Raw genomic sequence first — 108932 nt, 5'->3', positions numbered from 1 at the left:
CCCCCGGCACCCACCACGAACAGCGGGCGCACCCCCCACGCACCCGCACACGGAACAACACACCCGCACCCGCCACAACGCACCCGCACCCGCACCCGCACCCAGCGGAACCCGCATCCAGCGGAACCCGCAGGACCGGCGAGGTCACCCCTCCGCGATCACCACCGCCGACGCCACCCCCGCGTCATGGCTCAGCGAGACGTGCAGCCCCCGCACCCCCAGCCGCTCCGCGCACACGGCGATCGTGCCGCGGACGGAGAGGCGGGGGCGGCCGCTGGGTTCGGTGAGGATCTCGGCGTCCGTCCAGCGCAGACCGCCGGGGGCGCCCAGGGACTTGGCCAACGCCTCCTTGGCCGCGAAACGGGCTGCCAGGGAGGCCATGCCACGGCGTTCCCCGCTCGGCAACCACAGCTCGCGCTCGACGAACAGCCGGTCCGCCATCCCGGGCGTGCGCTCCAGCGCCTCCGCGAAACGGTCGATACCGGCCACGTCGATGCCTACGCCGACGATCACGCCGTCATCCGTCGGGTCACTCCACGGTCACCGACTTGGCGAGGTTCCTCGGCTGGTCGACCTCGTTGCCGCGCGCCGTGGCCAGCTCGCACGCGAAGACCTGCAGCGGGACGGTCGCGACCAGGGGCTGCAGCAAGGTGGGGGTGGCGGGGATCTCGATCAGGTGGTCGGCGTACGGGGCCACCGTCTCGTCCCCGCGCTCGGCGATGACGATCGTGCGGGCGCCGCGCGCCCGGATCTCCTGGATGTTGGAGACGATCTTGTCGTGGAGGACCGAGCGTCCGCGCGGGGACGGCACGACCACGACCACCGGCACGTCACGCTCGATCAGCGCGATCGGCCCGTGCTTGAGCTCGCCGGCCGCGAAGCCCTCGGCGTGCATGTACGCGAGCTCCTTGAGCTTGAGCGCGCCTTCCAGGGCGACGGGGTAGCTCACGTGACGGCCCAGGAACAGGACGGTGTTCTTGTCCGCCAGGGTGCGGGCCAGCTCGCGTACCGGCTCCATGGTCTCCAGGACCTGGTCCACCTGGGTCGCGATCTCCGACAGCTCGCGGATCACGGACAGGATCTCGTCGCCCCACTTGGTGCCGCGCACCTGGCCCAGGTAGAGCGCCACCAGGTAGCAGGCCACCAGCTGGGTGAGGAACGCCTTGGTGGAGGCGACGGCGACCTCGGGCCCGGCGTGGGTGTAGAGCACGGCGTCCGACTCGCGCGGGATGGTGGAGCCGTTCGTATTGCAGATGGCCAGCACCTTCGCGCCCTGCTCCCGCGCGTGCCGCAGCGCCATCAGGGTGTCCATGGTCTCGCCGGACTGGGAGATGGCGATCACCAGCGTCCGCTGGTCCAGGATCGGATCGCGGTAGCGGAACTCGCTGGCCAGCTCCGTCTCGCAGGGGATCCGGGTCCAGTGCTCGATGGCGTATTTGGCGATCATGCCGGCGTGGTAGGCGGTGCCGCACGCCACGATCACGACCTTGCTGACCTCGCGCAGCACCGAGGCGGGGATGCGCACCTCGTCCAGGCAGAGGTTCCCGGCCAGGTCGATCCGGCCGAGCAGGGTGTCCGCGACGGCCTTCGGCTGCTCGGCGATCTCCTTGAGCATGAAGTAGTCGTAGCCGCCCTTCTCAGCGGCGGAGGCGTCCCAGTCCACGTGGTACGGGCGGACCTCGGCCGGCGCCCCCTCGAAGTCGGTGACGACCACACCCTCCCGGCGGGCCTCCACGACCTGGTCCTGGCCCAGCTCGATGGCCTCGCGGGTGTGGGCGATGAAGGCGGCCACATCGGAGGCGAGGAACGCCTCGTCCTCGCCGACGCCGACGACCAGCGGCGAGTTGCGGCGCGCCCCGACCACCACATCGGGCGCGTCCGCGTGCACCGCGACCAGGGTGAAGGCACCCTCCAGTCGACGGCAGACCTGGCGCATCGCCTCGGCGAGGTCGCCGCAGGACGAGAACGACTCGGCGAGCAGATGCGCCACGACCTCGGTGTCGGTCTCGGAGGCCAGGTCGTGGCCGCGCTCGGCCAGCTCGGCGCGGAGCGCGGCGAAGTTCTCGATGATGCCGTTGTGGACGACCGAGACCCGGCCCGCGTTGTCCAGGTGCGGATGGGCGTTGGCGTCGGTCGGGCCGCCGTGGGTGGCCCATCGGGTGTGGCCGACGCCGGTACTGCCGGTGGGCAGCGGACGGTCGGCCAGCTCCTTCTCCAGGTTGGCCAGCTTGCCCGCCTTCTTGGCGGCCGCCAGCCCGCCATCGGCCAGCACGGCGACGCCCGCCGAGTCATAGCCGCGGTACTCCAGCCGCTTGAGTCCGGCGAGGACGACATCGAGGGCCGACTGCCCTCCCACATAACCAACGATTCCGCACATGGACGCAGCGTACGGCCCTCGGGGCGGCAGGCCGACCACCGGCCACGCCCAGGCCCCTCGCATGCCGTGCATAATGCGCACAAGCGGCTGGGGGGCCGCCCTTTCACTTTCACGTCCCTGGGGGGGATCGTGCGCCGTATCACCATGCCGTCGGTCGCCGTGCTGCTCTTAGCGCTCGGCACCGGCTGTTCATCGGCTTCGAGCGAGAAGGCCCGCGTCGCCGAGGAACCGGGCGGAAAGGCCGGAGCGAAAGCGTCCGCCACGAACAGTACGGACGGCAGACCCGTCGACATCATCCGCACCGCCGTGGCGAAGGCCCGCGCCACCAGCGCGCGTATCGACGAGACCGTGGTAATCCGTGGCGGGGGCAAGGAATTGACCCTCTCCATCGCGGGCCCGTTCCACCTGGCCGCCGACCGGGGCAAGCTGTCGGTCGACTTCCCGGGCGGCGCGGTCGACCACATGGACGAGGTCTTCAACGGTGACAAGGTCTATCTCACCCGCACCGTGCCCAAGGGCCACTGGGCGGTCATCGACCGTGCCAAGGCCAGGGCCCACTCCCTGCTGCGGGCCCCGCTGAACGACCCCGAACTCGTCCTGCGCCAGGCGTCGGCCATCCGCGACGTGTCGGACCGGGGCACGACCACGATCGACGGCCGTCCGGTGCACCTCTACCGCGGCACGCTCGACTACCGGACGCTCACCCTCGGCCTGGTGGGCGAGCACCGCGAGCGGCTCGACGCGGTCCGGAAGGCGATGGGCGGCGGGCTGCCCTCGTCCGCGCGGGTCTGGGTGGACGAGGAGGGACGGCCGGCCCGGATCGAGCTGTCCGCCGCGCTGAACACGCAAACCGTCACGACCACCATGGACCTCACCGACTTCGGAAAGCCCGTGAAGGTGACGGTCCCGGACCCGTCCAGGACCATCCCGACCGACGCCGTCTCGGGCGTGCTCCCCGGGTGACATTTCCTCCGGACCCGGGCCGGGGTGACCGACCCCACGCCGGCGCACCGCTCACTCGGCCGGTCCCTGCCATGACAATGAGAGGGTGATCACGTCAACCGCGCGCGCGGCGCGCACCGTGCGCGGCCCGCAGCGGCGCAGCGGCGAGGCGACCCCGTATGTGGATCTGTCCCGCGCCGAGTGGAGCGCGCTGCGGGACAAGACCCCGCTGCCGCTGACCGCCGAGGAGGTGGAGAAGCTGCGAGGGCTGGGCGACGTCATCGACCTCGAAGAGGTGCGGGACGTCTATCTGCCGCTGTCCCGGCTGCTCAACCTCTATGTGGCCGCCACCGGCAATCTGCGCGGCGCGCTCAACACCTTCCTCGGCGACACCAAGCGGGGCAACGGCGCCCAGCCCGGCACGCCCTTCGTCATCGGCGTGGCGGGCAGCGTCGCGGTCGGCAAGTCGACCACCGCCCGGCTGCTCCAGGCGCTGCTGGCCCGCTGGCCCGAGCATCCGCGGGTGGAGCTGATCACCACGGACGGCTTTCTGTACCCCAACGCCGAGCTGCGGCGCCGCGGGCTGATGTCCCGTAAGGGGTTCCCCGAGAGTTACGACCGCAGGGCGCTGACCCGCTTCGTCGCCGATGTGAAGGCGGGCCGGGCGGAGGTGTCGGCGCCGGTCTACTCACACCTGATCTACGACATCGTGCCGGACGAGCGGCAGACCGTGCACCGCCCCGACATCCTGATCGTCGAGGGGCTCAATGTGCTGCAGCCCGCGCTGCCGGGGAACGACGGGCTGACCCGGGTGGGGCTCGCGGACTTCTTCGACTTCAGCGTGTACGTGGACGCCCGGACCGAGGACATCGAGCGCTGGTACCTGGGCCGCTTCAGGAAGCTGCGGGAGACGGCCTTCCAGGACCCCTCCTCGTACTTCCGCAAGTACACCCAGGTCTCCGAGGAGGAGGCGCTGGACTACGGCAGGATGATCTGGCGGACCATCAACAAGCCCAATCTGAAGCAGAACGTCCAGCCCACGCGGGGCCGGGCGACGCTGGTGCTGCGCAAGGGGCCGGACCACAAGGTCCAGCGGCTGTCCCTGCGCAAGCTGTGAGGAGCGTACGTACGCCATGCTGCACTTGCGGTTGATCGTCCCCGCTGACCGCACCGAGGCGGTGGTGCGCAGCATCGAGAAGACGGTCGGCACCACCCATCTGGTGGTGCTGCCGGGCGCCGCCCGCGACCCCGCGGGGGACGTCGTCATGTGCGACGTCGCGCGCGAGGCCGGGGACGGTCTGCTGGGCGAGCTGCGCGAGCTGGGGCTGGACGAGACCGGGTCGATCGCGGTGGAGAACATCGACCTCTCGCTGTCCAAGCGCGCCGACAAGGCGGAGGAGGAGGCGCCCGGCGAGGGGGCGGACGCGGTCCTGTGGGAGCACCTGTCGGACGCCACCCATGAGGAGTCCACGCTCTCGGTCACCTATCTCGCCTTCCTCGTCATCGCGACGATGATCGCGGCGTGCGGTGTGGTGCTGGACAACGCGATCCTGATCGTGGGCGCGATGGCGGTGGGCCCGGAGTTCGGGCCGCTGGCGGGGCTGTGCACCGCGCTGGTGCGGCGCGCGCCGCGGCTGGCCGCGCGCTCGGCGATCGCGCTGCTGGTCGGGTTCGCCGCGGCGATGGCGCTGACCACCGGTTTCAGCATCGTGATGGACGCTGTGGGGCTCTTCGGCAGGGACATGCTGGAGCGCGCCCGGCCCAACACGGACTTCATCTGGAAGCCGGACATGTTCTCGTTCGTGGTCGCCGTGCTCGCGGGGATCGCCGGAACGCTCTCGCTGACCTCGGCGAAGTCCGGTGCGCTGGTGGGTGTGGCGATCTCGGTGACGACGGTGCCGGCGGCGGCCAATGCGGCGGTGGCGCTGGGGTACGGGGACATCGAGCAGATGTGGGGCTCTACGGAGCAGTTGCTGCTGAATCTGGTGGGGATCGTGGTCGCGGGGACGCTGACGTTGGGGGTGCAGAAGGTCTTGTGGGGGCGGCGGGAGTAGCCCCCGGCCCCGCCCCTTCCCGCAGCATCGATATGCGCCTCCGCCGCGTGGGGGGCCGCCTCGGCCACCGGGGCTCCGCCCCAGACCCGCTCCGCAAACGCCGGAGGGGCTGGGATGGTCGACGGCGGTCCGCCCCAGGGCCCACATGACAGGCCCAGATGACGGCGGTCCGCGCGGCGGCCGCTACGAGGTGTCCGGCGGTTCCTTCCCCTCCCGCTACCAGGGGTTCCGCCCCTGGACCCCGGGGTCTGCGGGCGGAGCCCCGCACGCGGCGGAGTCGCATATCGCCAGGTGTCGGGAAGGGGCGGGGCGGAGAGCAGCGCGGCAGGCGTCAAGGTCCGTCGGACACCCCCTGGCCCGGGGCCGACTTCACGGCGTACCGAGGGGTCGGCCCGGCCGACGTGACAGTCCGCGTGAGGCCGCCGACCTCAGCGCGCACGTGACGACGGCCCGCGGGCCGAGAGCCGCTAGCCCAGCGCCGACTTCACCGCGTCCGCCAAGCGCCCGGCGACCGAGCGGGCCTGTTCGATGTCGGCGGCCTCGACCATGACCCGCACCAGCGGCTCCGTGCCCGACGGGCGGAGGAGTACCCGGCCGGTCTCGCCCAGTTCGCGCTCCGCCTCGGCGACGGCCGCGGCCAGGTCGGCGCTGGAGGCGACGCGGGACTTGTCCACGTCGGGGACGTTGACCAGGACCTGGGGCAGCCGCTCCATGACGGCCGCGAGATCGGCCAGGGTGCGGCCGGTCGCGGCGACGCGGGCCGCCAGCAGCAGACCGGTGAGCGTGCCGTCACCGGTGGTGGCGTGGTCGAGGACGATCACATGGCCGGACTGCTCGCCGCCCAGCGCGTAGCCGCGGGTTTTCATCTCCTCCAGCACATAGCGGTCCCCGACCGCCGTCTGGACCAGCTCGACGCCCTCGCGCTTCATGGCCAGCTTGAAGCCGAGGTTGGACATCACGGTGCCGACCACCGCGTCCCCCCGCAGCTCGCCCGCCTCGCGCATGGCCAGGGCCAGGACGGCGAGGATCTGGTCGCCGTCGACCTCGCGACCGGTCCCGTCCACCGCGAGACAGCGGTCGGCGTCCCCGTCGTGGGCGATGCCGAGGTCGGCGCGGTGCTCCACGACGGCGGCCTGGAGCCGGGCGAGGTGGGTGGAGCCGTAGCCGTCGTTGATGTTGAGGCCGTCCGGGTCGGTGCCGATCGTGACGACCTCGGCCCCGGCGCGTGCGAACGCCTCCGGGGAGACCCGGGCGGCGGCGCCGTGCGCGCCGTCGATGACGACCTTGAGTCCGTCGAGCCGGCCCGGGAGGGCGCCGACCAGGTGGGCCACGTAGGCGTCGAAGCCCTCCTCGTAGGGCCGGACCCGGCCCACCCCGGCGCCCGTCGGCCGGTCCCACGGCTCACCGGAGGCATGCGAGCGGTAGGTGGTCTCGATACGGTCTTCCAGCTCGTCGGCCAGCTTGTGGCCGCCGCGGGCGAAGAACTTGATCCCGTTGTCGGGCATCGGGTTGTGACTCGCGGAGAGCATCACCCCGAGGTCCGCGTCCAGCGCTCCGGTCAGATGCGCGACGGCCGGCGTGGGCAGCACGCCGACCCGCAGGACGTCCACTCCGGCGCTGGCCAGCCCCGCCACCACGGCCGCCTCCAGGAACTCCCCGGACGCTCGCGGATCCCGCCCGACCACCGCCACCGGCCGGTGGCCCTCGAAGGTTCCCGCCTCGGCGAGCACATGCGCCGCCGCTACCGACAGGCCGAGCGCCATCTCAGCCGTCAGATCGGCGTTCGCGACGCCGCGCACACCATCCGTACCGAAGAGTCGTCCCACTGGTGTCCTCCGAAGTTACGAGCTGGGGGGCAGAAGCTTGCTTGTAGGTATACGCCCCCTGGTGGCGATAGCCGAACGCCCCGGGGGCACAGGTGGTGCCGCCGGGGCGTTCGGGTGAAGCAGCGGTGCCGCGATGGGCGTCAGCGCTTGCTGTACTGAGGCGCCTTGCGGGCCTTCTTCAGACCGGCCTTCTTACGCTCGGTGGCGCGGTCGTCACGGGTCAGGAAGCCGGCCTTCTTGAGGGGGGCGCGGTTGTTGTCCACGTCCGCCTCGTTCAGCGCGCGGGCGATGCCCAGACGGAGCGCACCGGCCTGGCCGGACACGCCGCCGCCCGCGATGCGGGCGATCACGTCGTAGCGGTCGTCCAGCTCGAGCACCTTGAAGGGCTCGTTGACTTCCTGCTGGTGAACCTTGTTGGGGAAGTACTCCTCGAGAGTACGACCGTTGATCTTCCACTGCCCGCTGCCCGGCACGATGCGGACGCGCGCCACGGCGTTCTTGCGACGCCCGGTGCCGGCGGCCGGCTGCGGGTCACCGAAGCGGGAAGCGAGCGACTCGGAGGTGTACTCCGACTCGACCGTCTCAACGCTCTCGGTGGTGTACTCCTCGACATCGAGGGGGGTCTCGGCGGTGGTCTCGGCCACGATGCTCCTCAGATTCTCTTCGTCGTAAGGGGTGGCCGGGACTACTGCGCGACCTGGGTGATCTCGAACGGGACCGGCTGCTGAGCGGTGTGCGGGTGCTGGTCACCCGAGTACACCTTCAGCTTCGAGAGCATCTGACGGCCCAGGGTGTTCTTGGGGAGCATGCCCTTGATGGCCTTCTCGACGGCCTTCTCCGGGTTCTTCTCCAGCAGCTCGTCGTAGCGGATGGAGCGCAGACCACCCGGGTAGCCGGAGTGGCGGTACGCCATCTTCTGGGTCCGCTTGTTGCCGGAGAGGTGCACCTTGTCGGCGTTGATGATGATGACGAAGTCACCAGTGTCGACATGCGGCGCGTACACCGGCTTGTGCTTGCCCCGCAAGAGGGTGGCGGCCTGAGTGGCCAGACGGCCGAGAACAACGTCGGTGGCGTCGATGACGTGCCACTGACGCTGGACGTCGCCGGGCTTGGGGCTGAACGTACGCACGGTCGTAGCCTTCGCTTCTTCAGTGAGTGGGGTCTCCCCGGATCCGCTAGGACCGAGGGGACGGGTCCGGACAAGGCCACCCGGACGATCACGACAGCCTTGGCCGCACCTCGGTGACGCAACCGAGTGCCTGCCGCTGGTCATCGGCCCGGTGGACCGGCGTAACGGCCTCTCACGTGAGAACGAGCAAGCCAATACGCATAACGAACTGGCAGAATACCGGCCCGCCCCACCGCGGGTCAAAACGCCCCCACCCCACCGCGCACCCGCCCGCGGCCCGCGCGGGGCCGGACCACCGGCCGGGCCCGCGCCCCGCCGACGGCTCCCCGGCGTCACCCGGCCGGTCTAAGATGCGCGCCATGAGCTTTGGGCAAGGGGGGCCTTACGGGCCCGGGGGATCTCAGCCGCCTCAGCCGTCGACACCGGACTGGGCGGCGCTCGCCGACCAGTCCGCCGCGCGCAACCGGCGTCGCAGGCTGCTCTTCATCGGCGGCGGGGTGCTGGCCACCGCCGCCGTCGCCGCGATCGTCGCCACCGCCGTGGTCAGCAGCGGCCACAAGGACAAGAGCGGCGGCGACTCGGCCGGCCGGCTGCCCACCCCCCAGGACCTCCCCAGCGAGTCGGCGACGCCCGAGCCCACCTTCTCCGATGTCGCCCCGCCCGCGCCGCCGAAGCCGCTGGACATCATCTCCAGCGCCGGTCGGGACAAGGCGCCGCTGTCCGCGGCCACCCTCTTCCCGGAGAAGCGCGCCGCGAAGGACGACCGCTCGTACACCAAGGCGGCGTCCGCCTCCACGACCCGCTGCGCCGCCGGCACCCAGGGGGCGCTCGGCTCGGTACTGGCGAACAACGGCTGCCGCAAGCTGCTGCGGGCCACCTTCTCCCGGGACGGCGTCGCGGTGACGGTCGGCGTCGCGGTCTTCGACGGCAAGGCGGCGGCCGAGAAGGCCAAGGACCAGTACAAGCCCAATATCGCCTCGCTGACGGGCGGGGGCGTGCCGGCCTTCTGCCGCCGGACCGCCTGCCAGAGCTCGGCAAACGCGATCGGGCGGTACGCCTACTTCACGATCTCCGGCTATACGTCGGGCAAGGCGGTCACGGCGTCGGACACCGCCGCCCTCCAGGCCGGGCGCGATGTGGCCGACTACACCTTCCGCCGCATCCTGGCCCGCGGCAGTGCCCAGGCATCGGCGGAGGCGGCCGCCACCACCGCCGACTGAGTCGCCGGTCCCGCTGGCCCCCCGCCCGGCGGCGCCCGCCGGGGGATCGGGGATCCGCTACGACGCCGCGCCCCGCGCGGCCTTCTCCACCTTTGCCACCTGGGCGTCCACCAGCGCGGCCGGGACCTCGGACTTCGTGGGGTCCGAGATGTTCGTCCCGAAGAACACCATCAGCTGCGGCCCGGACCGCACCACCGTGAACTTGATGACGGCCTTGTTCTCGCTCGCGTCATACAGGCTGAAGGCCAGGGCCTCGTCCCCCGCCTTCGGCGCTTCGAGCTGCGCCACCTTCTTGACGTCCGACTTCTCCCCGGAGCCGTCCTTCGCCGCGAACCCGCCCTGGCAGGCGGTCGCCGCCTCGCGCAGGTCCTTGATCGTCCGCTCGGCGTCGCCCGGTCCGTAGGAGGAGACCCGGATCAGGCCGATGCCGCCGATCTTCGCCTTGGTGAGGTCGGTGGCGTAGGAGCGGTGGACGCTGGCCTTGGGCGCCGGGTCGTACTGGGACCCCATCAGCGCGGCCAGCGGCTGGCACTCGGCCTTCCCGGACTTGGCCGACCCGCCCTCGCTGATCTCCTTGTCGGTCATCTTCTGGATTTCGAACCCCTTGAGCTCACCGCTCGCCAGGGTGGCCCGCTCCAGGGCGGACGCGGACAGCGGCTTCGCGGCCGGGGCGGTGCTCGCGGGCTTGTCGTCCTGCTTGGCGCCGTCGGCCTTGCCGTCGCCGGAGTCGCTGCCGCATCCGGTCATCAGCCCCAGCGCCGCCACCGCCGCGATGGCCGCGCCCATGGTCCGCTTCGCACCGGACTCGTTCATTTCCCTGTCCACCCCTGGTCGATATCGGGCCCGTACGGCCACCGCACGGACACCCCGCAGACTCCCAGAACACCAGGAGGGTTGTACTCCCTTTCCCGAATGTGGTGGATCCCATATCACCATGCGCATAAGCAACCTTCGCGACCCAGACCAGTCTTACGGACCGATCGGTCCTTTCTGGCTCCATACCGGCATCACGCCGACCCCAAATCGGCCTAATGCGGCCCGGTTCGGAACCAGCACCCAGCACGGCCTCGGAGGGGAGGGCACGCCGCGGCGGATCAGCTGCGCCGGGCGTACATCACCGTGAAGATTTCTTTCCTGCTCCACAACGCCTATGGCATCGGTGGCACCATCCGGTCGACCTTCAATGTGGCCGGGGCGCTCGCCGCTCACCACACCGTGGAGATCGTCTCCCTGATCCGCACCATCGACACCCCGAACCTCCCCCTCCACCCCGCCGTGCGGCTCAGACCCCTGATCGACCAGCGACCCCACGAGGACGGAGCCCGGGCCAACGACCTCGGCCATCCGCTGCTGTCGCGGCCCAGCGCCCATATCCCGGACGCCGAGGCCAGGGGCACCACCAACTTCAACGCCCTCACCGATGAACGCGTCGCCTCCTACCTCGACCGCACCGACGCCGACGTCGTCATCGCCACCCGCCCCGGCCTGGTCATCTACCTCGCCACGCTCGGCCGCACCGGCCGCTTTCTGCGAATCGGCCAGGAGCACCGCCTCTACGGCACCCACCGCGCCGAGATCCGCGCCGCCTGCGACGCCGCCATACCCCACCTCGACGCGTACACCTCGGTCTCCGAGGCCGACGCGGCCACCCACCGGGCCCACCTCCCCGGTATCACCACCCGGCTGACCGCCCTGCCCAACGGGGTGCCCGCCACCGGGATCGAGCCCTCCGACGGCCGTGCCAAACTCGTCGTGGCCGCGGGCCGGCTGATCCCGGTCAAGCGGTACGACCTGCTGGTGGCCGCCTGGGAGACGGTCGCCGCCAAACACCCCGACTGGCGGTTGCGCATCTACGGCCGCGGCCCCCAGCTCCCCGCGCTGCGCCGCCAGATCGACGGGCTCGGACTGGCCGACCACATCACCCTGATGGGCGCCCACTCCCCCATCGAGACCGAGTGGGCCAAGGGCGCGATCGCCGCCGTCACCTCCCGCGAGGAGTCCTTCGGCATGACGATCGTCGAGGCGATGCACTGCGGGGTGCCCGTGGTCGCCACCGACTGCCCGCACGGGCCGGGCGAGATCATCACCGACGGCCGGGACGGGCTGCTGGTGCCGCCCGGCGACGCCGAAGGGATCGCCAAGGGGCTGCTGACCCTGATCGAGGACGGCGAACTGCGCCGCTCGATGGGCGAGGCGGCCCGTATCGCGGCGCGGCGGTACGCCCCCGAGCGCGTGGCGGCCGCCTACGAGCGGCTCATCGCGGAGCTCCACACCGCCCGCGGCACCGAGGCCCCGGCCGGGCGGCGCCGTAGCGTCACGCCCCTGCGCGGCCGGGCGGCCGGGACGCCGCTGACCGTCACCCTCAAGGGCGCGGTCAAGCAGCTGGTCCGCAGGCCGCTGCGGCCCGTCGCGTCCTGCCGGGTCACCGCCGAGGGCAATCTGTCGGTGCTGCTGGAGCCCGCCGAGGTGCGCGGCGGCGAGCTCGAACTGACCGTCACCCGCCGGAAGAGCGAGGAGCCTCCCCTCCGCGTTCCGCTTCTGCCCCCGGCGGGCATCGCGCCGTCCGCGCCCTGGACGGCCACGCTCGACCGCGCGACGCTCGATCTCGCCGAGGGCCGCTGGGATCTGCATGTGGTCCGCCGCTCCGACGGCGTCCGCCGCCGGGTCGGCTGCCGCTTCGCCGAGGGGCGCGGGCTGTTGGACCTGGAGCCGCTGCCCGGCTCGCCCGTCGCCTGGTGGATCCCCTACGCCACCGTCGACGGCTATCTCGCGCTGCGTGCCTGGCGCCGCCCGGTCCATGCCGAGGCCCGGGTGATCCGCATGGACGCCGACGGACTCGCCGTCGAAGGCGCCCTGTACGGGGCGCGCTTCGGGCCCGGCGCCACCCCGACCGCGGTGGCCACCCCGTCCCGCGGCCCGGCCCGCCCGTTCCTCACCGGCGCCACGGCGCTGGACGGCGGCCGGTTCCGCTTCACCGTCCCGTACGAGCGGATCCAGCAGGCCCGTACGGACGACGAGGGCGCCGCAGCCTGGACCCTGACGCTCCATAAGTCCGCCGGGTCCGAGACCGCGATCCCGATCGGCCGCATCGTCGGCGACATTGTGGACCGCGATAAAACGGACCTCTTCCCGGTCACCCACGGTGTCCGACCCCACCTCACCCGCACCGGCGACCTCACCATCATCTCCTCCATCACAGACAATTGAGCGACGTGAGCCATCGGTGCGGTGTTTGCCGCGGAGATCACCGGTAACACTCGGTGATACCAGCCTCGAGCGAGGAAATCTCTGCGGAAGGCACAGCGATGTCAACAGTCACGCTCATCATCCTGGTGGCGGCCCTGGCCGCCATGGCCGGCCTTGTGATCGCCCCCTCGGTCCGGCAGGGCCGCAAGGGCGAACTGCCGGTCCGAAGCCTGCCCTCGGAAGCCAGGGAGCAGTACGCGGCGCGGTGGGCGGGCCTGCAGGAGCGATTCGTGGACTCCCCCGGGTGGGCGCTGCGCGAAGCCGACCGGCTGCTGGGCGCCTTGGCCGTCGACCGCGGCTATCCGGCCGAGTCCGACGACAAGCGGATGGACGCGCTGTCCATCCGTCACCCCGGGGAGATCGATGGCTACCGCCGGCTGCACGCCATGGCGGCACAGGTAAACGATAGCGAGGCCGCCCAGACCGCCGACGCCGCCACCGAGCGGATGCGGGAGGCGCTGGTCGCGGCGCGGCCCCTGTTCGAGCAACTCGTGCGTGCACAGCCGCACGACGAGCGCCCGCTCCCGCCCCCGGTCCCCCGTCAGCGGGATCTTCAGCAGGGCCGTATCCCGCGGCAGCGCCTCGGCCCGGCCGCCGATCACTGACCGGTGAGCCGCACCGCCAGCGCGAGGGTGTCATCCGGATGCAGGATCACCGTGTGCATATCCTCCGCGATGGCGCCGGGGACCTCCTCGATCGGGCTCTGCAGATGCTTGTGCGCGGCCTCGATCAGGCGCCTCTCGCCCTCGATCGGGTCCCGGCGGCTCTCGGTGAGCCCGTCGGTGTAGAGCAGGAGGAGGTCCCCGGGGGCCAGCCGCTCGGTCAGCGGTGTCTCGCTCCCGGGCAGCGGAAAGCCGATCCCGCGCCCCCGGGCCTCCAGATAGCGGGCCGTTCCGTCGCGGCGCAGCAGCAGCGCGGGCGGATGGCTCCCGTTGGCCAGCCACAGCTCACCGGTGACCGGATCGATCCGGGCGAGCAGCACGGTGGCCATCACGGCCCGGTCGAAGGGGTGCAGGATCTCGTCGGTGCGGGCCACGATCGACTGGAGGCGGTGGCCCTCCAGGGCCAGAGTGCGCACCGCGTGGGTGACGTTGAGCGCGCTGCGCGTACTGGTCACCCCATGGCCCAGCGCGTCCACGATGGTGATGTGGACGGTGCCGTCGGGCAGCACGAACCAGTCGTACAGATCCCCGCCGGTCGGCGCGTCGGTGCCGGCCGGCTCGTAGTGCACGGCGAGTTCGAGACCGTCGGCCTTGATGAGCGGCGGGCGCAGCGCGTCCTCCAGCTCCCGCAGGGTCTGGCCGTGCGCGGTGCGCAACTGCTTGTCCCGCTCGTCGAGCTGGACGTAGAGCGCGAGCACCCCGCTGTTGGTCTCCTCGAGTTCGTCCTTGAGGCGGCGGTGCTCGGCGGTGAGCGCGTCGGCGGCGGCCAGAACGGCGCGCAACTCCTCCGCGGCGAGGGCCTCGTCGCCGGGCGCCTCCTCGGCGGCGTCCACCGGCGGGCCCGCCGGGAGGCGCCAGACGACCTCGTCCTCGGTCACCGCGTCGGGGGCCATCGGCAGATCCGCCGCCGCCGGGCCCGTATCGCCCGGCGTCCGCAGCACCACCGTGAGCAGCCCGGCGTCCGGGTCGTACGCCCACTCAAGGCCCGCCTCCCGCCCGGCGCCCAGCGCCGCCCCGGCGGCCTCGGCGGCGGACAGCACAAGGCGCCCCCGGACCTCCGGGTCCAGGGCATGCTCCCGGGCCAGCGCCCGAACGGCCCGGCTGAGCCCGGCCGTCGTGGCGCAGGTGAGGTTCCTCGTCGTCATGGAAGCCTTAAGGGTGACCTGGCCGCGAGCACCGTGGCGTCGTCGCGGACGCGGCGATGGCCATGGGCGAGTGCGGCGGACAGCAGGGACGGCGGAAGACGGAGCACGGAAGGGGGCGGGTCCAGCGCCCAGCGGGCGTCTATACCGTCGCTGTGCAGCACCGCCGTGGCGCCCTGGGACAGCGGGAAGCCGTGGACGCGCGGGGTGGGCATGCCCCAGCCGACGATCCCGGGCTGTCCGGTCAGCCGGTGCTCAACCCCGCCCGGGGTCAGGGCGAGGGCGCGGATGTTGCCGATGCCGCAGTAGTCGGCGCGGTCGTGGTGCAGCCGCAGCAGCCCCACGGCGGCCCCGCGGGTGTGCCGCAGGGCCCGGTTCATCCGGGTGAGCACCTCCGGCAGCGGCCGGTCGGGGTCGGTGTGGAAGGTCCGCAGCGCCGCCTGGGCCGCCTCCTCGGCCGCCCGGCCGTGGCCGAGGCCGTCGAGGACGACCGCGGTGCGGGCGGCGTCCGTGTCGACGATCCCGCGGGCGTCGCCACACGCCTCCTCCCCTTCGGCGGGCAGACAGATCGCACCCACCCCCTGCCACTCCGGCCGCTGCTCGCCCGTCGCGGTGAGGCGGGCGCAGGCCCAGGTGCCCGCGTCAATGCCGTCGGCGCTGCGCATGGTGAAGTGGGTCGCCATCCTCTTGACGGCGCCGAGCCCGACCCCCAGCGTTCCGGAGGTGGTGTAGCCGTCGGCCAGACAGCGCTCGGGGTCGTGCATACCGGGGCCGCGGTCGGCGGCGAGGATCTCCACCCCGTGGCCCAGCGGCAGCGGCTGGACGTAGAGCGTGCCGTCGCTGGCGTGCTTGTCCAGGTTGGTCGCCAGCTCCGAGGCGATCACCGCCGCCTGATCGGGCAGCGCCCCCGGCAGCTCGCACTCCCGGGCCACCGCACGCGCCGTCTCGGCGGCCAGATGCACGGCGCTGTGGTGGTCGACGCGCACCTGGGCGGTGGGCACCGTGAACGTGCGGGTCACCGTACCGCCCAGCGGGTGACGACCACGACGGTGCCCTCGCCCGGGCCGGTGCGCACGGTGAACTCGTCCATCAGCCGCCGGGCGCCGCCCAGCCCGTGGCCCAGGCCCGAGCCGGTGGTGAAGCCGTCGGTGAGCGCCGCCTCGAGGTCCGCGATGCCCGGCCCCTCGTCCTTGACGGTCAGCCGCAGCCCCCGCCGTCCGGAGGGCTCGCGCGGATAGTCGAGGGTGACGGTGCCGCCGCTCCCGTGGACAAAGGCGTTACGGGCGAGCTCGCTGGCGGCCGTGACCACACGGGTCTGGTCCACCAGGCCGAAGCCCACCGCGATGGTGGCCGCGCGCACCGCATGGCGGACCGTCAGCAGGTCCTCCTCCGTGCGCACCGGATAGGTGGCCGGCGCGGGCGGGCGCCGGCCCTCCGCCCGCGCGGGCCGCTTGGCCCCGTGGGAGGCGAGGGTGGATTCACCGGGCAGTGCCACGTCGGGCCCCTTCCAGGGGCTGCGTGGCCTGACGCCACCCCAGCGCGGCCATCCCCTGCTCCGGATTGAGTGCGGTCTCCACACCGACCAGTTCGATCCCCAGCTCCACCAGGGTGATCGCCACCGGCGGTCGCATCCCGGCCACGATCACCCGGGCCCCCAGCAGCCGGGCCACCGTGGTCAGCTCCATCAGCGTCCGGGCCACGAAGGAGTCGATGACCTCCAGCCGGGAGATGTCGATGAGCACCCCACGGGCGCCCTCGGCCGAGATCCGCTCGGTGAGCTCCTCGGTGAAGGCGATGGCGGTCCGATCGTCGAGCTCATTGAGCAGCCCCGTGACCAGGACATTTCCCAGTCGCAGAATCGGAACGCCGGGCGAGCGATGACCGTTCACCGACCATCTCCTTCGTCACCGTCGGGACCGGGCCCGTCGATCATCTTGATCGCGGCGGCCAGCGCGTCGGCCAGCGTCGCCCGCGTGAGGATGGTGGACAGATCGATGCCGAGCTGGGCGATGGTCTGGGCGATCGAGGGGCGGACCCCGCTGATCACGCAGTCCGCGCCCATGAGCCGCACCGCGTTCACGGTCTGCATCAGATGCTGGGCCACGGCGGTGTCCACCGTCGGCACACCCGTGATGTCGATGATCGCGACCAGCGCCTCATGGTCCTGGATGGCCTGGAGCAGATTCTCCATCACCACCTGGGTCCGGGCGGTGTCCAGCGTGCCGATCAGCGGCACCGCCAGCACCTGCCGCCACAGCCGCACCACCGGTGTCGACTGCTCCATCAACTGCTGGCTCTGCCGGCGGATGATCTCCTCCCGGCCCTCCACATACGTCTCGAAGGACAGCGCCCCGGCCACATCCAGCAGCCGGTTCATGAACACGGCCGAGGCGAACAGCTCCTCGGCGTCACGGGTGTCCCGCTGCACCGCCTTGAGCAGCGCCTCCTTGAGCGCGAGCACCGCGAGCGAGGTCGCCGTCGGCGTGGCCCCCGCACGCGCCCGGCGCATCGACAGCCCCACCACGGCCTCGTGCAGCCCCGGGGTGGAGGTCACCACCCGGTCCACCGGCACACCGCTCTGCAGGCCCGGAACCAGCGCCTCGATCAAGGCATCGGCCTCCTCGCGCAGCTCGGCCTCGCCGATGTCGGTGTCCAGCAGGGCCTGCTCCATCTGCAGCTCGACCCAGCGATCGGCGATTTCCTCGTCGCGCTCCTGGAGAGCCCTGGTCAGGCGCTCTCGTACAGCGGCCTCGCTGGTACTCACGCGGATCCCTTCGCGGTCGGCGACCGTTGTCGGTTGGCAAATTTTATCGATCTTCCGGAGGCCCCGGAAGTCGCATCATGCCGATTGCCCCGCCGCCTTGACTCTCTCGCCCAGTCGTCGGCACACGAGGCGCGTGGCGAGTACCCAATGATCGACCACCCACACCCGCCGATGTCAGCAGCAGCCGGAACCGATCGCCGTCGCGCCCGGCAGGGAGCGCTTGTTGCGGGACTCCCGGTTACGGGCGGCGAGTTGGTCATCGGCCGGATAGCCGACCTCCTCCAGGGTCAGTCCATGAGGACGGACGACATGGACGGCGGAGTCGCGCACCCCCGCGGAGAGCACCTCGGCCGGCCAGTCCGCGGGACGGTGGCCGTCGCCGACGAAGAGCAGGGCACCCACCAGCGAGCGCACCATGTTGTGGCAGAAGGCGTCCGCCCGCACCGTCGCCGTGATGACCCCGTCCGCCCCGCGCGCCCAGTCCAGCCGCTGGAGGGTGCGGATGGTGGTGGCGCCGTCACGCTTCTTGCAGTACGCGGCGAAGTCGTGCTCGCCCAGGAGCCGTTCACAGGCCGCGTTCATGGCGTCCACGTCCAGCGGCCAGTCATGCCACAGCACATGGCCGCGCAGCAGCGGATCGACCCCGCCGGGGTGATCGGTGACCCGGTAGGCGTAGCGCCGCCAGATCGCGGAGAAGCGGGCGTTGAAGCCGGGCGGGGCCTGCGCGACCTTCCAGACCCGTACGTCGTGGGGCAGCCGGCCGGCGAGCCGCCGCAGCAGCCTGTCCCGGTGCTCGGCCCACAGCGCCTCGGGCAGATCCACATGCGCCACCTGGCCGCGGGCATGGACCCCCGCGTCGGTGCGGCCCGCGACGGTCAGCTCAAAGGTCTCCGAGGAGCGCGTCACCGTCCGCAGCGCGCTCTCCAGCTCGCCCTGCACGGTGCGCCGCTCGCGCTGCTTGGCCCAGCCCGAGAAGTCCTTGCCGTCGTAGCTCAGATCCAGCCGGACCCGTACGAAACCGGGCGCCGCCTCGTCACTCACCCAACCGTTCCTCTCCATGCGGAACGGGCCCGCTCCCAGATTCTGGGGGCGGGCCCGTCCGTGACAACGAAAGCCGGAGCGACGCCTCAGGCGTCCTTCGACTCCTCGGCGGCCGGAGCCTCAGTCGCCTCGGCCTCGGCGGCCGGGGCCTCGGCGGCCTCGTCCTTCTTGAGGTTCGCGGCGGCCGTGTCACCGGCAGCGTCCTTGGCGGTGCGCTTGGTGGCGGCCTCGGCCTCGCCGACGGCCTCCTGCTGCACGGTCAGCGCCTCGACCAGCTCGATGACCGCCATCGGGGCGTTGTCGCCACGACGGTTACCGATCTTGGTGATGCGAGTGTAGCCACCCGGCCGGTTCTCGTAGCGCGGGCCGATCTCCGTGAAGAGGGTGTGCACGACGCTCTTGTCGCGGATGGTCTGCAGCACCAGACGGCGGTTGTGAAGGTCGCCCTTCTTCGCCTTGGTGACCAGCTTCTCCGCGACCGGGCGCAGGCGGCGGGCCTTCGCCTCGGTGGTGGTGATCCGGCCGTGCTCGAACAGCGCGGTGGCGAGGTTCGCCAGCAGGAGCCGCTCGTGCGCAGCGCTGCCGCCCAGACGGGCGCCCTTGGTGGGCTTCGGCATTGGTGTATCTCCTAGGTGTCTGCACCGGCCGTATGAGGTACCGGTGTCAGTTACCGGCGGGCGGCCGCCCGCCGGACATTTCGTCGCCCGCCGCACGGACTCGATCAAGCTCAGCAAGATCAAGCCCGTCCGGCGATTGAGGACAGCGCCTCAGCCCCAGCGGCGGGGCAGTGATCAGTACTGCTCGGTCTCGACGAAACCCGCATCCGCGTCGTCATCGGCGCCGAAGGCGTCAGCGGCGGCGGTCGGGTCGAATCCGGGCGGGCTGTCCTTGAGCGCCAGGCCCATACCGGCCAGCTTCGCCTTGACCTCGTCGATCGACTTGGCGCCGAAGTTCCGGATGTCGAGCAGGTCCGCCTCGGACCGCGCCACGAGCTCACCCACGGAGTGGATGCCCTCGCGCTTGAGGCAGTTGTACGAGCGGACGGTGAGCTCGAGCTCCTCGATCGGCAGCGCCAGATCGGCGGCGAGGGCGGCGTCCGTCGGGGACGGGCCCATGTCGATGCCCTCGGCGTCCACGTTCAGCTCGCGGGCCAGGCCGAACAGCTCGACCAGGGTCTTACCGGCCGACGCCATGGCGTCACGCGGCCGCATGGCCTGCTTGGTCTCGACGTCGACGATCAGCTTGTCGAAGTCGGTGCGCTGCTCGACACGGGTCGCCTCGACCTTGTAGGTGACCTTGAGCACCGGCGAGTAGATGGAGTCGACCGGGATCCGGCCGATCTCCTGGCCGACCTGCTTGTTCTGCACGGCGGAGACGTAACCGCGGCCACGCTCGACCGTGAGCTCCATCTCCAGCTTGCCCTTGCCGTTCAGCGTGGCCAGGACCAGGTCGGGGTTGTGCACCTCGACACCGGCCGGCGGGGCGATGTCGGCGGCGGTGACCAGACCCGGGCCCTGCTTGCGCAGGTACATCACGACCGGCTCGTCGTGCTCCGAGGAGACGACCAGCTGCTTGATGTTGAGGATCAGGTCGGTGACGTCCTCCTTGACGCCCGGCACGGTGGTGAACTCGTGCAGGACCCCGTCGATCCGGATGCTGGTGACGGCCGCACCGGGGATCGAGGAGAGGAGCGTACGACGCAGGGAGTTTCCGAGGGTGTAGCCGAAGCCCGGCTCCAGCGGCTCGATCACGAACCGGGAGCGGAACTCGTCGACGACCTCTTCGGTCAACGAGGGACGCTGAGCGATCAGCATGGGGTTTGCCTCCAGTCTTCGGCGCCCGCTATTTGACGCCGAACCCTTCAATGGTACGGGCGGTACGCGCCAAACGGCTGCGTACCGCCCGTATCGTCTTCGTCTACTACTTGGAGTAGAGCTCGACGATCAGCTGCTCCTGCACCTGGGTGTCGATCACCTGGCGCTCGGGCATGGAGTGCACGAGGATCCGCAGCTGCGACGGAATGGCCTCCAGCCACGCCGGCACCGTGCGCTCGCCCGCCTCGGCCTGAGCCACCTGGAAGGGGGTCAGGGTCCGGGACTTCGTGCGGACCTCGATGATGTCGTTCACGGTGACGCGAGCCGACGGGATGTCGGTCTTGCGGCCGTTCACGTTGATGTGGCCGTGGCGGACCAGCTGACGGGCGTGGTCGCGGGACTTGGCGAAGCCGGCCCGGTAGACCACGTTGTCGAGGCGGGTCTCGAGGATGCGAAGCAAGTTCTCGCCGGTCTTGCCGGACTTCTTGTTCGCCTCCGCGTAGTAGCCACGGAACTGCTTCTCAAGGACGCCGTAGATGCGGGTCGCCTTCTGCTTCTCACGGAGCTGCAGCAGGTACTCGCTGTCCTTGGTGCGCCCGCGACCGTGCTCACCCGGGGGGTAAGGACGGATCTCGATCGGGCACTTCGCGCTCTCGCACTTGCTCCCCTTGAGGAAGAGCTTCTGCTTCTCCCGACGGCAACGCTTGCAGTCGGCCCCGGTGTAACGCGCCATGTTTCTGTTGTCTCCTACTTCAGCCGGTCAGACGCGCCGACGCTTGGGCGGGCGGCATCCGTTGTGCGGAGTCGGAGTGACGTCCTGGATCGAACCCACCTCCAGGCCGGTGGCCTGGAGCGAGCGGATCGCGGTCTCACGGCCGGAGCCCGGACCCTTGACGAACACGTCGACCTTGCGCATGCCGTGCTCCTGCGCGCGGCGGGCGGCCGACTCGGCGGCCATCTGCGCGGCGAACGGAGTGGACTTGCGCGAGCCCTTGAAGCCGACGTGGCCGGCAGAGGCCCAAGAGATCACATTCCCGGTCGGGTCCGTGATCGAGACGATGGTGTTGTTGAACGTGCTCTTGATGTGAGCGTGCCCGTGGGCGACGTTCTTCTTCTCCTTGCGGCGCACCTTCTTGGCGCCGGCCGTCCTGCTCTTCGGAGGCATTCCTGAATTCTCCCGTGGAGGTGGTCGGTCCTACAGCTCGGACCGCTTGACAGCGTCCGGTGCGGACTACTTCTTGCCCGGCTTCTTCTTACCGGCGATGGCGCGACGCGGGCCCTTGCGGGTGCGGGCGTTGGTGCTGGTGCGCTGGCCGTGGACCGGAAGGCCGCGGCGGTGGCGCAGACCCTGGTAGCAGCCGATCTCGACCTTGCGGCGGATGTCGGCCTGGATCTCGCGACGGAGGTCACCCTCGGTCTTGATGTTGTTGTCCACGTACTCGCGGATCTTGACCAGGTCTTCTTCGCCCAGGTCACGAACGCGGGTGTCCGGGTTCACACCGGTGTTGGCGAGCGTCTGCTGGGCAAGGGTGCGACCGATGCCGAAGACGTAGGTGAGGGCAACCTCGACGCGCTTTTCGCGCGGGAGATCAACGCCTGCGAGGCGTGCCATGAATCTGGCTCCAGATGGTTGTCGGAGGTCTTCCGCAGCACCACTCCCGGCCACCGTTCGCACGGCTACCGGGTCCCCGGCCTCCGACCGGGGGTGTCGTCCCCGCGAGGCGGGAACGGGTGACTGCGTATGTACGCAAAGTTATGACGTCGCGCGAAGATGCTGCGAGTGGTGCAGGATATCCGGCCGGTGTGCGTCAGCCCTGGCGCTGCTTGTGGCGCAGGTTGTCGCAGATGACCATGACCCGGCCGTGGCGGCGGATCACCTTGCACTTGTCGCAGATCTTCTTGACGCTCGGCTTGACCTTCATGGTGTGAGGTTCTCCGGGTCGTGAGATCTACTTGTAGCGGTAGACGATCCGTCCGCGCGTGAGGTCGTACGGAGACAGCTCCACCACGACCCGGTCATCGGGCAGGATGCGGATGTAGTGCATACGCATCTTGCCGCTGATGTGCGCGAGGACCTTGTGACCGTTCTGAAGCTCCACCTTGAACATCGCGTTCGGCAGAGACTCGATCACGGTGCCCTCGATTTCGATGGCGCCTTGCTTCTTGGCCATGTCCTGCTTTCGGGATCGGCTACCTTGATCGGCCCGACACATGCGGGAGGGCATGCGTGAGCCGACGTGTCAGTCTACGTCAGGGCATCCCGAAACACGAATCCGGGGCATGATGCCCCGGAATCGAGATCTTTATGCCCACGGAGATCGTCAGGCCAGGGGATCGGGCGCGGCCTCCACGCCCAGCTCGGCCAGCTTCGCCTTGCCGCCGTCCACGGCGGTCAGCACCAGCGGGCCCTCCTCGGTCAGCGCGACCGAGTGCTCCCAGTGGCTGGACCAGGTGCCGTCGTCGGTCTTGACGGTCCAGTCGTCGGACAGCACGTGCGTCTTCGCGGTGCCCAGGCTCACCATGGGCTCGATCGCGATACAGAAGCCGGGGCCCAGCCGCGGGCCCTTGCCGCGCTTCTTGGAGACGTAGTTCAGCAGATGCGGGTCCATGTGCATCTGGGTGCCGATGCCATGGCCGCCGTAGTCCTCGATGATCCCGTACTTGCCGGAGGCCGGGCGGGGCTGGCGGCGGATGTAGCCCTCGATCGCCTTGGAGATGTCGACGAGCCGGTGGCCCTTGCGGACCGCCGCGATCCCGGCCCACATCGACTCCTCGGTCACCCGGCTGAGCTCGTACAGCTCCGGGGCGTGACCGGTGCCCACGAAGGCGGTGAAGGCGGCGTCGCCGTGCCAGCCGTCCACGATCGCGCCCGCGTCGATGGAGATGATGTCGCCGTCCTTGAGGACGGTCTCCTGGTCCGGGATGCCATGCACCACGATGTCGTTCACGGAGGTGCAGATCGTGGCGGGGAAGCCGCCGTAGCCCAGGAAGTTCGACTTGGCGCCGTGATCGGCGATGACCTTACGGGCGACGTCGTCCAGATCCTTGGTGGTGGCGCCGGGGACGGCAGCCGCCCGCGTCGCCTCATGGATGGCGGCGACGACCAGTCCCGCCTCACGCATCTTCGCGATCTGCTCGGGAGTCTTGATCTCCACCATCACTCAGCCTTCCGCGGTCCATCGGTTCAGCTCAACAGTACGGCCGCGACGCCCCGGCGGGGCATCGCGGCCGATCAGCTTCGTTCTCTAGGCCGCCTTGGCCGCCAAGGCGTCCATCGCCCGCTGGGTGACCTCGGACACCTTGCCGAGCGCCGAGATCGTCACGACCAGGCCCTTGGCCTTGTAGTAGTCGATGATCGGCTCGGTCTCGCGGTGGTAGACCTCGAGTCGTTTGCGGACCGTCTCCTCGCTGTCGTCCTCACGCTGGTACAGCTCGCCGCCACAGGCGTCGCACACGCCCGCGGCCTTCGACGGCTTGTACTCCACGTGGAACGTGTGCGAGCTGTCCTGACGGCAGGTGCGACGGCCCGCGATGCGCTTGATCACCTCGGACTCGGGGACCTCCAGGTCCAGCACCGCGTCCAGCGAGACACCGCGCTCGCCCAGGTAGGCGTCCAGAGCCTCGGCCTGGATCTGGTTCCTCGGGAACCCGTCCAGCAGGAAGCCCGCCTGTGCGTCCGGCTGGTCCAGCCGGTCCTCCGCCATGCCGATGGTGACCTCGTCCGGTACCAGTTGCCCGGCCCGCATGTACTCCTGCGCCTGCTTGCCGAGGGGGGTGCCCTGGCTGATGTTCGCGCGGAACAGGTCGCCTGTGGAGATATGCGGGATCGACAGCTTCTCGGCAAGGTACGCGGCCTGCGTACCCTTGCCGGCTCCCGGAGGCCCGACGAGGACGATTCGCATCAGCGGAGGAACCCTTCGTAGTGTCGCTGCTGAAGCTGGCTCTCGATCTGCTTCACAGTCTCCAGGCCGACACCCACGATGATCAGGATGCTCGTGCCGCCGAACGGGAAGTTCTGATTGGCGTTGAGCGTCACCAGTGCCACCGTGGGCACCAGGGCGATCAAGCCCAGATAGAGCGCACCGGGCCACGTGATGCGGTTCAGCACGTAGCTCAGATACTCCGCGGTGGGACGACCAGCCCGGATACCCGGGATGAACCCACCATACTTCTTCATGTTGTCGGCAACTTCTTCGGGGTTGAAGCTGATGGCGACATAGAAGAATGCGAAGAAGACGATCAGCAGGAAGTACGTGGCGATGTAGATCGGGTGGTCGCCCTTGACGAAGTTCTGCGAGATCCAGGTCGCCCAGCCGGCCTTCGAATTGGAGAACTGGACGATCAGCGCCGGAATGTACAGCAGCGATGAGGCGAAGATCACGGGGATCACACCCGCCTGGTTCACCTTCATCGGGATGTAGGTGGACGTACCGCCATACGAGCGACGGCCGATCATGCGCTTGGCGTATTGCACCGGGATCCGGCGCTGGGCCTGCTCGACGAAGACCACCAGGCCGACCATGGCCAGACCACAGAGGATCACCAGGCCGAACTCCAGCCAGCCCCCCATGATCTTGCCCTGCTGCTTGATGCTCCACATCGCGCTCGGGAAACCGGCGGCGATCGAGACGAACATCAGGATCGACATGCCGTTGCCGATGCCGCGGTCGGTGACCAGCTCACCGAGCCACATGATCAGCGCGGTGCCGGCGGTCATCGTGATGACCATCACGGCGGTAGTGAAGATCGAGTCGTCCCGGACGATCTGGCCGCCGACGGGGCAGCTCTGGAAGAGCGAGCCGCTGCGGGCGGTGGCCACCAGGCCGGTGCCCTGCAGAATCGCCAGCGCGATCGTCAGATAGCGGGTGTACTGCGTGATCTTCGACTGCCCGGCCTGACCCTCCTTCTTGAGGGCCTCGAGACGCGGGATCACCACGGTCAGCAGCTGCAGGATGATGCTCGCCGTGATGTACGGCATGATCCCGAGCGCGAAGATGGTGATCTGGAGCAGTGCGCCACCACTGAACATGTTGACCAGGCCGAACAGCCCCTGCTGGCCCTTGGCGAGGTCCATGCACGTCTGGACGTTCTTGTAGTCGATGCCCGGGATCGGGATATGTTGCCCGAGCCTGAAGAGCACGATGATGCCCAGCGTGAACAGCAGCTTCTTGCGCAGGTCGGGCGTCTTGAACGCCCGGGCGAACGCGGTGAGCACGGTGCCTCCTGCGCCCCCCGCGTGCGTGCGCGAGAGGTGACGGTCTTGAGGATCGACGAATACTTATCAGCCAGGACCCGCGCGGAGGCGTACCGCGCGGAAGGTAACAACGCACGCCACCTTACCGGCGACCTGGCCCCGCTTGGAACGACCAACCGGGGATGCCCCGTATCTGGAGCATCCCCGGTCGGGTGTACACCGTGCTCAGACGAGCTCGGTGACGGTGCCACCGGCAGCGGTGATCTTCTCCTTGGCGGAGCCGGAGACGGCGTCGACCGTCACCTGGAGCGCCACGGAGACCTCACCGGAGCCCAGCACCTTGACGAGCTGGTTCTTGCGCACCGCACCCTTGGCGACCAGATCGGCCACCGTGACCTCGCCACCCTGCGGGTAGAGCGCGGCCAGCTTGTCCAGGTTCACGACCTGGTACTCGGTGCGGAACGGGTTCTTGAAGCCCTTGAGCTTCGGGAGCCGCATGTGGAGGGGCATCTGCCCACCCTCGAAGCGCTCCGGAACCTGGTAGCGGGCCTTGGTGCCCTTGGTGCCACGACCAGCGGTCTTACCCTTGGACGCCTCACCACGACCGACACGGGTCTTGGCGGTCTTGGCGCCCGGGGCGGGCCGGAGGTTGTGGACCTTCAGCGGGTTGTTCTCCGCCATCTCAGTCGACCTCCTCGACCGTCACGAGGTGCCGCACGGTGGTCGCCATGCCGCGGAACTCGGGGCGGTCCTCCTTGACAACCACGTCGCCGAGCTTCTTCAGCCCGAGCGAACGCAGGGTGTCGCGGTGGTTCTGCTTGCTGCCGATGTAGGACTTCGTCTGCGTGATCTTCAGGCGGGCCATGCTCACACACCCACCCCGGCACGCGCCCGCAGCAGAGCGGCGGGGGCGACGTCCTCCAGCGGCAGACCACGGCGGGCGGCGATCTCCTCGGGGCGCTGAAGGCCCTGCAGAGCGGCCACCGTGGCGTGCACGATGTTGATCGGGTTCGACGAACCGAGCGACTTGCTGAGCACGTCGTGGATGCCCGCGCACTCCAGCACGGCGCGCACCGGGCCACCGGCGATCACACCGGTACCGGGGGACGCCGGCTTCAGCAGCACGACACCCGCGGCCTCCTCACCCTGGATCGGGTGCGGGATGGTGCCGGCGATCCGGGGGACCTTGAAGAAGTGCTTCTTGGCCTCCTCCACGCCCTTGGCGATCGCGGCCGGCACCTCCTTGGCCTTGCCGTAACCGACACCCACGGTGCCGTCACCGTCGCCCACCACGACCAGCGCGGTGAAGCTGAAGCGACGACCACCCTTCACAACCTTGGCGACGCGGTTGATCGCGACAACACGCTCGACGTAAGCGGTCTTCTCGGCGGCAGCGCCACCGTCCCGCCGGTCCTTCCGGTCCCGCCGCTCGCCGCCACCGGCGCCGCCACCGCGGCGCTGGGGTCCAGCCATTGGATTTACCTCTCTCGTTTCCGCTTTGCGTTGGAACCGGGGCTCAGAACTTCAGCCCGGCCTCGCGGGCGGCGTCCGCCAGAGCGGCAATCCGCCCGGCGTACTTGTTGCCACCACGGTCGAACACGACGGCCTCGATGCCCGCGGCCTTCGCCCGCTCGGCCACCAGCGCGCCGACCTGCTGCGCCTGGGCGCTCTTGTCGCCCTCGGCCGCCCGGATGGCGCTGTCCAGCGTCGACGCCGAGGCCAGCGTGTGGCCCGCGATGTCGTCGATGACCTGCGCCACCATGTGACGGTTGGACCGCGTCACCACGAGGCGAGGACGGACCGGCGTGCCGGAGACCCGCTTGCGGACGCGGATGTGACGCCGCTTGACGGCAGCCGCCTTACGGGCGTTGCCCTTGGCGATCTTCACACCGTATGCCATGGCTTACTTACCAGCCTTTCCGACCTTGCGGCGGATGACCTCGCCCGCGTACTTCACGCCCTTGGCCTTGTACGGGTCGGGCTTGCGCAGCTTGCGGATGTTCGCGGCGACCTCGCCGACCTTCTGCTTGTCGATGCCCTCGACGCTCAGCTTGGTCGGGGACTCCACCTTGAAGGTGATGCCCTCGGGGGCCTCGACCAGGATCGGGTGGCTGTAGCCCAGGGCGAACTCCAGGTTGGAGCCCTTGGCCTGGACGCGGTAACCCACACCGCTGATCTCGAGCGCCTTGCTGTAGCCCTGGGTCACGCCGGTGATCATGTTCGCCACCAGCGTGCGGGACAGGCCGTGCAGGGCCTTGTTCTGACGCTCGTCGTTGGGGCGGGTGACAACGAGAGTGTTGTCCTCACCCTTGGCGACATCGATCGGCGCGGCGACGGTGTGCGAGAGAGAACCCTTGGGGCCCTTCACGGCGACCGTGCGGCCATCGATGGTGACGTCCACACCAGCGGGAACCTGGATGGGCAGCTTGCCAATGCGCGACATGTGCTTCCTCCGTTCCCTGGTTACCAGACGTAGGCGAGGACTTCCCCACCCACGCCCTTCTTGCCGGCCTGCTTGTCGGTGAGGAGCCCGTGCGACGTGGAGATGATCGCCACGCCCAGGCCGCCGAGCACCTTCGGCAGGTTGGTGGACTTTGCGTAGACCCGCAGGCCCGGCTTCGAAATCCGCTTGATGCCGGCGATCGAGCGCTCGCGGTTCGGGCCGAACTTCAGCTCGAGGGTGAGGTTCTTGCCGACCTCGGCGTCCTCGACCTTCCAGCCGGTGATGTAGCCCTCCTGCTGGAGGATCTCCGCGATATGCGACTTGATCTTGCTGTGGGGCATCACGACGGAGTCGTGGTACGCCGAGTTCGCGTTTCGCAGACGCGTCAGCATGTCTGCGATCGGATCGGTCATGGTCATGATGGCCTTCGGCCTCTCTCGCCGGGGTTTCCTGTATGCGCCATCCCTCTCACCCACTCACGGTGGGCACGGGTGCGGCGCGGGGACCTACGGCGTAGTAAGGATTCTGGGCGGCGAGCGCCCAACCGTTCCACTCTACGGGAGTGGACGGGCGGGGCTCGCCATCCATTTGCTTACCGAGAGTCCGGTACCAGCCCAAAATTCCATCTTTCGCCCGCCAGGACGCCCGTTGAGGGCGGTGGCGGGAGACGACGGGTGGGCTGTTACCAGGAGCTCTTGGTCACGCCCGGCAGCTCGCCACGGTGAGCCATCTCACGAAGGCACACGCGGCACAGGCCGAACTTGCGGTAGACGGAGTGCGGACGTCCGCAACGCTGGCAGCGCGTGTACCCACGCACGCCGAACTTGGGCTTGCGGGCGGCCTTGGCAATGAGAGCCTTCTTCGCCACGGCTCACGCCTCCTTGAACGGGAAGCCGAGGTGACGCAGCAGGGCGCGGCCCTCGTCGTCGTTGGTCGCCGTGGTCACCACGGTGATGTCCATACCCCGGACGCGGTCGATCTTGTCCTGGTCGATCTCGTGGAACATGACCTGCTCCGTGAGACCGAAGGTGTAGTTGCCCCGGCCGTCGAACTGCTTCGGCGACAGACCGCGGAAGTCGCGGATGCGCGGCAGCGCGAGCGACACCAGACGGTCCAGGAACTCCCACATGCGGTCACCGCGGAGGGTGACGTGGGCGCCGATCGGCTGGCCCTCACGCAGCTTGAACTGCGCGATGGACTTACGGGCCTTGGTGACGGCCGGCTTCTGGCCGGTGATCGTGGAGAGGTCGCGGATGGCGCCCTCGATCAGCTTGGAGTCGCGGGCGGCGTCGCCCACACCCATGTTGACCACGACCTTGGTCAGACCCGGGATCTGCATGACGTTCTCGTAGGAGAACTGCTCCTGCAGCTTGCCCTGGATCTCTTCGCGGTAGCGCGCCTTGAGGCGCGGTGCAGTGGTGGTGGCAGTCATCAGATGTCCTCACCGGTCCGCTTGGCAACGCGGATCTTGTTGCCCTCGTCGTCGAAGCGGTATCCGACGCGGGTGACGACCTTGTTGCCGTCCTTCTCCACCACGAGCTGCACGTTGCTCACGTGGATCGGGGCTTCGGTCGTCACGATGCCGCCGGTCTTCGAACCACGAGCGGTCTGTCCGGCCTTGGTGTGCTTCTTGACCCGGTTGACACCCTCGACCAGGACACGGTCCTCGCGCGGGAAGGCCGCGATGACCTTGCCCTGCTTGCCCTTGTCCTTACCGGTGATGACCTGGACCAGGTCGCCCTTCTTGATCTTCATCGGTTACAGCACCTCCGGCGCGAGCGAGATGATCTTCATGAACTTCTTCTCGCGCAGCTCACGGCCCACCGGGCCGAAGATACGGGTGCCACGGGGGTCGCCATCGTTCTTGAGGATGACGGCCGCGTTCTCGTCGAAGCGGATGTACGAACCGTCCGGGCGGCGGCGCTCCTTGACGGTGCGCACGATGACCGCCTTGACGACGTCACCCTTCTTCACGTTGCCACCGGGGATCGCGTCCTTGACGGTGGCGACGATGACGTCACCGATGCCCGCGTAGCGGCGACCGGAGCCACCGAGAACACGGATGCAAAGGATTTCCTTCGCGCCCGTGTTGTCGGCGACGCGCAGTCGCGACTCCTGCTGGATCACGTCTATCTCCTGATCGTCTGCCGGTTCCCGGCAGGGGCTGGATATGTCCAGCCCCTGCCGAGCCTGGCGGAACTGTCCTGCGGACTATTGCCCGCAGGAATTACTTGGCCTTCTCGAGGATCTCGACGACGCGCCAGCGCTTGGTCGCGGACAGCGGCCGGGTCTCCATCAGGAGGACGCGGTCGCCGACACCCGCGGCGTTCTGCTCGTCGTGCGCCTTGAGCTTGTTCGTACGGCGGATGACCTTGCCGTACAGCGCGTGCTTGACGCGGTCCTCGACGGCGACGACGACGGTCTTGTCCATCTTGTCGCTGACGACCAGACCCTCACGGGTCTTGCGGAAGCCGCGGTTCTGCGTTGCGTTCTCAGTCACATTCGTCTCGCTCATCAGGCGCTCTCCACCGTCTCGATGCCGAGCTCGCGCTCCCGCATCAGGGTGTAGATCCGGGCGATGTCCTTGCGGACGGCCTTCAGCCGGCCGTGGTTCTCAAGCTGTCCGGTCGCCGCCTGGAAGCGGAGGTTGAACAGCTCTTCCTTGGCCTCACGGAGCTTGCCAACGAGGTCCTCGTTGTTCAGCTCACGCAGCTCGGACGCCTTGGTACCGGCCGCCATCACGACTCACCTGCCTCGCGCCGCACGATCCGGCACTTCATCGGGAGCTTGTGAGCAGCGCGGGTGAGCGCCTCACGCGCAGTCTTCTCGTTCGGGAAGGACAGCTCGAACATCACCCGGCCGGGCTTGACGTTCGCGACCCACCACTCCGGCGAACCCTTACCGGAACCCATGCGGGTCTCGGCAGGCTTCTTCGTCAGCGGACGGTCCGGGTAGATGTTGATCCAGACCTTGCCGCCACGCTTGATGTGGCGGGTCATCGCGATACGAGCGGCCTCGATCTGACGGTTGGTGACGTACGCCGGAGTGACGGCCTGGATGCCGTACTCGCCGAACGCCAGCTCCGTGCCGCCCTTGGCCATGCCGGACCGCTTGGGGTGGTGCTGCTTGCGGTGCTTGACCCTGCGAGGGATCAGCATGTCGGTCAGGCCTCCGTTCCAGTGCTCTCAGCAGCCGGAGCGGCGGTGGCCTCGGCCTTGGGGGCCTCGGCGGGGGCGCTCTGCTGCTGCTGCGGCTTACGGCCACGGCCACCGCGCTCGCCACCACGGCGCTGCGGGCGGTCGCTGCCACCGCGCGACGGGCGGTTGCCGGCGCGGGCGGCGGCGTTCTCGGCGCGGACCTCGGCGATGTTCTTGACGTCGCCCTTGTAGATCCACACCTTGACGCCGATGCGGCCGAAGGTGGTCTTGGCCTCGAAGAAGCCGTAGTCGACGTTCGCGCGGAGCGTGTGCAGGGGCACACGGCCCTCGCGGTAGAACTCCGAGCGGGACATCTCGGCACCGCCGAGACGGCCACCACACTGGATCTTGATGCCCTTGGCACCGGCCTTCATCGAGCTCTGCATCGACTTGCGCATCGCACGACGGAAGGAGACGCGGGAGGAGAGCTGCTCGGCGACGGCCTGGGCCACCAGCTGAGCGTCGACCTCGGGGTTCTTCACCTCGAGGATGTTCAGCTGCACCTGCTTGCCGGTCAGCTTCTCCAGCTCGCCGCGGATACGGTCGGCCTCCGCGCCGCGGCGGCCGATGACGATGCCCGGCCGGGCGGTGTGGATGTCGACGCGGACGCGGTCACGGGTGCGCTCGATCTCCACCTTGGAGATGCCCGCGCGCTCCATGCCCTTCGTCATCATCCGGCGGATGGCGACGTCTTCCTTGACGTAGTCCTTGTACAGCTTGTCGGCGTACCAGCGCGACTTGAAGTCGGTGGTGATGCCGAGCCGGAACCCGTGCGGGTTAACCTTCTGGCCCATTACCGGGTTCCTTCCTTGCTGCTGACGACCACGGTGATGTGGCTGGTCCGCTTGCGGATCCGGTAGGCGCGGCCCTGGGCACGCGGACGGAACCGCTTCAGGGTCGGGCCCTCGTCGACGTACGCCTCAGAGATGAAGAGGCTGTCGGCGTCGGTGTGGTCGTAGTTGTGCGCGGCGTTGGCGATGGCGCTGTCCAGCACCTTGCCGACCGGCACGCTCGCGGCCTGCGGGGCGAAACGCAGGACCGCCTGAGCCTCCGTGGCACTCATGCCACGGATGAGGTCCACCACGCGGCGGGCCTTCATGGGCGTGACGCGGATGTACCGCGCCTGGGCCCTGGCTTCCATGGTTGTCCCTTCGGTGTCTGTCATGAGTCTCTTCCGCCGATCAGCGACGACGCGACTTACGGTCGTCCTTCTCGTGGCCGCGGAAGGTGCGGGTCGGCGCGAACTCGCCGAGCTTGTGGCCGACCATCGACTCGGTGACGAACACCGGGACGTGCTTGCGGCCGTCGTGCACCGCGATCGTGTGGCCGAGCATGGCCGGGACGATCATCGAGCGGCGGGACCAGGTCTTGATGACGTTCTTGGTGCCGGCTTCGTTCTGGACATCCACCTTCTTGATCAGGTGGTCGTCGACGAAGGGCCCCTTCTTGAGACTGCGCGGCATCTAAACCCGCTCCTAGCGCTTCTTGTTCGTCTTGCGGCGGCGGACGATGTACTTGTTGCTGGCCTTCTTCGGCGAGCGCGTACGGCCCTCCTTCTGACCCCACGGCGAGACCGGGTGGCGACCACCGGAGGTCTTGCCCTCACCACCACCGTGCGGGTGGTCGACGGGGTTCATGACCACACCACGAACGGTCGGGCGGACGCCCTTCCAGCGCATGCGGCCGGCCTTGCCCCAGTTGATGTTCGACTGCTCGGCGTTGCCGACCTCGCCAACGGTGGCGCGGCAGCGGACGTCGACCAGGCGGATCTCACCGGACGGCATGCGGAGGTGGGCCATGGAGCCCTCCTTCGCCAGCAGCTGCACGGAGGCACCCGCGGAGCGGGCGAACTTCGCGCCGCCGCCGGGCCGCAGCTCGATGGCGTGGAGCGTGGTACCAACCGGGATGTTGCGCAGCGAAAGGTTGTTACCGGGCTTGATGTCGGCGCCGGGGCCGTTCTCGATCCGGTCGCCCTGCGTCAGGCCGCGCGGCGCGAGGATGTAGCGCTTCTCGCCGTCGGCGTAGTGCAGCAGCGCGATGCGCGCGGTGCGGTTGGGGTCGTATTCGATGTGTGCGACCTTCGCCGGGACGCCGTCCTTGTCGTGACGGCGGAAGTCGATCACGCGGTACGCACGCTTGTGACCGCCACCCTGGTGGCGGACCGTGATGCGGCCGGCGTTGTTACGACCACCCTTGCTGTGCAGCGGGCGGACCAGCGACTTCTCCGGCGTGGACCGCGTGATCTCGACGAAGTCGGCGACGCTGGAGCCACGACGGCCCGGGGTCGTCGGCTTGTACTTGCGGATACCCATTTCTCAGTCCTCGGAAGATTCCGGACTTCTGGACGTTCCGATCTCCGTTAGGAGACCGGGCCGCCGAAGATGTCGATGCGGTCGCCCTCGGCGAGGGTCACGATGGCGCGCTTGGTGTCCTTGCGCTTGCCGTAGCCGGTGCGGGTGCGCTTGCGCTTGCCCTGCCGGTTGATCGTGTTGACCCCGGTGACCTTGACCGAGAAGACCGCCTCGACGGCCTGCTTGATCTGGGTCTTGTTCGCGCGCGGGTCGACGATGAACGTGTACTTGTTCTCGTCCAGCAGCGCGTAGCTCTTCTCCGAGACCACCGGCTTGACGAGCACGTCGCGGGGGTCGGTGAAGGTCTTGCTGGTGACAGCGGTCGCCTCACTCATCAGGCGGCGCTCCCTTCGGTCTTCTCAGCGGCCTTGGGACCAGCCACGAAGGACTCGAAGGCGGCCTTGGTGAAGACCACGTCGTCGGAGACGAGCACGTCGTACGTGTTCAGCTGGCCCGGCTCCAGGATGTGCACCTGGGGCAGGTTGCGGGCGGACAGCCACGCGGCCTCGTCGCTCCGCTCGGCGACCAGGAGCAGGTTCTTGCGCTCGCTGATCTTGCCCAGCAGGGTCTTCGCGGCCTTGGTGGAGATGTCGCCGTCGACCACGCCGGTCACGACGTGGATCCGCTCGTGGCGCGCCCGGTCGGAGAGGGCACCGCGCAGCGCGGCGGCCTTCATCTTCTTCGGGGTGCGCTGGCTGTAGTCGCGCGGCACGGGACCGTGCACGACGCCACCGCCGGCGAACTGCGGCGCGCGGGTCGAGCCCTGGCGCGCGCGGCCGGTGCCCTTCTGGCGGTAGGGCTTCTTGCCACCGCCCCGGACCTCGCCGCGGGTCTTGGTCTTGTGCGTGCCCTGGCGGGCAGCGGCCAGCTGGGCGACGACGACCTGGTGGATCAGCGGAACGCTGACCTGCGCGTCGAAGATCTCCGCGGGGAGCTCGACGGTCCCGGCCTTGTCGCCAGCCGGCGAAAGGATGTCAATGGTGCTCATCGGTTACCTCAGGCCCCCTTGGCCGCGGTACGGACCAGGACGAGGCCGCCGTTCGGACCAGGAACCGCTCCCTTGATCAGGAGCAGACCCTTCTCCGCGTCAACGGCGTGGACGGTCAGGTTCTGGGTGGTGACCCGCTCATTGCCCATGCGGCCGGCCATGCGCAGGCCCTTGAACACGCGGCCCGGGGTGGCGCAGCCACCGATGGAGCCCGGCGAGCGGTGCTTGCGCTGGGTGCCGTGGCCGGCGCCGAGGCCGCCGAAGCCGTGGCGCTTCATGACACCGGCGGTGCCCTTGCCCTTGCTGGTGCCGGTCACGTCGACCTTGACACCGGACTCGAACACCTCGGCCGTGACTTCCTGGCCGAGCGTGTACTCACCGGCGTCGGTGGTACGCAGCTCCACCAGGTGGCGGCGCGGGGTCACATCGGCCTTGGCGAAGTGGCCCTTGAGGGGCTTGTTCACCTTGCGCGGGTCGATCTCGCCGAAGGCGATCTGGACGGCGCTGTAGCCGTCCGCGTCATCGGTACGGACCTGGGTCACGACGCAGGGACCGGCCTTGACGACGGTGACCGGGACGACACGGTTGTTCTCGTCCCACACCTGCGTCATGCCGAGCTTCTCGCCCAGGACGCCCTTGATCTGCTTAGCCATCTCGCGCGTCACCTCAGAGCTTGATCTCGATGTCGACGCCCGCCGGCAGGTCGAGACGCATCAGCGAGTCGACGGTCTTCGGCGTGGGGTCGAGGATGTCGATGAGGCGCTTGTGCGTACGCATCTCGAAGTGCTCGCGCGAGTCCTTGTACTTGTGCGGCGACTTGATGACGCAGTACACGTTCTTCTCTGTGGGCAGCGGCACCGGGCCCGCGACCGACGCACCAGTGCGGGTCACCGTCTCGACGATCTTCTTCGCCGAGGAGTCGATGACCTCGTGGTCGTAGGCCTTGAGCCGGATGCGGATCTTCTGTCCCGCCATGGCTACTTCGTAGTCCTGTCTCTCGTAACGCTCTGGGACCCGGTGGCGTTCGCGTCCTCCTCCACCCCACTTCCGACCCACGCGGTCGGGCGTGTCGCAGTCCTTCTCATAAATCTCCACATGGAGATCCCTGGTGAAGGGGGTTGCTGGGGGAGAAAATCACCCACCGGGCGCCTGGCTGGGGCCCCGCTGACGCTTCCCGGAAGATTCCCGTACTTCCGCCCCTGATCAGGGGCGACGAGTACCGTGGGACTCGCTTCCAGTCCTCCCGGCGAGAGGCGCGCAGCATCGGCACTCAACCGAGCAACCTGGTTAGTGTGCCATAGCGGCTGCTCCGGACGCCAATCAGGGGCCGGGAAGCGTACCCCCTGCGGGGGACCGTTCAAACTCGGCGGGTGTCCGCTCTACATGTGATCGATCGCGGTGAGGTCGATGTCGATCGTAAAGGGAACGGTCAGCTTCAGCCGCTCATGGTAGATGCCGGTATTCGTGTAGGACTTGGTCACGGGGTCCAGCTCGTAGGTGTGCACGGCCGGGCGATCGTTCTCCCCCGCCATCTCGGCCAGCCAGAAGTGGGGAATGCCCGCGGCGGCGTACTTGCCGGGCTTGGTCTCGCGGGAGCTCGAGGAGTACATGGCCTGGCACGGCGGCGAGCGGATAGTGCATCGCCGCACCGACGACCCCGGCTCCGCCTACCTGAAGGTCTCCCCGACCGGCACGATCATGATGCTGCTGCCCGTGCTGGTGGCGGCCTGCTGGCTCGCGGTACTGATCTCCGACTGAGGACCCGGCCATCGTCATGGGCGCCCGCGTGCCCCCGCGCCCCCGTGCCCTGGTAGCGAAGGACGATGTGTCCGGTCTGTGACCGATACCTCCCGGACATCGGACAACCTGTCAAGATCACCGCCCGTCCTATCACTCGGAGCAGCCGGAGACTACGCGCTGCCGAAGTGACAGGGTCACCAAATTGAACAGTCGATGGACAGTGCGGGGAACGGGCACCACCCGCAGGCAGACGCTGGCCGCGCTGGCGGCACTCACCGCGGCCGGGGTCGCCGGTTGCAGCGCCGGAGGTTCGCGCCGCATGGCATCCGTGCCCGCCGGACCCGCACGGGCCTCCGCCCCCGGGGCGGCGGAGCCCTTCGCCTCGACGGCGGGCGACAAGCAGGCGCTGCTGCTGCAGATCATGGCGCACCCCGACGACGATCTGTACTTCATGAACCCGGACGCCGAGCAAGTGCTGCGCTCCGGCGTCCCGGTGGTGTGCGTGTACGTGACGGCCGGTGAGGCCCGGGGGATCAACCACCAGGCGGGGACGCCGATCCCGCCCGCCGACAAGGCCGCCTATTCCGCCTCCCGCCATCAGGGGCTGCGGCAGGCGTACGCGCGGATGATCGGGCTGAACCAGTTCGCGCCCTGGCAGCGGTCGGTGCTACGGCTGCCCGGCGGGGTCACCGCGGAGACCAACACCCTCGCGAGCGGCGCCCGCAGGGTCCGGCTGATCTTCCTCAACATCGCGATGCTGTCGGAGGGCGGGATACGGATCCCCGCGCTGTGGAGCACCCCGGGCACCGTGATGAGCACGCTCCTGGCCACCGGCTCCCCCGTGCCGCACCCGAGTTCGTACGGCCATCAGACGTTGGTCGACGTGCTCGCCGAGATCATGGACCGCCATCGGCCCACGCTGATCCACACGCTGGACCCGGACCCCGACTTCCAGCTGCACGACGCGCTGCACCCCCAGGACAACGATCAGCCGGGGTGCTCGGACCACCGCGACCACACCCCGGTCGCGCTGTTCACCTGGAAGGCGATCGCCCAGTGGGTGGCCGCGTCCGCCCAGCGGGACAAGCACGCCCCGCGCTTCACCACCACCGCGTTCCGCGGCTACTACAACCAGCGCTGGCCGCACAATCTGCCGCCCGCGGTGCTCGCCCGGAAGGCGCGGGTCATCAAGTCCTACGGCGGCGCCCCGGACTGGGACTGCGGCAACACGGCCGGTTGCGGCGACTACAGCCAGGGCGGAGTGCGTCCGCTGCGGAACCGTAAGGGCTGGATCCGCTCCACCCACTACCGCTACCCCACCGCCCTGCCCACCCCCACCGCCGACGCCCAGGGCCGGCTCGTGGTGTACGGCGTGCTCGGCGCGCAGGCCGTGCGGTGGCGGGAGACGGCACCCGGCAGCGGGCGGTTCGGGGCGCCGCTGGGGCTCGGCGGCGGACCGCTCGCCCCGGCGCTCGCCGCGGTGCGGGACAGTGCGGGGCGTCAGGTGCTGTTCGCCCTGCGGTTCGCGGCGCTGGGGGGCCAAGGCGCGGCCGACCTGCGCGAGATCGTGGTGCTGGAACAGCGCCGCCCGGACGGCCCGTTCCGTGCCTGGACCGGACTCGGCACCCCCGAGACCAGCACCGAGCACGGCCGCCGGGTCGGCTGCCCGGCGGCGGTCGCCACCCCCGACGGCCGGGTCCATCTGTTCGTACGGACCGCGGACAAGGGCCTGGCCACCCGCGTACGGGACGGGGGCGGCCGCTGGAGTCCCTGGCAGCGGCTCGGCGGCGCCGAGGTCCAGGACGGGCTGACCGCGCTGCTGGACGCGGAGGGGCGGGTCCATGTCCTCGCCCCCGGCCGCGACACCGTCCACCACTGGGCCCAGGAGCGGGCCGGTGGCCCGGTCGCCCTGCGCCCGCCGACCGGTCTGCCGCGCCCCGGCGGCGATCCGCTGGGCGCCGCGGTGGCCCCCGACGGCTCGCTCGCGCTGGTCTACCGCACCCCCGCGGCCACCGTGCCCGCCGTCCACGGCGACACCTCCCTCACCGTGCGGCACTTCGAGGGCTACGGGGCGATCGCCGCGCACACCGTGGCCGAACCCTCCGGCCGCCGCGAGGCGAGGACGCTGCTGCTGGTCGGCCGCGACCTGGGCGGGAAGGTCCAGGTCCAGTACGGCACCGGCCCGGACGCCAGGCCCCTGCGCTCCCCCGGCCGCCTGATCCCGGTCGGCGCCCCGGCGCTGCTGGCGGACGACGGGCACCAGGGTGTCTGCGTGGTGGGCATGGCCCCGGACGCCACCCCCTGGATCTGGCGCCCACGCTCCACGAAACGGGCCTGACGGCCCGGCTTACCACCGGGTGCGGCGGGGCCGGGGACACCGTCCCCGGCCCACGCGCGACGCACGCCCCCGTGGCGCGCTCGTGGCGGTGCGCCTGGCGCCGTGCGCCTCCTGGCGGCGTGCCTGGTGCCGCGCGCCTGGCGGCGTGCCTGGTGCCGCGCTCCTGGCCATCTCCCCGTAAGGCACCTCCCAGGCCGCCCACCTGGCACCGCACACCCATAGCCATCCCCATGCTGCGGCGCTCCCCTGGGCAGCATGCCCGGTGCACGTCCCCCGTCCGCATCCCTGGCGGCTCATTCCCCGGGCGGCGTCCCCCGGTCCGCGCCCCGGTGCGGCGCCCTTCTGGGGGGGGCGCCCCCGGTCCGCGCCCCGGTGCGGTGCTCCTGGGGGGCGCCCCCGGTGCGCCTTAGGCGGCCGCCCCGGTCCGCGTCCCCAGTGCGGCCGATCCGCGTGCGGCAGACATTGCCGCCGTGCGGCATGACGGGGCCCCACCCGCCGTCTCCGGTCCGGGTGGGGCCCCGTCATGTCCGGCCCTGGGCCGGGGGCGCGTTGGTGCGCGCGCTCAGCGCCGGGCCGCGGCGGCACGCCGTCGGGGGCGGGCGGCCTCGGGTTCCTCGGCCTCCTCGGCCTCCTCGGCCTCCTCGGGCTCTTCAGGCTCTTCGTACGCCTCGGCGTCCTCCGGCTCCTCCTCGTCCTCCTCGAAACCGGATTCCGGCTCGGACTCGGCGTCTTCGGGCTCCTCCTCGTACTCCTCCTCCGGCGCCTCATCCGCATCCGCGGCCGCGCCGTCCTCGTCCTCGTACGCGTCCTCCGCCTCGTCCGCGCGCTCTTCCGCGTCGCCTTCGACTTCGCCCTCGTCGCCGGACCCGGACCGCGGCTCATCGGCTTCTCCCCCGGCCTCGTCCTCGGCCTCGGCCTTGTCGCGCTCTTCCTCCTCCACGGCCGTCTCGTGGTCCCGCACGACCTCGCCGTCCCGGATCTCGCCGCGCCAGCCGTCCGTGGCCTCGCCGCGCATCATGATGAACTTGCGGTAGAGCTTCAGGTCGAGGCGCGCCCGTCGGCCCTGGGCTCGCCAGATGTTGCCGGTCTTCTCGAAGAGGCCCTTGGGGAAGTACTCCAGGACCAGCAGCACCCGGGTGAGGTTGTCGCCGAGCGGGTGGAAGGTGACGACGCCCTTGACGGTGCCCTTCGCACCCTCCGTGGTCCAGGTGATCCGCTCATCGGGCACCTGCTCGGTGACGTTCGCCCGCCAGCTGCGGGTGGACTTGGCGACCTTCACCTTCCAGTTGCTGCTGGTGTCGTCGGCCTTCTCGACGCTGACGACCCCCTTGGCGAAGGTGCTGAACTCCTGGAACTGGGTCCACTGGTCGTACGCCTCGCGGACCGGCACCCCGACGTCGATGTCCTCGACGACCGTCACACTCTTCGACTTGCCGCCTCCGCTCTTGCCCCGGCCCTTGCCGAAGGCGCCCTTGACCTTCTCCTTCAGCGACTCCTTGAGTGAATCCTTCAGCTGGGACGAGCCGGCCTTCATCAGCGCCTGCCCCGGCGACTTGCCCTCGGCGAGGGACTGCGCGCCCTTGGCGAGGCCGGTGCCGAGGCCGGAGATCGCATGCGTCGCCCGCGCCTGGACGTAGTGGCGCAGCTCGTCCTTGAGACGGTCGGTGGCCGGGTTCCTGACGATGTCGTCCTTGAGCTTGCCCAGCGTGTCAGCCATTGCGGCCCCCCGCGGTCCTGGCGGTCTTCTTGGCCCGGTCTGCACCCGAGGCGGCGGTCTTCTTCGCCTTGCCGGAGCCGGCGGCGGCGGTCTTCTTCGCCGGACGGGCCGGGGCCTTGGCCGCCGCCTTGCGGGGAGGCTTCGGCGGCTTCGGTTTCCGCTTCGGCTCGGAGTCCGCGTCGGCCTCCTCCCGCTCGACGGGCTCCTCGTCCTCCGCGCGGTCCTCGTCCCGGGCGTCCTCGTCCTCGTCCCGGGCGTCCTCGCTCTCACCGCGCAGCGACGCGGTGCGCTCATGCAGCGAATCGGCGAGGCCGCCCACCCGGTCGGACACGGCCTTGGCCGCGGCCTGCCGGGTGGCGTCGACGAGTTCCTGGCGCACCTGTCCGTTGAGGCCGCTCAGCAGCGGCATCTCGGCGAGGGACTTCTTCAGCTGCTGCGGATCCAGGGTGATCTTCTTACCGGCCAGCAACATGCCCAGCCCGAAGGCGAGTTTCGCCTTCTTGGTGCGCCCGAGGAGGTAGCCTCCCACGACCGCGACCGTGATCTTGCCATTTGTCATCATCTGTTCGCTCCCGAAGTCGAACGCGGCTTCGATGTGGGCGGCCGGGTACCCACATACGAAAGAGCCCCACCCGCCAGTGGCGAATGGGGCTCTTTGCTCCGGGGAGCGTCAGGTCACTTGTTGATCTTGGTGACCTGGCCGGCGCCGACGGTCCGGCCACCCTCACGGATGGCGAACTTCAGGCCCTCCTCCATGGCGACCGGCTGGATCAGCTGGACGGACATCTCGGTGTTGTCGCCCGGCATGACCATCTCGGTGCCCTCGGGGAGGGTCACAACGCCCGTCACGTCCGTGGTACGGAAGTAGAACTGCGGACGGTAGTTGTTGAAGAACGGCGTGTGGCGGCCACCCTCGTCCTTGGACAGGATGTACGCCTGGGCCTCGAACTCGGTGTGCGGAGTGACCGAACCCGGCTTGATGATGACCTGGCCGCGCTCGACGTCCTCGCGCTTGATGCCGCGGAGCAGCAGACCGACGTTCTCACCGGCCTGGCCCTCGTCGAGCAGCTTGCGGAACATCTCGATACCGGTGACGGTGGTCGAGGTCTTCTCCTGCTTGATGCCGATGATGTCGACGTTCTCGTTGACCTTCAGCACACCGCGCTCGATACGGCCGGTGACGACCGTACCGCGACCGGTGATGGTGAAGACGTCCTCGATCGGCATCAGGAACGGCTTGTCGACGTCGCGCTCGGGCTGCGGGATCGACTCGTCGACGGCCTTCATCAGGTCGAGGACGGACTTGCCCCACTCGGCGTCACCCTCGAGCGCCTTGAGCGCCGAGACCTTGACGACCGGAACGTCGTCGCCCGGGAACTCGTACTCGGAGAGCAGCTCGCGGACCTCGAGCTCGACGAGCTCCAGGATCTCCTCGTCGTCCACCATGTCGGCCTTGTTCAGGGCGACAACGATGTACGGCACGCCGACCTGGCGGGCCAGGAGCACGTGCTCCTTGGTCTGCGGCATCGGGCCGTCGGTGGCGGCGACCACGAGGATGGCGCCGTCCATCTGCGCGGCACCGGTGATCATGTTCTTGATGTAGTCCGCGTGACCGGGGCAGTCAACGTGCGCGTAGTGACGCGACTCGGTCTGGTACTCGACGTGCGCGATGGAGATGGTGATACCGCGCTGGCGCTCCTCAGGAGCCTTGTCGATCTGGTCGAAGGCCGAGGCCTCGTTCAGGTCCGGGTACGCGTCGTGCAGCACCTTGGTGATCGCAGCGGTAAGCGTGGTCTTACCGTGGTCGATGTGACCGATGGTGCCGATGTTGACGTGCGGCTTAGTCCGCTCGAACTTCGCCTTCGCCACTGGGGTCCTCCTGTGGAGTGGTTCTGTAACGCATCCACGCTTTGCGGATGGGTTCAGGTTTTCTTACCGAACCGGCCAGGACCCCGAGGGGGATGCCCTTCGCCGTATTCGTCTGGGGGGCCGGCGCCAGGGGCCCCGTCGTGGAACGCGGTGGACGCGCTCCACGACGAATGCCCCGATGCCTTGTGCTTCCAGCCTAAAGGGTGAGGAATGCGGATGAACCCGCCTTACTCGCCCTTGGCCTTCGCGATGATCTCCTCGGCGACGTTCCGCGGAACCTCGGCGTAGGAGTCGAACTGCATGGAGTAGCTGGCGCGGCCGGACGTCTTGCTGCGCAGGTCGCCCACGTAGCCGAACATCTCCGACAGCGGAACCAGGCCGGTGACCAGCTTGGCGCCGCTCCGGTCCTCCATGGACTGGATCTGCCCGCGACGGGAGTTGATGTCGCCGATCACGTCACCCATGTAGTCCTCGGGCGTGGTGACCTCGACCTTCATCATCGGCTCGAGCAGGGCCGGGCTGGCCTTGCGGGCAGCCTCCTTGAAGGCCATCGAACCGGCGATCTTGAACGCCATCTCGGACGAGTCGACCTCGTGGTAGCCACCGTCGAGCAGGGTGACCTTCACACCGGTCAGCGGGTAGCCCGCGAGCACGCCGAACTCCATGGCCTCCTGGCAGCCCGCGTCCACGGACGGGATGTACTCCCGCGGGATACGGCCACCGGTGACCTTGTTCTCGAACTCGTAGCCGTCGCCCTCGAGCGGCTCCAGCGCGATCTGCACCTTCGCGAACTGGCCGGAACCACCAGTCTGCTTCTTGTGCGTGTAGTCGTACCGCTCGACCGCCTTGCGCAGCGTCTCGCGGTAGGCCACCTGCGGCTTACCGACGTTGGCCTCGACCTTGAACTCGCGGCGCATGCGGTCGACCAGCACGTCCAGGTGCAGCTCGCCCATGCCGGAGATGATCGTCTGGCCGGTCTCCTCGTCGGTCTTGACGCGGAAGGACGGGTCCTCCTCGGCAAGCCGCTGGATCGCGACGGCGAGCTTCTCCTGGTCGCCCTTGGACTTCGGCTCGATGGCCACCTCGATGACCGGGGCCGGGAAGTCCATGGACTCCAGGATCACCGGGTTCGACGAGTCGGAGAGGGTCTCACCGGTGGTGGTCTGCTTCAGACCCATGACGGCGACGATGTCGCCGGCACCCACCGAGTCGATCTCCTCACGCTTGTTCGCGTGCATCCGGTAGATCTTGCCGATGCGCTCCTTCTTGCCCTTCACGGAGTTCAGCACCTGGGTGCCGGCGTCCATGCGGCCGGAGTACACACGGATGAAGGTGAGCTTGCCGAGGTGCGGGTCGCTCGCGATCTTGAACGCCAGAGCCGAGAGAGGCTCCTCCTCGGACGGACGACGCTTGATGACCTCGTCCGGGTCCTTGACCGAGTGCCCCTCGATCGCCTCGATGTCGATCGGCGACGGGAGGTACCGGACCACGGCGTCGAGCAGGGGCTGCACACCCTTGTTCTTGAACGCGGTGCCACAGAACACGGGGGTGACGGTGGTGCCGCCGCCCTTGCCGGAGGCGATGGTGATACGGCGGATCGCCGCGTACAGCTGCTCCACGGTGGGCTCCTCGCCCTCCAGGTACAGCTCCATCATCTCTTCGTCGTTCTCGGCGACGCCCTCGAGCAGCTTGCCGCGCCACTCGTCGGCGGCCTCGGTGTGGGTGTCCGGGATGTCGACGGTGTCGTACATCTCGCCCTTGGTCGCCTCGGCGGACCAGACCAGCGCCTTCATGGTGACGAGGTCGACGACACCCTTGAAGTCGGCCTCGGTTCCGATCGGCAGCTGCATGACCAGCGGCACCGCGCCCAGGCGGTCCGTGATCATGTCGACGCAGCGGTGGAACTCAGCACCGGTGCGGTCGAGCTTGTTGACGAAGCAGATACGCGGAACGCCGTAGCGGTCCGCCTGACGCCACACCGTCTCGGACTGCGGCTCCACACCGGCGACGCCATCGAACACGGTCACGGCACCGTCGAGCACGCGCAGCGAACGCTCCACCTCGACGGTGAAGTCGACGTGGCCCGGGGTGTCGATGATGTTGATGGTGTGATCGACGTTCTCAAGCGGCCAGTGACAGGTCGTCGCGGCCGACGTGATCGTGATGCCGCGCTCCTGCTCCTGCTCCATCCAGTCCATGGTGGCAGCGCCATCGTGGACTTCACCGATCTTGTAGCTCACGCCGGTGTAGAACAGAATCCGCTCGGTGGTGGTCGTCTTGCCCGCGTCGATGTGTGCCATGATCCCGATGTTGCGGACCTTGGCCAGGTCAAGTGAAGTGGTGGCCATCTGGCTCAGTCTTCTCTCGGTTCTCGATGGGGTAGCGACTACCAGCGGTAGTGCGCGAAGGCCTTGTTGGACTCGGCCATCTTGTGGGTGTCCTCACGCCGCTTGACGGAGGCGCCCAGACCGTTGCTGGCGTCCAGCAACTCGTTCATGAGCCGCTCGGTCATGGTCTTCTCACGACGCGCGCGGGAGTAGCCCACGAGCCAGCGCAGGGCGAGGGTGGAGGAGCGGCCGGGACGGACCTCGACCGGCACCTGGTAGGTGGCGCCACCAACACGACGGGAGCGGACCTCGAGGGTCGGCTTCACGTTCTCCAGCGCACGCTTGAGCGTGATGACCGGGTCGTTGCCGGACTTCTCGCGCAGGCCCTCCATGGCGCCGTACACGATGCGCTCGGCGGTGGAGCGCTTGCCGTTCAGCAGCACCTTGTTGATGAGGGACGTCACCAGAGGAGAGTTGTAAACCGGGTCGATGATGACCGGGCGCTTCGGGGCGGGACCCTTACGAGGCATTCTTACTTCTCCTTCTTGGCGCCGTAGCGGCTGCGAGCCTGCTTGCGGTTCTTGACGCCCTGCGTGTCGAGGGAGCCGCGGATGATCTTGTAACGAACACCCGGCAGGTCCTTCACACGACCGCCACGCACGAGCACGATGGAGTGCTCCTGCAGGTTGTGCCCCTCACCCGGGACGTAGGCGGTGACCTCGATCCCACTGCTCAGCCGGACACGCGCGACCTTGCGGAGCGCCGAGTTCGGCTTCTTCGGCGTCGTGGTGAACACGCGAGTGCATGTCCCACGGCGCTGCGGCGACCCCGCGAGGGCGGGGGTCTTGTTCTTCTCGACCTTGTCCTGGCGGCCCTTGCGGACCAGCTGCTGGATCGTAGGCACCGTTTCTCCGGTTTCTGTGTGCCAGTCTCGGTAAAGCTAACCTGGAGTTCCTCCGACCCACGCGGTCGGGTGTGTCGCGCACCGCAGCCCTCTGCGAAAGTTCGGAGAGTGCGGATTGTTGGTGTCGACACCTCGGCCCCTCGCATGCTGAGGCACCTCCCCGCCGAAGGCTGGGGGCGCACACGCAAGGACCCGGGCACACCCCAGGCACAAGGTCTGAGCGTACCTACCTCATCGACTTCGGTCAAAACAAATGCAGAGGGCCCCGACACGCCGGAAATGGGGTACTCGACTTTCACCCCGGCCGGGCCGTCGGAAAACGCCGCGGGGCGGCCACCCCACCATGGGGGCGACCGCCCTGCGAACGGATCGGGACCTACTGGTTGTACGGACCGTAGTCGTAGTCCTCCAGCGGAACCGCCTGGCCGGAGCCCGTGCCGAAGGGCGAGTAGTCGATGTCGTCGTAACCGACGGCCGAGTACATCGCGGCCTTCGCCTCCTCGGTCGGCTCGACCCGGATGTTGCGGTAGCGGGACAGGCCCGTACCGGCCGGGATGAGCTTACCGATGATCACGTTCTCCTTGAGGCCGATCAGGGAGTCCGACTTGGCGTTGATCGCCGCGTCGGTGAGCACCCGGGTCGTCTCCTGGAAGGACGCCGCCGACAGCCAGGACTCGGTCGCCAGCGAGGCCTTGGTGATACCCATCAGCTGCGGACGGCCGGAGGCCGGGTGGCCGCCTTCCTGGACCACACGACGGTTCTCCGACTCGAAGCGCGAGCGCTCCACGAGCTCGCCCGGCAGCAGCTCCGCGTCGCCGGACTCGATGATCGTCACACGGCGCAGCATCTGCCGGATGATGATCTCGATGTGCTTGTCGTGGATCGACACACCCTGCGAGTTGTAGACCTTCTGGACCTCGCCCACCAGGTGCACCTGGACGGCGCGCTGGCCGAGGATGCGCAGCACGTCGTGCGGGTTGACGGCACCCACGGTCAGCGGCTGGCCGACATCGACGCGGTCGCCCTCGCCCACCAGGAGACGGGCTCGCTTGGAGACGCCGAAGGCGGTCTCGTCGGAGCCGTCGTCCGGGGTGACGACGAGCTTCTTGGTCTTCTCGGTCTCCTCGATCCGGACGCGGCCTGCCGCCTCCGAGATCGGGGCGACACCCTTGGGCGTACGGGCCTCGAAGAGCTCGACGACACGCGGCAGACCCTGGGTGATGTCGTCACCGGCCACACCACCGGTGTGGAAGGTACGCATCGTCAGCTGGGTGCCGGGCTCACCGATGGACTGGGCGGCGATGATGCCGACCGCCTCGCCGATGTCCACCAGCTTGCCGGTCGCCAGCGAGCGGCCGTAGCACATGGCGCAGGTGCCGACGGCGGACTCGCAGGTGAGCACCGAACGAGTCTTGACCGTCTCCACGCCGTGGCGGACCAGCTCGTCGATGAGCACATCGCCCAGGTCGGTGCCGGCCGGGGCCAGGACCTTCCCCTCGACGACGATGTCCTCGGCGAGGCAGCGCGCGTACACGCTGGTCTCGACGTCCTCCGCCTTGCGCAGCACGCCGTCCGCACCCTTGGACGCGATCTCGAGCTTGAGGCCGCGGTCGGTGCCGCAGTCCTCCTCGCGGATGATCACGTCCTGGGAGACGTCCACCAGACGTCGGGTCAGGTAACCCGAGTCGGCGGTACGCAGGGCGGTGTCGGCGAGACCCTTACGGGCACCGTGGGTGGAGATGAAGTACTCCAGCACGGAGAGACCCTCACGGAACGACGCCTTAATGGGCCGCGGGATGGTCTCGTTCTTCGCGTTGGACACCAGACCACGCATACCGGCGATCTGACGCATCTGCATCATGTTTCCGCGCGCGCCCGAGTCGACCATCATGAAGATCGGGTTGGTCTTCGGGAAGTTCGCGTTCATCGCCTCGGCGACCTCGTTGGTCGCCTTGGTCCAGATCGCGATCAGTTCCTGGGTGCGCTCGTCCTTGGTGATCAGACCACGCTCGTACTGCTTCTGGACCTTCTCGTCCTGCGCCTCGTAGCCCTCGATGATGCCCTTCTTGGCCTCGGGCACGACCACGTCGGAGATGGCGACGGTGACACCGGAGCGGGTGGCCCAGTGGAAACCGGCCGCCTTCAGGTTGTCCAGCGTCGCCGCGACGATGACCTTGGGGTAACGCTCGGCGAGGTCGTTGACGATCTCGGAGAGCTGCTTCTTGCCCACCGAGTAGTCGACGAACGGGTAGTCCTCGGGCAGCAGCTCGTTGAAGAGCGCGCGGCCCAGCGTGGTGCGCAGCCGGAAGCTGTCGCCAGGCTGCCAGGCAGGCTCGCCGTCCTCCGGAATCGGCGGGGTCCAGCCGCGCGGCGGGACGGTGCCGATCGGAAAGCGGATGTCGATCTTCGCCTGGAGCGAGAGCTCCCGGGCGTCGAACGCCATGGTCGCCTCGGCAGCCGAACCGAAGGCCCGGCCCTCGCCCTTGACCTCGCGCTCCTCCTCGTCGGTGGTGAGGAAGAACAGGCCCAGCACCATGTCCTGGGTCGGCATGGTCACCGGACGGCCGTCGGCCGGCTTGAGGATGTTGTTCGAGGACAGCATCAGGATGCGGGCCTCGGCCTGCGCCTCCGCGGACAGCGGCAGGTGCACGGCCATCTGGTCACCGTCGAAGTCCGCGTTGAACGCGGTGCAGACGAGCGGGTGGATCTGAATGGCCTTGCCCTCGACCAGCTGCGGCTCGAAGGCCTGGATGCCGAGGCGGTGCAGGGTGGGCGCACGGTTCAGCAGCACCGGGTGCTCGGCGATGACCTCTTCGAGCACGTCGTACACGACCGTGCGGCCGCGCTCGACCATGCGCTTGGCCGACTTGATGTTCTGCGCGTGGTTCAGGTCCACCAGGCGCTTCATCACGAACGGCTTGAAGAGCTCCAGCGCCATGGCCTTGGGCAGACCGCACTGGTGCAGCTTGAGCTGCGGGCCGACGACGATGACCGAACGGGCCGAGTAGTCGACACGCTTACCGAGCAGGTTCTGACGGAACCGGCCCTGCTTGCCCTTCAGCATGTCGCTGAGGGACTTCAGCGGACGGTTACCGGGGCCGGTCACCGGGCGACCGCGGCGGCCGTTGTCGAACAGCGCGTCGACGGCCTCCTGCAGCATCCGCTTCTCGTTGTTCACGATGATCTCGGGCGCACCGAGGTCAAGGAGACGCTTGAGGCGGTTGTTCCGGTTGATCACACGGCGGTACAGGTCGTTCAGGTCGGAGGTCGCGAAGCGGCCACCGTCCAGCTGCACCATCGGACGCAGGTCCGGCGGGATCACCGGGATGCAGTCCAGCACCATGCCGTTGGGGCTGTTGCGGGTCTGCAGGAAGGCGGAGACGACCTTGAGGCGCTTGAGCGCGCGGGTCTTCTTCTGGCCCTTGCCGGTCCGGATGATCTCGCGGAGCTTCTCGGCCTCTTCGTCGAGGTCGAAGGACTCCAGGCGCTTTTGCAGCGCCGCGGCGCCCATGCCGCCCATGAAGTACGTGCCGAAGCGGTCACGCAGCTCGCGGTAGAGCAGCTCGTCGCCCTCCAGGTCCTGGACCTTGAGGTTCTTGAAGCGGTTCCACACCTCGTCGAGACGGTCGATCTCGCGCTGGGCGCGGTCGCGCAGCTGCTTCATCTCACGCTCGGCGCCCTCGCGCACCTTACGGCGCACATCGGCCTTGGCACCCTCGGCCTCGAGCTCGGCGAGGTCCGCCTCGAGCTTCTTGGCGCGGGCCTCCAGGTCGGCGTCGCGGCGCTGCTCGATCTGCTGACGCTCGACGGAGACATGGGCCTCCAGCGAGGGCAGGTCGCGCGTGCGGCGCTCCTCGTCCACCCACGTGATCATGTAGGCGGCGAAGTAGATGACCTTCTCGAGGTCCTTCGGGGCGAGGTCGAGCAGGTAGCCCAGACGGCTGGGCACGCCCTTGAAGTACCAGATGTGGGTGACGGGAGCGGCCAGCTCAATGTGGCCCATCCGCTCACGGCGCACCTTGGCGCGGGTGACCTCGACGCCACAGCGCTCACAGATGATGCCCTTGAAGCGGACGCGCTTGTACTTGCCGCAGTAGCACTCCCAGTCCCGGGTCGGACCGAAGATCTTCTCGCAGAAGAGTCCGTCCTTTTCGGGCTTGAGGGTGCGGTAGTTGATGGTCTCCGGCTTCTTGACCTCACCGTGGGACCACTGACGGATGTCGTCAGCAGTGGCGAGGCCGATCCGCAGCTCGTCGAAGAAGTTGACGTCGAGCACTTGTCGTCAATCCCTCTTTCAGGGTCGTGTCTTCGGGTCTGACTGGGGGTCCGGGGAGAGGCCGGGGCTGAGCGTACGTACCGCCCCGGCCAGACCCGTCAGACCTCTTCGACGCTGCTCGGCTCGCGCCGGGACAGGTCGATACCGAGCTCCTCCGCAGCGCGGAAGACGTCCTCGTCGGTGTCGCGCATCTCGATGGACATGCCGTCGGACGACAGCACCTCCACGTTGAGGCACAGGGACTGCATCTCCTTGATGAGCACCTTGAAGGACTCGGGGATGCCGGGCTCGGGAATGTTCTCGCCCTTGACGATGGCCTCGTAGACCTTCACGCGACCGGTCACGTCGTCGGACTTGATCGTCAGCAGCTCCTGGAGGGCGTACGCGGCGCCGTAAGCCTCCAGCGCCCACACCTCCATCTCGCCGAAGCGCTGGCCACCGAACTGAGCCTTACCACCCAGCGGCTGCTGGGTGATCATCGAGTACGGACCGGTGGACCGGGCGTGCAGCTTGTCGTCCACCAGGTGGTGCAGCTTGAGGATGTACATGTAGCCGACCGAGATCGGCTCCGGGAACGGCTCGCCGGAGCGGCCGTCGAAGAGCCGGGCCTTGCCGGACGACTGGACCAGGCGGTCGCCGTCGCGGTTCGGGATCGTCGAGTCGAAGAGACCGGCGATCTCGTCCTCGCGGGCGCCGTCGAAGACCGGGGTCGCGACGTTGGTGCCGGGCGCGACCTCGTCGGCGCCGATGGCCTGGAGCCGCTGCATCCAGTCCTCGGAGCCCTCGACCTTCCAGCCGCGGGAGGCCAGCCAGCCGAGGTGGATCTCCAGGACCTGTCCCGGGTTCATTCGGGACGGGACACCCAGCGGGTTGAGGATGATGTCGACCGGGGTGCCGTCCTCCAGGAACGGCATGTCCTCGACCGGCAGGATCTTGGAGATGACGCCCTTGTTGCCGTGACGGCCGGCGAGCTTGTCACCATCGGTGATCTTGCGCTTCTGCGCCACGTAGACGCGGACCAGCTGGTTCACGCCCGGCGGCAGCTCGTCGCCCTCTTCGCGGTCGAAGACGCGGACGCCGATGACCTTGCCGATCTCACCGTGCGGCACCTTCAGCGAGGTGTCACGGACCTCACGGGCCTTCTCGCCGAAGATCGCGCGCAGCAGCCGCTCCTCCGGGGTCAGCTCGGTCTCGCCCTTCGGGGTGACCTTGCCGACCAGGATGTCGCCGGCGACGACCTCGGCACCGATGCGGATGATGCCGCGCTCGTCGAGGTCGGCGAGGACCTCCTCGGAGACGTTCGGGATGTCCCGGGTGATCTCCTCGGGGCCGAGCTTGGTGTCACGGGCGTCGACCTCGTGCTCCTCGATGTGGATCGAGGAGAGGACGTCGTCCTGCACCAGACGCTGGCTGAGGATGATCGCGTCCTCGTAGTTGTGGCCCTCCCACGGCATGAACGCCACCAGGAGGTTCTTGCCGAGCGCCATCTCGCCGTCCTCGGTGGACGGGCCGTCGGCCAGCACCTGGCCGGCGATCACCCGCGCACCCTCGTCCACGACGACCTTCTGGTTGAAGGAGGTGCCCTGGTTGGAGCGGGAGAACTTGGCCACCCGGTAGGTGGTGTAGGTGCCGTCGTCGTTGGCCACCGTCACGTAGTCGGCGGAGACCTCCTGGACGACACCGTCCTTCTCGGCCTTGATGACGTCGCCGGCGTCGACCGCACAGCGGTACTCCATGCCGGTGCCGACCAGCGGGGACTCCGCCTTGATCAGCGGCACGGCCTGGCGCATCATGTTCGAGCCCATGAGCGCGCGGTTGGCGTCGTCGTGCTCGAGGAAGGGGATCATCGCGGTCGCGACCGACACCATCTGGCGCGGCGAGACGTCCATGTAGTCGACGTCGTCGCCGGGGATGTAGTCGACCTCGCCGCCACGGCGGCGGACCAGGACGCGGTTCTCGGCGAAGCGCAGGTCGTCCGCCAGCGGGGCGTTGGCCTGCGCGATGACGAAGCGGTCCTCTTCGTCGGCCGTCAGGTAGTCGACGTCGTCGGTGACGACACCGTCGACGACCTTGCGGTACGGGGTCTCGATGAAACCGAACGCGTTGACCCGGCCGTACGAGGCGAGCGAGCCGATCAGACCGATGTTCGGGCCTTCGGGCGTCTCGATCGGGCACATGCGGCCGTAGTGCGACGGGTGCACGTCACGGACCTCGAAGCCCGCCCGCTCACGGGAGAGACCACCGGGGCCGAGCGCGTTCAGACGGCGCTTGTGGGTCAGACCCGACAGCGGGTTCGTCTGGTCCATGAACTGCGACAGCTGGCTGGTGCCGAAGAACTCCTTGATGGAGGCGACGACCGGCCGGATGTTGATCAGGGTCTGCGGCGTGATCGCCTCGACGTCCTGAGTCGTCATGCGCTCGCGCACGACGCGCTCCATACGGGCCAGACCCGTGCGGACCTGGTTCTGGATCAGCTCGCCGACGTTACGGATGCGGCGGTTGCCGAAGTGGTCGATGTCGTCGGTCTCGACGACCACGGACTGGCCGTTGTCCCCGACGGTCTCGGTCTCACCGGCGTGCAGCTTCACCAGGTACTTGATCGAGGCGATGACGTCCTCGACCGTCAGGACGCCCGCGTCCAGCGGAGCGGCCGAACCCAGCTTCTTGTTGACCTTGTAGCGGCCGACCTTCGCGAGGTCGTAGCGCTTCGGGTTGAAGTAGAGGTTCTCGAGCAGCGTCTGCGCGGCCTCACGCGTGGGGGGCTCGCCCGGACGCAGCTTGCGGTAGATGTCGAGCAGCGCGTCGTCCTGGCCCTGGGTGTGGTCCTTCTCCAGGGTGGCGCGCATCGACTCGTACTCGCCGAACTCCTCGAGGATCTGCTCGGTCGTCCAGCCGAGAGCCTTCAGGAGAACGGTGACGGACTGCTTGCGCTTGCGGTCGATGCGCACACCGACCATGTCGCGCTTGTCGATCTCCATCTCCAGCCAGGCACCCCGGGACGGGATGACCTTGACGGAGAAGATGTCCTTGTCGGACGTCTTGTCGATGGAGGAGTCGAAGTAGACACCCGGCGAGCGGACCAGCTGCGAGACGACGACACGCTCGGTGCCGTTGATGCAGAAGGTGCCCTTGTCGGTCATGAGCGGGAAGTCGCCCATGAAGACCGTCTGGGACTTGATCTCGCCGGTCTCGTTGTTGGTGAACTCGGCCGTGACGAAGAGCGGAGCTGCGTAGGTGAAGTCACGCTCCTTGCACTCGTCGATCGAGTTCTTCGGCGGCTCGAAACGGTGATCACGGAAAGTCAGGGACATCGACCCGGAGAAGTCCTCGATCGGGGAGATCTCCTCGAAGATCTCTTCCAGACCGGACTTGGTGGGGACGTCCTGACCGCTGTCCAGCGCAGCCTCGACGCGAGCCTTCCAGGCGGCATTGCCGAGCAGCCAATCGAAGCTCTCGGTCTGCAGCGCGAGGAGGTTCGGAACCTCGAGAGGCTCCCTGATCTTCGCAAAGGAGATGCGCAGCGGGGCGGTGCTGGCGCCATTGTTCGTATTGGCAGTCGAGGCGTTGCGCGAGGCGGCCAAGAGGGGGTCCTTCCGAGGGCTCGGACTCACTACGCGCGTACCGGTCCTACCGAGAGCCCATGGATGAAATCCCTGGTCAGGGTGTTTCCATCAGTAGTGCTCGAAGGTAGGTATGCCCCTGGTGACGGGCAGGGAGCAGCTAACAGGCAGCGCAAAGGGTCAGTGTAGCCACTTGGCACACTGATGTCCAGCGCCGAGTTTCTGAGACCGGCAGTGCCAATCTCTCCCTCCGGTGAGGGGGCGCGCCCCTCGTTGTCTTCATCCGCCCTGTCGGCAGCCCGCGCGCTCGATGCGCATATCGATACTGCCCGCTTCGCCGACGATCCATGCCTCGGACTTTTGGATCGATGTGGCGTCGCGTCCTGAGAATTGCGCGCTGCGTGCCGTTCGTCAAGGCCCCCCACTCCGGCGAGATCGTCACAGGGCGTGGCGACAGGCAACGAAGATCACCCTACCTCCACAACCCCATAAGACAATGTAGCCGTGACGGGAACGCCGAAGGGCGACCACCCGAACGGGTGATCGCCCTTGGCTGGAACCGGGCCGCGCCGCCGGACGCCCTACCGGCGTGTGGCGGCGGGCCGAGAGGTCACTTGACCTCGACGGAGGCGCCGGCGCCCTTGAGGGACTCGGCGGCCTTGTCGGCCTGCTCCTTGTTGACCTTCTCGAGGACCGGCTTCGGGGTGCCGTCGACGAGGTCCTTGGCCTCCTTCAGACCCAGGGAGGTCAGCTCACGCACGACCTTAATGACCTGGATCTTCTTGTCGCCGGCGCCGGTGAGGATGACGTCGAACTCGTCCTTCTCCTCCTCGGCCGGGGCAGCGGCACCCGGGGCGCCCGGCGCGGCGGCCACGACGGCGGCCGGGGCGGCGGCGGTGACGTCGAACTTCTCCTCGAAGGCCTTCACGAACTCGGAGAGCTCGATGAGGGTCATCTCCTCGAACTGCGCGAGCAGGTCGTCCTGGCTGAGCTTCGCCATGATGGCGGTCCTTCCACTAATTCGGCAGGTGGTGCCGGATGAACATGTCGGCGGGCTTCCCGGCCCGCTGCGACCGGAGCCTGATTACTCGGACTCGGCCTCGGCGGGAGCCGGGGATTCGGCACCGCCCTGCTCGGCCTGCTTCTGCCGGAGCGCCTCGGCGGTCCGGATGAACTTGGACAGCGGGGCCTGGAAGAGCGCGGCAGCCTGGGACTGCTTGGCCTTCATCGCACCCGCCAGCTTGGCGAGCAGCACCTCACGGGACTCGAGGTCCGCGAGCTTCTTGATCTCGTCGGCGGACAGCGCCTTGCCATCAAGGACACCGCCCTTGATGACGAGAGCGGGGTTCTCCTTGGCGAAGTCACGGAGACCCTTCGCCGCCTCGACCGGGTCACCGGTCACGAAGGCGACGGCCGACGAACCCGCGAACAGGTCGTCGAGCTGGTTGATCCCGGCCTCGTTGGCCGCGATCTTGGTCAGCGTGTTCTTCACCACACGGTACTGAACGTTCTCACCGAGCGAACGGCGCAGCTCCTTGAGCTGCGCAACGGTGAGACCGGTGTACGCGGTGACGACAGCCGCGTTGGAGGTGCGGAACTTCTCCCGCATCTCGTCGACGGCTGCGACCTTGTCAGGACTCGCCATGAGCCTCGGCCTCCTTCCGGGTGATGAGGACCGCTTCGGCCTGAAGGAAGGAGACTGGACAATGCGAAAACGCCCCGGCGCAGGCGCTCGGGGCGTAACTCGACCGGCACGGACTCACGGCCCGTTCGGGAGTTCAACCACATACACCTACGCAGGTCGCCCGCAGCTAGCGGATCCTTCAGCCACCGGACCCCTTACGGGGCACAGCGACAACCAGCGGTCTTTGGCTTCGGTAGGAGATTACGCGAACGGGCCGCGGCCAGGCAAATCGGCTCTACTGCTGGAGCATGTCCTGGAAGTCCACGGTGTCCGAGGACGTCGGCTCCTCGACCGTCACGGCGGTGCCGTAGTCCGAGTAGTAGACGGTGGAGTCGTAGGAGCCGTTGTTGCTCTGGGCCTGCTCACGCTTCTTGACCAGCAGGTTCTGGTCGTCGACCCACAGGTCGATGGTCTCGGTGTCCATGCCGGAGGTCTCCAGCTGCTTCTGCAGGGCGTCCAGATCCGACTGGCTGAGCTCCTTGGACTGCATCTTGGCGATCTCGGAGACCTTGACCGTGCCCGTGTAGTGCGTGGCCTTGACGCCCTTCACGCTCTCCGAGCCCACGCTCTTGACCTTGCCGGTGGCGAGCAGCAGCTCCACCGAGCGCGACGGGTTGTTGTTCTGCATCTGGTCCTTCAGAAAGGCGCCCGAGGGGCCCGCCTTCTGGGCCAGCACGTCGTAGTCGTACTTCACCCAGTGCTTGCCGCCGCCGGCCTGCGCGGCGAACTCGTCGCCCATGTTCAGGAACATCGCGTCCGGGGTGTAGCGCGCGTCCATCGCCTTGCCCTCGATCGGGGAGGAGGCTATGGCACCCCCGCTCTGGGTGATGGACATGTTGGCCCGGATGCCGTTGGCCCAGTCCATGGAGCCGGACATCTGCGAGTTCTGCTCGCCCATCTTGGTGGTGCCCTCGACCTTGGCCGAGTTCTTCTGGTCCGTCCGCTGCGAGGCCAGCTTGAGTGCCGCCAGCGGGCTCATCGCGGACTGGCCGGACTTGTCGCCCGACTTCTCGCCGGCCTTGTCGTCGTCGGACTTCTCGCTCCCGCACGCGGTGAGGCCGACCATGAGAACGACGCTTCCAGCGGCTATAGCCCAACGCGCACCGACATGAGTACCGCGCACGGCTCCCCCTTATTTTTATGTCTCTTTTACGTCTGCAGAGTGACTTTAGCGGAGGGGACCGACAACGGAAGACGCCGGGCCCCCGCACCTTCGACGCGGTGCGGGGGCCCGGCGGTTGCACACCGTGGTGCGCTGGTTCAGGGGCGGCCTCAGACGGCCTCTTCCTCGACCAGCAGGTTGCGGGTGCGGTTGGCGTCCAGCGGGATGCCGGGACCCATCGTGGTGGTCAGGGTCGCCTTCTTGATGTAGCGGCCCTTCGCGGCGGACGGCTTGAGACGGTTGATCTCCTCGAGCGCCGCGGCGTAGTTCTCCACCAGCTTGGTCTCGTCGAACGAGAGCTTGCCGATGATGAAGTGCAGGTTGGAGTGCTTGTCGACGCGGAACTCGATCTTGCCGCCCTTGATGTCCGTGACGGCCTTGGCCACGTCCGGGGTGACGGTTCCGGTCTTCGGGTTCGGCATCAGACCACGCGGACCGAGCACCCGGCCGAGGCGGCCGACCTTGCCCATGAGGTCCGGGGTGGCGACGACGGCGTCGAAGTCCAGACGCCCCTTGGACACCTCGTCGATGAGCTCGTCGGAGCCGACGATGTCGGCGCCGGCGGCCTCCGCGGCCGCAGCACGGTCACCGGTCGCGAAGACCAGGACCCGGGCGGTCTTACCGGTGCCGTGCGGCAGGTTCACGGTGCCGCGGACCATCTGGTCGGCCTTGCGCGGGTCGACGCCCAGGCGCATGGCAACCTCGACGGTCGCGTCGAACTTGGTCGCGGAGGTGTCCTTCGCGAGACGGACGGCCTCGAGCGGGGCGTAGTTGCGCTCCCGGTCGATCTTGGCGTCCGCAGCGCGGAGAGTCTTGCTGCGCTTGCTCACTGTTGCTCCTGATGTTGTGGAGTTCGTGGTCCGGGCCAGCGCTTGGCCCTGCCACACGTGGCTGCGGGGGCTGTGGGCCCTCGCCGTGGAGGTGTCAGCCCTCGACCGTGATGCCCATGGAACGGGCGGTGCCGGCGATGATCTTCTCGGCGGCGTCCAGGTCGTTGGCGTTCAGGTCGGGCATCTTGGTGGTGGCGATCTCACGCACCTGGTCGCGGCTGATCTTGGCGACCTTGGTCTTGTGCGGCTCGCCGGAGCCCTTCTCCACGCCCGCGGCCTTGAGGATCAGCTTGGCGGCCGGCGGGGTCTTGGTCACGAAGGTGAAGGAGCGGTCCTCGTAGACCGTGATCTCCACCGGCACGACCATGCCACGCTGCGACTCGGTCGCGGCGTTGTAGGCCTTGCAGAACTCCATGATGTTGACGCCGTGCTGGCCCAGCGCGGGGCCGACCGGCGGGGCCGGGTTCGCGGCGCCGGCCTGGATCTGGAGCTTGATCAGCCCCGTGACCTTCTTCTTCTTGGGAGGCATGCTCTCTCCGGGTCCTAGTGAGAGGTGGTTCGCCTCCGAACCGGATCATCCGGGTGGAGGCATACCGCACAACGATAACGGGTATAGGTGTGCGCCTTAAAACCGAGCAGGTCAGACCGGCCGCGAAAGCCCGTCTGACCTGTTCGGAAGGTTCCGTCGAGGAGACTTAGTTCTTCTGGATCTGGTCGAAGCTCAACTCGACCGGGGTCTCCCGGCCGAAGATCTCCACCAGGCCCTTGACCTTCTTCGAGTCGGCGTTGATCTCGTTGATCGTCGCCTGCAGGGTCGCGAACGGGCCGTCGGTGACCGTGACCGAGTCGCCGACCTCGAAGTCCAGCACCTGGACCTCGACCTTGCGGCTCGGCGCCGGCATGCCGCTCTCCTCGGCGGCAGCCTTCGCGGCCTTCTCCTCGGCCTCGGGGGCGAGCATCTTGACGATCTCGTCCAGGGTCAGCGGGTACGGGTCGTAGGCATTGCCCACGAAGCCGGTGACGCCCGGAGTGTTGCGGACGACACCCCACGACTCGTTCGTCAGGTCCATGCGGACGAGCACATAGCCGGGCAGCTTGTTCTGCCGGACGTTCTTGCGCTCGCCGTTCTTGATCTGGACGATCTCTTCCTCGGGGACCTCGGCCTGATAGATGAAGTCCTCGACGTTCAGCGAGACGGCACGCTGCTCCAGGTTGGCCTTCACGCGCTTCTCGTAGCCCGCGTAGGTGTGGATCACGTACCACTCACCGGGCAGTCCGCGCAGCTCCTCGCGGAGCGCCTCGACCGGGTCGACGACCTCGATCTCGGCCTCTGCCTCGGCCGCGTCCTCTGCCTCGTCCAGCCCGTCCGGCTCGGCCGCCGGGGCCGCATCGGCCTCGAGGGCGTCCTCGCCCTCGACATGCAGCGCGTCCTCCTCGGCGGGCACGCCCGCCGCGGCGTCGGCTGCTTCAGCCTGGTCGGAGTCCGCCGCCTCAACGATGTCGAGCTCGTCCTCACGGGACTCGACGGGCTCGGCGGCGTCGTTCAGGTTCGGGTCAGACACTGTGGCTGCTTCTTCCTGGCTTCAAGGGGGTGGAACGTGCGAAAGAGGCGACGCCGGGACGGCGGCCGCCTTTCGCGTGGGTCTCAGCCAAAGACGTACTTGATGGCGTTGTTGAACCCATAGTCAATCACGGTCACGATGCCGATCATGATGACGACGAAAACGATCACCACACTGGTGTACGTCGACAGCTGACTGCGGGTGGGCCAGACGACCTTCCGCAGCTCAGCGATGATCTGGCGGTAGAAGAGCGCGAGGCGGCCGAAGGGCCCCTTCTTCGCGCGTTTGCCACCACGACGACCCCGCTTGGTCGCCACCTCGTCCTCGGGACGACCGCTCTCAGGCGTCGCGGTGGAGCCAAGGGCTTCCGTCACTCGTCCTCACCTGAATCCGGGTCGTGGCCGTGCCGCGTCCGGCCCGGCCGCACAGCGGTGCTTGTCCTTGCGTACGCATGCACGCACCCTGATCACAAGTGCGTGTAGCAGGGCCGGAGGGACTTGAACCCCCAACCGCTGGTTTTGGAGACCAGTGCTCTACCAATTGAGCTACGACCCTTTGCGGCACCACCAACCTACCGCATACATCCGGCTGCACGGAGTGTGCGGTCGGATGCGGCTGTTGATCGGCCAACGACGGTTGAGTGTACGTGCTTGACGGCCGGGCGTCGAACGAGAAGCGCGCGAAGTCTCCGCAAACCCATGTGCCACCCATTTCGCCCGTCTGCGACGATGCATCCATGACCGCTGCTACTCCCCCCGTACAGTCCCCGACCGACCGGCGGGTATCGGCCCGGATCGGCTCGATCTCCGAGTCCGCGACCCTCGCCGTCGACGCCAAGGCCAAGGCCCTCAAGGCCGCCGGCCGTCCGGTGATCGGCTTCGGCGCCGGTGAGCCCGACTTCCCCACGCCCGACTACGTCGTCGACGCCGCGGCGGCGGCCTGCCGCGACCCGAAGTACCACCGCTACACGCCGGCCGGCGGGCTCCCCGAGCTCAAGGCCGCGATCGCCGCGAAGACGCTGCGCGACAGCGGGTACGAGGTCGAGGCGGCCCAGGTCCTGGTGACCAACGGCGGCAAGCAGGCGATCTACGAGGCGTTCGCCGCGATCCTGGACCCGGGCGACGAGGTCATCGTCCCCGCGCCCTACTGGACCACCTACCCGGAGTCGATCCGGCTGGCCGGCGGTGTCCCGGTGGATGTCGTCGCCGACGAGACGACGGGCTACCGCGTCTCCGTCGAGCAGCTGGAGGCGGCCCGCACCGAGCACACCAAGGTGCTGCTCTTCGTCTCCCCCTCGAACCCCACCGGCGCGGTCTACAGCCGTGAGCAGATCGAGGAGATCGGCCGCTGGGCCGCCGGGCACGGGCTGTGGGTGCTGACCGACGAGATCTACGAGCACCTGGTCTACGGCGACGCGGAGTTCCACTCGCTGCCGGTCGTGGTGCCCGAGTTGCGCGACAAGTGCATCGTGGTCAACGGTGTCGCGAAGACGTACGCGATGACCGGCTGGCGGGTGGGCTGGGTCATCGGCCCCAAGGACGTCATCAAGGCCGCGACCAACCTGCAGTCGCACGCCACCTCGAATGTGAGCAATGTCGCTCAGGTCGCCGCGCTGACCGCCGTCTCGGGCGACCTGGACGCCGTGGCCACGATGCGCGAGGCGTTCGACCGCCGCCGTCGCACCATCGTGCGGATGCTGAACGAGATCGACGGCGTCGAGTGCCCCGAGCCGGAGGGCGCCTTCTACGCCTACCCGTCGGTCAAGGGGCTGCTCGGCAAGGAGATCCGCGGCAAGCGGCCGCGGACCAGCGTCGAGCTGGCGGAGCTGATCCTGGAGGAGGCCGAGGTCGCGGTGGTGCCGGGTGAGGCCTTCGGCACGCCGGGCTATCTGCGGCTGTCGTACGCGCTGGGCGACGAGGACCTCGTCGAGGGCGTCTCCCGGCTGCAGAAGCTGCTGGGCGAGGCGAGCGCGTAAGGCGCGAGGCGCAGCACATAGAGGCACAGCACATAAGCGGGTTCCCGGCCACGGCCGGGAACCCGCTTATGTGTTCAGACCAGTCCTCGTTCGGAGAACGGGCTGCCTGTCCGCAGACCTGTGCGGCAGTATCTGCAGGTGACTCCTCCCCCGAAGGGGCTTCTCACTCGACCGCTGTGTGGTCTCATGACGGACAAGCCCTGCCCGGCGCCCAACGGCACGGAGTGAAGCCTAGCAGTAACGGAGAGTTGATTGGAACGCGTTCGTGATGTCCGCCGCTTGCCCAAAGCGCATCTGCATCTTCACTTCACCGGCTCCATGCGCCCCGCGACCCTTCTGGAACTCGCCGACAAGTACGGCGTCCACCTGCCCGAGGCACTGAGCGGCGGTGAGCCGCCGAAGTTGCGCGCCACCGATGAGCGCGGCTGGTTCCGCTTCCAGCGGCTGTACGACATCGCACGATCCTGCCTGCGGGACGCCGACGACATTCGGCGGCTGGTGCGCGAGGCGGCCCAGGAGGACGTGCGGGACGGGGCCCAGTGGCTGGAGATCCAGGTCGACCCCACCTCGTACGCCCCGCGCCTGGGCGGGCTGATCCCGGCGATGGAGATCATCCTGGACGCGGTCGAGAGCGCCTCCGCGGACACCGGTCTTGGGATCAGGGTGCTGGTCGCCGCCAACCGCATGAAGCATCCGCTGGAGGCGCGCACCCTGGCCCGGCTCGCGGTGCGCTACGCGGACCGCGGCGTGGTCGGCTTCGGCCTCTCCAACGACGAGCGGCGCGGATTCGCCCGTGACTTCGACCGGGCCTTCGCCATCGCCCGGGAGGGCGGGCTGCTGGCGGCGCCACACGGCGGCGAGCTGTCGGGCGCCGGCAGTGTGCGGGACTGCCTGGACGACCTCGGCGCGGCCCGGGTCGGCCACGGGGTGCGCGCCGCGGAGGACCCACGGCTGCTCGCCAAGCTCGCCGAGCGCCAGGTGACCTGCGAGGTGTGTCCCTCGTCGAACGTGGCGCTCGGGGTCTACGAGAAGCCGGAGGACGTCCCGTTGCGGACGCTGTACGACGCGGGGGTGCCGATGGCGCTCGGGGCGGACGACCCACTGCTCTTCGGCTCACGGCTGGCGGCGCAGTACGAGCTGGTGCGCGAGCACCACGGCTTCACGGACGCCGAACTGGCCGAGCTGGCACGTCAGTCGGTGCGCGGGTCGGCCGCGCCGGAGGAGTTCCGGCAGCGGATGCTGACGGGGATCGACGACTGGCTGGCGGGCTCCGACCACTCACGTGAGTAGTCGGGCTTAGAGACTCACGCCCACCGTCACCGGCTCGTTGACCAGCCGGATCCCGAACGCCCCCTCGACCCCCGCCACCACCTCGCGGGCCAGCGCCAGCAGATCCTCGGTCGTGGCCTCGCCCCGGTTGGTGAGGGCGAGCGTGTGCTTGGTGGAGATCCGGGCCGGGCCGGTGCCGTAGCCCTTGGTGAAGCCCGCCTTGTCGATCAGCCAGGCCGCGGAGGTCTTGATCAGACCGTCGCCCGCCGGGAAGGCGGGCGCCGCGGTGTCCGGGCCCAGGCGGTCGGCGACGCGGGCCAGGAAGGCGGCGTAGGCGTCCTCGGTGAGCACCGGGTTGGTGAAGAACGACCCGGCGGACCAGGTGTCGTGGTCCTCGGGGTCGAGCACCATGCCCTTGCCCGCGCGCAGTCCCAGGACGGTCTCGCGGGCGACGGCGGCCGGCACCCGGTCCCCCACCTCGACGCCGAGCACCCGCGCGGTCTCGGCGTACCGGACGGGCGCGGAGAGGCCGCCAGCGTCCTCCAGTTCGAAGCGGACCCGGAGCACCACATGGCGGTCGGGGTCGGCCTTGAAGCGGCTGTGGCGGTAGGAGAAGGCGCAGTCGGCATTCGGGATGGTGACGACCTCGTCGGCGCGGCGGTCGTAGGCGATCACCTCGGTGATCGTGGCGGAGACCTCCTGGCCGTAGGCGCCGACGTTCTGTATCGGCGTCGCCCCCGCGGAGCCGGGGATTCCGGCGAGGCATTCCATGCCGGCGAGCCCCGCCCGGACCGTACGGGCCACGGCGTCCGACCAGTTCTCGCCCGCGGCGAGCTCCAGGCGGGTGCCGTCGAGTGTGAAGCCGCTGGTCGCGATCTGCAGGGCGGTGCCGTCGAAGCCCTTGTCGGCGATGACCAGATTGCTGCCGCCGCCGATCACCAGCAGCGGGGTCCCGGCCGCGTCGGCTGCCCGGACCGCGGCGATGACCTCGTCGTCGGTCGTGGCCGTGATCAGCCGGTTGGCCGGTCCGCCGAGGCGGAAGGTGGTGAGGGGCGCGAGGGGGGCGTCGTGGAGTTCCTGCACGCGCTCAAGAGTACGGGGGCGCCCCCTGGGGCCCTGGGGTGGCCGCCCCCGGTGTGGGGAGTCCGGGGGCCGACGGGCGTGCGGCCCGTAAGGGGCTCAGCCGGGCTTCACACGCTGTGGCGTGCTCTCGTCCGTCTGGGGGCCGCTCGGGCGCGGTCGAGGGCTCAGACGAGCCGTACCACGGCGCGGGCCCGGCCCAGCACCTTCTGGCCGGCGCTGGTCGCCATGATGTCGAGGCGGACCGTACGGGCCTCGTCGTCCAGCTTGGCGGTGACCTTGGCACCGATCTCGATGAGCGCGCCCTTGTCGTCGTTGGGGACCACGACCGGCCTGGTGAAGCGGACGCCGTACTCGACGAGGGCGCCGGGGTCGCCGGCCCACTCGGTCACCACCCGGGCCGCCTGGGCCATGGTGTAGGCGCCGTGCGCGATGACGTCGGGGAGGCCGACCTCCTTGGCGAACTTCTCGTTCCAGTGGATCGGATTGAAGTCGCCCGACGCGCCCGCGTACCGCACGAGGTCGGCGCGGTTCACCCGGAACTCGCGCATCGGCACCTCGGTGCCGACCTCCACGGCGTCGTACGAGATCTTGGCCGTCGTCATCTGCTCTCCTCCACCTCTGCGTCGGCAGCGCGGGCCACCAGCGTCGTGAACGACGTCGCTACATGATCACCCGCCTTGTCGTGGACCTCGCCACGGACGGACAGGATGTCGTTGCCGGCCAGCGACTTGATCGAGTCGATGATCGAGGTGACCGAGAGGTGGTCCCCCGCGCGGACCGGGCGGGTGTACTCGAACCGCTGGTCGCCGTGGACCACCCGGCTGTAGTCCAGCCCCAGTTGCGGGTCCTCGACAACCTGCTTCCCGGCCGCCTTGAAGGTGATCGTGAAAATGAACGTCGGCGGGGCGATCACGTCGGGGTAGCCGAGGGCCCTGGCCGCCTCGGGGTCGGTGTAGACCGGATTGGTGTCACCCAGGGACTCGGCGAATTCCCGGATCTTCTCCCGGCCGACCTCGTACGCCGCGGTGGGCGGGTAGGTCCGCCCCACGAAGGACTGGTCGAGCGCCATCGGCGCACACCTCCTGCGATTGAATTACCAACGAAACGAGGCCGCCCCCCGCGAGTGGGGGCGGCCTCGAATGAGAGCTTATTGCTATCGCGTCTCACGGTGCGCGGTGTGCGCGTTGCAACGCGGGCAGTGCTTCTTGATCTCAAGACGATCCGGGTCGTTGCGCCGGTTCTTCTTGGTGATGTAGTTCCGCTCCTTGCACTCCACGCAGGCCAGCGTGATCTTCGGGCGGACGTCGGTGGCAGCCACGTGAGTGCTCCTTGACGAACGGATAAAGGATTAACGCAGAAAGAGTAGCCGATCGAAGGACCGACCCCACAATCGGCTACTGTCAGTAGCGGTGACCGGACTTGAACCGGTGACACAGCGATTATGAGCCGCTTGCTCTACCGACTGAGCTACACCGCTGTGATGCGAGTGACTCCCCGCTCGACTCAGCGTAGCCGAACGGGAAACCTCACACATCAGAGCCCCAATACGGAATCGAACCGTAGACCTTCTCCTTACCATGGAGACGCTCTGCCGACTGAGCTATTGGGGCGAGCGATGAAGACATTACACGGTCGGCCGCCGAAGGTGAAATCCGTATCGGCCCCTCGTCACCCTGGGCTCAGGCACCACACCGGTACGACTATTCGGCTCCTCCGCGAAGCCGCCCCCACCGCGTCCTAGGCTTCGGATCGCACCCGCGTGATCTTGGCTGCGCACGCATCCGACGCGTGCCCGGCGCGTTGCTCGTCGCCTAACCCATCGCGTGCTCGGCGCGTACCCGTGGCGCCCTGGCGTCACCGCCACCGCCCTCGTCACGCAACCGTCGCGCGCCCCTGTGCGCCCCGCGTACGCCCTGCGAATCCCAGGAGTGCGATGCCCGAGAGCCAGCAGCAGCCGCAGCAGCCTCAGCAGCCGCCCAGGAACGGCGGCGCGGGCCCCGAGCCCACCGCTCTGGTGCTCGGCGGCGTCCGGCTCGCCGACGGGCGCACCGTGGACGTCCGGCTCAGCGGCGGGCGGATCGAGGCCGTGGGCACGGCGGGCAGCCTCGTCCCCGGCACCCGGCTGGACCTCGGCGGCTATCTGCTGCTGCCCGCCCCCGCGGAACCCCACGCCCACTGCGACACCGCCCTTACGGCCGACACGGCGGGCCCGGTCCCGTACGCCCCCGGGGACATCCAGCGCCGCACCGTCGAGGCCGCGCTGCTCCAGCTGGGCCACGGGGCGACCGCGCTGCGCACCCATGTCCGCATCGGCGGGGTGCACGGGCTGCGCTCCCTGGAGGCGGTCCTGGAGGCCGGCCGGACCCTGCGCGGGCTCACGGAGCTGAGCGCGGTGGCGGTGCCCCGGGTGCTGACCGGCGCCGCCGGAGCGGACGGTCTGGCGATGCTGCGGGACGCGGTGGGGATGGGCGCGTCGGTCATCGGCGGCTGCCCCGACCTCGACCCGGATCCGACCGGCCACGCCGAGGCCGTCCTCGACCTCGCCGCCCGCCATGGCTGCGCCGTCGATCTGCACACGGACGGTGACGACCCGGCCCGCCTCGCCCGGCTCGGGGCGATGGCCGGGGGCCTGCGGCCGGGCGTCACCATCGGCCCCTGCGGCGGGCTGTCCCGGCTGCCCCTGGAGAGCGCGGGGAGGATCGCCGAGCGGCTGGCGGCGGCCGGGGTGACCGTCGTCTGCCTCCCCCAGGGCGACTGCGCCGGGCTGGACCACCAGGGCAGGCGGGGAGCGGGCACCTGCGCCTGCGCGCCGGTGCGGCTGCTGCGCGCCGCGGGCGTCCGGGTGGCCGCGGGCAGCGGGGCGCTGCGGGACGCGGTCAATCCGGTGGGCCGGGGCGATCCCCTGGAGGCCGCCTTTCTGCTGGCGTCCCGGGGCGAGCTGCGGCCGGACGAGGCGTACGAGGCGGTGTGCGGGCGGGCGCGGGCCGCGATGGGGCTCGCCGAGGTGCGGGTGGAGGCCGGTTTCCCGGCGGAGCTGCTCGCGGTGCGCGGGGACGGGCTCGCGGGGGTGCTCTCGCTCGCGTACAGCAGGGTCGTGGTGCACCGGGGCCGGGTGGTGGCCCGTACCAGCGCGGTGCGGGAGTACTGCGACTCGGCGGCCGCGGTGGCGCTGGATCTGCCCCGGCAGGCGCGGTAGCAGAGCGGCGGCGAGCAACAGTAGGCCGCACAGCGTACGGTCGGGATCATGCGCATTGTCATCGCTGGTGGACATGGACAGATCGCGCTGCGGCTGGAGCACTTGCTCACCGCGCGCGGAGACGAAGTGGCGGGCATCATCCGCAAGCCGGAACAGGCGGGCGACCTGCTGGCGTCGGGCACCGAACCGGTCGTCTGCGACCTCGAGACGGCCTCGCTGGAGGACGTGGTCAAACACCTGGAGGGCGCGGACGCGGCCGTCTTCGCGGCCGGCGCGGGCCCCGGCAGCGGTGCCGCCCGTAAGGAGACCGTCGACCACCGGTCCGCGGTGCTCTTCGCGGACGCGGCCGAACGGGCCGGGGCCCGCCGGTTCCTGATCATCTCCTCGATGGGCGCGTCCCACGAGCCGCCACCGGACACCGACCCGGTCTTCGCCGCCTATCTGCGCGCCAAGGCCGCGGCGGACGACGACATCCGCGCCCGGGACGGCCTCGACTGGACGGTGCTGCGCCCGGGTCGGCTGACGAACGACCCGGGCACCGGCCGGGTGAAGCTGGCCGAACACACGGGCCGGGACGAGATCACCCGCGACGATGTGGCGGCGGTCCTGGCCGCCCTCCTGGACGAGCCCCGTACGGCGGGCCGCACGCTGGAGCTGATCAACGGCGACACGCCGGTGGCGGAGGCGGTGCGGGCGATCGCCGCCGAGCGGGGCTGAGGCGCGGGAGCGGCCGGGGTAGCCGGTTCCGGCCCGACGCTCAGAAGTCCACACGGGCCGGGGCGTCGGCCCGGGCCACGGACTCCTGGGCGTACTGCCGCTCGTACGCCGTCCGGATCCGCTCGATCCGCGGGTCCTGCGTATGGGCCTCGGACGTCGGGTAGAGCAGGATCACCTCGTACGAGCGCTCCCGCTCGATCGTCCCGTTCTGGTCCCGCCACTGCCCCCGGCCGTCGTGGATCGTCAGGCCGGCGGGAAAGCGCGGGGTGATCCGCCGGTCCACGAAGGCCAGGAACTGCTTCTCGGTGACGGGCGGCCCGCCGTCGGGGCGCTCGGTGCCGAAGAAGAGCCGGGTCTCGACGTACGGCTTACCGCGGTCCACGGCGCCGGAGGCCGCGGCGGCGGGCGGGTCGTCCAGCGCGGCGTACGCGGCGACGGGGGTGGCGGCGGCGAGGGCGAAAGCCGCCCCGATGGCGGCGATACGGGCGCGTGGCTTCATGGTCGGCACGCGGGGCTGCACGGTCGGCACGTTGGGCTTCAGGGTCGGCATCGTCCGATGGTCCCGGCGCCCGGAACCCCGTGGAAGACCGCCTTACGGGGCACATCCGTGCGAGACGTGCGAGGCGCGGGGGCGTGCCAAGGAGTACGTGAACAAGAATCGCGCTCAGACCCGGCGCCACCGGGCCATCGCGAACGAGAACACCCCGAAGAGCGCCAGCCCCAGCGCCACCGCCATCAGCAGCCAGGGCCCCGCCGCCGTCCCGGCGAAGGTCCGCAGGGTGTCGTCGATGCCCTTCGCCTTGCCCGGGTCGTAGCGCACGGCGGCCGACAGCGCGAAGCCGCCCGCCACGGCGAACACGGCCCCGCGGGCCACCCCGCCGCAGACCCCCAGCGTCTCCACGGCCCGCCGCGTCCGCCGGGACATCGCGCCCACCTTGAGGTACTTGCGGAAGCCGCGCCGCAGCGCCCGTACGGCGATCCACACCCCGGCCGCGGCCACCGCGGTCCCGGCGGCGGCGACCAGCCACCGGCCGTACGGCAGGTCGAGCGCGCGGGCCGTCACGTCCCGGGACTGCCGGTCGCTGGAGCCGCTGCCCTGCTCGCCGGTGGCGAAGGAGAGCACGGAGTACGCGACGACGCCGTAGAAGACCGCGCGGGCGGCCCCCGCCAGCCGCTTGCGTGCCGCGCCCCCGTCCGGCCCCGCGGCCCCGAAGACCGCCTCGGACAGCCGCCACAGCGCCATGCAGACCAGCCCGATGCCGACCGCCCAGACCAGCGCCGCGCCGAACGGCTGCTGGGCGAGGACCTGGAGCGCCCCGCCCCGGTCGGCCTGCTCCCCGCGGTCGCCCAAGGCGATGCGCAGCGCCAGGACGCCGATGAGCAGATAGAGCACCCCCCGGGTGGCCAGCCCCCAGCGGGCCGCCGCCTCGATGGCCTGGTTGCCCGCCTGGCGTGGGGTACGTGTGCGCGTTGCCGAACCCAGTCCGCGTGCGACCGACGATGCGTTCACCGTTTCCTCCCGGTTGTCGCACATCGTGTGCCCTGGACGTAGGTGCGGAAACGGGACTTTCTCTTGTTGGTTGAAGCGATCCCCCCTACTCTGCCGCCAGAATCTGACGAACCGTCAGATCGAACGGAGCGACAGGATCACCACGAGTAGACCGGGGAGATGGCGAGATGGCCGACGAGACGAACGGCACGACCGAGCTGCCTCGGGTCATCAGCGTCGATGACCATGTGATCGAGCCCGCGCACCTCTTCGAGACCTGGCTCCCGGCCAAGTACCGGGACCGCGGCCCCAAGCCGCTGACGGCCGGGATCGGCGAACTCGCCTACGTCGGCGGCAAGTACAAGTTCACCACCGACCCGGACGGCCAGCTGACCGACTGGTGGAGTTACGAGGGCGACCTCTTCCCCTACAAGCGGATCATCGCCGCCGTCGGCTTCTCCCGCGACGAGATGACCCTCGACGGCATCACCCGCGAGCAGATGCGCCGCGGCTGCTGGGACCCCAAGGACCGGCTCGCCGACATGGACCTCAACCATGTCGAGGCATCGCTGTGCTTCCCCACCTTCCCCCGCTTCTGCGGCCAGACCTTCGCCGAAGCGAACGACAAGGAGGTCGGGCTGGCGTGCGTCCGCGCGTACAACGACTGGATGGTCGAGGAGTGGTGCGGCGACAGCGGCGGCCGCCTCATCCCGCTCTGCCTGATCCCCCTGTGGGACGTCGACCTCGCCGTCCAGGAGATCCGCCGTAACGCGGCCCGCGGCGTCCGCGCGGTGACCTTCAGCGAGATCCCCACCTACCTCGGGCTCCCCAGCATCCACAGCGGCTACTGGGACCCCTTCTTCGCCGAGTGCGAGGCCACCGGGACGGTCGTGTGCATGCACATCGGCTCCTCCTCCCAGATGCCCGCCGCCTCCCCCGACGCCCCGCCGGCCGTCCAGGCCGCCTTAAGCTTCAACAACGCCATGGCCTCGATGATGGACTTCCTCTTCAGCGGCGTCCTGGTCTCCTTCCCGCGGCTCAAGCTGGCCTACGCCGAGGGCCAGATGGGCTGGATCCCCTACGCCCTGGAGCGCGCCGACGACGTCTGGGAGGAGCACCGCGCCTGGGGCGGCGTCCGCGACCTCATCCCCGAGCCGCCGTCCACGTACTACTACCGGCAGATCTACTGCTGCTTCTTCCGCGACAAGCACGGGGTCGCCTCGCTGGACACGATCGGCGTGGACAACGCCACCTTCGAGACCGACTACCCCCACGTCGACTCCACCTGGCCGCACACCCGCCGCATCGCCGCCGAGCACGTGGCCGGGCTCTCCCCCGAGACCACGTACAAGATCCTCCGCGGCAACGCGATCCGCATGCTGGAGCTGGACCTCGACGGGGCGCGGTAGGCGGGGCGGGCGGCCAGGCGGCTGATCGGCCCGGCGGCTACTCCACGCGTGGCTGGTACGAGCCGCAGTAACGGCACCTGCGCGCCGCCTCCGGGATGTCCTCGGCGAGGCATTCCGGGCAGGTCTTGACCGGGCCCGGCTCCCCGAAGACCTCGGCACCCCGCCGGGCCTGGGTGTACTTGTAAGCCCCTGGGCACGATCCACCCTCTCTGCCCCGATACGGGGGTATCACCACCCTAGGAGCGGTCCCACGGAGCCCAGGGCGCGCCACGACGGACGGCCGCCCGTACGGCGGCAGGGGGAAACCGGCTGCCGGCGGGCCGTACCCCGTGCTCCAGGACGCCATCGCGCTGGACAACGGAGGGCCAGGTCGCGATGAGCAGTCCGCCGGGACCACTTAATCCACGCCATGAAATAAGCCGTGCCGCAAGGCTTGACGTCCTGCGGCGCGCCTCGGATCATCGCAGTCACCGAGCACCGTGAACACACCGGTGCTTCGCTGCTCAGCCGCTTCGCTGCTCCGCCGCTCCGTAGCCGTGAACACACCGGTGACCGGAGTTCCCCCCTTCCTTTTCTCCGGCCGTGACCACACCGGCCCGAGCCTGCCCGCACAGGAAAGGCACCGGTTCCATGAGATCCCTCAGATCCGTGAGTTCCCCCCGCACGACGCGCACCGCCCTGGTGAGCGCCCTGGCCGCGGTCGCCGTGGCCGTCGGCCCATGGCTGACCTCCCCGCCCGACGCCAGTGCTGCCGGTACCGGCTCGGCCAGGGCCGGCGAGACCGTCAATGTCTATCTGACCACCACCTCCGGCTCCGACGGCCGCACCGTCGTGAAGGGCCTGGAGCAGCAGGCGCCCACCCGGTTCGGCTCGGGCGGGGGTGGCAGTGTCACCGTCGACGAGTCCAGGACGTACCAGGAGTTCTCGGGCGCCGGGGCGTCGTTCACGGACACCGCCGCATGGCTGTTCAACAGCAGCGGCGCGCTGAGCCAGAGCACCCGCGACGAGGTGATGCGCAAGCTCTTCTCGCCCACGGACGGCATCGGGGTGAGCTTCCTGCGCAACCCGCTCGGCGGCTCCGACCTGGCCCGCTTCGGCTACACCTTCGACGATGTGCCGGCCGGGCAGACCGACCCCGGCCTCGCCAGGTTCTCCATCAACCACGACCTGGCCGACGTCCTGCCTCTGACCAAGCAGGCCAAGGAGCTCAACCCGGCGCTGAAGGTCATGGCCTCGCCATGGACCGCCCCGGCCTGGATGAAGGACAACGACCAGCTCAACCAGGGCTGGCTGGAGGCGCAGTACTACGGCACGTACGCGAACTACTTCGTGAAGTACATCCAGGAGTACCAGAGCCGGGGTGTGCCGATCGACTACGTGACCGTGCAGAACGAGCCCACCTGCTGCCCCGGCTACCCGTCGATGCAGTGGAACGGCTCCGGGCTGAACTACTTCACCAAGAGTGAGCTGCTGCCCAAGCTGGCGAACGCGGGCCTGAAGACCAAGGTGCTCGCCCTCGACTGGAACTGGGACCAGTGGGCGGGCTACGGGGCGCCCGTCGTGGACGACGCCGCCATTCGCAACCACCCGAACTTCGGCGGCATCGCCTGGCACGGCTACGGCGGCAACGTCGGCCAGCAGACGACCGTCCACAACCAGTACCCGAACGTGGACGCCTTCGACACCGAGCACTCCGGCGGCACCTGGATCGCCAATCAGCAGCAGGAGGACATGCACAACCTGATCGACTACACCCGCAACTGGGGCAAGAGCTGGATCAAGTGGAGCCTCGCCGTCGACCAGAACAAGGGCCCGCACAACGGCGGCTGCGACACCTGCACCGGCCTGGTCACCGTGCACAACGGCGACGGCCAGAGCGGCCGGGCCGACTACACCGTCGAGTACTACACGATGGGCCACCTCACGAAGTTCGTGAAGCCCGGAGCCCGCCGCATCGACTCCAGCGCCAGCTCCACGGTGCCGAACGTGGCCTGGAAGAACCCGGACGGCTCCAAGGCGCTGATCGCCTACAACGACACCGGCAGCCAGCAGACCCTGAAGGTCAACTGGGGCAGCCAGTCGTTCAGCTACCAGCTCCCCGCCCGGGCCTCCGCCACCTTCACCTGGGCCGGCACCCAGTCCTAGGCCCGGCGCGAGGCCGCGCCCCCGCTCCACCCTGACACAGCAAACGGCCCCTGACCGCGTTTCCGCAGTTCAGGGGCCGTTTCCCTCGTGTGGCGGCGCCAGGATTCGAACCTGGGTAGGCTAAGCCGACGGATTTACAGTCCGCTCCCATTGGCCACTCGGGCACACCGCCTGGGATGTGGCCAGGTGCCCCGCTCTCGCGGTGCTGCTCCCTGGCAACGACGTAAACAATACCTGATGCGCGGGGGTGCTTCGCCACCCGGTTGATCGCCTCTGGATCATGGCCGAGATCGCTAGGCTGGCTGGAGCGGTCCGCTGGGCCGTGCCACTGACGGATCTACGTACGAGGAGCCAACTCAAGATGGCCGACTCCAGTTTCGACATCGTCTCGAAGGTCGAGCGGCAGGAGGTCGACAACGCTCTGAACCAGGCGAGCCGCGAGATCTCCCAGCGCTACGACTTCAAAAACGTCGGCGCCTCGATCGAGTGGTCGGGCGAGCGGATCGAGATGCGAGCCAACTCCGAGGAGCGGGTCAAGGCGATCCTCGATGTCTTCCAGTCCAAGCTGGTCAAGCGCGGGATCTCGCTGAAGGCCCTGGACGCGGGCGAGCCGCAGGCGTCGGGCAAGGAGTACAAGATCTTCGCCTCGCTGCAGGAGGGGATCTCGCAGGACAACGCGAAGAAGGTCGCCAAGATCATCCGCGATGAGGGGCCCAAGGGCGTCAAGGCGCAGGTGCAGGGCGAAGAGCTGCGGGTGACCTCCAAGAGCCGGGATGACCTGCAGGCCGTGATCGCCCTGCTCAAGGGCAAGGACCTGGACTTCGCGGTGCAGTTCGTGAACTACCGGTAGGCAGCACTCGGACCGGTGCGGCAGGGGCGGTGCGGCGCGGCCGTGCCGCCCCTGGCGTTGTCGGCGGGCAGGTCAGCGGTAACCGAAGGGCTGGTCGGTGGGGACGATGTCGACGCCGAGGGGGGCCAGGGAGATCGGGATGAGCTTGAAGTTGGCCAGGCCCAGGGGGATGCCGATGATCGTGATGCACAGGGCGACGCCGGTGAGGAGGTGGCCGAGCGCCAGCCACCAGCCCGCGAGGATGAGCCACAGGACGTTGCCGACGCAGGAGGGGGCTCCGGCGCCCGGGCGGGGGACGGCGGTGCGGCCGAAGGGCCACAGGGCGAAGCCGGCGATGCGCCAGGAGGCGAGCGCGAGGGGGATGCCGATGATCGTCAGGCAGAGGAGCACCCCGGCGAAGACGTAGAGGATCGCCATCCAGAGGCCGGCGAAGAGCAGCCAGATGAGGTTCAGGAGGGTTTTCACGGCTGGTGTCCTGCCATCTGCTCGAGTCGGGCGATGCGCTCCCGCATGGGCGGGTGGGTCGAGAAGAGCTTGGCCATGCCCTCACCGGCGCGGAACGGGTTGGCGATCATCAGGTGGCTGGCGGTCTCCAGGCGGGGCTCGGGCGGCAGCGGAAGCTGCTTCGTGCCGGCTTCCAGCTTGCGCAGGGCGCTGGCGAGGGCCAGGGGGTCGCCGGTGAGCTGGGCGCCGGAGGCGTCCGCCTCGTATTCGCGGGAGCGGCTCACGGCGAGCTGGATGATGGAGGCCGCGAGCGGGCCGAGAAGCATGATCAGCAGCATGCCGACGAAGCCGGGGCCCTCGTCGTCGTCGGACCGGCCCATGGGGATCAGCCAGGCGAAGTTCACCAGGAACATGACGACGCTGGCGAGCGCGCCCGCGATCGAGGAGATCAGGATGTCGCGGTTGTAGACATGGCTGAGCTCATGGCCGAGGACCCCGCGCAGCTCGCGCTCGTCCAGCAGCCGCAGAATGCCGTCGGTGCAGCAGACCGCCGCGTTACGGGGGTTGCGGCCGGTCGCGAAGGCGTTGGGGGCCTCGGTCGGGGAGAGGTAGAGCCGGGGCATCGGCTGGCGCGCGGCCGTGGAGAGCTCGCGCACCATCCGGTACAGCCCCGGTGCCTCGAACTCGCTGACGGGGCGGGCGCGCATCGCGCGCAGGGCCAGCTTGTCACTGTTCCAGTAGGCATACGCGTTGGTCCCGAGTGCGACGACGACCGCGATGATCAGCCCGGTACGGCCGAAGAGGCTGCCGATGAGGATGATGATCGCGGACAGACCGCCGAGGAGTACGGCGGTCTTCAGCCCGTTGTGCCGGCGGTGCACTGTGTGCCCTCCCGTTGTGCCGCAGGGGAACGCTTTGCCTGGTGTCTCCACCTTCCAGTGGACCCTCCTGAAAAAGTCAACGCCAGGCGAAGGGCACCAGTTCCCTTGTGCACACGGGTGCGGGCGCGCGGCCGGTGTTGAGGCCGATGGCGGCCGTGAGGCAAACGCGGCCGCGCGGCGGACGCGGCGGCGGTTGCAGCGTCGCGGGAGCGGTTACAGCAGGCTCTCCGAGGCGAACCGCAGAACGAGCTGCGGGGCGCCGGAGAGGGCGATGCCGACGACCGCGGTGAGGCCGATGGCGGCCGTAAGGGGTACGGCGCGCGGGCGGACGACGGCCGCCCCGGCGGCGGGTGCGGGCTCCGCCCCGGCGGCGGGCTCGGGGGCGCGGAAGAGCACCGCCGTCCACTGGAGGTAGTAGTAGAGCGCCACGACCACGTTGAGCGCCATCACCACCGCGAGCCAGCCCAGCCCCGCGTCCACGGCCGCCGAGAAGACGGTCACCTTGGCGAAGAGCCCGATGACGCCCGGGGGCAGCCCGGCCAGGCACAGCAGGAAGAAGCCCAGGGCCAGGGCGGCGCCCGGGCGGGCCGCGTACAGCCCGCGGTAGTCGGTGAGGCGGTTGGCCGGGCTCGTACGGGCCACCAGGGCGGCCACGGCGAAGGCGCCGAGGTTCACGGCCGCGTACATCAGGGCGTACGCGACGGTGGAGCCGATGGCGCGGGAGGCGTCCTCGTCGGAGTCGGCGTAGCCGGCCGCGGCGATCGGGACCAGCAGATAGCCCGCCTGGGCGACGGAGGACCAGGCGAGCAGGCGTACGGCGCTGAAGGCGCGCTCCGGGCGCTGGCGCAGCGCCGCGGCGTTCCCCGCGGTCATGGTGAGGGCGGCCAGGACGGCGACGGCCGGGCCCCACACATCGGCGTAGGAGGGGAAGGCGAGGACGGTCACCAGGATGAGGCCGGAGAAGCCGACCGCCTTACCGACGACGGACAGATACGCCGCGACGGGCACGGGGGCGCCGACGTAGGTGTCGGGCACCCAGAAGTGGAAGGGCACGGCGGCGGTCTTGAACGCGAAGCCCACCAAGGTGAGCACGACCCCCGCCTGGGCGAGCGTGTCGAGCCGCGGGTCGACATGGGTGAGGGCAGCCGCGATCCGGGACAGATGGAGGCTGCCGGTGGCGGCGTAGACGAAGCTGACGCCGAGCAGCATCACGGCGGTCGCGGTGACCGAGGAGAGGAAGAACTTCAGCGCGGCCTCGGAGGACAGGCGGTCGCCGCGGCGCAGGCCCACCAGGGCGAAGGCCGGGAGCGAGGCCACTTCGAGGGCGATGACCAGGGTCGCCAGATCGCGGGAGGCGGGCAGCAGGGCGGCCCCGGCGGCCGAGGACAGCAGCAGGAACCAGAATTCGCCCGCGGGAAGTTTGAGGTCGTCGAGGGCGCTGAAGGACAGCAGCCCGGTGAGCAGCGCCCCGCCGAGCACGAGGAACTGGATGACGAGGGCGAAGGTGTCGGCCGTGTAGCTGCAGGCGTGGGCGCCGGTGGTCAGGCAGAAGGTGGAGCGGTCGCCGTCCAGCAGCGGCAGCAGGGCGAGCGCGGCCAGGGCCAGTCCCGCTATCGCTCCCCAGCCCAGCAGATGCTTCCTGCGCTCGGGCAGGAAGAGGTCCGCGACGAGGACGGCGAGGCCCGCCAGGGCCGCGATGGTGGGCGGTGCGACGGCGAGCCAGTCGACGGACTGGACGAGGCTGGTGGCCAGGCTCGTGGCGTTCGCAGTCATCGGTTGCCTCCCGCGAGGAGCTGCTGCACGGCCGGGTCGGTGAGGCCGAGGAGGGCCGCGGGCCACAGTCCGGCGAGGACGGTGAGGGCCACCAGGGGGCTCCAGGCGGCGAATTCATGACCGTGGACGTCGGCGAGGGCGGGCCGCTCGGGCTCGGTCCCGATGCGGGGCTCGATCGGATGGTCGCCCATGCAGACGCGCCGTACGACGATGAGCATGTAGGCGGCGGTGAGCAGGGTGCCGAGGCCGGCGAGCGCCATATAGGTGAGATACGCCGAGCGGCTGAGCCCGTCGGCGGGGTCGAAGGCGCCGAACATGGCGAGCATCTCGCCCCAGAACCCGGCGAGTCCGGGCAGCCCCAGGGAGGCCACGGCGCCGAAGGCGAGCAGTCCGCCCAGGCGCGGCGCCCTGCCGTACAGGGCGGCGCCGCTGGTGCCCGCGAGCTGGTCGAGGTCGGTGGTGCCGGAGCGGTCCTTGAGGGCGCCGACGAGGAAGAAGAGCAGCCCGGTGATCAGGCCGTGGGCGATGTTGGCGAAGAGCGCGCCGTTCACGCCGGTGGGGGTGAGGGTCGCGATGCCCAGCAGGACGAAGCCCATATGGCCGACGGAGGAGTAGGCGATGAGGCGCTTGAGGTCGCCCTTGGCGCCGGTGCGGGCCAGGGCGAGGCAGGCGAGGGATCCGTAGATGATGCCGACCACGGCGAACGCGGCGAGGTAGGGCGCGTAGGTGTGGGCCGCCCCGGGGGTCATCGGCAGCACGATGCGGACCAGCCCGTACGTGCCCATCTTGAGCAGCACGCCCGCCAGCAGCACCGAGCCCACGGTGGGGGCGGCGGTGTGGGCGTCGGGCAGCCAGCTGTGCAGCGGCCACATGGGGGCCTTGACGGCGAGTCCGACGATGATGGCGAGGGCCGCGATCAGCTGGGTGGTGTGGCTGAGCTCGGAGCCTTTGTCGGTGGCGAGTGCCACCATGTCGAAGGTGCCGCCCCCCAGCCCGACGAGGAGGAGGCCGAGCAGCATGACGACGGAGCCGAGCAGGGTGTAGAGGATGAACCGCCAGGCGGCACGCTCCCGTTCGCCGCTGCCCCACCGGTTGATGAGGAAGTACATCGGGATGAGGACCATCTCGAACGCCAGGAAGAACAGCATCAGGTCCAGCACCGCGAAGCTGGCCAGGGTGCCGGACTCCAGGAGCAGCAGCAGCGCGACGAAGGCCCTGGGGGACGGCCCGGAGGGCCGGTTGAAGTAGGCGTAGAGCGCGCTGAGGAAGGTCAGCAGCGCGGTCAGCACGAGCAGCGGCAGCGAGACGCCGTCGACGCCGAGGTGGATGCGGATGTCCAGCGCCGGGATCCAGCCGATGTCCGTCTGGGCCTGCATCCTGGCCGGGTGGTCGTGGTCGAAACCGGCGGCCAGGGCGATGGCGGCGGCGAGCACCACTCCGGTGACGGTCACGCCGTGGCGCAGTACGGCCTGGTCGGGTCCGCGGCCGCGCAGCCCGGGCGGGGCCGGGAGCAGGGCGGCGGCGCTGCCGAGCAGGGGGAGCACGACCAGGGCGGCGAGGAGGAGTTGCTGGACGGTGTGGTTCACGGGTCAGGCTCCCGCTGCGACGAGGACGGCGGCCACGGCCAGGACGAGGGAGCCCGCGAGCAGCGCGCCGAGGTAGGTCTGCACATTGCCGGTCTGGGCGCGGCGGACGGCCGCGCCGAGCAGGCGGGGGGCGCCGCCCGCGCCGCGTACGTACGTCTCGACGACCTCGCGGTCGAGGAAGCGGACGAGCCGGGCGGCGGCGGCCACGGGCCGGACGAACAGGGCGCTGTAGACGGCGTCGAGGTGGAAGCCGACGGCCGCGTGGCGGTGCAGCGGGCCCAGGAGCAGCCGCCCGGGGTCGGCGGGGTCGCTGGCGCCCGCGATGGAGCCGTAGGCCGCCTCATGGGTGGCGATGGCCTCGGCCTCGGAGACGGCGTCGGCGGCTTCGGGGTGGGCGGCCACCGCGCCGAGCGGGACGCGGGCGGCCCGGGCCGAGCTGTGCCGCCAGGCGCCGTACATGACGAGGGCGCCGACCAGGGCCAGCCCGGTGCCGAGGACGGAGGTGGTGAGGGTCGGGGTGAGCGTCTCGCCGTCGAACCAGTCGGGCAGCGTGCCGTAGGCGAGGCCGAGGGCGGCCGTGGGGACGAACAGCACCCACAGGACGGCGTTCATGGCCACCGGCTGCTTGCCGTGGTCGGGGACGGGCTCGCCCCGGCCGCGGAAGGCGAGCAGCCACAGCCGGGCCGCGTATCCGGCGGTGAGGAGCGCGGTAAGGAGGCCGGCGAGGAGGACGGTCCAGCCGACGCCCGCCGGGACACCGGAGGTGTGGCCGGTCGCGGCGTGCTCGGCAGAGCCGAGGACGGCCTCCTTGGAGAAGAAGCCCGCGAAGGGCGGGATGGCGGCGAGCGCGAGCAGCGCGACCGTCATCGTCCAGAAGGCGTCGGGAATGCGCTGGGCGAGGCCGCTCATCCGGGACATGGCGGCGAGGGAGTTGCTGCCGGCGGCGTGGATCACCACACCCGCGCCGAGGAAGAGCAGCGCCTTGAACGCGCCGTGGGTGATGAGGTGGAAGACGGCGGCGCCGCGGTCGTCGACGGCCAGGGCGCCCGTCATATAGCCGAGTTGGCCGACGGTCGAGTAGGCGAGGACCCGTTTGATGTCGTCCTGGGCGAGCGCGGCCAGCGCCGAGCCGACCATCGTCACGGCCGCCATGGCGGCCAGTACGGCGAGCGCGGCGGCGGAGGAGGCGAAGACGGGCAGCAGCCGGGCGACGACAAAGACACCGGCGGCGACCATGGTTGCCGCGTGGATCAGCGCGGAGACCGGGGTGGGGCCGGCCATCGCGTCCGGTAGCCAGGTGTGCAGCGGGAACTGCGCGGACTTGCCCGCGACCCCGGCCAGCAGCAGCAGCGCGATCAGGGTGGGGTGGTCCAGCGGCACCCCGGCGGTCTCGGAGGTCAGCCGGGTGTGGATCTCGCTGATGCGGAACGTGCCGGTGTCGCCCGCGAGCGCGAAGATGCCGATCAGGAACGGGACGTCGCCGAGCTTGGTGACCAGGAACGCCTTCAGGGACGCCGAGCGCGCGGCCGCAGTTTCCCAGTAGTGGCCCACCAGGAAGTACGAGCAGATGCCCATGATCTCCCAGCCGACGAGCAGCACGATCAGGTCGTCGGAGTAGACGACCAGGAGCATCGCGGCGGTGAAGAGGGAGACGAGCGCGGCGTAGGAGGGGTAGCGGGGGTCGTCCCGCAGATAGCCGGTCGAGTAGATCTGCACGCAGCAGGCGACAACGGCGACGAGGACCGCGACCAGGGCGGCGAAGCCGTCGACCTGCAGGGCGAGGTCGATGGGGACCGAGCCGGTGTCGGCGAGCCGGGTCGCGGCGGTGAGCGGGGCCGTGCCGCCGCCCGCTCCCCCGCCCTGCCGTACGGCGACGAGCACGGCGAGCCCGGCCGCGGCGAGGGTCGGCAGCACCGCGAGGGGGCGGACGAAACCGGGGGCGCGGCGGCCCAGCAGGAGCCCGGCGGCGGCGCCGAGGAAGGGCAGGAGGGGGACGAGAACGGCGGCGGTCGTGGTCGTCACGCGGTCTGCCTCCGGGCGCGTCGTGCCTGGTCGGCGTCGTTGTCAGGGGGGGCTGCCATGCTGTCGTCCATCGGGTCCTGGCCGTCCGACGGGGGGTCGGCCAGGTCCCGGAGCTTGTCGACGTCGGCGGTGCCGCGGTTGCGGTGGACGAGGAGGACGATGGCGAGGCCGATGCCGATCTCGGCGGCGGCGATGGCGATGGTGAAGAGGGTCAGGGCCTGGCCCGCGTGCAGGGTGTCGCGGAGCCAGACGTCGAAGGCGACGAGGTTGAGGTTGACGGCGTTGAGCATCAGCTCGACCGACATCAGCACCAGGATCGCGTTGCGGCGGGCGAGGACGCCGTACAGGCCGGTGCAGAAGAGGAGGACGGCGAGCACGGCGGGGTAGGCGAGGTGCATCAGCGCTTCTCCTTGCCGTGGCCGACGCGTGGGCCACTGTCGTGGCCGGTGCCTGGGCCGCTGCGGTGGTCGGCGCCTGGGCCGCTGTCGTGGCCGCTCTTGCGGGACAGGACGATCGCGCCGACGAGCGCGGCGAGGAGGAGCACGGACAGCGCCTCGAACGGCAGCACCCAGTGGCGGAAGAGGCTCTCACCGGAGACGGCGGTGGAGCCCTGGACGCCCTTGTCGAGCTCGATCCAGGTGGTCCGGAAGGCGTCCACGACCACCCACACCAGGACGCCCGCGGCGGCCACGGCCACCGCGAGCGCGGCCGGGCGGTTGCCCGAATCGGCGTCCGGGGAGGGGCCGATGGGCGCCTTGGTGAGCATCAGCCCGAAGAGGAGGAGGACGACGACGGAGCCGACGTAGATCAGCACCTGCACCCAGGCGATGAACTCCGCCGTGAGCAGGAGGTACTCCACGGCGATGCCGCCGAGCGCCACCACCAGCCAGAGGGCGGCGTGCACCAGTTGCTTGGTGGTGACGGTGAGGACGGCCGCGCCGAGGGTCGCGATGCCCACCAGCAGGAAGGCGATCTCGACACCGGTCGGCGACAGGAACCCGTGGCCGGTGGCGGCCAGGTGGACCGCGGGACTCACGTGGCGGCTCCGTTTCCGTCGGTGCCCTTGGCGCCGCCGGTGCCCTTGGCGCCGCCGCTCGCGTCGGGCCCGTCGCTCGCGTCGGAGGCGCGCTCCGCCTCGGCCTGCGCGGCCTCGGCGGCGGCCGCGGCCTCCGCGGCGGCGAGCTTGTCAGCGGCCTTACGGGCGGCGCCGATCTCCTTGGGCTCCTCCGCGCGCGGGTCGAGCGCGGGCGGCGCGGGCACCGTCCACATCCACTCGCGGAGCTTGTCCCGCTCATGGGTGAGATCGCGGATGTCCTCCTCCGCGTACTCGAACTCCGGCGACCAGAAGAGCGCGTCGAAAGGACACACCTCGATGCAGATACCGCAGTACATGCACAGGGCGAAGTCGATCGCGAACCGGTCCAGCACATTGCGGCTTCGCTCGCGCCCGCCCGGGGCGGCCGGGGGGACGGTCTCCTTGTGCGAGTCGATATAGATGCACCAGTCCGGGCATTCGCGGGCGCACAGCATGCAGACCGTGCAGTTCTCCTCGAACAGCCCGATCACGCCGCGGGTGCGGGGCGGCAGCTCGGGCTGCGCGTCCGGATACTGCGCGGTGTGCGACTTCCGGGTCATCGTGCGGAGGGTGACGGCCAGGCCCTTGGCCAGGCCGGATCCGGGGATGCCCATCAGGAGATCACCACCTTGACGACGCCGGTGAGGGCGATCTGGGCCAGGGAGAGCGGAATGAGGCAGGTCCAGGCGAACCGCTGCAGCTGGTCCTCGCGCAGCCGCGGATAGCTGACCCGCAGCCAGATCACGACGAAGGCGAGGACGGCCGTCTTCACCAGCGTCCACAGCCAGCCGAGGCCGTCGGAGAACGGACCGTGCCAGCCACCGAGGAAGAGGACGGTGGTCAGCCCGCACAGGATGACGATGCCCGCGTACTCGGCGAGCAGGAAGAGCGCGAACCGCAGCCCGGTGTACTCGGTGTACGCACCGAAGATGATCTCGGAGTCGGCGATCGGCGCGTCGAACGGCGGGCGCTGCAGCTCGGCGAGACCGGCGGTGAAGAACACCACCCCGCCGACGATCTGCCACGGCACCCACCACCACTCGAACGCCTCGAGGATGCCGGGCAGCGAGACCGTGCCCGCCGCCATCGCCACGGAGGCGGCGGTGAGCAGCATCGGCAGCTCGTACGCCATGAGCTGGGCGGCCGTGCGCAGGCCCCCGAGAAGGGAGAACTTGTTCGCCGAGGCCCAGCCCGCCATCAGCGAACCCAGCACCCCGACGCCCATCACGGCGAGCACGAAGAAGATGCCCGCGTCCAGGACCTGGCCGACAGCGCCCTCGGCGGGGCCGACCGGGATCGCGACGAGGACGAGGAGGTACGGCAGCAGGGCGACGGCGGGTGCGAGCTGGAAGATCCGCCGGTCGGCGCCGGTGGGTATGACGTCTTCCTTCTGCGCGAACTTCACCCCGTCCGCGACCAGCTGGGCCCACCCGTGGAACCCGCCCGCGTACATCGGCCCGAGGCGACCCTGCATATGGGCCATGACCTTGTGCTCCGTCTGCCCCACGAGCAGGGGCAGTACGAGAAAGGCGAGCAGGAGGGCGAGCAGTCGCAGCGCGACGTCGAGGACGTCGTTCACGCGGTGCCTCCTGGCTGGTCGTCGGAGTTGGTGTCGGGGGTGTCGGGCGTGTCGGAGGCGGGGTCGGGTTTCTCACCGCCGCGTCCGTCTCCGTCCGCCTCGGCCTCCGGTGCTTTCGATGCCTCCGGCTCGCGCGCGGACTCGGCGTCCTCGTCCCGCGCGGGGCGCGCATGATGCCAGGGGGCGTCGGACGAGCGGGTCCGCGGCGCCGGGCGACGCGGGTGCGCCGGGGACGCGGCTGCGGGCGACTCGGCCCCGGCGGCGTCATCGGCCGCGGGGGCTTCGGGCGTCGGTGGCTCGGCGGCGGCCGAGGGCTCATCGGCTGCGGCCCGCCGACTGGCGTCCGCGGCCGGGGCCGAGGCTTCCGCCGTCGGCTCCGCACCCGCCGAACGCTGGCTCGCGGACCCCTCGCCAGCACTACGGGAGCGCCGCGTCGGACGTTCGGCCGCAGGGGCGGGAGTCTCCCGCGCCGCCTCGGCGTCTGCGGGGCGTTCGGCCGCTGGGGTCTGAGCGTCCGCTGTCGGCTCCGCACCGCCCGGGCGCTGGCTTGCCGAGCCCTCGCTCACGCTGCGCGAGCGCCGCGCCGGACGTTCGGCCGCCGGAGTCGGAGCGTCCGCCGTCGGCTCCGCACCGGCCGGGCGCTGGCTCGCGGAGCCGGCCGTTGCGGTGCGGGTGCGGCGGGCGGGGCGCTCGCCCGCGGCGGCGCCCGCCGCGCGGGCGCCGCCGCGGGCCGGGCGGGCCGGGGCAGCGGGCAGCTGGCCCTTGAGAGGGCCCCACTCGTTGGGGTCGGGGACGCCCGGCGGCAGCATCTGCCGACGCTTGGGGCCATGGCCGGTGCCCGACTCCCCCGGCTCCTTCGCACCCGGCCACGCCTTGGCGACCCGGGCCGCCAGCACGAAGTCCTTGCGCAGCGGATGCCCCTCGAAGCCGTCGGGGAGCAGCAGCGGCGCGAGACCGGGGTGGCCGGTGAAGCCGATGCCGAACATCTCGTGGGTCTCGCGCTCATGCCAGGCCGCCCCGGCGTAGACGCCGGTCGCGGTCGGCAGTGCGGCCGCGTCGTGCGGCACGGTGGTGCGCACCAGCAGACCGCGCACCGCGCGCACCGCCGCGCCCCCGCCCCCGCCCCCGCCGAGAGCGACGACGTACGCGGCCACCCGGAAGCCGGTGCCCGGCTCGTCGACCGCGCTCAGCCAGTCGAAGTAGGTGCAGCCGAGGGTGTCGCGGGCCGTCTCCAGCGACACGATCCAGGAGTCGGCGGGGACGTCGACGGTGAGTAGGTCGTACGCCTCCTCCGCCGTGGCGCCCTCGCCAAACAGCTCGGTGGCGGAACGCGGCAGCCAGCCCACAGGCGGCACGGCCACCGCAGCGGGCTCCACCTCCGCGGCTTCCGCCGCCCCGGCTGGCTCCGTCGCCCCGTTCGGCTCCGTCGCCCCGGTCCGCTCCGCCGTCTCGTTCGGCTCGTTCGGCTCGGTCATGTCGTGTCTTCCCGCCCCGGAGGCGTGACCAGCCCGCTGCGCAGCGCGGCCGCGGACGGGCGGCCCGAGGCCGTGGACGTGGCGCTCCCGCGCCCCTGCCCGGCATCGGCATAGCGCTCGCTCAGCGACTCGCGCGCGATCTTCTCCTGGAGCTTGAGGATGCCTTGCAGCAGCGCCTCGGGCCGGGGCGGGCAGCCCGGGACGTAGACGTCGACGGGGATGATCTGGTCGACGCCCTTCGTCACGGCGTACGAGTCCCAGTAGGGGCCGCCGCAGTTCGAGCAGGCCCCGAAGGAGATCACGTACTTCGGCTCCGGCATCTGCTCGTACAGCCGCTTGACCGCGGGCGCCATCTTGTCCGTGACCGTGCCGGAGACGACCATCAGGTCGGCCTGGCGCGGCCCCGGCGCGAAGGGGATCACGCCGAGCCGGATGAAGTCGTGGCGGGCCATCGACGCGGCGATGAATTCGATCGCGCAGCAGGCGAGCCCGAAGTTGAAGACCCACAGGCTGTAGCGGCGGCCCCAGTTCAGGACGACCTTCATCGGCTCGGGAGCCAGCCGGGCCAGCGTGCCGAGACGGCGCGGCTCCGGCAGGTCCACCGGAGCGGAGGCGGGGACCGGCGCGGCGGCCGGCGTCGGCGTCGGGTTCGGTGTCACGTCCACTCCAGGACGCCCTTCTTCCATGCGTACAGCAGACCTACGGCGAGGAACCCGAGGAAGATGAACATCTCCACCAGCGTGGCGGCCCCGAAGCCGGGTGCCGCGAAGACCGTCGCCCACGGGAACAAGAAGATCGAGTCCACCGCGAAAATCACATACAGAAAAGCGTAGACGTAGTAACGGACCTGGGTGTGGGCCCAGCCCTCGCCCACGGGGTCCACTCCGCACTCGTAGGTCAGCAGCTTCTCGGGCGTCGGCACGACCGGCCGCAGCAGCCGCCCGGCCCCGAAGGCCACGGCGACGAAGATCACGCCGATCGCCGCCAGCAGTCCGACCACCGTATAGCCGTGGAAGTAGCCGTCCGCGAGCTGGACGCTGGTGACGCTCGTGGTGTGTACGGTCGTCGCCTCCGGCACGTCCGCCCCTCGCTCCCTGGTCTCGTGGTCCCTGCCTGCTCCTCGTCGACCTCGCGTGTTCGACGATCCGTACGGACGGGAAGTCTAGGCCCTGCCGCCGCCCGGCCGAGCGGCCCGTCCGCCATGCGGTGGGGCTAGCACCATGGCGGACCCCCGCCGGGCCGGGCAGTCTTGCTGCCATGACCTCCAGTTCCCCCGTCCACGGCCCCGACGGCGGTGGCCGTGGCCGCGGCGACGAGCGGCTGCCGCGGCCGCCCGCGTTCGCCTTTCCCGCGCAGACCTGGCAGGAGATCGCCTATCTCCTGGCAAATCTGCCGGTGGGCATCGTCTGCTTCATCCTCACCCTGGTCTGGCTGGCCGTGGGCCTGGGGCTGTCCGTCACGGTGGTGGGGCTGCCACTGCTGGCCCTGGGGCTGCGCTTCAGCCGGCTCCTCGGCCGGTTCGAGCGGAACCGCGCCAGGTCCCTGCTCTCGGTGCGCATCGATGAGCCCAGCCCCCTGCCGTACCGGCCGGGCAGCGGCGTCCTCAGCCGACTGTGGACGAGTCTGCGGGATCCGGTCGGCTGGCGTGCCACGCTGTACGCCCTGATCCGGCTGCCGTGGTCGGTGATCACCTTCGCTCTCACCCTGACCTCGCTGTTCGTCGCCTGGCCGGTGCTGCCGTGGATCGCCCGGGGGCTGACGCATGCGGATCGGGCGATGGTGCGCGGGCTGCTGTTCCCCTCCGATGAGCTGGAGCGGCGGATCGCCGAGCTGGAGTCGGACCGGGGCACGGTGGTCGACACCGCCGCCGCGGATCTGCGCCGGATCGAGCGCGACCTCCACGACGGCGCCCAGGCCCGCCTGGTCGCCCTCGCCATGGGGCTCGGTCTGGCGAAGGAGAAGCTGGACGAGGACCCGGAAGCCGCCGCCAAGATGGTCGACGAGGCCCACGGCGAGGTGAAGCTCGCCCTCCAGGAGCTGCGCGACCTCGCCCGCGGCATCCACCCCGCCATCCTCACCGACCGCGGCCTCGGCCCCGCCCTCTCCGCCCTCTCGGCCCGCTGCACCGTCCCCGTCACGGTCACCGTCGAGCTGCCCGAACGCCCGGCGCCCGCGATCGAGGGAATCGCCTACTTCACCGTCTCCGAACTGCTCCAGAACATCAGCAAGCACAGCGGCGCCCGCACCGCCGAGGTCGATCTGTGGCGCACCGAGGACCGGCTGCTGATCCAGGTACGGGACGACGGACACGGCGGGGCGACCACCGACGGGGGTACGGGGCTCGCAGGCCTGACGGAGCGGCTGGGCTCGGTCGACGGACTGTTCGCGGTGGATTCGCCGCCCGGTGGGCCGACCTCCGTGACCGCCGAGCTGCCCTGGCGCCACCGGACCGGGTCGGCGGCGGGCACGGCGGTGCGGCATTCCCGGCAAGGCGCCTGATGGGAGGGCAGAGCCAGCCTCCCGGCAAGGCGCCTGCGCGCCCCCGGAAGGTAGGGCTAACCCCCCGGTGAAGAGGCCGATCCGCCCGATGGTCGGGCCGGCCGCGCTCCGGGACTCTGGGTGTACGCAGAGCACGCGGCCCACCCCGCTGACCCGGATCGCGTGACCCACCAGGCTCCCGGAGGACGGACGAGACGATGGCCACCGCATATCGACCCTACGAGCCGGGGACTGAGCCCCGTGGCCATCTGGTGCCCGCGGCGCTGAAGGCGCCGTTCCAGGCCCGGGTCTGGCGTGAGTTCCTCTATCTCGTGATCAGCCTGCCTATGGCCATCCTCACCTTCGTCTACACGATCACGATGATCGCGCTCGGCGCCGGGCTGCTGATCACCTTCCTCGGTGTCCCGGTGCTCGGCGCCGCCCTCGCGGGCTGCCGGGCGCTCGGCGTCGTCGAGCGGGCCCGCGCCCGTGCGCTGCTGCGGCTGGAGGTGGCCGAGCCCGAGCCCGTCCTCGGCCGCAGGGGCGGCCGCGGGGGCAAGCGCGGGCCGGTCGCCTGGGTGGGCGCGCTGCTCAGGAGCGGCACCTCCTGGCGTCATGTGATCTACGCGCTGATCCATCTGCCGTGGGCGGTCTTCTCCTTCACGTTCGCCATCGCCTTCACCAGCTACGGCTGGGGCTTCGCGACCTATCCGCTGTGGCGCTGGGTCTTCCCCCGGTACATGGACGAGCCGGGCCTGCAGATCTTCGGGGACGACCACGGGCGCGCGTTCTATCTGGACACCCCGTTCGAGATCGCCGCGACCTGTGTCCTGGGTGTGCTGGTCCTGCTGCTGACCCCGTGGGTGATGCGGGCGCTGACCTCGGTCGACCGGATCATGGTGGCCGGGCTGCTCGGTCCGTCCCGGCTGGCGAGCCGGGTCTGGGAGCTGGAGTCGGACCGGGGCACGGTGGTCGACACCGCCGCCGCGGATCTGCGCCGGATCGAGCGCGACCTCCACGACGGCGCCCAGGCCCGCCTGGTCGCCCTCGCCATGGATCTGGGCCTGGCGAAGGAGAAGCTGGACGAGGACCCGGAAGCCGCCGCCAAGATGGTCGACGAGGCCCACGGCGAGGTGAAGCTCGCCCTCCAGGAGCTGCGCGACCTCGCCCGCGGCATCCACCCCGCCATCCTCACCGACCGCGGCCTCGGCCCCGCCCTCTCCGCCCTCTCGGCCCGCTGCACCGTCCCCGTCACGGTCACCGTCGAGCTGCCCGAACGCCCGGCGCCCGCGATCGAGGGAATCGCCTACTTCACCGTCTCCGAACTGCTCCAGAACATCAGCAAGCACAGCGGCGCCCGCACCGCCGAGGTCGATGTCTGGCGCACCGAGGACCGGGTGATGCTGCAGATCACGGATGACGGGCGGGGCGGGGCCGGCACCTCCGCCGGTTCGGGTCTGGCCGGGCTGGCCGAGCGGATCGACGCGGTGGACGGGATCCTCGTCGTCGCCTCCCCGCCGGGCGGCCCGACCACCGTGACCGCCGAGCTCCCCTGGCGCTGAGGGCGCACGGCCCGAACGGCCGATGCTGAAGGCGCACGACCGCACCGGCCGTACGCCCTCGGGGTCGGCCGGTTCTGCGCGACGCGGGCGGCCCAACCCTGGGATGCTGGTCCCCACGGAACAAGCGAAACGGGGGCCGAGTGAAACGGGGGCCGAGCATCGTGCCGGACAGAGTACGGGTGGTCATCGCCGAGGATTCGGTGCTGCTCCGGGAGGGGCTGACCCGGCTGCTGACCGACCGGGGCCATGAGGTGGTCGCGGGCGTCGGGGACGCGGAAGCGCTGATCAAGTCGGTGCGGGAGCTGGCCGACGAGGGCGTGCCGCCGGATGTGGTGGTGGCCGACGTGCGGATGCCGCCCACGCACACCGACGAGGGGGTGCGGGCGGCCATCCGGCTCCGCCGTGACCATCCGGGCCTGGGGGTGCTGGTCCTGTCGCAGTACGTGGAGGAGCAGTACGCCACGGAGCTGCTGGCCGGGAACAGCCGGGGCATCGGCTATCTGCTCAAGGACCGGGTGGCCGAGGTGCGCGAGTTCGTGGACGCGGTGGTGCGGGTCGCCGAGGGCGGTACGGCGCTCGACCCCGAGGTGGTCGCCCAGCTGCTGGGCCGCAGCCGCAAGCAGGATGTGCTGGCCGGGCTCACCCCGAGGGAGCGGGAGGTCCTGGGGCTGATGGCCGAGGGGCGGACCAATTCGGCCATCGCCCGGCAGCTCGTGGTGAGCGATGGCGCGGTCGAGAAGCATGTGAGCAACATCTTCTTGAAGCTGGGCCTGTCGCCGAGTGACGGGGATCACCGTCGGGTGCTCGCCGTCCTCACGTATCTCAATTCCTGAAAGCAGACTTCCGCGGGCCAAAGCGGGGCCAAAGGCTGAACGGGGGATCAGCGGAAATGACAGCACGGGGGGATGGGACACGGCATGCCAAACCATGACATATATGGTTCTTCTTTGGGCGTCCAGCATGTGATCCGGCCAAGGAAGGCCACCCTTACCGACGTACGATGGTCATGGGACAACAACCGGTCGGCACCGACTGTCCAGGAGCGCCGCCTCAAGGGAGGTCCGAAGCAGTGACCAGCCAGGTCAGCAGCCCGGCCGAGCAGGCCGAACCAGCCGATCAGCAGGGCGGGCAGACGCCCGCCGGGGGGCAGCCAACAGCAGAGGGCGGCAAAGAGGTCCGCCGCCTGGACCGGGTGATCATCCGGTTCGCGGGCGACTCGGGTGACGGTATGCAGCTCACGGGTGACCGGTTCACCTCGGAGACGGCGTCGTTCGGAAACGACCTGTCGACCCTGCCGAACTTCCCGGCGGAGATCCGCGCCCCCGCCGGTACCCTGCCCGGAGTGTCGAGCTTCCAGCTCCACTTCGCCGATCACGACATCCTCACACCAGGTGACGCGCCGAACGTGCTGGTGGCGATGAACCCGGCCGCGCTGAAGGCCAACCTCCCCGATGTGCCGCGCGGGGCGGAAATCATCGTCAACACCGACGAGTTCACCAAGCGCCCCATGGCCAAGGTCGGCTATGACCAAAGCCCCCTCGAGGACGGCTCGCTGGACGGCTATCACGTCCACCCGGTGCCGCTCACCACGCTGACCATCGAGGCGCTGAAGGAATTCGGCCTGTCCCGCAAGGAGGCCGAGCGCAGCAAGAACATGTTCGCGCTCGGGCTGCTGTCGTGGATGTACCACCGGCCGACCGAGGGCACCGAGAAGTTCCTGCGGCAGAAGTTCGCGAAGAAGCCGCAGATCGCCGAGGCGAACGTGGCGGCCTTCCGGGCGGGCTGGAACTTCGGCGAGACCACCGAGGACTTCGCCGTCTCCTACGAGGTCGCCCCGGCCACCAGGGCCTTCCCCACCGGCACCTACCGGAACATCTCCGGAAACCTGGCCCTGTCGTACGGGCTGATCGCGGCCTCCCGCCAGGCGGATCTGCCGCTGTTCCTCGGGTCGTATCCGATCACCCCGGCCTCGGACATCCTGCATGAGCTGTCCAAGCACAAGAACTTCGGTGTGCGCAGCTTCCAGGCCGAGGACGAGATCGCCGGGATCGGCGCCGCGCTGGGCGCGGCCTTCGGCGGCTCCCTCGCCGTGACCACCACCTCCGGCCCGGGCGTGGCGCTGAAGTCGGAGACCATCGGGCTCGCGGTGTCGCTGGAGCTGCCGCTGCTGGTCATCGACATCCAGCGCGGCGGCCCCTCCACCGGGCTGCCCACCAAGACCGAGCAGGCCGATCTGCTGCAGGCCATGTACGGGCGCAACGGCGAGGCCCCGGTGCCGATCGTGGCCCCGAAGACCCCGGCCGACTGCTTCGACGCCGCGCTCGACGCCGCCCGGATCGCCCTGACCTACCGCACCCCGGTCTTCCTGCTGTCGGACGGCTATCTGGCCAACGGCTCGGAGCCCTGGCGGGTGCCGGACGTCGACGAGCTGCCCGACCTCCGCGTCCAGTTCGCGACCGGGACCAACCATGTGCTGGCCGACGGCACCGAGGTCTTCTGGCCGTACAAGCGCGACCCCAAGACCCTGGCCCGCCCCTGGGCCGTGCCGGGAACGCCCGGTCTGGAGCACCGGATCGGCGGCATCGAGAAGCAGGACGGCTCGGGGAACATCTCCTACGACCCGGCCAACCATGAGCACATGGTCCGCATCCGCCAGGCCAAGGTGGACGGCATCACCGTGCCGGACATCGAGGTGGACGACCCGACCGGCGACGCCCGCACCCTGGTCCTGGGGTGGGGGTCGACGTACGGCCCGATCACCGCCGCGGTGCGCCGCGTCCGCACCGCGGGCGACCGCATCGCCCAGGCCCATCTGCGCCATCTCAACCCCTTCCCCGCCAACCTCGGCAAGGTGCTGGCGGGTTACGAGAAGGTCGTGGTGCCGGAGATGAACCTGGGTCAGCTGGCGACGCTGCTGCGCGCCCGCTATCTGGTCGACACCCGCTCCTTCACCCAGGTCCGCGGGCTGCCCTTCAAGGCCGAACAGCTCGCCACCGCCCTCAAGGAGGCCATCGATGACTGACACCCTCGCCGAGGGCGCGGCATCGGCTCGAAGCGCGCTCTCCCTGGTGCCCAAGAGCGACACCAAGCAGACGATGAAGGACTTCAAGTCCGACCAGGAGGTCCGCTGGTGCCCCGGCTGCGGTGACTACGCGATCCTCGCCGCCGTCCAGGGCTTCATGCCCGAACTGGGCCTGGCGAAGGAGAACATCGTCTTCGTCTCCGGCATCGGCTGCTCCTCCCGCTTCCCGTACTACATGAACACCTACGGGATGCACTCCATCCACGGCCGCGCCCCGGCCATCGCCACCGGTCTGGCCGCCTCGCGGCAGGATCTGTCGGTGTGGGTGGTCACCGGTGACGGCGACGCGCTGTCGATCGGCGGCAACCACCTGATCCACGCGCTGCGCCGCAATGTGAATCTGAAGATCCTGCTCTTCAACAACCGCATCTACGGCCTGACCAAGGGTCAGTACAGCCCCACCTCCGAGGTCGGCAAGATCACCAAGTCGACCCCGATGGGCTCCCTGGACGCGCCGTTCAACCCGCTGTCGCTCGCGCTCGGCGCCGAGGCGGGCTTCGTGGCCCGCACGGTCGACTCCGACCGCAAGCACCTGACCGAGGTGCTGCGGCAGGCGGCGGCCCATCCGGGTACCGCGCTGGTGGAGATCTACCAGAACTGCAACATCTTCAACGACGGCGCCTTCGAGGCCCTCAAGGACAAGGACCAGGCCCAGGAGGCCGTGATCCGGCTGGAGCACGGGCAGCCGATCCGCTTCGGCGCCGACCAGGCCAAGGGCGTCATCCGCAACCAGAGCACCGGCGACCTCGAAGTGGTCACCGTCACCGCCGGGAACGAGCACCAGGTGCTGGTGCACGACGCCCACGCCGCCTCGCCCACCACGGCGTTCGCACTGACCCGGCTCGCCGACGCCGACACGCTCCACCACACCCCCATCGGGGTGCTGCGCGATGTGGACCGCCCGGTCTACGACACCCAGATGTCCCACCAGCTCGACAACGCCGTGGAGCTGAAGGGCAAGGGCGACCTCGGCGCGCTGCTCGCGGGCGGCGACACCTGGACCGTCGTGGGCTGACCCCCACGGGTCCCGCCCCGCCGACGGGCACCTTCGTACAGCCGGCGGGCACATTCGTACATACGGGCACAGGCGGGTGCCCGGCCGGAGCGTCTGACCACGCCCCGGCCGGGCACCCGCTCTGCTATCCGCATGGCCGACCCCGCCGCCCCGATCCAGCCGCCCGACCGCCCCGCCTACCGACTCAAGCGGCTGCTGCTCGGCCCGCCCCTGGTCACCGAGCGGATCCGGCGCGAGAAGCTGGGCAACCCGGCCGCGCTGGGCGTGCTGGCCTCCGACTGCATCTCGTCGACGGCGTACGGCAGCGAGGAGATGCTGCGGGTGCTGGTGCCGGTCATCGGGGTCGCGGCGTTCTCCCTGATCCTCCCGGTGACCGGGGCGATTCTGCTGGTGCTGCTGCTGGTCACGCTCTGCTACAGCGATGTGGTGATGATCTACACCCGGGCGGGCGGCTCGTATGTGGTGGCACGGGAGAACTTCGGCCCGGACATCGCCCAGATCGCCTCCGTGGCGCTGCTGGTGGACTACATCGTCACCGTCGCGGTCCAGGTCTCGGCGGGCACCAACGCCATCATCTCGTTCGCCCATCTCGTCGGCGGCACCTGGACCGGCATCGACCATCTCCAACTGCCCCTCAGCGCCCTGGTGATCCTGATCCTCGCCTACGGCAATCTGCGGGGACTGCGCGAGGCCGGACGGGTGTTCATGGTGCCCGCCTATCTGTTCATCGTCGCCGTCGGCCTGATGCTGGTCGTCGGCGTGGTCCGCGGGCTCACCGGGCGGCTTCCGCACGCCGATGTGCACGCCGCGGGCGCCGTGCCCCTCGGCACCTCGGGCAGCGGCTGGCTCTACGGCGCCTCGCTCTTCATCGTGCTGCGCTCGTTCGCCAACGGCGGTTCCTCGCTGACCGGGCTGGAGGCGATCTCCAACAGCGTCTCGGTCTTCCGCGATCCCAAGGGCCGCAACGCCCGCCGCACGCTGATCACCATGAGCTGCATCCTGGGCACACTGGTCCTCGGGGTCTCCGCCCTCGCCCACTTCACCCACGCCATCCCGTACCGGGACGGCACCCCGACCGTCCTCGCGCAGGAGGCCCATCTGGTCTTCGGCGGCGGGGTGGTGGGCGCCCTGGGGCTGGCGTTCGTCCAACTGGCGACCGCGCTCATCCTCTACACGGGCGCCAACACACCGTTCACCGGCTTCCCCTTCCTGGCCAGCTTCGTGGCCGAGGACCGCTTTCTGCCCCGGCAGCTGACCCGGCGCGGCCACCGGCTGGCCTTCTCCAACGGGATCGTCGCACTGGCCGTGGTGGCGCTGGCGCTGCTGGTGGTCACCGAGGCCAATGTGGACCGACTGGTGGCGCTGTACGCGATCGGGGTGTTCACCGCCTTCACCATGGCCGGGGCCGGGCTGACCGCCTATCACCTGCGGCGGCGGGAGCCGGGCCGCGGCTGGAAGATCGCGGTCAACCTCACCACCGCGGCCGTCTCCGCCGCCGTGGTGCTGATCTTCGGGATCACCAAATTCACCGAGGGCGCCTGGCTGGTCGTGGTGGTCTTCCCGCTGGGGGTCTGGGCGCTGATCCGGATCAACCGCGAGTACCGCGCGGAGGCGGCCGCCCTGGAGGCGGTGCCGCGTCCGGGGGACGATGTCCCGCGCTGGCGGCGCCATGTCGTCTTCGTCCTGGCGGACAGCATCGACCTCGCGACGGTCAAGGCGCTGCGCTACGCCCATGAGCTGCGGCCCGACGAGGTCCGCGCGGTGCACTTCATGGTGGACGAGAGCCATGCCCGCCGGCTGATGGCGCGGTGGGAGGCCACGGCGGGGGTGACGGTGGCGCTGGAGGTCGTGGCATGCCCGGACCGGCGGCTGCGCCATGCGGTGATGGAGCTGGCGGCCCGTACCACCGAGGACGGGCAGACCGCGCTGACCCTGCTGGTGCCGCGCCGCACCTATGCCTCCCCGCTGGGCAAGCTGCTGCACCGGGGCACGGCGGAGTCGCTGGCGAAGGCGCTGGAGCACCTGCCGGGAGTCGCGGTGACGATCCTGCCGTTCGCGGTCAGCCTCGCGGCACGGGAGAGCGAGGCCCCGGAGTGACCCGGATCCGGCCCCGGACCCCGACTTGGCCCCGGACCCGGATGAACACACGTACTTAACCGGGAAGTACCTTTCTACTGGTTAGCGCTTCCCTTAAGGTGGGTGTGCCGATACCGAACAGGAGAGTCACACCTATGAGCATTGTCGTCACCGGAGCCACCGGCCACCTCGGCCGACTCGTCGTCGAGGGGCTGCTGGAGAAGGTTCCCGCCGACCAGATCACCGCGGTCGTGCGCGACACCGCGAAGGCCGCCGGCCTCGCCGACCGGGGTGTACGGCTGCATGAGGCCGACTACAACCGGCCCGAGACCCTCGCCGGTGCCTTCGCCGCGGGCGACAAGGTGCTGCTGATCTCCGGCAGCGAGGTCGGGCAGCGCGGTCCGCAGCACCAGGCGGTCGTAGACGCCGCCAAGGAGGCCGGTGTCGCGCTGCTCGCCTACACCAGCGTTCTGGGCGGCCCGGCCGCCGACTTCACCCTGGCCGACGAGCACCAAGTCACCGAGAAGGCGATCACCGACTCCGGTCTGCCGTACGCCCTGCTGCGCAACGGCTGGTACAACGAGAACTACACCGAGAACCTCGCCCCGGTCCTGGAGCACGGCGCCGTCGTGGGCGCCGCGGGCGAGGGCCGGGTCGCCTCCGCCTCGCGCGCCGACTACGCCGCGGCCGCCGTCGCCGTCCTGACCGGCGAGGGCCACGAGGGCAAGGCGTACGAGCTGTCCGGCGACACCGCCTGGAGCTTCGCCGAGTACGCCGACGTGATCGCGGGGCAGACCGGCAAGGAGATCGTCTACGGCGCCGTCTCCCCGGCGGAGTACCAGACCATCCTCACCAGCGCGGGCGTCCCCGAGCCGCTCGCCGTGATCCTCTCCGATGTCGAGGCGGCCATCGAGCGCGGCCGGCTGGCCGCCACCCCGGGCGATCTGTCCCGGCTCATCGGCCGCCCGACCACGCCCATCGCGGACTCGGTCGCGGCCGCCCTGAAGGGCTGACCGGCCCCGTGCGCACCACGGCCCGCCTGTCATGACCGTATCCCGATACGGAAATGACAGGCGGGCCCCACCGGCGCTACCTTCGGACCCTCGGAACGGGCCCGCCCTGGGCTCGCCATGCCATCGGGGAGGGTGCCGTGACGCCGCAGGACCAGCAGGACCGCGCCGATCGCTCCGGTCTCCTCTACGGCTTCGCGGCATACGGCTTCTGGGGGCTGGTGCCGCTCTTCTGGCCGCTGCTGGAGCCCGCCGGCGCGGTGGAGATCCTCGCCCACCGGATGGTGTGGTCGCTGGCGGCCGTCGGTCTGCTGCTGCTGGCGCTGCGCCGCTGGAGCTGGATACGGCCGCTGCTGCGGGAGCCCCGACGGCTGGGCATGATCGCGCTCGCCGCGACCGTGATCTCGATCAACTGGGGCCTGTACATCTGGGGCGTCAACAGCGGCCACGTGGTGGAGGCCGCGCTCGGATACTTCATCAACCCGCTGGTCAGCATCGCCTTCGGGGTGCTGCTGCTGCGTGAGCGGCTGCGGCCCGCGCAGTGGGCGGCGGTCGGCGTCGGGGCGGTGGCCGTGGCCGTACTGGCGGTGGGCTACGGCAAGCTGCCGTGGATCGCGCTCACGCTCGCCTTCAGCTTCGCGACATACAGCCTGGCCAAGAAGCGGGTAGGGCTGGACGGGCTGGAATCGCTGGCCGCCGAGACCGCCGTACAGTTCCTGCCCGCGCTGGGCTTCCTGATCTGGCTCGGGGCGCGCGGCGACAGCACGTTCGCGAGCGAGGGCGCCGGACACGCGGCGCTGCTGGCGAGCTGTGGCTTCGTCACGGCGCTGCCGCTCATCTGCTTCGGGGCCTCGGCCGTGCGGCTGCCGCTGTCGACGATCGGGATGCTGCAGTACGTGGCGCCGACCTTCCAGTTCGCCCTCGGCATCACCGTCTTCCACGAGACGATGCCACCCGAACGGTGGGCAGGCTTCGCCCTCGTCTGGCTCGCCCTCGCGCTGCTCACCTGGGACGCGCTGCGTACCGCCCGGCGGGCGCGGCGGGAGCTGGCCGACGCCGCCGCGCGGGCGGCCGCGCTGTCGGCGACAGTGGAGGCCGGTGTCGTTCCGGAGGCCGGTCTCGTTCCCGAAGCCGGTCTCGTTCCGGAGACTGTCATATCGGACGTGGCTGTATCGGATGTCGCCGTAGCGGATGCCGCCGCGCCCGAAGCCCGGCCGGGATCGATATCCGGCGGGTGATGTCCGGTTCCCGCCCTTGACGCGGAGTCAGCCACACCCGGAGCATCAGCCTCGCGTCATCACCGCTTCAGCGAACCGCAGGTTCGCCGCTCCATCGCCCCCACGGGCACGTGCACCACACAGCGTCACGTCATTCCGTCCTGTCCCCGTTCGGAACCGGAGCCCCCCATGTCGTCATGCGCTGAGCGTCGCCCCCGAAGATCCCTGATACGCCGGACGGCCGCCATGGCCGCCGCCGGTACGGCCGTCGCCGCCCTCGTGTCGGCCGCCCCCGCCACCTCCGCGGCCGCATCGGCCCGGCCCTCGGCGGACGCCCGTACCGCCCTCGCGGCGCCGGACATCTCCGTGGCCAATGTGAAGGCCCATCTGACCCAGCTGCAGTCGATCGCCACCGCCAACGGCGGCAACCGCGCCCATGGCCGCCCCGGCTACAAGGCGTCGCTCGACTACATCAAGGGCAAGCTCGACGCCGCCGGTTACACCACCACCGTGCAGCAGTTCACCTCCAGCGGTTCCACCGGCTACAACCTCATCGCCGACTGGCCCGGCGGCGACACCAACAACGTGGTGTTCTCCGGCGCCCATCTCGACTCGGTCACCGCCGGCCCCGGGATCAACGACAACGGCTCGGGCTCCGCCGGAATCCTGGAGACCGCGCTCACCGTCGCCCGCCAGGGGGCGAAGCCCACCAAGCATCTGCGGTTCGCCTGGTGGGGCGCCGAGGAGCTGGGGATGGTCGGCTCCCGCTACTACGTCAACAACCTGCCGTCAGCCGAGCGGGCGAAGATCGACGGCTATCTCAACTTCGACATGATCGGCTCGCCCAACCCCGGCTACTTCGTCTATGACGACGACCCCGGGATCGAGTCGGTGTTCAAGGCGTTCTTCTCCGCCAAGGGCGTTCCCACCGAGATCGAGACCGAGGGCGACGGCCGCTCCGACCACGCGCCGTTCAAGAACGTGGGCGTCCCGGTGGGCGGTCTCTTCAGCGGCGCCGACTACATCAAGACCTCCGCCCAGGCCCAGAAGTGGGGCGGCACCTCCGGTCGGGCGTTCGACAGCTGCTACCACCGCTCCTGCGACACCACCAGCAACATCAACGACACCGCCCTGGACCGCAACAGCGACGCCATCGCCTACGCGGTCTGGACGCTCGGCGGCGCCTGATCCCGGTTGACGTGCCGTGTTCGGCTCCGTCCTCGGCTCCGACCGGCTCAGGCCGTGATGTCCTTCGCGGTGAACCGGGCCCAGGCCGCCGAGCCGAACACGGCGACGTACAGCCCCTGCAGCCCCAGATTCTTGACCAGCTCGTCCCAGTAGACCGGCTCGCGCAGGAGATCGGCGAAGCTGAGCCAGTAGTGCGGGAAGAGATACGGGTGGATCGCGTGCAGCTGCGGGATGCTGTCGAGGATCTGCGCGGTGACCACCAGCCCCACGGTCGTGGCCATGGCCGCGATACCGCTGTTGGTCAGGGTGGAGATGAACAGCCCCACCGTCGCGATCCCCACCAGCGACAGGGCCACCAGGGCCGCCACGCCGAGCGCCCGGAGCAGCGCTTCCTCGAACGAGACGGTGATGCCCGAGATCAGCGTGACATCGCCGAGCGGGAAGAGCAGCGCCCCCGTCACCAGGCCCGAGAGCACCACGATCAGGGTCGCGATCAGGCAGAACGCCATGGACGTGGTGAATTTGGCCAGCAGGAGACGGGTCCGCCCGGCGGGGGCCACCAGCAGATAGCGCAGCGTTCCGGCGCCCGCCTCACCGGCGATGGCGTCACCGGTGATCACGCCGATCACCATCGGCAGGAAGACGGGCAGCGTCGCCGCCAGCGACGCGAAGACCAGGAAGATCCCGTTGTTAGTGATCTGGGAGAAGAAGGCCGGGCCCTGCCCGTCTCCGCCACGGCCGCCGCCGAGGCCGTCGCCGTCGCTCGTCTCGATCTTCACGGCGACGCCGATGAGGATCGGGATCAGCGCGAGCACCCCGAGCAGGGCCAGGGTCCGCCAGCGGCGGAGGGTGGTGGTCAGCTCGGAGCGGAAGAGCGCCAGGGCCCACAGGGGGTTCGGGCGGGGCGCGTTCGGGGCTCTCTCGCCCGTCCGGGTGGCCGGTGCGCCGGTGCCGACCGGGTCCGGTGCGTCGAGGTCAACCGTTCCTGATCTCTCGGCCCGCGCCCGCGGCCCCAGTTCCTCAGCCCGCGACATCGAAACCCTCCCCGGTCAGCGCCACAAAGGCGTCCTCGAGCGAGGCGCGTTCGGCCCCGAAGGCCCGGACCCGCACCCCGGCGCGGACGAGGTCGGCGTTGAGATCGGCCAGCTCCAGCGGTGCGTCGTCCGCGCCGGGGCCGGGCACCGGCAGCTCGCCGGAGACGCGCTCGTCCAGGATCACCAGATCCGTCACACCGTGCTCCTTCAGGATCCGGACCGCGTCCGCCGGGTCCGGGGTGGTGACGACCAGCCTGCCGCGGCTGCCCGCCGCCAGCTCGGCCACCGTGCCCTGGGCGATCAGACGGCCCTGGGCCATCACGGCGGCGTGCGTGCACACCTGTTCGATCTCGTCGAGGAGGTGCGAGGAGAGGAAGACGGTGGTGCCCTCCTCGGCCAGCTCGCGCACCAGGGAACGGATCTCGCGCATCCCCTGCGGATCCAGGCCGTTGGTCGGCTCGTCCAGGACGAGCAGCTCACGCGGCTGGAGCAGCGCGGCGGCCAGGCCCAGGCGCTGCTTCATGCCGAGCGAGTAGGCGCGGGCCTTCTTCCCGGCCGCGGCGGCCAGCCCGACCCGGTCCAGGGCGGCCTCGACGCGGGGGACGCGGGTGCGGGGGTCGGCCGTGGGGTCGGCGGCGTCGTAGCGCAGCAGATTGTCGCGGCCGGTCAGAAAGGGGTAGAGGGCGGGGCCCTCGATGAGGGCGCCCACCCTGGGCAGCACACTCCGGGCAGCGCGCGGCATCGGCTCGCCGAGCAGCCTGGCTCTGCCCGAGGTGGGCTCGATCAGGCCCATGAGCATGCGGATCGTCGTCGTCTTCCCCGAGCCGTTGGGCCCGAGGAAGCCGAAGACGCTGCCACGCGGCACGGACAGGTCGAGTGCGTCGACCGCGAGCTGTCCGCCCCGGTAGCGCTTGGTGAGCCCGCGGGTCTCCACCGCGGTGTCGTTCCCCTCGGTGGACCGCTGCTCCACGGGCTCCCCTTCGTCATGCGTCGTGTTCTACGCCGTGCGCGCCCAGCGCCTCACTTGGCCGCGTTGGCGGCCTTGACCAGGGCGTCCTTGTCGACCGCGCCGACGAACACCTTGCCGTCGTCGGTGAGCAGCGCGTTGACCAGACGGGTGCTGACCACCGTGCCGGAGCCGAAGTCCCCCTTGACCTCCTTGCCGAAGCCGCCGAGGAGTCCGGACGCCGCACCCGGGCCGCTGTCGCCGCCGGGGGTCGTGGACGCCGCGCCGCCGGGGGTGTCGAGCCGGGCGACCGAGTCCCAGCCGTCACCGACGACCTTCAGCCTGGACAGGGCGCCCTGGGCGTCCTTGAAGTCCTTGGCGCCGAAGTCCTTGGCCTCGGGCCGGTCGGCCTTGGGCTCCTCGGTGACCTTGGCGCCCTTGGGCGGGGTGAAGTCGAAGGTGCCGGCCTTGGGCTTGCCGAAGTCGACCTTGGTGTAGCCGACGTCGATGGCCGCCTTGCCGCCGCTCTTCGGGGAGAGCGTGAACTTCAGCGGGACACCGTTGTCCGCGTCCACCGCGATACGGACGGATCCGATCGTGGAGTCGCTGTTCGCCTTGGGCTTGATCAGCAGGTCGTACGCGTCCCGTCCGGCGACCCGGGAGGTGCCGTCGACGGTCACATCCGTGGTGTCGTCCACGGAGGCGAGCACGGTCTTGGCGATCTCCTGGGGCGTGGCGCCGCGCAGGTCCTTCGGCAGCTCCTGCCGGTGGTCGCCCTTGGCCTTCGCCTCCTTGGGGGCGGTGGCGTGGTAGGCGGAGTTGCTCCCGCTGTCGTACGCCCAGATCTCGTCGCCGTTGTGGATCATGCTGTACTCGGCGGCGTTCTCGACGATCGACACCCGCTGCTTGCCGGGGCCGTCGGTGGCCACCCGCAGGGTGTGGGAGCCGGAGACCAGCTCCATCAGCCGGGAGTCGGGCGAGGCGGACGCCTCGCCGCCCTGCGCCCCGCCGAGGTCGGCGAGGGAGCCGCCGCCGGGGAGCGAGGGGATGCCCAGATCGGTGGTGATCTTCACCGAACCGGACAGCTGCTGGGCGTCCGATGCCGCCATCTTGCTGATCAGCTCTTGTGCCGAGATCTTCGGCAGGTCAGGGTCACCGGTGCTGGCCAGCGCCGGGACCAGTCCTATGGTCGCCGCCGCGATGCCCGCGACCGCGACCGGGACGGCGTACCGGGCGGCCTTCTTCCCTCGGGATGGCCGCTCGTCATCCCAGAAGCCGTCGTCGGCGACCTGTGTCGGTCGGATCCGTGCCATGTGTGCTCTACCTCCGTCGTCGGCGGCGGTTCGTCAGCTTGCACTCGTCCACCCTCTCGGGCCATTGTCACCCGATCCCGCCATGTGGTGGTCTTTTCATCCCACCAAATCGTGTGACGTGACGCGTCAGCCCGCAGGATCACCTGGGTGTACTGCTCGGGGATGACACCGCTCCCCCGGGAGTCAGGGTCGGCTCCCCGGAGCCGGGGGCCGATCGGGGCGGAGCGGGCGCCGGGCGGGCGTCAGCCGACCCGATGGGCGGGGCGTATGCCGACCGGCGGGTGAGGCGTATGCCGACCGGCGGGTGAGGGCATAAGCCGACCGGCGGGTGAGGCGTCAGCCAACCGGTGGGTGAGCCGTCAGCCGGCTCGGTGGACCACCGCGTCGCACAGCCCCTCGAGGGCCGCCTTCGCCGGGCCCTCGGGCAGCGGTGCCAGCATCGAACGGGCCTCCGCCGCGTAGCGGACCGTGACCCGGCGGGCCTGCTCCAGCGCCGGATGGGCGCGCAGCCGCCGCAGCACCTCGGCGAGGCGCGCGTCATCGGTCAGATCGCCCGCGAGCAGCTCGCACAGCTCGCGGTCCTCGGCCGAACCGGTCGCCTCGGCCCGCTCCCGCACATAGAGCACGGGCAGGGTGGCCACGCCCTCGCGCAGATCGGTGCCGGGGGTCTTACCGGACTCATGGCTGTCACTGGCGATGTCCAGCACATCGTCGGCGAGCTGGAAGGCCATGCCGAGCCGCTCGCCGTACTGGGTGAGGATGCTGACGACGGACTCGTCGGCACCCGACATCATCGCGCCGAACCGGCCGGAGACGGCGATCAGCGAGCCCGTCTTGCCGGCCAGCACATCCAGATAGTGTTCGACCGGGTCACGGCCGTCGCGGGGGCCCGCCGTCTCCAGGATCTGGCCGGTGACCAGCCGCTCGAACGCCTCGGCCTGGATCCGCACCGCCTCGGGGCCGAGATCGGCCAGGATGTGCGAGGCCCGGGCGAAGAGGAAGTCACCGGTGAGGACCGCCACCGAGTTGCCCCAGCGGACGTTGGCGCTGGACACGCCGCGCCGCACCTCCGCCTCGTCCATCACATCGTCGTGGTACAGCGTCGCCAGATGGGTGAGCTCGACGACCACGGCCGAGGGCACCACTCCGGGTGCGTGGGGATCGCCGAACTGCGCGGCCAGCAGCACCAGCAGCGGCCGGAACCGCTTCCCACCGGCCCGCACCAGGTGCTGGGCGGCCTCGGTGATGAAGGGCACATCGCTCTTGGTGGCCTCCAGCAGGCCCTCTTCGACCGCCGTCAGCCCGGCCTGGGTGTCGGCTTCCAGAGTCCGGTCCCGCACGCTCAGCCCCAAGGGCCCGACGAAGCTCACGGGGTACTCCTGTCTGCCTACGAATGACGCGAATGTCGACGTGTCGCTGCCTCCACCAACAGGCAGCGTATCCGGTCGGGTATCGATCACTGTGGGCGCCTTCCCGCCTTGTACGCCTCTCACCGTTCTCTCCCGAACCGGCTACTTCACATCGCAGTACCGCGATCGCAGCAGATCATTCATCCCCCGGCCCCCGACAAGTCAGCCCACCCGGCCCGCTGACGGGTCGACCGACCCGGCCTGCTGACCGGTCAACGGGCCCGGGCCCGGGCCGGGGCCGGGGCCGGGGACGGGGACGGGGACGGGGACGGGGACGGGGACGGGGACGGGGACGGGGACGGGGACGGGGACGGGGACGGGGACGGCCATCGGCCAGGTAAGACCAGGGACCGGGTCGGGCCAGGGACCGGGTCGGGCCAGGGACCGGGTCGGGCCAGGCACCAGGGCAAGCACTCAGCCAGGCAAGCCATCGGCCAGGGCGGGCCGATGGCCGCGGGCTCGGCGGCCGGTCATCCGTGCGCGGCGGCCACCGCCTTCGCCAGCCGTGGCGACGCGTACTCCGTGCCGCAGACGAACCGCATCACCGGACCGAAACTCGCCGCCGCGGGCAGCCCAGTGAAGTACAGCCCGGGGACCGAGGAGCCGTACCCGGCGTCGAGCCAGGGTCCCCCGGCGCCGGTGACCAACTCGGAGCGGAGCCCGGGCCCGAGGAAGTCCAGCGCGGCGACGCTCATCCGGTAGCCCGTCGCGGCCATCACATGGTCGGCGGCCAGCTCACCGACCCGGCCGCCCCCGCGCAGGCTGACCACCGGCCGGCCGTCGGCCCGCACCGTGACCCGGCTGATCTGCCGCCCCTGGGTGACCCGCACCCGTCCGGCGAACCGATCCCTCAGCCACCAGGCGCCCTTGGGCCCCAGCACCCTGCGGACCAGATACTCCCGGGTCGGTGCGGGCAGCCGCCGGAAGCCCACGGCGTGGTACGACAGCGCGTACAGCGACCAGGCGCGGCCGAACGGCGACTCGGGCCGCAGCCTGGGCTGGTGGTCCGGCGGGGCGCCGAAGGCGACCGCGCGCGGTCCGCGGGCCACCACCCGCACCGCGGCAGCGCCTGCCTCGGCCAGCAGCACCGCGCTCTCCAGCGCCGACTGCCCGGCTCCGACGACCACCACCTCACGCCCCCGGAAGCCCCCGAGGTCACGGTGTTGCGAACTGTGCGAGACGGGGCCGCCGGGAGCGGGCCCGTCCGGTACGGCGGCGGCCAGCTCACGGGGGAGGTGGGCGAGCCCGCTGAGGCCGCTGGCGACGACGACGGCGCGGGCCGTGAACTGCTCCCCCGAGTCCAGCTTCAGCTCGAACCGGCCGCCCCGCCGGTCGACCGAGACCACCCGCACCCGCTCCAGCTCCGGCACCAGCCGCTCCTGGAACCACAGTCCATAGGCCGAGAAGGTCTCGACGGGGATGAGGTCCCAGTCCGACTCATAGCGCGGGCCGCCCATCGCATGGCAGAAGTCCAGCAGGGTGTGCCCCGGCTGCGGTGCGTCGATGTTCGAGGCGACCGGTGTGGACTTGAGCAGCATGCCCGCGGGCATCCGCTCGCGCCAGCTCACCATCGGATCCCCGAAGACACGGACCGGCAGCCCGCGGGCGCGCAGATGAGCGGCGGTCGACAGACCGTACGGACCGGCCCCGATGACCACTACCGGATCGTTCATGAATCCCCCCAAGGTGTTCAGTGTTCACTTGGCGCGCCACAGCCGGTAGAGCTGGGCGGCGCCGGGCCGCAGCGAGCGGGCCAGCATGGTGAAGAACGGCTTCATGTCGTCCCGCGCGGCCCAGGCGAGCTCGGTCCCGCTCGCCCTCGCCGGGGCGTGCGGGGTGGTGTATCCACTGCGGCGATAGGCGAGCAGCGCGGGCAGGTCGATGTTCTCGACCGTGAACCGGCGGTCCGGCCGCTGTCCGGCCCCGGGGACCGCGCGCCCCGTCAGATCGAGATGCTGGGCCCGGACGACATCGATCCCCACCGCACTCTCGAAGAGCCGGAACTGGGCGCCCATCCGCGGATTGAAGTCCAGCAGCTTGTACCGTCCGTCGCGCCGGTCGAAGCGCCAGTCCAGATCGACGATGCCGCTGAAGCCGATCCGCTGGACGAACTGGGCCGCCATCCGCGCCAGCTCCTCGTTCTCCACCGCATAGGCGCATGCCGTCATCCCCGCGTGCGGCGGCCAGGACCGCACCTTGACCCCGGTGAACATCGCCAGCGGTGTGCTCCCGGTGTCGAAGTACCCATGCACGATCCAGTCCTCGGCGTCCTCGCGCGGCAGATACTCCTGCAGGACCACCCCGGGCCGCGGCCCCCACCGCCGCGCCAGCTCCATCAGCTCCCGTGGGCCCTCGATCCGGGTGGTGCCGCCCACCGCGGGCTTCTTCCGCCGCTCGAACGCCTCCCGGTTCTTGGCGACCACCGGAAACCGCGCGCTCGCCGCGAACGCCTTGACGTCGGCATAGGTGTCCGGGAAGGCGCCCTCGGGCGTGGGCACCCCGTGCTTGACGCACAGCTCGTGCAGCCCCTGCTTGCTCGCCAGCCGCCTGGGCAACTCGGTCTCGGCGCGCGGGAAGAGGAAATCGCCCTCCCCGGCGAGCCGATCCGCGTGCTCGGCGATCAGCACCGCCGCTTCCTCGTCCGTCGGCAGCAGAACCGTCGGCCGGCCGATCGCCCGCCCTATCCGCAGCAGCCCCTCCACCAGCCGCTCCGGCCGCTCGCTGCCGGTGGTCGGCCAGACGAAGGCCCTCTCCAGATAGCGCGAGAGCGCGGCCGGGGTCCAACGGTCCTCGGTGACCGCGTACATGGGGACGCCGAGACGCCCCAGGGACCGGATGGCCCCGACGCCACCGTGATGCAGCGGATAGTGGCCGATCTTCACGACCAGAGCGGGTACGGAACGGTCCACCGCGAATGGCACGGCACTGCTCGCCACGAGCCCCCCTCGGTCACCGCAGCGCAGTGGCCCCCCCACTGTGCGTGACCCCGAGGAAGGACGCTACTTCGGAATCGCCGCCTCCAGCAAGGATTTTCCGGACATTGCCATCTCTTTAGGGGGTAGCCGACACGGTGCCACCTTCCTTTCTTCCCCGCACTCCCCTCGCCTTAGGGTGTGCTGCACCCCCAGCAGTGACCAGGAGAAGGCGAGGCAGCCCCGATGCCGCAGCGATCCCCGCTGGACCTGCCCGAAGGCGACCCCTTCGGCCCGCACAACCTCCCCTATGGCGTCTTCACCACGCCGCACGCTCCTCATCTGCGGAAAATCGGGGTGCGCTACGGAAACCATGTGCTGGACGCCGGCGCCGCCGCGGCCGCCGCCGCCTCTCCGCACGCCGAGCAACTGGGCGCCGACACCCTCAACCCGCTGATGGCCGCGGGCCGCCCGGTCTGGCAGGCCGTCCGCGCCGAGGTGCTCGACTGGCTCACCGACCCGGCGCACCGGTCGACCATCGAGCCCCTGATGCACCCCCTCCCCACGGTCGCGCTCCATCTCCCCTTCGAGGTGGCCGACTACGCCGACTTCTATGCGAGCGAGCACCACGCCACCAACACGGGCAGGATCTTCCGCCCCGACGGCGACGCGCTCAGCCCCAACTGGAAGCACATGCCGATCGGCTACCACGGCCGGGCCGGCACCCTTCTCGTCTCGGGCACGCCCATCGTCCGCCCACAGGGCCAGCATCTGCCCCCGGCCGATACCTCCGCACCACACGCTTCCTCCCCCACTCCGGTCTTCGGCCCCTCCCTGCGCCTCGACTTCGAGGCGGAGGTGGCCTTCGTCGTCGGCGCCCCTTCCACTGTGAATACACCGGTGACGCTCTCCGGGTTCCACGACCACGTCTTCGGTGTCTGTCTGCTCAACGACTGGTCCGCACGCGACATCCAGGCATGGGAGTACCGCCCGCTCGGCCCGTTCCTCGGCAAGTCCTTCGCCACCTCCCTCGCCGCGTGGGTCACGCCGCTGGAGGCCCTCACCGCGGCCCGTACCGGCCCGCCCGCCCGCGACGTCCCGCTCCTCCCCTACCTGGACGACAGCGCCGCCGAGCCCGGCGGGCTCGATCTGCGCCTCGAGGTCGCCCTCAACGGCCACACGGTCTCCCGCCCGCCGTTCTCCGCCATGTACTGGACCGCGGCCCAGCAGCTCGCGCATCTGACGGTCAACGGCGCCTCGCTGCGCACCGGCGACGTCTTCGCCTCCGGCACGGTCAGCGGCCCCCGCCCGGACGAGCTCGGCTGTCTCCTCGAACTCACCTGGGGAGGCCGCCGGCCCCTGCGTCTCCCCGACTGCACCCGGACGTTCCTGGAGGACGGTGACGAAGTGACCATCACGGCCTGGGCGCCGGGCCCGCAGGGGGTCCGTATCGGCCTGGGCGAGGTGACCGGCCAGGTCGTCCCGGCCACGCCCTGACACGGCTGCTAATTTGTCGTGCTCCCGCCCTGACGATCGAGGAGAGACACGTGAACAAGGCAGTGGGCATCGCCGGCACGGTGGCGGCGGCCGCCCTGCTACTGACCGCATGTGGCAGTGACGGAGGCGACGACAAGAAGGACACCTCCAACGCCCCTTCGTCCGCGTCGAGCGCCCCGGCGGAGGGGGGCGCGGACGCGAAGGTCTCCGGCACCTATGTGGCGAAGTCCGGTGACGAGGCCGTCATCCTGTCCATCAGCGGCAAGCAGGCCGTCCTGATGGCCGGCAAGCACATCTGCAACGGCGAATACGCCGACATGGGCGGAAAGATGCTCATGCTCAAGTGCGCCGACGGCAACACCGAGCGCAGCGCGGGCAAGGTCACCCTGGGCGCGGACGGTAAGACCCTCACGGTCGACTGGGACGCGCTCGCCAAGAACGACACCTTCGTCAAGGCGACCTCGCCCAGTGACCTTCCCTCGGGCCTGCCGACGTCGCTCCCCTCCGGCATCCCGACCGATCTCCCGAGCGGCATCCCGACCGATCTCCCGACCGGCTGAATGACGGCGCCGGCCCCGTCCGGCGCCCCGGGCCCCTGGCGCACCACCGCGCCGGGGGCCGCCGCGCGCAGTGGCAGATCTTGCCGCCGCGGCGGCGAAACCGCAGGCGGCAGCGGTACGAAAGCCGCCGTCAGGTGGCGCAACACTTCGGCAACACCATCGGCTCGGCCCCGTCGGTATGGTCCCCGTACGACCCGCCGACCAGCAAACCCCGGAGCCGGCCGATGCCAGCCGAACGCCCCCGCGAGCACGCCCCGCCGGTCGCCGCCGCGCGCCGCCGCCGGCTGCGCGCCGACCGGGCACGGCAACTCGCCGATCTGATCCGCCACCAGGTCCTCACCGGCGGCTTCCCCGCAGGCGTACTCCCCCTGGAGGACGCGCTCGGCCAGGACTACGGCGCCTCCCGCAACACCGTGCGCCAGGCGCTCGACCTGCTGCGCGCCGAGCGCCTGGTGGAGCGGCAGCCCGGGGTGGGCACGGTCGTCGTCGCGGGGAAGTACCCGCACGGCCTCGACCGGCTGATGGGCCTGGCCGCTCCGGCGCCTGGTCAACGACTACGCGGCCCCGCCCAAGAGCGGCGCCCGGCTCTCGCTCGCCATCGAGGCGTTCGAGCGGATGCGCGGGGACATCGCCACGATGGGCGCCGGTACGCCCCATGAACTGATGCGCTGCGCCGAGGTGACCTTCATCCGCGACTGCGCGGAGACGGCCGCGCGCTCCTCGCCGGCCAGGACGGAGAGCCGGTGGGGGCTCTATCACGAGCGCACGGACCATCCGCTGCGCGACGACGAGGGCTGGCTGCACCATCTGGATCTGCGCAAGTCGGCGCCGGGGGCCATGGAGTTCACGGCGCGTCCCGCCCGCCGTATCTCGTCCCGGTGGCGGAGTACGCGCCCACGGGCGGGCCGTCCCGCCCGCTGGGCGAGGTGTGGCCGGAGCAGGTGGCCACGGCGGGGCCGCGCGAGAGTGCTCCGCGGCCGGGGACGGGACGGGTGGCCGAGGGCCGGGCGCCTCGGCCGCCCGCTCGGCCGGCTCCGCCGCCTCGCCGCGCATCCTCGAACTCCTCGCCCTCGCCGAGGAGCAGCCGGAACTCCCCGCTCTCCAGCCCTATCCCGCCGACCCCGACCCCGCGGTGCGCCGGGCCGTCGTCGCCACCCTGACCGAGACCGCACCACCGGGCACCGGCCCGGCCCTCGCGGCGGCCCTGGCCGACGCGGACAGCGGCGTACGTGCCGATGCCGCGGCCTCGCTTCGGGAGCTGGACGAGGTGCTGCCGCCGGACGCCGCTTTGCGTGAACCCCTGGTCCACGGGCTGGACGTGGCCGAGCCGGTGGTACGGGCGGCGGCGCTGGACGTCCTGCGCGCGCTGGGCCTCGGCGACGCGGAACTGTTCGCCCGGGCGCTGACGGACGCGGCGATCGGGGTCCGTATCCAGGCCGTACGGGGGCTGGTGTCGGTGGCGCACTCACCGCGCTGGAGCCGTGAGCCGCGGACGCGTCGCGAGAGGTGCGGGTGGCGACGGCGGGGGCGCTGGGCACTCTGGCGCCCGGCGGCGGACGCCCGGCGGCTGCTCACGCCGCTGCTGCGGGACCCGGACGTCCTCGTGCGGGCCGCCGCCCTGGAGGCCCTGGCCCCGGCGGGGTGTCCCGCGCCGCTGGACGCGGAGGTAGTGGCGGCGTTGGGCGACTCCGCCTGGCAGGTGCGCAAGGGGGCGGCGACGGCGCTGTCCGCCGCGGCGCCGGAACTGGGCGTGCCCGCACTGGGCCGGGCCCTGGCCGACCCGCATGCCGATGTGCGGAAGGCGGCGGTGCTGGCGTTGCTGCCGTTGGCGGAGCGGGAGGTGGGGGCGCGGGAGGCGTTCTCCTCGGTTCGGTCCGACCCGGACGCGGAGGTGCGGGCCTATGCGGCGAGGGCGAGCGCGACGGCCTAGCGTCTCCTTCCCCATCCCGCCCCTTCCCGCAGCATCCGAGATGCGGCTCCGCCGCAGGGGGACTGCGCCCCCAGCCCCCCGCCGGGGCTCCGCCCCGGACCCCGCTCCTCAATCGCCGGAGAGGCCGGGAGTCGGCCTCAACCGCCGGAGGAGCTGAGTTGCTCTTGCAGGAGGGGCTGGACATGCTTCGGCCGGGGGGGGGGGCCCCGGGGGGGGGGGGGGGCCCCCCCGGGGGGGGGGGGGGGGGGGGGGGGGGGGGGGGGGGGGGGGGGCGCCCCCCCCCCGCCACTCGGCAGCTTCGCGCACGTCCAGCAGCACGGCATCGCCGTCATTGACGCGGGCGTTGGCCTGTTCGGGGGCAAGGCGGCCAAAGCCG

General features: G+C 70.1%; 110 protein-coding genes, 4 tRNA genes and 3 pseudogenes. 30 read left to right on the top strand and 87 right to left on the bottom strand.

Translation table 11 applies throughout. The annotated features are described in order from the left end of the window. Positions 1-144 precede the first annotated feature (144 nt). Positions 145-513, bottom strand: a complete 369-nt coding sequence (locus tag ACFYOY_RS40910; protein WP_059148944.1) for a holo-ACP synthase — start codon at positions 511-513, stop codon at positions 145-147. Positions 514-529: 16 nt separating this feature from the next. Next, complete coding sequence (gene glmS, locus ACFYOY_RS40905) at positions 530-2377, bottom strand: glutamine--fructose-6-phosphate transaminase (isomerizing) (protein WP_351896593.1); 1848 nt, start codon at positions 2375-2377, stop codon at positions 530-532. A 129-nt stretch (positions 2378-2506) separates the two neighbouring features. On the opposite strand from glmS, the gene ACFYOY_RS40900 reads away from it, so the two are divergent. From ACFYOY_RS40900 to ACFYOY_RS40890, 3 genes are all read left to right on the top strand, one after another. Then, positions 2507-3340, top strand: a complete 834-nt coding sequence (locus ACFYOY_RS40900) for a hypothetical protein (protein WP_351896587.1) — start codon at positions 2507-2509, stop codon at positions 3338-3340. An 85-nt stretch (positions 3341-3425) separates the two neighbouring features. Continuing rightward, positions 3426-4436 (top strand): type I pantothenate kinase, encoded by a 1011-nt coding sequence (gene coaA / locus ACFYOY_RS40895; RefSeq protein WP_351896582.1) that lies wholly within the window; start codon positions 3426-3428, stop codon positions 4434-4436. Positions 4437-4452: 16 nt separating this feature from the next. After that, the gene (locus tag ACFYOY_RS40890) at positions 4453-5373 is read left to right on the top strand and encodes a DUF389 domain-containing protein (RefSeq protein ID WP_351896576.1); all 921 of its coding nucleotides are present in this window, start codon (positions 4453-4455) and stop codon (positions 5371-5373) included. A 467-nt stretch (positions 5374-5840) separates the two neighbouring features. On the opposite strand, the gene glmM is transcribed toward ACFYOY_RS40890, so the two are convergent. The 3 genes from glmM to rplM form a co-directional block, all read right to left on the bottom strand. Then, on the bottom strand, positions 5841-7199 hold the full coding sequence (glmM, locus tag ACFYOY_RS40885) for a phosphoglucosamine mutase (RefSeq protein ID WP_388592780.1): 1359 nt from the start codon (positions 7197-7199) through the stop codon (positions 5841-5843). 140 nt (positions 7200-7339) lie between these two features. Next, entirely contained in the window at positions 7340-7843 is a 504-nt protein-coding gene (gene rpsI, locus ACFYOY_RS40880) for a 30S ribosomal protein S9 (protein WP_059148950.1), read from the bottom strand. Positions 7844-7884: 41 nt separating this feature from the next. Further along, entirely contained in the window at positions 7885-8328 is a 444-nt protein-coding gene (gene rplM / locus ACFYOY_RS40875) for a 50S ribosomal protein L13 (protein WP_059148951.1), read from the bottom strand. A 359-nt stretch (positions 8329-8687) separates the two neighbouring features. On the opposite strand from rplM, the gene ACFYOY_RS40870 reads away from it, so the two are divergent. Continuing rightward, the gene (locus ACFYOY_RS40870; protein ID WP_351896563.1) at positions 8688-9548 is read left to right on the top strand and encodes a hypothetical protein; all 861 of its coding nucleotides are present in this window, start codon (positions 8688-8690) and stop codon (positions 9546-9548) included. 57 nt (positions 9549-9605) lie between these two features. Here the strand turns inward: ACFYOY_RS40870 and ACFYOY_RS40865 are convergent, their stop codons facing one another. Continuing rightward, positions 9606-10361 carry a hypothetical protein gene (locus ACFYOY_RS40865; RefSeq protein WP_388592777.1) on the bottom strand — a complete coding sequence of 252 codons (756 nt, stop codon included), beginning with the start codon at positions 10359-10361 and terminating at the stop codon, positions 9606-9608. Positions 10362-10667: 306 nt separating this feature from the next. On the opposite strand from ACFYOY_RS40865, the gene ACFYOY_RS40860 reads away from it, so the two are divergent. Further along, positions 10668-12755 (top strand): glycosyltransferase, encoded by a 2088-nt coding sequence (locus ACFYOY_RS40860; protein ID WP_388592774.1) that lies wholly within the window; start codon positions 10668-10670, stop codon positions 12753-12755. Positions 12756-12853: 98 nt separating this feature from the next. Next, positions 12854-13399 carry a hypothetical protein gene (locus ACFYOY_RS40855; protein ID WP_351896542.1) on the top strand — a complete coding sequence of 182 codons (546 nt, stop codon included), beginning with the start codon at positions 12854-12856 and terminating at the stop codon, positions 13397-13399. Here the strand turns inward: ACFYOY_RS40855 and ACFYOY_RS40850 are convergent. The 38 genes from ACFYOY_RS40850 to ACFYOY_RS40665 form a co-directional block, all read right to left on the bottom strand. Continuing rightward, on the bottom strand, positions 13393-14601 hold the full coding sequence (locus ACFYOY_RS40850; protein ID WP_351896536.1) for a PP2C family protein-serine/threonine phosphatase: 1209 nt from the start codon (positions 14599-14601) through the stop codon (positions 13393-13395). The two genes, ACFYOY_RS40855 and ACFYOY_RS40850, sit on opposite strands and share 7 nt — an antisense overlap. Continuing rightward, on the bottom strand, positions 14598-15617 hold the full coding sequence (locus ACFYOY_RS40845; protein ID WP_388592771.1) for a SpoIIE family protein phosphatase: 1020 nt from the start codon (positions 15615-15617) through the stop codon (positions 14598-14600). Before ACFYOY_RS40845 ends, ACFYOY_RS40850 begins: the two co-directional genes overlap by 4 nt. Continuing rightward, positions 15614-16093: an ATP-binding protein gene (locus tag ACFYOY_RS40840; RefSeq protein WP_351896527.1), complete on the bottom strand. Its 480-nt coding sequence runs from the start codon at positions 16091-16093 to the stop codon at positions 15614-15616. Before ACFYOY_RS40840 ends, ACFYOY_RS40845 begins: the two co-directional genes overlap by 4 nt. After that, positions 16077-16487, bottom strand: a complete 411-nt coding sequence (locus ACFYOY_RS40835) for an STAS domain-containing protein (RefSeq protein ID WP_351896521.1) — start codon at positions 16485-16487, stop codon at positions 16077-16079. Before ACFYOY_RS40835 ends, ACFYOY_RS40840 begins: the two co-directional genes overlap by 17 nt. Beyond that, positions 16484-17362: an STAS domain-containing protein gene (locus ACFYOY_RS40830; RefSeq protein ID WP_211124221.1), complete on the bottom strand. Its 879-nt coding sequence runs from the start codon at positions 17360-17362 to the stop codon at positions 16484-16486. The genes ACFYOY_RS40835 and ACFYOY_RS40830 overlap by 4 nt, the downstream gene beginning before the upstream one ends. Positions 17363-17536: 174 nt before the next feature. Then, positions 17537-18403: a tRNA pseudouridine(38-40) synthase TruA gene (truA, locus tag ACFYOY_RS40825; protein ID WP_351896512.1), complete on the bottom strand. Its 867-nt coding sequence runs from the start codon at positions 18401-18403 to the stop codon at positions 17537-17539. An 86-nt stretch (positions 18404-18489) separates the two neighbouring features. Then, positions 18490-19020, bottom strand: a complete 531-nt coding sequence (gene rplQ, locus ACFYOY_RS40820) for a 50S ribosomal protein L17 (RefSeq protein ID WP_351896506.1) — start codon at positions 19018-19020, stop codon at positions 18490-18492. A 174-nt stretch (positions 19021-19194) separates the two neighbouring features. Continuing rightward, positions 19195-20217 (bottom strand): DNA-directed RNA polymerase subunit alpha, encoded by a 1023-nt coding sequence (locus ACFYOY_RS40815; protein WP_009715858.1) that lies wholly within the window; start codon positions 20215-20217, stop codon positions 19195-19197. Positions 20218-20323: 106 nt separating this feature from the next. Then, the gene (gene rpsD / locus ACFYOY_RS40810; protein ID WP_059148963.1) at positions 20324-20950 is read right to left on the bottom strand and encodes a 30S ribosomal protein S4; all 627 of its coding nucleotides are present in this window, start codon (positions 20948-20950) and stop codon (positions 20324-20326) included. Positions 20951-20977: 27 nt separating this feature from the next. Continuing rightward, the gene (gene rpsK, locus ACFYOY_RS40805) at positions 20978-21382 is read right to left on the bottom strand and encodes a 30S ribosomal protein S11 (protein ID WP_009715860.1); all 405 of its coding nucleotides are present in this window, start codon (positions 21380-21382) and stop codon (positions 20978-20980) included. A 66-nt stretch (positions 21383-21448) separates the two neighbouring features. Continuing rightward, the gene (gene rpsM, locus ACFYOY_RS40800) at positions 21449-21829 is read right to left on the bottom strand and encodes a 30S ribosomal protein S13 (protein WP_014054183.1); all 381 of its coding nucleotides are present in this window, start codon (positions 21827-21829) and stop codon (positions 21449-21451) included. Positions 21830-22025: 196 nt separating this feature from the next. Beyond that, positions 22026-22139: a 50S ribosomal protein L36 gene (gene rpmJ / locus ACFYOY_RS40795; protein WP_003956441.1), complete on the bottom strand. Its 114-nt coding sequence runs from the start codon at positions 22137-22139 to the stop codon at positions 22026-22028. 27 nt (positions 22140-22166) lie between these two features. Next, on the bottom strand, positions 22167-22388 hold the full coding sequence (gene infA, locus ACFYOY_RS40790) for a translation initiation factor IF-1 (protein ID WP_003956442.1): 222 nt from the start codon (positions 22386-22388) through the stop codon (positions 22167-22169). Positions 22389-22538: 150 nt separating this feature from the next. Further along, entirely contained in the window at positions 22539-23375 is an 837-nt protein-coding gene (map, locus tag ACFYOY_RS40785) for a type I methionyl aminopeptidase (protein WP_351896484.1), read from the bottom strand. Between the two features lie 87 nt (positions 23376-23462). Further along, positions 23463-24119: an adenylate kinase gene (locus ACFYOY_RS40780; RefSeq protein ID WP_351896479.1), complete on the bottom strand. Its 657-nt coding sequence runs from the start codon at positions 24117-24119 to the stop codon at positions 23463-23465. Beyond that, positions 24119-25432 carry a preprotein translocase subunit SecY gene (gene secY, locus ACFYOY_RS40775; RefSeq protein WP_059148966.1) on the bottom strand — a complete coding sequence of 438 codons (1314 nt, stop codon included), beginning with the start codon at positions 25430-25432 and terminating at the stop codon, positions 24119-24121. The genes ACFYOY_RS40780 and secY overlap by 1 nt, the downstream gene beginning before the upstream one ends. 204 nt (positions 25433-25636) lie before the next feature. After that, positions 25637-26092 (bottom strand): 50S ribosomal protein L15, encoded by a 456-nt coding sequence (gene rplO, locus ACFYOY_RS40770; RefSeq protein WP_059148967.1) that lies wholly within the window; start codon positions 26090-26092, stop codon positions 25637-25639. A gap of 1 nt (position 26093) precedes the next feature. Further along, the gene (gene rpmD, locus ACFYOY_RS40765; RefSeq protein ID WP_009715866.1) at positions 26094-26276 is read right to left on the bottom strand and encodes a 50S ribosomal protein L30; all 183 of its coding nucleotides are present in this window, start codon (positions 26274-26276) and stop codon (positions 26094-26096) included. Between the two features lie 2 nt (positions 26277-26278). Then, complete coding sequence (gene rpsE, locus ACFYOY_RS40760) at positions 26279-26884, bottom strand: 30S ribosomal protein S5 (RefSeq protein WP_030835127.1); 606 nt, start codon at positions 26882-26884, stop codon at positions 26279-26281. A gap of 43 nt (positions 26885-26927) precedes the next feature. After that, positions 26928-27311 carry a 50S ribosomal protein L18 gene (rplR, locus tag ACFYOY_RS40755; protein ID WP_059148968.1) on the bottom strand — a complete coding sequence of 128 codons (384 nt, stop codon included), beginning with the start codon at positions 27309-27311 and terminating at the stop codon, positions 26928-26930. Between the two features lie 3 nt (positions 27312-27314). After that, entirely contained in the window at positions 27315-27854 is a 540-nt protein-coding gene (gene rplF, locus ACFYOY_RS40750) for a 50S ribosomal protein L6 (protein ID WP_351896460.1), read from the bottom strand. A gap of 20 nt (positions 27855-27874) precedes the next feature. Next, entirely contained in the window at positions 27875-28273 is a 399-nt protein-coding gene (gene rpsH / locus ACFYOY_RS40745; RefSeq protein ID WP_055556099.1) for a 30S ribosomal protein S8, read from the bottom strand. A 263-nt stretch (positions 28274-28536) separates the two neighbouring features. Continuing rightward, positions 28537-28722 carry a type Z 30S ribosomal protein S14 gene (locus ACFYOY_RS40740; protein WP_003948630.1) on the bottom strand — a complete coding sequence of 62 codons (186 nt, stop codon included), beginning with the start codon at positions 28720-28722 and terminating at the stop codon, positions 28537-28539. Positions 28723-28725: 3 nt separating this feature from the next. Further along, entirely contained in the window at positions 28726-29286 is a 561-nt protein-coding gene (rplE, locus tag ACFYOY_RS40735; RefSeq protein WP_014054174.1) for a 50S ribosomal protein L5, read from the bottom strand. Beyond that, positions 29286-29609: a 50S ribosomal protein L24 gene (gene rplX / locus ACFYOY_RS40730; protein WP_014054173.1), complete on the bottom strand. Its 324-nt coding sequence runs from the start codon at positions 29607-29609 to the stop codon at positions 29286-29288. Before rplX ends, rplE begins: the two co-directional genes overlap by 1 nt. Before the next feature lie 3 nt (positions 29610-29612). Beyond that, positions 29613-29981 carry a 50S ribosomal protein L14 gene (gene rplN / locus ACFYOY_RS40725; protein ID WP_003998823.1) on the bottom strand — a complete coding sequence of 123 codons (369 nt, stop codon included), beginning with the start codon at positions 29979-29981 and terminating at the stop codon, positions 29613-29615. Positions 29982-30081: 100 nt separating this feature from the next. Beyond that, entirely contained in the window at positions 30082-30369 is a 288-nt protein-coding gene (gene rpsQ / locus ACFYOY_RS40720) for a 30S ribosomal protein S17 (protein WP_014054172.1), read from the bottom strand. After that, complete coding sequence (rpmC, locus tag ACFYOY_RS40715) at positions 30369-30593, bottom strand: 50S ribosomal protein L29 (protein ID WP_009715874.1); 225 nt, start codon at positions 30591-30593, stop codon at positions 30369-30371. The genes rpsQ and rpmC overlap by 1 nt, the downstream gene beginning before the upstream one ends. Further along, entirely contained in the window at positions 30593-31012 is a 420-nt protein-coding gene (gene rplP, locus ACFYOY_RS40710; RefSeq protein WP_014054170.1) for a 50S ribosomal protein L16, read from the bottom strand. The genes rpmC and rplP overlap by 1 nt, the downstream gene beginning before the upstream one ends. Positions 31013-31017: 5 nt before the next feature. Next, a complete protein-coding gene (rpsC, locus tag ACFYOY_RS40705) occupies positions 31018-31845 on the bottom strand; it encodes a 30S ribosomal protein S3 (RefSeq protein WP_014054169.1) in 828 nt (275 codons plus the stop codon). Continuing rightward, the gene (gene rplV / locus ACFYOY_RS40700; RefSeq protein WP_059148970.1) at positions 31845-32192 is read right to left on the bottom strand and encodes a 50S ribosomal protein L22; all 348 of its coding nucleotides are present in this window, start codon (positions 32190-32192) and stop codon (positions 31845-31847) included. The genes rpsC and rplV overlap by 1 nt, the downstream gene beginning before the upstream one ends. A gap of 40 nt (positions 32193-32232) precedes the next feature. Next, positions 32233-32514, bottom strand: coding sequence for a 30S ribosomal protein S19 (rpsS, locus tag ACFYOY_RS40695; RefSeq protein WP_014178772.1), 282 nt, complete (start codon positions 32512-32514; stop codon positions 32233-32235). Positions 32515-32526: 12 nt separating this feature from the next. Beyond that, positions 32527-33363, bottom strand: coding sequence for a 50S ribosomal protein L2 (gene rplB / locus ACFYOY_RS40690; protein ID WP_059148971.1), 837 nt, complete (start codon positions 33361-33363; stop codon positions 32527-32529). Between the two features lie 47 nt (positions 33364-33410). Beyond that, on the bottom strand, positions 33411-33737 hold the full coding sequence (gene rplW, locus ACFYOY_RS40685; protein ID WP_020869260.1) for a 50S ribosomal protein L23: 327 nt from the start codon (positions 33735-33737) through the stop codon (positions 33411-33413). Beyond that, on the bottom strand, positions 33737-34390 hold the full coding sequence (gene rplD / locus ACFYOY_RS40680) for a 50S ribosomal protein L4 (RefSeq protein ID WP_137966935.1): 654 nt from the start codon (positions 34388-34390) through the stop codon (positions 33737-33739). Before rplD ends, rplW begins: the two co-directional genes overlap by 1 nt. Before the next feature lie 8 nt (positions 34391-34398). After that, positions 34399-35043, bottom strand: a complete 645-nt coding sequence (gene rplC, locus ACFYOY_RS40675) for a 50S ribosomal protein L3 (RefSeq protein ID WP_093470442.1) — start codon at positions 35041-35043, stop codon at positions 34399-34401. 13 nt (positions 35044-35056) lie between these two features. Then, complete coding sequence (gene rpsJ, locus ACFYOY_RS40670) at positions 35057-35365, bottom strand: 30S ribosomal protein S10 (protein ID WP_003948644.1); 309 nt, start codon at positions 35363-35365, stop codon at positions 35057-35059. Between the two features lie 404 nt (positions 35366-35769). Then, positions 35770-36000, bottom strand: coding sequence for a hypothetical protein (locus tag ACFYOY_RS40665; protein WP_388592753.1), 231 nt, complete (start codon positions 35998-36000; stop codon positions 35770-35772). On the opposite strand from ACFYOY_RS40665, the gene ACFYOY_RS40660 reads away from it, so the two are divergent. Beyond that, a complete protein-coding gene (locus ACFYOY_RS40660; RefSeq protein WP_351896410.1) occupies positions 35999-36148 on the top strand; it encodes a hypothetical protein in 150 nt (49 codons plus the stop codon). The genes ACFYOY_RS40665 and ACFYOY_RS40660 overlap by 2 nt on opposite strands. Positions 36149-36449: 301 nt before the next feature. Further along, positions 36450-38468 carry a PIG-L family deacetylase gene (locus ACFYOY_RS40655; protein ID WP_388592749.1) on the top strand — a complete coding sequence of 673 codons (2019 nt, stop codon included), beginning with the start codon at positions 36450-36452 and terminating at the stop codon, positions 38466-38468. 562 nt (positions 38469-39030) lie between these two features. Here the strand turns inward: ACFYOY_RS40655 and ACFYOY_RS40650 are convergent. The 16 genes from ACFYOY_RS40650 to ACFYOY_RS40575 form a co-directional block, all read right to left on the bottom strand. Continuing rightward, complete coding sequence (locus ACFYOY_RS40650; protein WP_388592746.1) at positions 39031-40185, bottom strand: SRPBCC family protein; 1155 nt, start codon at positions 40183-40185, stop codon at positions 39031-39033. Continuing rightward, a complete protein-coding gene (locus ACFYOY_RS40645; protein WP_388592743.1) occupies positions 40178-40747 on the bottom strand; it encodes a hypothetical protein in 570 nt (189 codons plus the stop codon). Before ACFYOY_RS40645 ends, ACFYOY_RS40650 begins: the two co-directional genes overlap by 8 nt. A 113-nt stretch (positions 40748-40860) precedes the next feature. After that, positions 40861-42054: an elongation factor Tu gene (gene tuf / locus ACFYOY_RS40640; protein ID WP_037952879.1), complete on the bottom strand. Its 1194-nt coding sequence runs from the start codon at positions 42052-42054 to the stop codon at positions 40861-40863. A gap of 227 nt (positions 42055-42281) precedes the next feature. Next, the gene (fusA, locus tag ACFYOY_RS40635) at positions 42282-44402 is read right to left on the bottom strand and encodes an elongation factor G (protein ID WP_059148978.1); all 2121 of its coding nucleotides are present in this window, start codon (positions 44400-44402) and stop codon (positions 42282-42284) included. 38 nt (positions 44403-44440) lie between these two features. Further along, on the bottom strand, positions 44441-44911 hold the full coding sequence (rpsG, locus tag ACFYOY_RS40630; protein ID WP_014178748.1) for a 30S ribosomal protein S7: 471 nt from the start codon (positions 44909-44911) through the stop codon (positions 44441-44443). A 2-nt stretch (positions 44912-44913) separates the two neighbouring features. Beyond that, positions 44914-45285 (bottom strand): 30S ribosomal protein S12, encoded by a 372-nt coding sequence (gene rpsL, locus ACFYOY_RS40625; protein ID WP_014054153.1) that lies wholly within the window; start codon positions 45283-45285, stop codon positions 44914-44916. A gap of 376 nt (positions 45286-45661) precedes the next feature. Continuing rightward, a complete protein-coding gene (locus ACFYOY_RS40620) occupies positions 45662-49561 on the bottom strand; it encodes a DNA-directed RNA polymerase subunit beta' (protein ID WP_351896364.1) in 3900 nt (1299 codons plus the stop codon). A 98-nt stretch (positions 49562-49659) separates the two neighbouring features. Continuing rightward, positions 49660-53142: a DNA-directed RNA polymerase subunit beta gene (gene rpoB / locus ACFYOY_RS40615; RefSeq protein WP_351896356.1), complete on the bottom strand. Its 3483-nt coding sequence runs from the start codon at positions 53140-53142 to the stop codon at positions 49660-49662. 589 nt (positions 53143-53731) lie between these two features. Then, positions 53732-54121, bottom strand: coding sequence for a 50S ribosomal protein L7/L12 (gene rplL, locus ACFYOY_RS40610; RefSeq protein ID WP_037952872.1), 390 nt, complete (start codon positions 54119-54121; stop codon positions 53732-53734). 84 nt (positions 54122-54205) lie between these two features. Next, positions 54206-54766 (bottom strand): 50S ribosomal protein L10, encoded by a 561-nt coding sequence (gene rplJ, locus ACFYOY_RS40605; RefSeq protein WP_351896345.1) that lies wholly within the window; start codon positions 54764-54766, stop codon positions 54206-54208. 274 nt (positions 54767-55040) lie between these two features. Then, a complete protein-coding gene (locus ACFYOY_RS40600; protein WP_351896339.1) occupies positions 55041-55871 on the bottom strand; it encodes a hypothetical protein in 831 nt (276 codons plus the stop codon). Between the two features lie 206 nt (positions 55872-56077). Next, entirely contained in the window at positions 56078-56797 is a 720-nt protein-coding gene (rplA, locus tag ACFYOY_RS40595; protein WP_059148984.1) for a 50S ribosomal protein L1, read from the bottom strand. A gap of 94 nt (positions 56798-56891) precedes the next feature. Further along, positions 56892-57326 carry a 50S ribosomal protein L11 gene (gene rplK / locus ACFYOY_RS40590; RefSeq protein ID WP_044571693.1) on the bottom strand — a complete coding sequence of 145 codons (435 nt, stop codon included), beginning with the start codon at positions 57324-57326 and terminating at the stop codon, positions 56892-56894. A 166-nt stretch (positions 57327-57492) separates the two neighbouring features. Then, positions 57493-58359: a transcription termination/antitermination protein NusG gene (nusG, locus tag ACFYOY_RS40585; RefSeq protein WP_351896325.1), complete on the bottom strand. Its 867-nt coding sequence runs from the start codon at positions 58357-58359 to the stop codon at positions 57493-57495. An 83-nt stretch (positions 58360-58442) separates the two neighbouring features. After that, on the bottom strand, positions 58443-58733 hold the full coding sequence (secE, locus tag ACFYOY_RS40580) for a preprotein translocase subunit SecE (protein ID WP_030835042.1): 291 nt from the start codon (positions 58731-58733) through the stop codon (positions 58443-58445). Positions 58734-58841: 108 nt separating this feature from the next. Continuing rightward, positions 58842-58914: transfer RNA gene (locus ACFYOY_RS40575), tRNA-Trp, on the bottom strand. A gap of 181 nt (positions 58915-59095) precedes the next feature. Between ACFYOY_RS40575 and ACFYOY_RS40570 the strand changes: the two genes are divergently transcribed. After that, a complete protein-coding gene (locus tag ACFYOY_RS40570; RefSeq protein ID WP_351896321.1) occupies positions 59096-60334 on the top strand; it encodes a pyridoxal phosphate-dependent aminotransferase in 1239 nt (412 codons plus the stop codon). A 252-nt stretch (positions 60335-60586) separates the two neighbouring features. After that, positions 60587-61624, top strand: coding sequence for an adenosine deaminase (locus ACFYOY_RS40565; protein ID WP_388592733.1), 1038 nt, complete (start codon positions 60587-60589; stop codon positions 61622-61624). Positions 61625-61630: 6 nt separating this feature from the next. Here ACFYOY_RS40565 and ACFYOY_RS40560 read toward each other — a convergent pair whose 3' ends face one another. The 6 genes from ACFYOY_RS40560 to ACFYOY_RS40535 form a co-directional block, all read right to left on the bottom strand. Beyond that, positions 61631-62686, bottom strand: a complete 1056-nt coding sequence (locus ACFYOY_RS40560; protein WP_351896315.1) for a UDP-N-acetylmuramate dehydrogenase — start codon at positions 62684-62686, stop codon at positions 61631-61633. A 164-nt stretch (positions 62687-62850) separates the two neighbouring features. Next, positions 62851-63288, bottom strand: a complete 438-nt coding sequence (locus ACFYOY_RS40555) for a MaoC family dehydratase (RefSeq protein WP_351896312.1) — start codon at positions 63286-63288, stop codon at positions 62851-62853. Next, a complete protein-coding gene (locus ACFYOY_RS40550) occupies positions 63285-63755 on the bottom strand; it encodes a MaoC family dehydratase N-terminal domain-containing protein (RefSeq protein WP_078642898.1) in 471 nt (156 codons plus the stop codon). The genes ACFYOY_RS40555 and ACFYOY_RS40550 overlap by 4 nt, the downstream gene beginning before the upstream one ends. 84 nt (positions 63756-63839) lie before the next feature. Further along, positions 63840-64004 (bottom strand): 50S ribosomal protein L33, encoded by a 165-nt coding sequence (gene rpmG / locus ACFYOY_RS40545; protein ID WP_009715907.1) that lies wholly within the window; start codon positions 64002-64004, stop codon positions 63840-63842. 86 nt (positions 64005-64090) lie between these two features. Next, positions 64091-64163, bottom strand: a tRNA-Met gene (locus tag ACFYOY_RS40540). 60 nt (positions 64164-64223) lie between these two features. Beyond that, positions 64224-64296: transfer RNA gene (locus ACFYOY_RS40535), tRNA-Thr, on the bottom strand. Positions 64297-64619: 323 nt separating this feature from the next. On the opposite strand from ACFYOY_RS40535, the gene ACFYOY_RS40530 reads away from it, so the two are divergent. Further along, the gene (locus ACFYOY_RS40530; protein WP_388592727.1) at positions 64620-65882 is read left to right on the top strand and encodes a hydrolase; all 1263 of its coding nucleotides are present in this window, start codon (positions 64620-64622) and stop codon (positions 65880-65882) included. Positions 65883-65930: 48 nt separating this feature from the next. Further along, positions 65931-66599, top strand: coding sequence for an NAD(P)H-binding protein (locus ACFYOY_RS40525; protein ID WP_351896298.1), 669 nt, complete (start codon positions 65931-65933; stop codon positions 66597-66599). A gap of 40 nt (positions 66600-66639) precedes the next feature. On the opposite strand, the gene ACFYOY_RS40520 is transcribed toward ACFYOY_RS40525, so the two are convergent. Continuing rightward, entirely contained in the window at positions 66640-67149 is a 510-nt protein-coding gene (locus tag ACFYOY_RS40520) for a DUF3574 domain-containing protein (protein ID WP_388592725.1), read from the bottom strand. A gap of 114 nt (positions 67150-67263) precedes the next feature. Beyond that, entirely contained in the window at positions 67264-68133 is an 870-nt protein-coding gene (locus tag ACFYOY_RS40515) for a DUF1206 domain-containing protein (protein ID WP_351896286.1), read from the bottom strand. Positions 68134-68276: 143 nt separating this feature from the next. Between ACFYOY_RS40515 and ACFYOY_RS40510 the strand changes: the two genes are divergently transcribed. Continuing rightward, on the top strand, positions 68277-69497 hold the full coding sequence (locus ACFYOY_RS40510; protein WP_351896281.1) for an amidohydrolase family protein: 1221 nt from the start codon (positions 68277-68279) through the stop codon (positions 69495-69497). 630 nt (positions 69498-70127) lie between these two features. Further along, on the top strand, positions 70128-71642 hold the full coding sequence (locus ACFYOY_RS40505; protein ID WP_388592722.1) for a glycoside hydrolase family 30 beta sandwich domain-containing protein: 1515 nt from the start codon (positions 70128-70130) through the stop codon (positions 71640-71642). A 90-nt stretch (positions 71643-71732) separates the two neighbouring features. Here the strand turns inward: ACFYOY_RS40505 and ACFYOY_RS40500 are convergent. Then, a tRNA-Tyr gene (locus tag ACFYOY_RS40500) sits at positions 71733-71814 on the bottom strand. Between the two features lie 189 nt (positions 71815-72003). Between ACFYOY_RS40500 and ACFYOY_RS40495 the strand changes: the two genes are divergently transcribed. Next, on the top strand, positions 72004-72492 hold the full coding sequence (locus ACFYOY_RS40495) for a YajQ family cyclic di-GMP-binding protein (RefSeq protein ID WP_078642890.1): 489 nt from the start codon (positions 72004-72006) through the stop codon (positions 72490-72492). Positions 72493-72564: 72 nt separating this feature from the next. On the opposite strand, the gene ACFYOY_RS40490 is transcribed toward ACFYOY_RS40495, so the two are convergent. The 12 genes from ACFYOY_RS40490 to ACFYOY_RS40435 form a co-directional block, all read right to left on the bottom strand. Then, a complete protein-coding gene (locus ACFYOY_RS40490) occupies positions 72565-72957 on the bottom strand; it encodes a YccF domain-containing protein (protein ID WP_351896179.1) in 393 nt (130 codons plus the stop codon). After that, positions 72954-73817, bottom strand: coding sequence for a zinc metalloprotease HtpX (gene htpX / locus ACFYOY_RS40485; RefSeq protein ID WP_351896174.1), 864 nt, complete (start codon positions 73815-73817; stop codon positions 72954-72956). The genes ACFYOY_RS40490 and htpX overlap by 4 nt, the downstream gene beginning before the upstream one ends. A gap of 213 nt (positions 73818-74030) precedes the next feature. Next, positions 74031-75590, bottom strand: a complete 1560-nt coding sequence (locus ACFYOY_RS40480; RefSeq protein ID WP_351896171.1) for an NADH-quinone oxidoreductase subunit N — start codon at positions 75588-75590, stop codon at positions 74031-74033. Continuing rightward, positions 75587-77176 carry a NuoM family protein gene (locus ACFYOY_RS40475; RefSeq protein WP_388592717.1) on the bottom strand — a complete coding sequence of 530 codons (1590 nt, stop codon included), beginning with the start codon at positions 77174-77176 and terminating at the stop codon, positions 75587-75589. Before ACFYOY_RS40475 ends, ACFYOY_RS40480 begins: the two co-directional genes overlap by 4 nt. A 3-nt stretch (positions 77177-77179) precedes the next feature. Next, positions 77180-79198 carry an NADH-quinone oxidoreductase subunit L gene (locus ACFYOY_RS40470; RefSeq protein ID WP_351896157.1) on the bottom strand — a complete coding sequence of 673 codons (2019 nt, stop codon included), beginning with the start codon at positions 79196-79198 and terminating at the stop codon, positions 77180-77182. Then, positions 79195-79596, bottom strand: coding sequence for an NADH-quinone oxidoreductase subunit NuoK (nuoK, locus tag ACFYOY_RS40465; RefSeq protein WP_351896151.1), 402 nt, complete (start codon positions 79594-79596; stop codon positions 79195-79197). Before nuoK ends, ACFYOY_RS40470 begins: the two co-directional genes overlap by 4 nt. Continuing rightward, entirely contained in the window at positions 79596-80234 is a 639-nt protein-coding gene (locus ACFYOY_RS40460; protein WP_351896145.1) for an NADH-quinone oxidoreductase subunit J, read from the bottom strand. Before ACFYOY_RS40460 ends, nuoK begins: the two co-directional genes overlap by 1 nt. Beyond that, positions 80231-80887, bottom strand: a complete 657-nt coding sequence (locus tag ACFYOY_RS40455; protein WP_351896139.1) for an NADH-quinone oxidoreductase subunit I — start codon at positions 80885-80887, stop codon at positions 80231-80233. Before ACFYOY_RS40455 ends, ACFYOY_RS40460 begins: the two co-directional genes overlap by 4 nt. After that, complete coding sequence (locus ACFYOY_RS40450; protein ID WP_388592713.1) at positions 80887-81852, bottom strand: NADH-quinone oxidoreductase subunit H; 966 nt, start codon at positions 81850-81852, stop codon at positions 80887-80889. The genes ACFYOY_RS40455 and ACFYOY_RS40450 overlap by 1 nt, the downstream gene beginning before the upstream one ends. Continuing rightward, positions 81849-83327 (bottom strand): NADH-quinone oxidoreductase subunit C, encoded by a 1479-nt coding sequence (locus tag ACFYOY_RS40445; protein ID WP_388592710.1) that lies wholly within the window; start codon positions 83325-83327, stop codon positions 81849-81851. The genes ACFYOY_RS40450 and ACFYOY_RS40445 overlap by 4 nt, the downstream gene beginning before the upstream one ends. After that, positions 83324-83992 (bottom strand): NADH-quinone oxidoreductase subunit B, encoded by a 669-nt coding sequence (locus ACFYOY_RS40440; RefSeq protein ID WP_388592707.1) that lies wholly within the window; start codon positions 83990-83992, stop codon positions 83324-83326. The genes ACFYOY_RS40445 and ACFYOY_RS40440 overlap by 4 nt, the downstream gene beginning before the upstream one ends. Then, positions 83983-84405, bottom strand: coding sequence for an NADH-quinone oxidoreductase subunit A (locus ACFYOY_RS40435; RefSeq protein WP_351896121.1), 423 nt, complete (start codon positions 84403-84405; stop codon positions 83983-83985). The genes ACFYOY_RS40440 and ACFYOY_RS40435 overlap by 10 nt, the downstream gene beginning before the upstream one ends. 179 nt (positions 84406-84584) lie before the next feature. Here ACFYOY_RS40435 and ACFYOY_RS40430 point away from each other — a divergent pair, with 179 nt between their 5' ends. From ACFYOY_RS40430 to ACFYOY_RS40390, 9 genes are all read left to right on the top strand, one after another. After that, the gene (locus tag ACFYOY_RS40430; RefSeq protein WP_388592705.1) at positions 84585-85826 is read left to right on the top strand and encodes a sensor histidine kinase; all 1242 of its coding nucleotides are present in this window, start codon (positions 84585-84587) and stop codon (positions 85824-85826) included. Between the two features lie 197 nt (positions 85827-86023). After that, positions 86024-87367, top strand: a complete 1344-nt coding sequence (locus tag ACFYOY_RS40425) for a sensor histidine kinase (RefSeq protein WP_388592703.1) — start codon at positions 86024-86026, stop codon at positions 87365-87367. Between the two features lie 161 nt (positions 87368-87528). Beyond that, positions 87529-88200 carry a response regulator transcription factor gene (locus tag ACFYOY_RS40420; RefSeq protein WP_137966904.1) on the top strand — a complete coding sequence of 224 codons (672 nt, stop codon included), beginning with the start codon at positions 87529-87531 and terminating at the stop codon, positions 88198-88200. A 236-nt stretch (positions 88201-88436) separates the two neighbouring features. After that, positions 88437-90389 carry a 2-oxoacid:acceptor oxidoreductase subunit alpha gene (locus tag ACFYOY_RS40415; protein ID WP_351900823.1) on the top strand — a complete coding sequence of 651 codons (1953 nt, stop codon included), beginning with the start codon at positions 88437-88439 and terminating at the stop codon, positions 90387-90389. Further along, complete coding sequence (locus ACFYOY_RS40410) at positions 90382-91464, top strand: 2-oxoacid:ferredoxin oxidoreductase subunit beta (protein WP_351900825.1); 1083 nt, start codon at positions 90382-90384, stop codon at positions 91462-91464. Before ACFYOY_RS40415 ends, ACFYOY_RS40410 begins: the two co-directional genes overlap by 8 nt. Before the next feature lie 132 nt (positions 91465-91596). Next, complete coding sequence (locus tag ACFYOY_RS40405) at positions 91597-93561, top strand: APC family permease (protein WP_351900827.1); 1965 nt, start codon at positions 91597-91599, stop codon at positions 93559-93561. 134 nt (positions 93562-93695) lie between these two features. Further along, complete coding sequence (locus ACFYOY_RS40400) at positions 93696-94553, top strand: SDR family oxidoreductase (protein ID WP_388592698.1); 858 nt, start codon at positions 93696-93698, stop codon at positions 94551-94553. A gap of 137 nt (positions 94554-94690) precedes the next feature. Continuing rightward, positions 94691-95788 carry an EamA family transporter RarD gene (rarD, locus tag ACFYOY_RS40395; RefSeq protein WP_351900831.1) on the top strand — a complete coding sequence of 366 codons (1098 nt, stop codon included), beginning with the start codon at positions 94691-94693 and terminating at the stop codon, positions 95786-95788. Positions 95789-96013: 225 nt separating this feature from the next. After that, entirely contained in the window at positions 96014-96955 is a 942-nt protein-coding gene (locus ACFYOY_RS40390; RefSeq protein ID WP_351900833.1) for a M28 family metallopeptidase, read from the top strand. 47 nt (positions 96956-97002) lie between these two features. Here the strand turns inward: ACFYOY_RS40390 and ACFYOY_RS40385 are convergent, their stop codons facing one another. The 4 genes from ACFYOY_RS40385 to ACFYOY_RS40370 all read right to left on the bottom strand — a co-directional run bounded on the left by ACFYOY_RS40385 (position 97003) and on the right by ACFYOY_RS40370 (position 101618). Beyond that, entirely contained in the window at positions 97003-97989 is a 987-nt protein-coding gene (locus tag ACFYOY_RS40385; RefSeq protein WP_388592694.1) for an ABC transporter permease, read from the bottom strand. Continuing rightward, positions 97976-98959: an ABC transporter ATP-binding protein gene (locus ACFYOY_RS40380; RefSeq protein ID WP_351900837.1), complete on the bottom strand. Its 984-nt coding sequence runs from the start codon at positions 98957-98959 to the stop codon at positions 97976-97978. The genes ACFYOY_RS40385 and ACFYOY_RS40380 overlap by 14 nt, the downstream gene beginning before the upstream one ends. Before the next feature lie 50 nt (positions 98960-99009). After that, on the bottom strand, positions 99010-100248 hold the full coding sequence (locus tag ACFYOY_RS40375) for an outer membrane lipoprotein carrier protein LolA (protein ID WP_388592691.1): 1239 nt from the start codon (positions 100246-100248) through the stop codon (positions 99010-99012). A 359-nt stretch (positions 100249-100607) separates the two neighbouring features. After that, positions 100608-101618, bottom strand: a complete 1011-nt coding sequence (locus ACFYOY_RS40370; protein ID WP_351900841.1) for a polyprenyl synthetase family protein — start codon at positions 101616-101618, stop codon at positions 100608-100610. Positions 101619-101858: 240 nt separating this feature from the next. On the opposite strand from ACFYOY_RS40370, the pseudogene ACFYOY_RS40365 reads away from it, so the two are divergent. After that, positions 101859-102110: pseudogene (locus ACFYOY_RS40365) on the top strand (hypothetical protein); the annotation flags it as partial. Between the two features lie 17 nt (positions 102111-102127). Here ACFYOY_RS40365 and ACFYOY_RS40360 read toward each other — a convergent pair. Then, positions 102128-103330, bottom strand: a complete 1203-nt coding sequence (locus ACFYOY_RS40360; RefSeq protein WP_351900843.1) for an FAD-dependent oxidoreductase — start codon at positions 103328-103330, stop codon at positions 102128-102130. A gap of 24 nt (positions 103331-103354) precedes the next feature. Further along, positions 103355-104593, bottom strand: coding sequence for an ATP-grasp domain-containing protein (locus ACFYOY_RS40355; protein WP_388592687.1), 1239 nt, complete (start codon positions 104591-104593; stop codon positions 103355-103357). Positions 104594-104815: 222 nt separating this feature from the next. On the opposite strand from ACFYOY_RS40355, the gene fahA reads away from it, so the two are divergent. From fahA to ACFYOY_RS40330, 5 genes and pseudogenes are all read left to right on the top strand, one after another. Next, positions 104816-106066 carry a fumarylacetoacetase gene (gene fahA / locus ACFYOY_RS40350; protein ID WP_388592684.1) on the top strand — a complete coding sequence of 417 codons (1251 nt, stop codon included), beginning with the start codon at positions 104816-104818 and terminating at the stop codon, positions 106064-106066. A 50-nt stretch (positions 106067-106116) separates the two neighbouring features. Then, the gene (locus ACFYOY_RS40345; protein WP_351900849.1) at positions 106117-106626 is read left to right on the top strand and encodes a PT domain-containing protein; all 510 of its coding nucleotides are present in this window, start codon (positions 106117-106119) and stop codon (positions 106624-106626) included. A gap of 224 nt (positions 106627-106850) precedes the next feature. Beyond that, positions 106851-107159 (top strand): annotated as a pseudogene (locus ACFYOY_RS40340) (GntR family transcriptional regulator); the annotation flags it as partial. Positions 107160-107169: 10 nt separating this feature from the next. Next, positions 107170-107418: pseudogene (locus tag ACFYOY_RS40335) on the top strand (hypothetical protein); the annotation flags it as partial. A 136-nt stretch (positions 107419-107554) separates the two neighbouring features. Beyond that, positions 107555-108556 carry a HEAT repeat domain-containing protein gene (locus ACFYOY_RS40330; protein ID WP_388592681.1) on the top strand — a complete coding sequence of 334 codons (1002 nt, stop codon included), beginning with the start codon at positions 107555-107557 and terminating at the stop codon, positions 108554-108556. The last annotated feature ends 376 nt before the right edge of the window (positions 108557-108932 follow it).

It is taken from the genome of Streptomyces sp. NPDC007875, assembly GCF_042868035.1.
GTDB classification, from domain to species: Bacteria; Actinomycetota; Actinomycetes; order Streptomycetales; family Streptomycetaceae; genus Streptomyces; species Streptomyces antimycoticus.
This window is presented reverse-complemented; position numbering and strand designations above follow the sequence as displayed.

Bases quoted from the DNA above. Each gene is read 5' to 3' on its own strand.
- glmS (WP_351896593.1), bottom strand. From the start codon at position 2,377: ATGTGCGGAATCGTTGGTTATGTGGGAGGGCAGTCGGCCCTCGATGTC.
- ACFYOY_RS40890 (WP_351896576.1), top strand. From the start codon at position 4,453: ATGCTGCACTTGCGGTTGATCGTCCCCGCTGACCGCACCGAGGCGGTG.
- ACFYOY_RS40870 (WP_351896563.1), top strand. From the start codon at position 8,688: ATGAGCTTTGGGCAAGGGGGGCCTTACGGGCCCGGGGGATCTCAGCCG.
- ACFYOY_RS40865 (WP_388592777.1), bottom strand. From the start codon at position 10,361: ATGAACGAGTCCGGTGCGAAGCGGACCATGGGCGCGGCCATCGCGGCG.
- ACFYOY_RS40855 (WP_351896542.1), top strand. From the start codon at position 12,854: ATGTCAACAGTCACGCTCATCATCCTGGTGGCGGCCCTGGCCGCCATG.
- ACFYOY_RS40850 (WP_351896536.1), bottom strand. From the start codon at position 14,601: ATGACGACGAGGAACCTCACCTGCGCCACGACGGCCGGGCTCAGCCGG.
- rplQ (WP_351896506.1), bottom strand. From the start codon at position 19,020: ATGCCGAAGCCCACCAAGGGCGCCCGTCTGGGCGGCAGCGCTGCGCAC.
- ACFYOY_RS40815 (WP_009715858.1), bottom strand. From the start codon at position 20,217: ATGCTGATCGCTCAGCGTCCCTCGTTGACCGAAGAGGTCGTCGACGAG.
- rpsD (WP_059148963.1), bottom strand. From the start codon at position 20,950: ATGGCGCGTTACACCGGGGCCGACTGCAAGCGTTGCCGTCGGGAGAAG.
- rpsK (WP_009715860.1), bottom strand. From the start codon at position 21,382: ATGCCTCCGAAGAGCAGGACGGCCGGCGCCAAGAAGGTGCGCCGCAAG.
- rpsM (WP_014054183.1), bottom strand. From the start codon at position 21,829: ATGGCACGCCTCGCAGGCGTTGATCTCCCGCGCGAAAAGCGCGTCGAG.
- rpmJ (WP_003956441.1), bottom strand. From the start codon at position 22,139: ATGAAGGTCAAGCCGAGCGTCAAGAAGATCTGCGACAAGTGCAAGGTG.
- infA (WP_003956442.1), bottom strand. From the start codon at position 22,388: ATGGCCAAGAAGCAAGGCGCCATCGAAATCGAGGGCACCGTGATCGAG.
- map (WP_351896484.1), bottom strand. From the start codon at position 23,375: ATGGTGGAGATCAAGACTCCCGAGCAGATCGCGAAGATGCGTGAGGCG.
- ACFYOY_RS40780 (WP_351896479.1), bottom strand. From the start codon at position 24,119: ATGCGAATCGTCCTCGTCGGGCCTCCGGGAGCCGGCAAGGGTACGCAG.
- rplO (WP_059148967.1), bottom strand. From the start codon at position 26,092: ATGGCGGAGAACAACCCGCTGAAGGTCCACAACCTCCGGCCCGCCCCG.
- rpmD (WP_009715866.1), bottom strand. From the start codon at position 26,276: ATGGCCCGCCTGAAGATCACGCAGACGAAGTCCTACATCGGCAGCAAG.
- rpsE (WP_030835127.1), bottom strand. From the start codon at position 26,884: ATGGCTGGACCCCAGCGCCGCGGTGGCGGCGCCGGTGGCGGCGAGCGG.
- rplR (WP_059148968.1), bottom strand. From the start codon at position 27,311: ATGGCATACGGTGTGAAGATCGCCAAGGGCAACGCCCGTAAGGCGGCT.
- rplF (WP_351896460.1), bottom strand. From the start codon at position 27,854: ATGTCGCGCATTGGCAAGCTGCCCATCCAGGTTCCCGCTGGTGTGGAC.
- rpsH (WP_055556099.1), bottom strand. From the start codon at position 28,273: ATGACCATGACCGATCCGATCGCAGACATGCTGACGCGTCTGCGAAAC.
- rplE (WP_014054174.1), bottom strand. From the start codon at position 29,286: ATGACTGCCACCACCACTGCACCGCGCCTCAAGGCGCGCTACCGCGAA.
- rplX (WP_014054173.1), bottom strand. From the start codon at position 29,609: ATGAAGATCAAGAAGGGCGACCTGGTCCAGGTCATCACCGGTAAGGAC.
- rpsQ (WP_014054172.1), bottom strand. From the start codon at position 30,369: ATGAGCGAGACGAATGTGACTGAGAACGCAACGCAGAACCGCGGCTTC.
- rpmC (WP_009715874.1), bottom strand. From the start codon at position 30,593: ATGGCGGCCGGTACCAAGGCGTCCGAGCTGCGTGAGCTGAACAACGAG.
- rplP (WP_014054170.1), bottom strand. From the start codon at position 31,012: ATGCTGATCCCTCGCAGGGTCAAGCACCGCAAGCAGCACCACCCCAAG.
- rpsC (WP_014054169.1), bottom strand. From the start codon at position 31,845: ATGGGCCAGAAGGTTAACCCGCACGGGTTCCGGCTCGGCATCACCACC.
- rplV (WP_059148970.1), bottom strand. From the start codon at position 32,192: ATGGAAGCCAGGGCCCAGGCGCGGTACATCCGCGTCACGCCCATGAAG.
- rpsS (WP_014178772.1), bottom strand. From the start codon at position 32,514: ATGCCGCGCAGTCTCAAGAAGGGGCCCTTCGTCGACGACCACCTGATC.
- rplB (WP_059148971.1), bottom strand. From the start codon at position 33,363: ATGGGTATCCGCAAGTACAAGCCGACGACCCCGGGCCGTCGTGGCTCC.
- rplW (WP_020869260.1), bottom strand. From the start codon at position 33,737: ATGAGTGAGGCGACCGCTGTCACCAGCAAGACCTTCACCGACCCCCGC.
- rplD (WP_137966935.1), bottom strand. From the start codon at position 34,390: ATGAGCACCATTGACATCCTTTCGCCGGCTGGCGACAAGGCCGGGACC.
- rplC (WP_093470442.1), bottom strand. From the start codon at position 35,043: ATGGCTAAGCAGATCAAGGGCGTCCTGGGCGAGAAGCTCGGCATGACG.
- rpsJ (WP_003948644.1), bottom strand. From the start codon at position 35,365: ATGGCGGGACAGAAGATCCGCATCCGGCTCAAGGCCTACGACCACGAG.
- ACFYOY_RS40660 (WP_351896410.1), top strand. From the start codon at position 35,999: ATGGCCTGGCACGGCGGCGAGCGGATAGTGCATCGCCGCACCGACGAC.
- ACFYOY_RS40665 (WP_388592753.1), bottom strand. From the start codon at position 36,000: ATGTACTCCTCGAGCTCCCGCGAGACCAAGCCCGGCAAGTACGCCGCC.
- ACFYOY_RS40655 (WP_388592749.1), top strand. From the start codon at position 36,450: ATGGCATCCGTGCCCGCCGGACCCGCACGGGCCTCCGCCCCCGGGGCG.
- ACFYOY_RS40650 (WP_388592746.1), bottom strand. From the start codon at position 40,185: ATGGCTGACACGCTGGGCAAGCTCAAGGACGACATCGTCAGGAACCCG.
- ACFYOY_RS40645 (WP_388592743.1), bottom strand. From the start codon at position 40,747: ATGATGACAAATGGCAAGATCACGGTCGCGGTCGTGGGAGGCTACCTC.
- fusA (WP_059148978.1), bottom strand. From the start codon at position 44,402: ATGGCCACCACTTCACTTGACCTGGCCAAGGTCCGCAACATCGGGATC.
- rpsG (WP_014178748.1), bottom strand. From the start codon at position 44,911: ATGCCTCGTAAGGGTCCCGCCCCGAAGCGCCCGGTCATCATCGACCCG.
- rplL (WP_037952872.1), bottom strand. From the start codon at position 54,121: ATGGCGAAGCTCAGCCAGGACGACCTGCTCGCGCAGTTCGAGGAGATG.
- rplJ (WP_351896345.1), bottom strand. From the start codon at position 54,766: ATGGCGAGTCCTGACAAGGTCGCAGCCGTCGACGAGATGCGGGAGAAG.
- ACFYOY_RS40600 (WP_351896339.1), bottom strand. From the start codon at position 55,871: ATGGTCGGCCTCACCGCGTGCGGGAGCGAGAAGTCCGACGACGACAAG.
- rplK (WP_044571693.1), bottom strand. From the start codon at position 57,326: ATGCCTCCCAAGAAGAAGAAGGTCACGGGGCTGATCAAGCTCCAGATC.
- ACFYOY_RS40570 (WP_351896321.1), top strand. From the start codon at position 59,096: ATGACCGCTGCTACTCCCCCCGTACAGTCCCCGACCGACCGGCGGGTA.
- ACFYOY_RS40555 (WP_351896312.1), bottom strand. From the start codon at position 63,288: ATGACGACGGCCAAGATCTCGTACGACGCCGTGGAGGTCGGCACCGAG.
- ACFYOY_RS40550 (WP_078642898.1), bottom strand. From the start codon at position 63,755: ATGGCGCTCGACCAGTCCTTCGTGGGGCGGACCTACCCGCCCACCGCG.
- ACFYOY_RS40530 (WP_388592727.1), top strand. From the start codon at position 64,620: ATGCCCGAGAGCCAGCAGCAGCCGCAGCAGCCTCAGCAGCCGCCCAGG.
- ACFYOY_RS40525 (WP_351896298.1), top strand. From the start codon at position 65,931: ATGCGCATTGTCATCGCTGGTGGACATGGACAGATCGCGCTGCGGCTG.
- ACFYOY_RS40520 (WP_388592725.1), bottom strand. From the start codon at position 67,149: ATGCCGACCCTGAAGCCCAACGTGCCGACCGTGCAGCCCCGCGTGCCG.
- ACFYOY_RS40515 (WP_351896286.1), bottom strand. From the start codon at position 68,133: ATGTGCGACAACCGGGAGGAAACGGTGAACGCATCGTCGGTCGCACGC.
- ACFYOY_RS40510 (WP_351896281.1), top strand. From the start codon at position 68,277: ATGGCCGACGAGACGAACGGCACGACCGAGCTGCCTCGGGTCATCAGC.
- ACFYOY_RS40505 (WP_388592722.1), top strand. From the start codon at position 70,128: ATGAGATCCCTCAGATCCGTGAGTTCCCCCCGCACGACGCGCACCGCC.
- ACFYOY_RS40495 (WP_078642890.1), top strand. From the start codon at position 72,004: ATGGCCGACTCCAGTTTCGACATCGTCTCGAAGGTCGAGCGGCAGGAG.
- ACFYOY_RS40480 (WP_351896171.1), bottom strand. From the start codon at position 75,590: ATGACTGCGAACGCCACGAGCCTGGCCACCAGCCTCGTCCAGTCCGTC.
- nuoK (WP_351896151.1), bottom strand. From the start codon at position 79,596: ATGCACCTCGCCTACCCCGCCGTGCTCGCCGTCCTCCTCTTCTGCACC.
- ACFYOY_RS40455 (WP_351896139.1), bottom strand. From the start codon at position 80,887: ATGGGCATCCCCGGATCCGGCCTGGCCAAGGGCCTGGCCGTCACCCTC.
- ACFYOY_RS40445 (WP_388592710.1), bottom strand. From the start codon at position 83,327: ATGACCGAGCCGAACGAGCCGAACGAGACGGCGGAGCGGACCGGGGCG.
- ACFYOY_RS40430 (WP_388592705.1), top strand. From the start codon at position 84,585: ATGACCTCCAGTTCCCCCGTCCACGGCCCCGACGGCGGTGGCCGTGGC.
- ACFYOY_RS40425 (WP_388592703.1), top strand. From the start codon at position 86,024: ATGGCCACCGCATATCGACCCTACGAGCCGGGGACTGAGCCCCGTGGC.
- ACFYOY_RS40410 (WP_351900825.1), top strand. From the start codon at position 90,382: ATGACTGACACCCTCGCCGAGGGCGCGGCATCGGCTCGAAGCGCGCTC.
- ACFYOY_RS40405 (WP_351900827.1), top strand. From the start codon at position 91,597: ATGGCCGACCCCGCCGCCCCGATCCAGCCGCCCGACCGCCCCGCCTAC.
- ACFYOY_RS40400 (WP_388592698.1), top strand. From the start codon at position 93,696: ATGAGCATTGTCGTCACCGGAGCCACCGGCCACCTCGGCCGACTCGTC.
- ACFYOY_RS40390 (WP_351900833.1), top strand. From the start codon at position 96,014: ATGGCCGCCGCCGGTACGGCCGTCGCCGCCCTCGTGTCGGCCGCCCCC.
- ACFYOY_RS40385 (WP_388592694.1), bottom strand. From the start codon at position 97,989: ATGTCGCGGGCTGAGGAACTGGGGCCGCGGGCGCGGGCCGAGAGATCA.
- ACFYOY_RS40375 (WP_388592691.1), bottom strand. From the start codon at position 100,248: ATGGCACGGATCCGACCGACACAGGTCGCCGACGACGGCTTCTGGGAT.
- ACFYOY_RS40360 (WP_351900843.1), bottom strand. From the start codon at position 103,330: ATGAACGATCCGGTAGTGGTCATCGGGGCCGGTCCGTACGGTCTGTCG.
- fahA (WP_388592684.1), top strand. From the start codon at position 104,816: ATGCCGCAGCGATCCCCGCTGGACCTGCCCGAAGGCGACCCCTTCGGC.